This window comes from Bacillus sp. FSL R5-0416 (assembly GCF_037975425.1).
GTDB classification, from domain to species: domain Bacteria; phylum Bacillota; class Bacilli; order Bacillales; family Bacillaceae; genus Bacillus; species Bacillus subtilis.
The window spans coordinates 3,561,200-3,676,542 of the sequence record NZ_CP150252.1; the positions used below are offsets into that span (position 1 = coordinate 3,561,200).

The following is a 115,343-nucleotide window of genomic DNA, read 5'->3' on the forward strand; positions in this document are numbered from 1 at the left end:
CATCGGAATCCCGCCGCCGATATAGATCGCTGTTAAAAACCAGTATTGATCGAGTGCGCCTATTAGCATCGCCAAGACATAAAAAGCAGTCAGCGCCGCCATTGTCGGCACCATTTGAATGATTAAAAAGAATATCAGGCTCTTTTTTCTGCCTGCAAACCGATAGCGGCTGTACGAGTACCCGGCAAGTGTCACAATCGTAACCTGCAAAACCATGACCGATAGCGCGATGACAAGTGTATTGCTGTACCAATTGAGATAAAGCGTTTCGTCAAATAGCCGCTTAAAATGATCCAATGTCCAAGGACCCGAAAAATCGAGCTGAAAAGCCGCCGAATTCCCCACACGGAAGGCTGATGATGCCGTAATCAGCAACGGATATATAATGACAATACTTAAAAGCGTCAAAAATAAATACGTACAGATTTTATTAAGCATTCTGGCAGTGCTCGCGTTCACCTACATAACCTCCTCATTGCCAAAAGCATTCGATTTTTTGAAAGCAATCAGTGAAATTCCAATGACAATGAAAGAAATTAACAGTGTCACAGCCGCCGCAACGGAATATTGGGGTGATGTGCCTGTTGTCAGTTTATAAATCCACGAAATTAAGATATCGGTCGATCCGGCCCCGGCTCCCACACTGCCTGGCCCTCCCTCATTAAATAAATAGATGATCGAGAAATTATTGAAATTAAACGTATACTGAGTAATCATCACGGGTGCTGTGGCAAATAAAATCATCGGGAATGTAATATGCCGAAAACGCTGAATAAAAGTGGCCCCGTCAATCTTTGCCGCTTCATACAATTCACCTGGAATCGCCTGAAGCACTCCCGTTACCATGACATATATATATGGAAAGCCGAGCCACGTTTGAATCATAATGAGGGCTGTCTTTGTCCAGAAAGGATCGGTCTTCCACGCGATCGCAGGCAGCTCGACAAACGGCAGGTGATTGAATAATGGTATCACCTGTGCATTCACCGCTCCTATGCTGTCGTTAAACATGTTGGAAAAACTCATGATTGTAATAAACGCCGGAACAGCCCATGGAAATAAGAAAATCATTCGAAATATCCGCTTGCCTTTTATAAAATCCTGATTGACGAAAAGTGCCGTCACAATACCTAAAATGATTTGCAGCGTTGTTGCACAGATTGTCCAGATAACCGTCCAGCCCAGTACATTCACAAATGTTTCACGATAGGAGCCAAGGAAAAAAATATTTAAGAAATTTTTAAACCCGACCCAGTCAATCAGACGATTAGGCGGAATATGATAAAAATCATAGTTTGTTAATGCAACAAACAGAGTCACCAAAACCGGAAAAATAATCACAAACACCATCATGATATATGCCGGAAGTGTAAATAGATATGGGAACCCTTTATCGCCCGCATGACAGATCATATCCTTGGCTGTTGTATTGACTTCCAAACCCGCCGCTTTCATTGCGGCGGTCTTACGCGAATCATGAATATTAAAGATATAGAACATGAGGAAAATCATTGTCACGATCAATTGCAGCGTGCCTTCAATCAGCATAAACAGCGAGTGATCTTCACCGGGAACACTTCCCAATGTCATCAATCCGGTTAGCGCCTGTATACCGAAAACGCATAATTCAAAAGCAAACAAGCCTGTGATGGCAAGAAATAAGAGCCCCTTTGACAACTGCTGATTCGCAATCTGCCCAAGTCCTGGAATGATCGATAAAAGCCCTGCCTTTCGTTTTTGCTTTGTAAGTGTGTGATGTTTATTCATTTTTCCGCCCTCTATTCTTCCGGACGCTATCCCGCCGTTTTATTTCACATACTTTTCTTTAATATTTTCCTTTATGACGTTTACAGCATCATTCGCTGATGTTTGTGTCGATTTTTTTCCTGAAGCTGCATCAAAAATTAAACTTTCCGCTCCTGTCCATACTTCAGCCATTTCCGGAATATTTGGAGTCGGCGTTGCTGTTTCATATTGTTTAATCACAGCTGACGTCAGTTCATTCTTTTGCTCATCGGCTTTCTTCCTTGCAGCCGTGTTGGCCGGAACTTCGTTTGTATCCTCATAAAAACCGTAAGCATTGGCATCAGTTGCAGCATACTCAAGCCATTTTTCAGCCAGCTCGGGCTCTTTTGTATATTTCGAGGCAACCCAGCCCTTCCCGCCAGCAAAAGGGGCGTATTCTTCTCCATTTGGCAATGTCGGAATGGGAGCCGCTCCGTAGTTCAATTTAGCCTCTTTATAGTTGGCAGCTGACCAAGGACCGCCAATGATCGCAGCCGCTTTGCCTTCTAAAAACATCTGCTGAATAAAGTCGTCTGCGCTTGAATTGTCTTGCATTCCTTTCGGCCAATATGTCTCAAACCATTTCTCCGCATATTTCACCGCTTCTACAGCCCCTTTATTGTTCAGGCCGATGTCCCCGGAATCTGTGCCGTTTTTTCCAAACACATATCCGCCGTATCCAGCCAATAAGCCGTACGACATATAAAAGTCAGTCCATTTTGCTAAAAATCCGGTTGATTTTCCTTTTTCCGAAGCAAACGCGAATCGAGGATCTTCCGTTAACTTTTCAAGGTCTTTAAATGTTTTTGGCGCTGTTTTTAAAAGATCTTTGTTGTAATACAAAATAAGTGTCTCAATGACTAGCGGCATTCCGTACACTTTGCCGTCAACTGTCACCTGCTGCATTTCTTTATCACCAAAGCTTTTTGTATGAGATGGCTTAATGTCAAGCAAATGTCCTTGCTGTCCCAAACCGCCGATCCGGTCATATGCAGCAAGCATAACATCAGGCGCATTACCCGCCGGGCCATCAAGAGGAAGCGCTTCTAACTGTTCGAACATTTGCTTTTCAACAATTTTTACTGTGACATCATTTTCTTTTTCGAACTTTGTTTTTATGCTTTCAATGTATTCTTTATACGTTTCTTCGACAGACACAGTCAGCACCTTTTTGCCATCAGAGCTTGCTGGATTTTTTGAATTTGAGCAGGCGGCAAGGCCGATTGCCAGGAATGATGCCGCCAATATGGCGAACCCCTTTTTTAAAAGAACCATCTCTTTTCCCCCTTCTATTTACGAAACTATAACAATTGTATTGTCCTATAGAAAGCGGTTACAACAACTTTTGATTTGTTACCGATAACAGAATGTTATACTGGGGCAGCAGCACTCAAAATCAAAAATTCTCCCGGCTGAACGGTAATGACATCGTGATGCTGAAGCGGCTGCTCTGTCCATGCATCACAGATCCTCTTATTCCTTTCAATATTCAAATCCAGTAAACTGACATGTTGAACCGCATTCCCTTGATTAAAGAAATAAATCAGTATTTTTTTATCAAGAGTCCGTGAAAAGCTAATAAAATCGTTTTGGTCATCCAGCAGATTCCACTCAAGATTTCCTTCAGTCAATAAAGTGTTTTCCTGCTTGCGTAAAGCAATTAACCGTTTCATAAATTGCAGCATGTCTTGGTTTTGCTTCTCTTTTTCCCAAACCATACATTTCCGGCATAATGGATCATTTTCGCCGTTCAGCCCGATTTCCGTTCCGTAATAAATGCATGGTGAGCCTGTCTGGGCAAACATAAAGGCCAGCAACGCGCGTGCTTTCTTCTCATCATTGCGGCATCTGGTCAAAAGGCGCTTTGTATCATGGCTATCCAGTAAATTAAACATCACCTCATTGGCCTGCTTCATCCCATTCATCAAATGTGCATTGACACGGTAGGCCATACGTGAAGCTGAGATCGTCTGGTCAGCAAAGTATTCAATCATAGGCTCTGTAAAAGGGTAGTTCATCGCCGCATGAAATTCATCCCCTCTAAGCCAGGGTTCGGCAGAATGCCAGATCTCACCTAAAATATAAACATCAGGCTTTTCTGCTGATACAGCCTGCCTGAATGTCTTCCAAAACACGTGATCCACTTCATTTGCGACATCCAAACGCCAGCCGTCAATGTCAAATTCGCGAATCCAGTACAAAGCAATATCAAGCAAATATTTCTGCACTTCGGGATTAGCCGTGTTTAGCTTCGGCATATCAGCTGTAAAAGCAAACCTGTCATAATTGTCGTCTGTGACGGGAAAAGAGTGAATATGGAACCAGTCTTTATAGCGGGATCGAGCTCCGTTTTTGACGACATCCTGCCATTGCGGAGACGCGCTTCCTATATGGTTAAAAACCGCATCTAGCATAATTCTCATCCCCCGCTGATGAAGCTGGCTGACCAATATACGAAAAATCTCTGGATCCCCGAAATGCGGATCAATAGAAAAGTAATCAAGCGTGTCGTATTTATGATTAGAAGGCGCGAAAAAGATCGGCGTCAGATAAATGCCGTTCACCCCTAAATCCTCTAAATAATCAAGCTTGTCAACAATCCCTTGCAAATCTCCTCCAAAAAAATCATTGACGCCCGGGTCCTTGCTCCCCCACGGCAATGCATTCTTCGGTGACAAGTCTTCTCTTCCATTTGCAAAACGCTCCGGAAAAATTTGATACCAAACCGTTGACTTGACCCATTCAGGCGCTTGAAATGTATCAGCCTCGTGAACAAACGGAAATTTAAAGTAATAATGAATCGTTTCCAGTGTTTTTTCATTATAAGGGCATACACCCGAACTTCCGAAAAAGATGTCTTCATGATCGTCTGTTACAACAAACGCATATTGTAAACGCCTAAATGGCGGCACCACTTCAGCAAACCAATAGTCATGCATTTCTGTTGCAGCAATTTTTCTCATCGGCTGCTCGTTTGCCGACCATTTGCCGTCATTGTACTCATAGGGATCACCCCAAATGAATCGAATGTGATCTGCATCACCTTTTTTCGTCCGAATCTTGATATGCACAGTCCGCCCATCATAAGAATAAGCATCTGTGCTGAATGGCTGGTGGTGAATCGCTGCATATTCCATCATGTTTCCCCCTTTGATTTCCGTTTTATTGAAGCCTGCTCATAGTTTGAAAGTATCATGATGAAATTGTGGGAACAATCCTTTTCACCCTGTTACCGATAACAGAATAAGGCGCTTACAGCGTTGATTCTCGTACAATTAACTCTGGTTCAAAAAATAGACTTCCTTGTGCAGCACCGTCTTCATTCATTTTTTTCAGCAACATTTTCGCACAGGCTTCCCCCATTTCAACAACAGGCTGTCTGACCGTAGTCAAGCGCGGCGAGGAGATGCGATCAAGAAACACACCGTCATTTCCGGTAACCGCAACGTCTTCTGGAATTCGCTTTCCAAGGGATTGCGCCGCACGAATGACGCCGAGCGCGATTCGATCAGATGCGCAGACAAATGCGGCCTGATTGTCCATGGATTTCAGCAGTTCTCTTGCAAGGCCTTCACTTTTCTTAGAACTGTTGTCGATCCGAAACATATTCGATTTTTTAAATCTTTTATTCATCGCCCGCATATACCCCTGTTCTCTTGCACGTTCGAAAGGCTCATCTAAATCAATGCCAAAAAAGACAACTTCCCGCTCCCCCAGCCCCATAACATGGCGGGTTGCCATAAAAGTGCCTTTCTCGTTATTCACATCGATAAAGTCATAGCCCATTTCATTTTGTCCAAATACGACGAGCGGCTTCTCAAAAGCTTTTATTACACCTTCAAAATCGTTCTTTCTCAAGCCGGTGGCAATAATGCCGTCACATTGGCCAATATTAAGAGAATTTCTTGTCACAAGCTGGAGAGCATAGTGATTGCGATCCAGCTCCCTGCTGATTCCTGTCAGCAGGTTCATGTAATATGGTTCTGTCGTATCCATTTCCTCAAGTATCAATAGTTTCACAACCTGTGTTCTGTTTTGCACGAGCGCTCTCGCCGCATAATTAGGGATGTAATTCAGCTCTTTCATCGCAGAATGAACAAGCTTTTTCAATTCATCTGTCACCGTCTCAGGGTGATTGATCACTCGTGATACCGTCATTTTTGAAACATTTGCTTTTTTCGCCACATCTGACAAAGTTGCCATTTTCATCCCCTCCTTATCTGTGCTTATTATCCAAACTAGTGATAAAGTCCTCTATTACTGCTAAATATACGATGCAGGCAAAAGAGAAATAAAAAAGAGATTTCCCTTAAGGAAACCTCACTTTGTTAAAAACACTCGATTTTTCATGAATTCATACGCTAGGTGGCAGACTCATTCTCTCCGCTTCCACGAGAAAGTCTCTTTTTTAAATTTCTGTCCACTTTTTTTCTAAAATCGGATAAGAATAATTTTGCATTTGCTCAATTAACTCATCCGGCCGTGACGAGCTGTGAATCAGTTTTAGGTGCGATTCGTTAGAAAACCCTTCTTGAATGCTGTATTTCACCATTTTCATCATTGGTTCAAAATATCCGTTTACATTGTACAGTCCGATTGGCTTTTGGTGGATGCCGATCTGTGCCCAGCACAGCACTTCAAATAATTCTTCATATGTACCGAAGCCGCCCGGCATCGAGATAAAGCCGTCAGCCAGCTCGCTCATTTTAGCCTTTCGTTCATGCATCCCGTTTACTTCAATCAGCTCAGTCAAATTCTGATGGACAACCTCTCCGCTGAACAAACCGCTCGGCATGACCCCGATTGCAGTTCCGCCGTTTTCCATAATCGCGTCAGCAATCGTGCCCATCAAGCCTACGCGGGAGCCCCCATAGACAAGGCCGATTCCCTGCTCAGCCATATACACGCCAAGCTCTGCCGCTTTTCTTCTATACGCTTCATTTCCCCCAGGGTTTGATCCCGCAAATACACAAATGGTTTTCATCTTGTCATCTCCGCATCTATATATCGTGTTAAATATTCAAAAACACACTATATATTGTCCCATCTTCATGTGATAATATCAATATGAAATACATAAAGAATGCAGGAGTGATGGGGTTGCAACTGGCTGATGCAGAAAAATGGATGAAAGAGTTTTACGAAAAAAGAGGCTGGACAGAATACGGACCTTTTATTCGCGTCGGCTTTTTAATGGAGGAAGCCGGAGAATTGGCCCGGGCTGTCAGGGCGTATGAAATCGGCAGAGACCGGCCGGATGAGAAAGAATCGTCACGCGCTGAGCAAAAACAAGAATTGATTGAAGAAATGGGAGATGTCATCGGAAATATCGCCATTCTTGCTGATATGTATGGTGTCTCTTTAGAAGACGTCATGAAGGCCCACCAAGAAAAACTGACAAAACGATTTGAACATGCATAAAAAAGCGGCCGCGATGGCCGCTTTTTTTAACCTGTGATTTCATCATGGTGATCAAAGAAATGCTGCTTTCCTATTTTGTGAAAAAGGCCTGTTTTATGCAGCAGCTCCTTCGGCTGCGATTGCAATCCTACAATCATCAGCTTTCCATTGTGGCGTTTAATTCGATTCATAATGTTCCCAAGCACCGCTTCAGCTGACGTATCCATATAGTGCACCTTATTCATAAGCAGAATGAGGGTTTTCGGTTTTTTCTGTACATGCTCCAGCAATGACGATTCAAGGGAATCAATTGACCCGAAAAACAGCGGCCCTTCTATGGCATACATGCTGACAGATGGATCTTCTCTCTTCGCCAGAACAGGATGCGATTCCTGATTGTGGATGCGGGTCGCTTCGCTCATTCTTCTGATAAAGAACACAAATGCGAGCAGCAATCCGGTTGCCACACCGATGATTAAGTCAAACAGAACCGTAAGGGCGAAGGTCGCCGCCAAAATAAAGGAATCAGCGTTTTTCAGTCTCAGCATGTTTGCGACTTCCTTGCGCTCACTCATATTCCATGCGACCACCATGAGAATCGGTGCCATACTGGCGAGCGGCACATGGGACGCATAAGGCGCAAATACAAGCAGGACAAGGAGAACGACTACGCCGTGAACGACGCCGGAAACTGGGGAAACCGCTCCGTTTTTTATATTGGTCGCCGTTCTCGCAATCGCTCCTGTAGCCGGGATTCCGCCAAACAGGGGCGCTGCCATATTCGCAATTCCCTGGCCGACAAGCTCCTTGTTGCTGTCATGCTTTGAGCCCTTCATGTTATCGGCGACCATTGCGGACAAAATCGACTCAAGTCCTCCAAGAAGCGCGATGACAAGCGCAGCCGGAAACAGCATAACCATTTTATCCAGAGTAAGCTCAGGAAACTGAAATTCAGGCAAATGGCGGGGGATTTCTCCATAAGTTGACCCGATCGTTGCCATGCGGTCAGGGAAAAAGACAACCGCGACCACTGTGGAAATAAGAAGCGCCAACAAAGCGCCCGGCACTTTAGGCATCACCTTGGCGGATACAAGCAAAATGACGAGCCCGATCACAGCTGTCAAAATGGCATACACGTTAAAGGTGCCGAGCTGCTGCACAATTTCAAACATGTTGTGGTGAAAGTTCTCATGTTTTTCAACATTTCTCAATCCGAGAAAATTAGCGATTTGTTCCGTAAAGATTAACACGGCAATTCCTGCTGTAAAACCGACGATAACGGGTTTAGGCACAAATTTCATTATTTTTCCGAGCTTAAACAGCCCAAACAGCACCAGCATTACCCCTGCCATAAACCCCGCAATCAGCAGATTCTCTAATCCGTACTGCATGATAATGCCGAACAGTATCGGGACAAAGGCGCCTGTCGGACCGCCAATTTGATATTTAGATCCTCCGAACAAAGAGATACAAATCCCCGCTATAACAACAGTGTACAGCCCGTATTCGGGCTCGACTCCCGAGGCAATGGCAAACGCCATTCCTAAAGGAATTGCCACGACACCTACTACGATACCTGCAATTAAGTCTTTCTGAAATTTCTGTAAATTGTATCCCTTGAATCTCCCTGAGAATCGCATATTTTGTTATAACCTCCCTTATGAGTGATTGTTTATTAGCTCAGTTTCATAACCGTTAATGACCACATCAAGTTTTCCTGTTTCAGGGTGAATGACAAGCCCGTGAACCGGCACCTTTTTCGGAAGCAGCGGATGATTCTTAATCATGTTCACACTGTGGGAAACGCTTTCTTCCACGCTGTGAAAACCGGTCAGCCACGTTTTCAAATCGAGTCCGGCACTCGTCAGCAAATTCAGGCAGCTATCCTCCACCCCGCGTTCCTTTGCTTTCTCAAGAATCGAGGACGCATTCAGCCCAGACATTCCGCATTCATGATGGCCGACAATGCATACCTCTTCAGCCTGCAATTCATAAATCGCGACCAGTATGCTTCGCATCACGCTTCCAAATGGGTGAGAAACGATGGCTCCCGCGTTTTTTACAATTTTAGCATCACCGTTTCTAAGCCCCATTGCTTGCGGAAGAAGTTCTGTAAGCCTTGTATCCATACAGGTGACAATGACGAGCTTTTTTGAAGGAAACTTTGTCGTTTTGTACGGTTCATACTTCTTCTCTCTGACAAACCGCTGATTGTGTTCCAAAATTGATGTTAAAGAAACCATTTGATTCATCTCCCATCCATATGATTTTGCAAGCCTTCTTACCCAGCTTACAGTAAGGAATTATAGCATAGGAATAAGCCAAGAAAAGGATTTCAAAAAAAGACACTATAATTGGACTGTAGAATCAAAACATAAACATTTATATCTTTCAAAGATAATAAAATTTATATTTAATGAATCCTATAATCCGGCTGCTGCTCGCATATTGATGATTTGTCTGACAAAAAATATGGGTGAATTCTGATAATTAAAAAACTTTTTTAAGCAGATTTAGCTGTTCGATCTCCATTTTAAGTTCAAAAGAACCAGAAAATAAAAAGAACGCAGCTATATTTTTAACATCTATTTATTTCCGATATAATGAAATAGACAACAGCCATAAAGGGGGAGCCTTGTTGAAACCATTTGTATTTATCACAAAACCGATTCCTGAAGAGATTGAAGCATTCATCGGTGAACATTGCCGTTATGAAGTATGGCAGGAGGATACGCTTCCGAGTGACGTGCTATTTGAAAAATTAAAAGATGCGGAAGGGCTTTTAACGTCAGGGACTTCCGGGCCGTCAATCAATCGTGAGTTGCTGGAACACGCGCCTAAACTCAAAGTGGTCAGCAACCAATCAGTAGGCTACGATAACTTCGATATAGAAGCAATGAAAGAAAGAGGAGTCGTCGGGACTCATACACCTTATACACTGGATGACACAGTTGCAGATCTGGCTTTTTCACTGATTCTGTCTTCCGCCAGACGTGTTGCCGAACTGGACCGTTTTGTCAGAGCAGGAAAATGGGGAACCGTGGAAGAGGAAGCGCTTTTCGGAATTGATGTTCATCATCAAACGTTAGGCATTATCGGCATGGGCAGAATTGGAGAACAAGCAGCGAGACGCGCCAAATTTGGTTTTGATATGGAAGTGCTTTATCATAACCGACATCGCAAACAAGAAACAGAAGACAGCATCGGCGTTAAGTATGCAGAGCTTGATACATTGCTGGAGCAATCTGATTTTATTCTTCTCATTACGCCGCTGACTGATGAAACCTATCACATGATAGGAGAACGTGAATTTAAGTTAATGAAGGATTCAGCAATTTTCGTCAATATTTCCCGGGGAAAGACAGTCGATGAAAAAGCACTGGTTCGCGCTCTTCAGGAAGGCTGGATCAGGGGAGCCGGCTTAGATGTATACGAAAAAGAGCCTGTCACCCGAGATAATCCGCTTCTGCAGCTGGATAATGTCACGCTGCTTCCTCATATCGGTTCAGCAACAGCTAAAGTGCGCTTCAACATGTGCAAACAGGCCGCCGAAAATATGATTGCAGCCATTCAAGGACAAACACCGAAAAATCTCACAAGAGAATTTCAATAAATCAAAAATCCGGTCTGATAACAGACCGGATTTCTATTACATACGCTGAAGAACAGCACGCTTATAAATATGGCGGGTGACGATATAATAAACAGCCTGGAATACAAAATAAATGAAGATGACAATTACGGCCTCAAGAAATAAATTGGAATTCAGCATATTACTTAACGCTGCATACGCAAAGCCGGCGTGAATCGTACCTGCGATAAATGGGATGAAGAATAAAAATCCTATTTGCTTTCCAAGGATCGAGTGAATCTCTTTGTCCGTAACCCCTATCCTTTTTAAGGCTAACACCTGCACTCTCGTATCTTCTATTTCCGTAAACATCCGCAAATACAGCATGCTTCCTTGCACGATAAAAAACAGCACGCTGACAAACAGACCAATAAACAGCATTAATGCAACTCCCTGCTTCACAATTTGATAACTAGGAGCACGTGTTTGAAAATCAGATGTATGTTCTTTCGGCACCATGTTTTCAAGCTTTTCAGAGACATCCACCGTCTCCTGCCAATGCTCAAGCTCATAACCTACCATTCTCATCTGTTCCTTCAGCGGCACATCCTGTGACAGACTGTCAAAGCTCTTTTCGCTGACAACCAATAAACGGCTGACTCCATCGACAGACATCAATATCCCTTTGTTTTGCTGCTTTTTCATGACGTAGGAAAGGGTTTTTCCTGACTTCATATGAAATGCTGCTGTTTCCCCTTCTCCAAATGTGTCTTTCACCATCATTTGAAAAGAAACATTAATAAATGCTTCATTTTCTTGTAAATGAATAACTGGGAACCCTTTTTCCTTTGCGACTTGATTATAGACCTTTTCTGAAATCAGCAAAGCTTCCGCTTCCATCTTCTTATTTCCATACGGCAAGTCTGACTGAAAAGTGACAGGAATCCCAGTGGCATCCACCTTATACTTGATAACAGCATGAGCTTTTTTCAATGTATTCTCAGCCGTCTCAGGCTTCATGACCTGAAAGCGGGAAGCATCCTTTTCCACCCAGGAAACAGACTGAGGAATGCTTTGCTCCTCCTGCCTTTGTAAATCGGAATAAAACATATAGATGACACCTGTAGCTGTTAGTATGACCGCTGTAATGACAGAGGTTAAAAACAGCATGCGTGCATGATCCTTCAGCCTGAATATCATGTTGGAACGCACAATGATATTTGTGCCTTTGTAGAAGCTGTGTTTCTTTCGGTACAGCATGCGGAAAAACGCCACACTGCTTTGTGTAAAAAAGAAATACGTGCCAATTAACACTAAAATCAAAATTGGAAATACCCGAAACATCATGTCAATTGCATTGGCTGTTGCAGATAGATAATAACCGCTGCCAAGACATAGCAAAGACAATACAGTGAGCCATTTCGAATAAACCGGCAAGCTTTTCGGCTTTTTGGCCGATTTAATCAGTTCAATGATTTCCAGCTTCCGAATCCGTCCCAGTGATAAAATGAGCAGCGTCTGAAACAGGATGAGAAAGCCGGCAATTGTCATCACAAACGCTTTCGGCACAATGGCAAACGAAATCGGCACCTTCACGCTGAGCATCCATGTCATGATCATAAAAAACAGTTTTGAAAATAACAGGCCTGCTCCAATGCCGGCCGCAATCGCCGCAAGAGAAATAAGTGACTGCTCATAATAAATCATCTTCCGAAGCTGCTGCTTTGATGTGCCAAACAGTGTCAGCAGCCCAAACTCTTTCTTTCTTGCCTGCAAAAACGCTGAATTGGAATATGTGATGAAAAATATACAAAACACAATGATGACGACAAGAGCTGCGCTCAAGCATGTTTTGACAAGGCTTCCGCCATATATATTGTCTTCATTGACATCAGGATGAAAAATAAATGATGTGAAGACAAAAAACACCGAAACGGCAAACACACAGCTTAAAAAGTAGGCCACATACCGTTGCAGATTCCCAAGAATGTTTTTACGGGCGATAGTTCTCAAATTCATGAAAATCGCCTCCCAACACACTCAAGGTATCCAATATACTTTGATAAAACACCTGCCTGTTTGTTCCCCTGTGAATCTCTGAAAAGAAACGTCCGTCTTTAATAAAAACAATTCGTTTACAGAAACTTGCTGCTGTGGCATCATGCGTAACCAACAGAATCGTCGCTTCCTTTTCCTCATTCAGCTGAGCCAGTGTGTTCATCACTTGCTTTGCCGATTTTGAGTCGAGGTTTCCTGTCGGTTCATCGGCAAGAATGAGCGCCGGATTGTGAATAATCGCTCTGGCACAGGCTGCCCGCTGCTGCTGTCCGCCCGACACCTCATATGTGCGGTGATCGAGAATATGCTTGATTTGCAGCGTATCCGCCAGTTCATCCAATCGGGCTTCCATTTCTCTCAGCTTTACCTTATCCAATGCGAGCGGCAAGAGAATATTTTCACGAATCGTCAGCGTATCAAGCAGATTAAAATCCTGAAAGACGAAGCCGAGTTCTCTTCTGCGAAACAAAGCCAGCTCTTGGTCCTTTAACGTTTTCGGCTGAATGCCGTTGATCATCATCTCGCCCTGGGTCGGCTTATCAATGGTAGCCAGCAAATTCAAAAGCGTGGTTTTTCCGCTTCCCGACGGCCCCATAATCCCGACAAATTCTCCTTTTGACACACTGAGATCAAAGGCGCTGAGCGCTTGGTATGATATTGTTCCTTTATTTGAATAGTACGTTTTCGATAGGTTCGTTGTTTGCAACACATTCATGTTCTGCTCCTCCTTTTTCTTTATTATAAAAAGGAAGTCAGCATCCTCCCATCGAACTTTCTTGCAATTTCGCTCCCCAACCTTACAATGCTGTCACATTCACGAGGGTGTCACTTGAAAACACGATGGTCATCACAGTGCCAGCCCCTTCTTTTGATTCCGCATACAGCTTATGGCCGAGACGGCTGCACACCTGTTTTGCTAAATAAAGGCCCATTCCAGTTGCCTCTTTCATGGTTCGTCCATTTTCTCCGGTAAAAAACGCGTCAAAAATCCGCGGCAGATCCTGCGGCGGTATGCCGATTCCTTCGTCGGCAACCGACAATCGCGTCTCATGTCCCTGTGTTTCAATCCGGATTGTAATAGAGTCTCCCACACCTTGCTTTGAATATTTTAAGGCGTTGAAAAGGATTTGCTCGACAACAAAGGAAAGCCACTTTTGATCACTGGAAATCTGAACGGCATTTGGCGGCACATGTAATGTTGGAAAAAGGCGCCGCTTGATAAACTGACGTTTTTCCTGATTGATCAGTGAACGAACCATTTCTGCCAAATCAAAGGTTTGCGGTTTTACATCAAATGCAAATTCCTCCAGCCGAGCCGTTTGCAACATCATATCAAGACCGTGGCGAAATCTCTCATTCTCATCCTCTAGCTCCTCTAAAAACGTCGGAAAAGAGGATGAGGTTCCGTTTTTTCCTTCCTGAATCATTAAGGATATGACGGATACCGGTGTTTTCATATGGTGGACCCATTGGTTGGTGAAGGTATAATGCTGTTTTTGCTGATTGATATATTGTGAGAGCCTGCTTTCGTATTGCTGCCCGAGTGCGTTGATCATTTTCGTCCAAAGCGCTTGCTCTCCTGTTCTTGGCTTTCGGGCTTTCAAAGACTGTCCGATGTCATTCGAAGAAGAGGCTTGTTCTGCAAGCTTTTTAACATATGTGAGAAAGGAAAATTGCCGAACATAATCAGCAGCAAAACCTGCGGCTAAAAGAGTACCGGGCAAAATCCATATGTACATCATATTTTCTTTGGAAGGTTCTGCGCCGCTCTCTACAATGCTTAAATACGCAATCAGCATGGCGGACCCTATCCCTAATAATGAAAATAGAATAATGGCTAAGCGGTCGATGAGATAAGTTTTTAACACTCCGCTTCATCCTTCCGATTGACTTGAAATTGATAGCCTTGTCCTCTGATTGTGGAAATGCAATCTGTCAGTCCTGCATTCTCCAGTTTTCTCCGCAGCCGATTGACATTGACCGTTAACGTATTGTCATCGACAAAATCAACGTCATCCCATAACGCCTCCAATAGTTCATCACGAGAGACAATTTTTTTATGCTCCCTCACAAAAATCGAGAGAAGCTGGAATTCTTTTTGGGAAAACAAAATCCGGACGCTGTTCCACTCCGCTTCATTTTGATCAGGATAAATCGTTAGCCCGCCAAGCTCCACTATTCTTGATTCCTGCGGCAAAGAGGGCGAGTATTCACCATATGTGCGGCGCAGGACGCTTTTGATTTTGGCCATCACTACCTCTAGATGGAACGGCTTTGTGATATAATCATCGCCGCCATTTTCAATCGCCATTACCTGATTCAGCTCATCGGTCCGTGCCGATATAAAGATAATCGGCGTATTGGAAATGGTACGGATTTGCCTGCACCAATAAAACCCGTCAAAAAAAGGCAGGTTGATATCAAGCAGCACAAGGTCAGGCTTCATTTCTGCAAATTCCAATTTTATATCATTCAGCTGTTCAGCAATTTTCACTTCATATCCGTATTTTTGAAGATGACCGCCCAGCAAAGAAGCAATCCGCTCATCATCTTCCACAAGCAAAATCCGATACACGTTTATCCCCCTTATATGTACATCACGATGATTTTTCTAGAAGATTCCAAAATTATTATAGCATGTGCGGAATAGTAAATCGGTCTTTTTCTTTTCGTTATGATAGAATGATAAAGGTAAAATTTTCATAATAGGCAGGTGTCGTGATGAAGAAAATCATGCTGTTTCTGGCAATTACGTCAATTCTTTCAGCATGTCAGCCCAACTATACCGGGAAATACATAGAAATTGGGGATACACTAACTGAATATGAAAAAGAGTGTTTTAAAGAGAATGAAATTCCTTATAAATACGAAAAGGGAAAACTGTATATCCCAGAAGATGCATTTGATACAGCAATCTACACTTGTTCATAAGAAAAAGCTTGCAGATAACCTGCAAGCTTTTCACGTTACAAAAAATGAGTATTTAATTTCTCTTCAAATTCTGAAGGGCCAATGTCACTTTTTTGAATGTCACTGCTGTTTTCATGAATCGTAAAATGGCGCTCTGACATGACCATCCTTCCGCTCGGCGTCAGCTTTGAGGCAAGCGGGGATTTGTTAAAAGGAGATTTTTCATGAGAGTGAATGATGTCCTTCATGTTATCTAAATCACCGAGATCACTCTCTTCAAGAGTAAAGGCGTACCCAATTTGCCAGCCTTCTCCTTTGTCCATCAGCAGAACATGGCTGCCCTTTTCTGTCTCTTCTTTTTTGATTCGGAATGACCCGACTGGTGACTGTACCGTTTCTCCGGAAAGCGGTATCGGCTGGAGCGCCAGGTTGATGCCGAAGCCGATATCAACGATGTAATCGCCGTTTTCCGCAGACAGCCATACAGCAGCATGCGTCCCTTCTAGTGCCCATCCCTCTTGATTGCCTGCATAAACCGTTCCTCGAATGAGCTTCACATGAAACCCGGCCTCATGCAAGACAAAATAAAGGAAACCATTTAGATCGTAGCATAGGCCGCCATGCTGATCTTTGAGCAGACGTCGCCATAGCTCTTCTTTTGTGATCTTATAATTCTCTTTTGCAAGTACGGCACGGTTTTCGAATGGAAAACGGTATGCCATTGCTTTGAGAAAAAGGGGAAGATCGCCGAAGCTGACATGATCTTTCTCCCAGCCAATTTTCTGAAAGCAATCTTTTAGAAAGTCACTCATTTTTATCACCTAAACTTCTTCTTGAACGTAAGCAGCCAGCTTCTCCAGCGCCTCTTGTTCATCTTCTCCCTGGGCAATCAAGATAACCTCAGTGCCTGTGCTTACCGCAAGGCTCATCAGCCCCATGATGCTTTTGGCGTTTACTTTTTTCCCATCCTTCTCAAGAAACACATCTGACGTAAACCGGTTTGCTTCTTGTACAAACAAAGCAGCAGGACGTGCTTGCAGTCCTGTCTTTAATCGAACTTCCACTTTCTGTTGAACCATAAGATCTCCCCTTTTCTTTACGGTTATTTTAAAGTGACGGTTTGCCCTGTCCGCAGCTGTTCTGCGATTTCGTCAAGTTTTCTCAGCCTGTGATTGATCCCTGATTTGCTGATTTTCCCGCTTGCTACCATTTCCCCCAGCTCTTTCAGCGTCACTTCCTGATAATCAATCCGCAGCTGCGCAATTTCCCGAAGTTTTTCAGGCAGCGCCTCCAGGCCGATTCTTTCATCGATGTATTTAATATTTTCCACCTGTCTCAGCGATGCGCCGATCGTTTTGTTTAAGTTGGCTGTTTCACAATTGACGAGGCGGTTGACCGAATTTCTCATGTCCCGGACGATTCTGACATCCTCAAATCGCAGAAGCGAATTGTGAGCGCCAATTACGTTCAGAAACTCTGTAATCTTCTCAGCCTCTTTTAAATAGGTAATGTAGCCTTTTTTCCGTTCAAGCGTTTTGCTGTTTAACTGAAACTCATTTAACAGGTCGCATAATGAATCGTTATGCTCCTTATAAAGAGAGAAGATTTCTAAATGATACGAGGAGGTTTCCGGGTTATTGACCGAACCTCCTGCCAAAAATGCTCCTCTCATATAAGAACGCTTGCAGCATCTCTTTTTGACCAGCTCTTTCGAAATACTTCGTTCAAACACAAAATTCTCCCCGAGTATTTTTAAATCCTCTAAGATCGTTTTTGCATTTTCTGAAAAACGCACAATATAGACGTTATTCTTTTTCAGCCGCATTTTCTTTCTGACCAGCAGCTCGACCGACACATCATATTGTTTTTTCAGCAATGTATAGATGCGGCGGGCAATCGCCGCGTTTTCGGTTTGAACATCGAGTACGAGATGGCGGTTTGTAAATGATAAAGCTCCATTCATCCGAATGAGTGCAGACAGCTCGGCATTAATGCAGCAGTCCTTCACTTCCAGATTCGTTAATTCTTTTTTTGTTTCTGATGCAAATGACATATAGCCACCTCATTTCAAGGCTTCATTCTTTCAGTAAATCAACAAGAAGAGAGGCCACTTTATGTGTATCGTGACGTATTACGTCATTTTTATACGTTACAATTTGATCTCTGATGACTTCAAGCCCCATCGCTTTCAGCTCTTCGATATCAAAATCAACAGGACGCGCCGATTCCATTTCGTACTTACGTTTTATTTCGTCGGGAATGTCTTCACTGTTCACTAATATCGTATCAATGAAACCGCAGCCCATATGCTGATTGAGCGCTTTCACATGATCAGCAGCGGTGTAATGGAGCGTTTCGCCGGGCTGAGTCATCACGTTGCAAATGTATACTTTTTTCGCCGGCGCCTTTATCACTTCTTCCCCGATTTTTGGGACGAGCAAATTGGGAAGAATGCTTGTATAGAGGCTTCCCGGGCCGATAATAATCAAATCCGCTTCCCTGATCACGTCTATTGTTTCCGGCAGCGGATCAATCTGTTCAGGCGTGAGAAAAACACGCTTAATGCGCTGTCCGTATTCTGGGATCGTTGACTCGCCTGAGACCACGCGGCCGTCTTCCATCTCAGCATGCAAAACGACACTGGCATTGGCAGCCGGCAAAACCTTTCCTCTTACATTCAGCACCTTGCTCATTTCAGTGACAGCGTGAAAAAAATCACCGGTTATATTTGTCATCGCTGCCAAAATCAAATTCCCGAGAGAATGGCCTGTTAAGTCATTCCCTTTATTGAAGCGGTGCTGAAAAAGATCTTCAACAAGCGGCTCCACATCGGATAAAGCGGCAAGCACATTTCTGATGTCTCCAGGAGGCGGAATTTTCAGTTCATTCCGCAGACGGCCAGAGCTTCCCCCATCATCGGCAACTGTTACAATGGCCGTGATGTCAACAGGTTTATGCTTTAAGCCCCTAAGCAATACAGAAAGACCTGTACCGCCGCCAAAGATTGCAATTTTCGGCTTTTGTCCCATCTTATTTCCGGCTTCTCTTTTCAATGTCCCGGTGAGTAACATGAGTATAGTAATCCTTTTTGAAATAATCAGCTAAATTCTCGGCTAATGTCACAGAGCGGTGCTGGCCCCCTGTGCAGCCGATCGCAATGACAACCTGGCTCTTTCCTTCTCTTTTATAAGATGGAAGCATAAAGCTCAGCAGATCAATTAATTTCTCATTGAACTTTTGCGTTTCATTCCACTTCATGACGTAAGAGGAAACCTCTTTATCCTTGCCAGTCAGCGGCCGCATGCTTTCGATATAGTACGGATTCGGCAAAAATCTGACATCAAAGACGAGATCTGCATCAATTGGAATACCGTATTTAAAACCAAATGACATGACATTCACGGTAAATGTCTCTCCTTGGTTTGTCGCAAAGTGCTTCACGATTTTTTCACGCAAATCACGCGGCTTCATGTCAGATGTATCGTAAATGATTTGAGAGCGGCCTTTTAATTCCTCAAGCAGCTCTCGTTCCAGCGCGATGCCTTCAAGCGGCAGGCCAGTCGCTGCCAGCGGATGCGAGCGTCTCGTCTCTTTATATCTTGTGACGAGAATGGAATCCTTCGCGTCCAGGAATAAAATTCGCGGTGTGATCCACGGATTTTCGGCCATTTCATCCAGCGCTTCAATCAGCCGGTCAAAAAATTCGCGGCCGCGCAAATCCATCACGAGCGCAACTTTGCTCATTTTCGAATTTGATTCCTTCATCAGCTCTAAAAACTTCGGAAGCAATGAAGGCGGAAGATTATCGACGCAGAAATAGCCGAGATCTTCAAAGCTTTGGATCGCGACCGTTTTCCCCGCTCCCGACATTCCGGTTATAATGACAAGCTGAATATCATGTGATTCACTAGCACTCATCTTTCTCCCCCCTGACTTGTCTTTCTATTTGATGTGCTGCGGGTCTAAACGATAACTGAGCAGCTCAAATTCCGGTGTATACGTAAATGTGCCGTGCAGCAGCCCTTGTCCCTTCATCATAAAATCAAGGATATGGCCGTCTCCAGGGGCCATAGGCAGGTTCTGAATGTCATTGACATCGTGCCACTGCAGTTTGCCTTCCTCTGATTCTGATACATTTTGTCCTGTATATGAATCAGCGACAAACGTAAACATCATCCACTCGGAGACAATGTGGTCACCGTCTTTAATAATAAAGGTAAAAACGCCTTTTAATTGAGGATTTATGATATAGATACCAGTCTCTTCTCTGTACTCTCTGATGACGGAGTCTCTAACTGATTCTCCGCTCTCCATCTTGCCTCCCGGCGCGACCCACCATCCGCGTCTCGGCTTTTGAAGCAGAAGAACTTTGTCATCCGTCTGAAGCACACAATTTGTCACTCTTTGCAAGTACGTCACCTAACCTTCGTCCTGTCATCGTCTCTTTATTATACCGCTTCAAGATGCCTCCCACAATGAAGAGACATTGACAATCTTTTCTTCTATTTTACAGCATATTCATTCCTTAATTCAGATGATTTTGCTGTAACTGGCATTCATCTTTTATTTATGGACAAAAAAAGGACACGGATAACTGGAGAATCCGTGCCAAAAAAGTGTATTCATTATAAAAAGGGGGTCAATTACTTTATTAATCATAACCGAAAAGCATTACACATGTGTTACAACGGAATTAAAACCCAGTAACGTAATGTGAAACTCGTATGACATCCCTTTTTATTTTAAGGTTTTCAGCGTTTCTTGGAGCTCTTCGACATAATGCTGTACGCTTTGTGCCGCAATACTTCCGTCTCCTGTAGCCGTTACGATTTGGCGCAGTGATTTTTCGCGGATGTCTCCGGCAGCGAAAATCCCTTCAACCTTAGTTTCCATGCGGTCGTTTGTTTCGATATAGCCTTCTTCATTCGTAATGCCCAGGTTTTCAAACGGTTTAGACAGAGGAAGCATGCCGATGTAAATGAATACGCCGTCTGTTTTGAATTCACTTTCTTCACCGGTTACCGTATCGACAAGCGTTACGTTACCGACTTTGCCGTTTTCCTCATGAATTTCCTTCACGGTTTTGTTCCACAGGAAGTCAACTTTTTCATTATCAAATGCTCTCGCTTGAAGAATACTTTGAGCACGGAGTTTATCTCGTCTGTGAACAATTGTTACTTTTGAAGCGAAACGAGTCAGATACACGCCTTCTTCAACCGCGGAATCTCCGCCGCCAACAACAACAAGCTCTTTGCCTTTAAAGAAAGCCCCGTCACATACTGCACAATAAGATACACCGCGGCCGCCCAATTCTTTTTCGCCAGGCACACCGATTTTTTTATATTCCGCACCAGCAGCAATGATGACAGCACGGGCTTTATATTCTTTTGAACCAGCTTTGACTACTTTGTACTCTTTGCCGTCAACGACCTCTTTAATATCGCCATAAGCGTATTCAGCGCCGAATTTTTTCGCGTGTTCAAACATTTTGTTAGAAAGCTCAGGCCCAAGGATACTTTCGAATCCAGGATAGTTTTCTACATCTTCCGTATTGGCCATTTGTCCGCCAGGAATTCCTCTTTCAATCATTAATGTCGATAAATTCGCTCTTGATGTGTATACAGCGGCCGTCATCCCAGCAGGGCCTGCGCCGATTATAATCACGTCATAAATTTTTTCTTCTGACACACTATTCACTCCTTAAACCATCTTTTCAAGTTTGGGCTCTTTCTTATAAGATAAGAATCCCCATCAAACGTATTCCTTACCCATATCCTATAAAATCTCATGGTGATACGCTATTTTTTTGCTCAACACGATTAAATGTATTCGAAAAGGGTATATGCTAATAAAGAAAGAGCCTTCTGTTTATAGAAGGCCCTTGTCATATTTATTATTGAACAACACGTCTTACAACGCCTTTAAATGCTGCTTTCCAGTAAGGATTGCTCATAGAGTCAACAGATACGCCATGAGATGTATTGTCGTTTAGGAAAGTACCGTTTCCTAAGTAGATTCCTACGTGTCCATTTGTTTTGTAAGTGTCAAAGAACACAAGGTCTCCGCGTTTCATTTCAGACGCGCTGACAGCTTGTCCTCTGCCAACTAACGTATCAGTTGTTGTTCCGCCTACAGGTCCAAGGTTAACACCTGCAGAAGCGTATGCCCAGCGTACGAAAGATGAGCAGTCAAAAATACGGTTGTTGATATCAGACTGACTGCGTCCGCCGCCAAACTTGTATGGAGATTGTCCTACAATGCTTGAACCAACGCTGATCGCGCCTTCAATTCCGCCGGAGTTGCTGATAACAGTGCCGCCTGAATTGCTGTTTGAGCCGCTGCTCTTCTTAGAAGATGAGCCGTTAGACGAACTGTTTGATGAACCGTTAGAAGAATTGTCTGAAGAATCATCAGATGAGCTTGCTTTTGCTGATTCAGTTGTAGCCGTTTGGCTGTCATCTGTTTGTGTTTCATCAGATGCTTTTTGTGCTTCTTCCTGCTTTTTGATCAAAGCAGCCGCTGCTTCTTGTTCTTTTTTGATGCGTGCTTGTTCAGCTTCAGTATTTGCTTTTTGATTTGCAAGTTCAGACGCCTCTGATTTTAATTCAGAAATCGCTTTAGCCGTTTTCTTCTGGCTTGCTTTTGCTTCGTCGAAAAGCTTGTCTTTTTCATTAAGCTGTTTATCAAGGTCTTTTTGCATTGTTTCTAATTTAGCCAATGCAGCTTGAACTTCTTTCAGCTTGTCATTCAAATCCGCTTCGGAATCTTCGAGCTTCGCTTTATCCTGCTCTTGCTGTTTGATTAAATCTTTGTCTGCGTCCACAATAGATGAAACCGCAGTCGCACGAGAGATAAAGTCACCAAAGCTTGTTGATCCTAGAAGAACATCTATGTATCCTTGAGATCCGCCGCTTTCCTGTAAAGAACGAACGCGTTTTTTCAGGATTTCATTGCGTTTTTCGATGCGTGCTTCTGTTTCTTTAATCTCTTTTTTCAGTTTTTTGATTTCTTCTTTTGTTTTATCATTTTCTTCTTTTTTATCTTCGATCTTGTTACTTGTATCAAGCGCCTTAGCGTTAATGTCTTTCAGTTCTTTTTCAATCTTTGATTGATTTTCCTGAAGCTCAGTTAATTCTTTTTCCTTCGCTTCAATGCTGGAAGCAACCTCAGATTGCTTGCTTTCGATTTTTTGTTTCTTTTCATCTAATGTTTCCGCCGATGCAGTTTTACTTGTAAATGGGATCAAAAAACTGCTTGTCCCGATGACGGAAGCCAAACCAAGTGTAATTAAACTCTTTCTCACTTTTTATATCCTCCCTTTTACTGTGAACCTGTCCTCATTTGGAATCGTATTTTGAACATCAAGTTTCGTTCCTCATACTCTACGAGGAATGATGGTTGTTTATGGTTAATTATTCTGTGCATCTCTTATTCTGGTTGTATAGCGTTTATTTCACATCATATGTAAAAAACACTAATTCCTTATGTACGAGAATCATTATACCATCAAGTTTCGACAAATTAGCGATAAATTTTATTACATTTATGTTTCAAACAGATGTCAAGTCACACATCATTTGTCATTTTTCTTAAGCGTGTAAAAAAACTGTCGATATTATTTTCTTAATATAATCTATCAAACAAAAAAAGAGTCGATTAAATAAATCGACTCTTTAAAATTTACTATTCTAGAATATCATCAATATATTTCATATATTTCGTCAAAGTTGCCGGAGAGATGCCGAATCGGGCCGCTGTGTCTTTTTTCGTGTCTTGCTTGCCATGGGCTTCTTTCCAAATATAACAGATGGCTGCTGCCCAGCCTTTCTCATTTTTCAACGGAGCAACTGCACGAATTTGCTGGATGACATGGAAAACCCAGCAGCTCATGACTTCTGTTTTCATCTCTTCTTTTTCAGCTTGCTCTAATAGTTTGACCGTTTGATAGGCGAAAAGTGCATCCTCTGAAACGTCAGCAGCCCCAGAATCTCCATTTAGAAGCAGCTTTACAAAATGATTTTCAAAAGGAGCGGTTATTCTCTTTGAGCGTATCACCGCTTCAAGATGCTCTGTTTCTCCCTTTGTGCTGCTGATATAATAGGCTGCGAGACGCTGTTCCACAGATGAAGGAAGAGCTTCCCTCCGCTCAATCCAAGGCGCCGGGCGGTCTTCGCCGGGATATTGCGACTCGACTTTTCTCCAGATCGTCTCGGCAAAGTCGGTATGTCCCGTAAAATAAGCAGAGCATGAAAGCCAGTAAAAGAAGGTGTCGTCACCTTCAAAGCCGATTTTATATAATGATTTGAGCCATTTATATCCGATCTCGTAGCGGCCGACAAGTGCCAAGGTAGCACCCAATTTATAACGCTGCTCCAATAGCATCGGATAGACATTGGAGAGCTGATCACTCAATTCCGCCACTTTTTCGTCTTCTCTTTCATAATAGTAGAAAACGAGAAGATTGCATAAGGCGTGAAGATTTCCTTCATTATGAGAAAGCACTTCATAAGCGGTTTGCTTCGCTTTTACAACGTTTCCTGAATAGAAATAGGCAAGCGCGAGATTGTTGTATGCTGACCAAAGCTCCGGATATTCAGCTGTGATTTCCTCAAGCGCCGCAACCGCTTCAGCAAGCTGGCCGCTTTCCAGCAATGACTTTGCCCGATCCTGTTTCACCAGCAGTTCATCCTGATCATACAACGAATCCTCAATGCCGTCGTCTCCTAAATCGAGCAAATCAAGCAGACTATCGTTTTCTTCGGCGAATTCACCATCCGGGTCCGCATCAGAATAAGCGGCCGCTTCTTTATAAGCTTCCTGGAAGAGCCCCAGATGGGCAAAGTTATTCGCTTTAAAGTAATGGCACTCCGGCATTTCGGCCTCCAGATTTGCCATGATATAGTCAAGAAGATCGTTCGACTCTTGATACTGGCCCATTTCCGAATAAATGACCGCAAGCTGTGAAAGCATCTCTGAATCCTCCGGATCCAAATGAACCGCGCGCTGAATCAGTTTGCTTGCCCGTTTTAGATTGCGCTCTTTATACGCTTTCAAGCCTTTATGAAAAAAATATTGTCCATCTTGAAGCAGCTGGACAATTTGTGCGTGATTTTTATGTTCAGAAGTGTGTTTTCCCACAACTACCCTCCGTTTTATACAATATTACCGTCAGTAGTATACCATAAATCGTAAGCCCCTCAATAGTTCAAAAGGAAGGATTGGGAAAATCCCTCCTCTTTTTTATTGGCTGATTCGACCAAAATTTACTCAGCTTTGTTTTCTAAGTCCGCATTCATTTTCAGCTGCTGTTCAGCAAAATCCCGATAAAGACCATGGGAAGCCATTAACTCATGGTGTGTTCCACGACCGGTAATTTCCCCTTTTTCAACAAACAAAAGCTGGTCCGCATCTACAACGGTAGATAGGCGGTGAGCGATCACAATCGTTGTGCGGCCCTCCATCAGCACCTCAAGCGCCTGCTGAACTGATTTTTCAGATTGGCTGTCGAGACTTGAGGTCGCTTCATCGAGCATAAGAATGCTTGGGTTACGGAGAAGCGCTCTCGCAATTGCGATTCTCTGCCTTTGTCCGCCTGACAGCATAATGCCGCGTTCACCTACTTCTGTATCAAACTGATTCGGCAGCTCCTTTATAAAATTGAGCGCATATGCCATCTCCGCGGCTTTTTCGATCTCAGCATCCGTCACATCTCGTTCTAACCCGTAGCAAATATTTTCTCTGATTGTCCCGGACATTAACGGGCTTTCCTGCGATACATACCCGATGTGCTCCCGCCACGATTCAAGCGAATAAGTATCAATCGGCTCGTCCCCCAGCCGAATGGCCCCTGCAGTCGGAGTATAAAAACGTTCAAGCAGCTTAAACAGCGTCGTTTTCCCCCCGCCGCTCGGACCGACAATCGCTGTGACTTTACCTGCTTCAATGACGGCGCTGACCTCTTTTAAGATCAGCTGATCAGGCTTATATCCAAAAGACACGCAATCAAGCTGGATAGGCAGATGTGCATTTTCGATTTGTTTTCCCGTCACTGTATCTTCCTCTTCCTCTGCCAAGATCTCAATCATTCGTTCTGTTGCACCGATTGATTTTTGCAGCTGTGTAAAGAATGTTGTAATTTGGCCCATCGGCATAATAATTTGGAACAAATATAAAATAAAAGCCACGAGCGCTCCGGCCGTGAGCTCGCCTGAAGATACCTGCATGCCGCCATATCCGATGACTGCGACAAGGGCTGCCATTAACACGAGTGAGATAAGCGGGCCGACAAGTGATTGAACCTTAGCTTCTCGAACGCCAAGCTTAAATAATGAGGAAATCCCTGTTTTCCCGCGGCCGTATTCGACATCCTCCGCATTTGAAGCTTTGACAAGTCTGATTTCCGGGAGAATTTGATTCAGCAGGCCTGTAAAACGAGCCGTTTCATCTTGTGTTTCCCGTGAAATGGAGAACATTTTCCGTCCAATCGGCACCAAAATAAGAGCGGCCAGCGGAACGACCACTAACACAAGCAGTGTCAGCTTCCAGTTCATAATAAACAAGATTGTCAATGATCCAATGACAGAAATGATGCCTGTAATAAATCCGCTGATATGGGTTGTAATCAATTCTTTGACCACCATCGTATCGTTCGTTACACGGCTGACTGTTTCTCCGGAAGCATTTGTATCGAAATAAGAGACAGGAAGCTTAATTAATTTCTTCCATAGTAACTCCCGCAGCCCGGAAATGATTTTTTGTCCATTATAGTTAAGGGCATAGGTGGCATAAGCGCTTAAACCCGCCTGAACGAAAAACACCAGCGCGATCAACCCGATTTGCGTGCCTGACAGATTTGACATAGAAAAACCATCGACAAGCTGCTTCGTTAATAATGGAATGAGCAGGCTGACCAGTGTGGTTACAACACTGAGGGCAAGCGCAAAGGCGAGCTTTCCATAAGAAGGATTGGTCCGTCTTACTAAGGCAAAAAAGGGTTTCAATTTACTTTTAGATTTTTGTTTCTGGTTTGGCATATATTTTCCTCCTGTTTCAGCGTTCAGAAAGGTGAAAAGTCATAGCAAAAGGATGATTTTTACTCTTTCTCAATCATATCAATGGCGAGAGACTTTTTCAGTATATTTTTGCCGTGATGAAAATAAAAGATCTCCCACTCATTGTTTGAATAGGAGATTTTTTATGTTAGACATCTTTCACAGGCTTCTTTTTTCTATAAGTCAATGTTACATCCTGCTGTCGCAGGTCTTCTATTATCATTTTGTACCGATCAACTTTTGCAGTATGTTCTTCTTTTATCATCTCAAGGGCGGCTTTTCGTTTTTCGCTATTAGACTCAAGCTCTTTTTTTATTTTTTTTACAATCAACCCTTTTTGCCCTTTGATTTCCTCTTTTAATGAAGACTCAAATTTCTTTGTCAGGCTGAGAAAGTCGTTGATCGGTTGATTGAGGGTGCCCGCTTTCCCCTTCATTTCATCTTGGGTAAGAAACATATAGGTTGTTGATACAATTTCTGTTTCACTTTCTGAAAATAAGGAAGTCACTCTTCATATTCCTCCTAAGGCTGAAAATCAAATAACTGAGAAATCATTTCTTCTTTTTCAAACAGCTTTTCAATACTCTCGCGGATATTTTTGATAAAATCTCTTTTTTCTGTTGTCTGTTTTTTTAATTCAGCAACAATTCCATCATTAGCAGGAAGCGCACCTGTGTGGAATGATTCATGAACTGAGATTTTCTCCAATTTATCGAATGTGTGGCTGAAACCAGCTGCAAGCCGGAATTGAAGATCGAAGGCATAATGCGAAGGGTTTTCTTCCATATGATGAATCGCCGTGGTGATCGCCTGTTTTTTATCTATGAAGTCTTCATCGATTTCCTGACTGTAAACCTTCTGGTACTTAGAAATCGCATCTTCCATATCTTCAACGATTTTCATACCGTTTTGATAGATTCTGACAGCGGATGAGAGATTGACTTGAATCGTTTCTCCCGAGCCGCTCTTCCCTGTAAAATAAATATCGGAGCCTTTATAGCTGAAGCCTTTTTCCTTTGACAAGGCGTTGAGCATTTGAACGATACTGTGGCCGTCGACGATAAGTTTTAGTGCGTCTTTTGTTTCTGTGTCGAGTGTTTCAAATGCATCTTTTAATTCATTAACACTGCCTATTAACTCACAGACATAATAAACAATTGCAACTACATTATTAGTAGAAAGTGCGTATTTTAACTGTTGATATTGAATTTCTATATCGCCTATCTTACTATTAACAATTTTTAACTGTTTTTTGTTACTCTTCCTTTGCGCCTCATCAATATACCCATTCTCTTCAAGCTGATCCACAACTGTTCCGCTATTATTCAAGATAGTATGAAAGAATTTGATAAAGGCCGGCATTTTTTCCCCGATATTTTTAACCATTACCTGTATATCACCAAACCGGTCTTTCACTATTTTCCCTTTCGCCACATTTCCATCAGCACTAAATATACTGCCGACAAGCTCTGCATCTATCCCGGTCGAAGCCATGATAAATCCGTTTAGCCCGCCTTTTTTATATTCATCCGAATACTTTCGTAAAAAAGTTTGGATAGAACGGACTTCCTCATCAGGAATCTTATCTATAATACTTCTGATTCCTTTGACATCTGTATTTGTATCTTTCATCTTTACATTGCCAAATGTAATAAAATTGGCCTTTCCGCTGACACCATAGAGCGGGTCATCTTTAGAAATACGCTGGGTGATCTTTGCTGTGACGCCTTTGTCATTGTAGTATTGGGTGATTGCTTTTTTAAGGTCTTCTTTGCGGACGTTTTCAAGTTCATCAGTATTCAGAACATTAAATTTATTGATCATAGCATCAAGTAAATCTTTATCAGCCTGTAACAAATGATTTACACTAACCTGAGCACCGTTTACCCCATATACTTCATCAAATTCTCCATCTATTAACTGAACCATTACCTGGTTGTTATTTGCAAGTGAATGCCCAAGAGCATAAGTATGTAACTCATCAGAATTTCCAGCTCTTTTCTTTGCTTCCTTAGTAAATTCTCTCGTTGCTCTGTATTGGCTATTGTCGATCCCTAAGAAGAGGCCAAAAAAATTATAAGACCAATCCTCGTTATCAGCACTACCTTCTGAAATAATATGAAGTTGGTCTATTTGATTTTCACTATCTTTTATATATATTGCCGTACCATCATAACCCGATTCTTTTATTGACTTATCTTTTTGGTTATTTTTCTTAATCAGTTCTTTAGATGTATATATCTCAATATCCTTAGGAAGATTTTGATTAGTTTCTTCTTTATAGATCCTGCGGACTTCCGCTACAAATTCTGCTTTTGCTTCCTTTATTTCTTTAGGATTGTTTGATGCAAACTTTTTTTTATAATCATACTCTAAATTTATTAACCGCAGTTTTACATTTTCATTTGAAAATATATTATAGTTAGCCATCTTACCCCTCCTTATTTAAAAAGGTGATGGATTTTACGAGCTTTTTAACCTGATCTCCTAAGTTATCTTTATCTAACGTACAAGGCTTATCATTATTTGGGCATCTAAACATAAACGAAAACACAATACCTATTTGGTCTTTCTCAGTAGACTTAATATAACCGAAGTATCTGTACGAAAAATTATATTTATTTTTATCATTTTCAAAATTATTTTTCTTGTGAGCAATATAAATATCTTTACCTTCGCTCTCTAGTTTTTCAAAATTACCATTATAGCCATTTTCACTACTAATTTGGTCTAACATTGTCTCAGGATTGTTAATAAAAGTTACTCCTTGATAATACTCTATTTGTGCATTTAGCATTTTATTTTTTGTTTTTTTATAGCTATCAAATGCTATGATTTCTTCATTTTCATCATGGCTAGACAAATAACTTGAATACTCCCCATCTTCCGGAAACAACATCCTAAACCCTTTCAGCTTAGATTCCAGCAAATAATATCCTGGTTCCTCTTCTTTTGTTGACACCATGTACTCTCTCGTTTTCTCATCCTGAAACGCAGGTACTTGAGGCAGATCCTTGGGATCCATGTCTTTTGGTTTTACCGCTTCTGTTTTATTGTCATTTGTGGTGTTTTTATCATTGTCATTCATACTGCATCCTCCTGTCAGGGCAAGTAATAAGCTGAAGCAAATATAGATGATCTTTTTCATTACGAACCTCCACGGGTTTTGTGAGAATAGTATTCTATTTTTATATCAAAAATAATTCTATTGACCTGGTTAAGAGATGATTATTTCATCCTTTTTCATGTTACATCATGGCGGAATTTGGATAAATAGGAAATCAGACTCGGTTTTGATCTCCTTTTATTAACTAATCATATATAACACCTCATATAAATCTAAATACCTATTACTTTTTTCACAAAACAAAAAGAGCCGTATCATACGGCTCTTTACTCTTCTTTCTCAGAATGGCGTTTTTTCAATACGTCAAGCACATCATCCAGCGGCAAGGCTTGTTCTCTGAGCAGGACAAGCAGGTGATACAGCAGGTCTGCCGCTTCCCATTTGAGTTCCTCGTGGTCCCGATTTTTCGCGGCGATGATGACTTCGGATGCTTCTTCACCGACTTTTTTCAAAATCTTATCGACGCCTTCACGGAAAAGGTAAGTAGTATAAGCTCCCTCAGGCATTTCCGCTTGGCGTTCCGCTATCACACGCTCCAGTTCGTTTATGATGCCGAATCGGCCTGCGGCCTGTTCTTCTGTTTGTTCCTTCATAAAACAGCTGTAGCTGCCAGTGTGGCATGCCGGGCCGGATGGCTCTACAAGTACGATCAATGCGTCCTGGTCGCAGTCATACCGGATACCTTTGACGGCTTGCGTGTTCCCTGAGGTTTCTCCTTTATGCCATAACGCTTGGCGTGAGCGGCTGTAAAACCATGTTTCCTTCGTTTCCAGCGTTTTTTCGTACGATTCCTTGTTCATATACGCAAGTGTCAGCACTTCTTTGCTTGCCGCATCCTGCACGATGGCAGGAATTAATCCGTCCTCGTTAAAACGCAGTTCATCTGCCTGTTTCATCTCACATTCACCCCGTATTCTTTCAAGTATGATTTCACTTCTTTAATCGATGTTTCTTTATAATGAAAAATTGAGGCGGCCAGCGCGGCGTCAGCTTTTCCTTTTGTAAAAGCCTCAAGCATATGCTGTGCGTTTCCCGCGCCTCCCGAAGCGATAACAGGGACGGGGACAGCTTCGGAAACAAGCTTTGTCAGCGTGTGGTCGAAGCCTTTTTTCTCACCGTCAGAGTCCATGCTTGTCAGCAATATTTCTCCTGCCCCGCGTTTGACGCCTTCTTTTGCCCACGCGGTGACCTCCCAATCTGTTTTCTTTCTGCCGCCGTGCGTATAGACCTTATATGTGTCAGATTCTTTGTCATACTTGGCATCAATGGCAAGAACGATGCATTGCGAACCGAAAAACTCGGCTCCTTCTGCAATCAGCTCAGGGCGAAGAACAGCTGCCGTGTTCACCGACACTTTGTCCGCTCCGGCACGCAGTATCGTTTTCATATCGCTGAGCTGATTGATGCCGCCGCCGACTGTAAACGGAATCGCAAGCTTCGCGGCAACCTGCTCCACAACGTCAATCATCGTCTTTCGTCCTTCATGTGAGGCGGAGATATCAAGAAAAACAAGTTCATCCGCACCTTCCCGGTCGTACACTTCGGCGAGTTCAACTGGGTCACCAGCATCCTTCAATTCGAGAAATTGAATTCCTTTGACAACGCGTCCTTCTTTGACATCAAGGCATGGGATAATCCGTTTTGTGATCATTTGCGCTTCACCCTTTCAAGCGCCTCACACAGCGTAAACTGATTGGTATACAACGCTTTTCCGATGATTGCTCCAGAGACGCCGTCCGCCTCATAGCGGGCGAGGGCTTCGAGATCCGTGACGGAGCTGACTCCGCCTGAAGCGATCACCGATTTCCCCGTTTCCTTAGCAAGCTCGACCGTGCTTTTAACATTGGGGCCTGACAGCATTCCGTCTGTCGCGATGTCAGTAAAAATAAAGACTTCCGCACCTTCATTGGCCAGCTCTTTGCCCAGTTCAGTTGCCTTAAGGGTTGATGTTTCCAGCCATCCCTCTGTTGAAACAAAACCGTTTCTCGCATCCAGTCCGATTGCAATTTTCTCGCCATATTGTTTCAGCATTTTTTTGACAAACGGAGGGTCAGAAACTGCTGAGCTTCCTAGGATCACCCGATCGACTCCAGCTGATAAATATTCGTAGACGTCTTTTTCTGAACGGATCCCGCCGCCGATTTCGACTTTCAGGTTCAGCTTTTGCGCAATCTCAATCACATGGCGGTCATTCACTCTTTTCCCTTCTTTGGCCCCGTCGAGATCAACGAGATGGATCCATTCGGCACCCTCTCTCGCAAATAACTCAGCCATCTCGTACGGTGAATCGCCATATATCGTTTCCTTATTATAATCCCCTTGAACAAGGCGGACACATTTGCCATTTCTCATATCAATTGCCGGATATAATGTAAAAGCACTCATTTTTTCACCTTCTGTTCTGCTGCCATTTTCGTAAATTGGGTTAAGATAGACATTCCGACCGTGCTGCTTTTTTCCGGGTGAAATTGGGCGCCGAAGACGTTCCTTTTTCCAACTACAGCAGGCACTCGCACACCATAATCAGCGCTTGCCAGGAGCGAGTCCTCCTGCATCCCGTCAATGTAATAAGAATGCACGAAATAAGCGTAGCCTTCTTCTGCTTCAGCCAGCAGCGGAGATTCATTATGAAAAGAAAGACGATTCCAGCCCATATGCGGAACCTTCAGCTTGTTTCCTTTTTCATCTTCTGCTTTCAGCCTGACTGCTTTTCCTTTTAACAGCCCGAGTCCTGAAGCGGTGCCGTTTTCTTCGCTTTCTTCAAATAAAAGCTGCATGCCGAGGCAGATCCCGAGAAGCAGCCTTCCCTCTGAGACCATATCGTGAATCAATTGATCAAGCTTCGTGTAGCGCAAATTGTCCATCGCGTCTCCAAATGAACCGACTCCCGGCAAAATGAAGGCATCAGCTTCTTTCAGCTCCTCCGGCTTTTCAGAAACAAAATACGGCACGCCGACACGTTCAAGCGCCTTTGAGACACTGTATAAATTCCCCATTCCGTAATCTATCACGCCGATCATTTACAGCATCCCTTTCGTTGACGGTATTCCTTTAACTCGCGGATCGATCGTTGTCGCTTCATCAAGCGCACGTCCCAGTGCTTTAAAAACGGCTTCAATCATGTGGTGGGTGTTTGTGCCATAATGAACGATGACGTGCAGGTTCATTCGAGCTTCGAGCGCTAGCTTCCACAAAAATTCATGTACAAGCTCCGTATCGAAAGTTCCGACTTTAGCAGCCGGGAAGTCAGCGCGCATTTCTAAGTGCGGCCGGTTGCTTAAATCAATTACAACTTGAGCAAGTGCCTCATCCATCGGCACAAACGCCGATCCGTAGCGTTTGATTCCTTTTTTATCGCCCAACGCTTCGAGCAGCGCCTGCCCTAAGCAGATGCCGATATCTTCAGTCGTGTGGTGATCATCTATATCAACATCGCCTTTTGCGTTAATGGAAAGATCGAATTGGCCGTGTTTCGTGAATAAATCCAACATATGTGTCATAAACGGCACATCTGTTTTGATATCCGCTTGTCCCCCGCCGTCTATTGTAAATGCCAGCTCAATATCTGTTTCGTTTGTTTTCCTGACGCGTTCCGCTTTTCTCATTTAGAAATCCTCCGTTCTCTCGCTTCAATTGATCTGGCATGGGCTTCTAACCCTTCCAGTCTGGCAAAAGCCGCGATGCTTTCGGCATGTTCTTCAAAGGCTGATTGACTGTAAGAAATAATGCTCGATTTCTTTTGAAAATCAGTTACGTTTAATGGACTTGAAAATCTGGCTGTTCCGTTTGTCGGAAGCACATGGTTCGGTCCGGCAAAATAATCACCGACAGGCTCAGGGCTGTATCTGCCTAAGAAAATTGCACCCGCATGTTTGATACTCCCAAGCAAAGCTTCCGGAGACTGTGTTATGATTTCTAAATGCTCTGGCGCGAGTGTATTGACAGTATCAATCGCTTCCACCATTGTTTCCGCCACATATATACAACCGTAATCTCTCACTGAAGCTTCCGCTATTTCTCTTCGCGGCAAGGTTTTCAGCTGCTTACTCACCTCGGCTGAAACCGCCTCGGCCAGCGCCATGGAATCTGTGACAAACACACATGAGCTGAGTTTATCGTGTTCCGCCTGTGACAGCAGATCGGCTGCAATTTCGCTCGGAATCGCTGTTTCATCAGCCAGCACGACGATTTCACTAGGTCCGGCAATCATATCGATATCGACATCGCCGAACACCTCCCGTTTGGCAAGCGCGACATAAATGTTGCCCGGACCCGTGATTTTATCCACTGGCTCAATGGTTTCTGTTCCGTATGCTAACGCCGCAATCGCCTGAGCGCCGCCCATTTTGTAAATGTCTTTTATGCCCAGCTCGGCTGCAGCAACCAAAACTCCAGGAGACAGCAGACCGTCTTTTCCCGGAGGCGTGACGAGAACGATTCTTTCAACGCCCGCTACAAGCGCCGGAATCACATTCATCAAAACAGATGAAGGATATGCGGCCGTTCCCCCCGGCACATATACACCGGCGGAATCCAGCGCCGTCACTTTCTGCCCCAGCATTGTGCCGTCCTTTCTGTGATAAAACCAGGAGGATTCAAGCTGTCTTTCGTGATATTCCCTAATATTTTCGATTGCCTGCCTAATCACCTGAAGAAGACGTGGATCCAGTGAGGTGTATGCCTCCTCAAATTCTTCTTTTGTGACCAGCGGGCTGTCTATTTCGATGCCGTCAAATTTCGCCGTGTAGCTGCGAACCGCCTGATCACCGTTTGCTTTAACATCTTCAATAATGGACCGGACCGTCTTTCTTTGCTCTTCCGTTCCGGCATCGATGGAACGCTTGAGAGAAAGCCGTTCCGCTCCGCTGATGGTTTTGATCTTCATTTTGCCGTCTCTCCTTCCACAACGAGAGATAGGCGGGATGCCATTTCGTCAATCACATCGTCTTTCATGCGATAGCTTACCGGGTTAACAATAAAGCGAGAGGTAATGTCACAAATGTGCTCCGTTTCAACAAGCCCATTTTCCTTCAGCGTCTGTCCTGTGGAAACAATGTCCACTATCCGATCTGCAAGCCCAATGAGCGGAGCCAGTTCAATTGAACCGTTGAGCTTAATAATCTCGACTTGTTCTCCCTGCTCTCTGAAATAACTGGAAGCCACATTCGGATACTTTGTCGCGATTCTTGGCGCTACGCCGCTCCAGTCTGTATTCGGAAGTCCGGCGACAGCTAAGTGGCATTTGCTGATTTTTAAATCAAGTACCTCATACACATCGCGTTCCTCCTCCAGCATGACATCCTTGCCCGCAATTCCGACGTCTGCCACGCCATGCTCCACATACGTGGTTACGTCCATCGGCTTCGCTAATATGAAACGAAGATTTTCCTCCGGCACATCGATGATCAGTTTTCTCGAATCTTCAAACTCCTCAGGGAGCCTGTAGCCTGCCTGCCTCAGCAACCCTGCCGCTTCTTCAAATATCCGGCCCTTTGGCATCGCCATTGTGAGTAACTTACCCATTTTGCTCTTCCTTTCTGGCACCGATAAAATAAGTGACGTTTGCAAAAGATTTTGTCATCTGGTCGATATTTTCTATTCCCGATAAATCTTGAAGAACCACTTTGTTCCCTTTCATGCGTTCTTCATTCGCATAAGCGATGGCTTGCGCCCGCTGCTCTTTGCTGAAAATAACAGCGTCTATATCACAAGGTTCTTCTTTCATATGAAGGGCTTCAATCAGCCGGTCGATCCGAAGCCCGAAGCCTGTTGCCGGTGCAGGTGAATCAAAATGGCCCAGCAGCTTGTTGTAACGGCCACCGCTTCCAATGACAAAACCGACATTCTCGGCGTACACTTCAAATAAAATCCCTGTGTAATAGCTCATGTGGCTGACCATATTCAGATCCAGGCGGACATTTTCCGTACATCCGTAATCCTCAAGAATGTCCCACAGCGCCTTCAGCTCATCAACCACGCTTTTTCCTTGCGCAGAATCGACGATTTCCTCGGCACGTCCGCATACTTCTATACCGCCCCGCAATTCAAGGAGCTCAAGCAGCCTGCTTTTATCAATGGAGGAAAGCGGGAGAGACTTGACATGCTCTCTGTAGCCGACGTAGTTCTTTTCATATAAGAACCTCCGCAGCACATCAGCTCGTTCAACGTTCCCGAGCACCTCAACAAACAAAGCATCCGCAATGCCGGCATGGCCAATGGCAATTTTAAAGGATGCCAGCCCAGCGTTTTTCAATGCCCCGACGACTAAAGCAATGACCTCCGCATCCGCGCTCGTCGTGCCGTCACCGATTAACTCCACTCCGACCTGCTCAAACTCAGCCGGACGTCCGCCTTCACGCTCCTGAGCCCTGAATACATTTGCCGCATAGCCGACTCTTAGCGGATGACCGTGTTTCAGAAGCTTCGATGCCGCCACCCTTGCAATCGGCCCCGTCATATCCGGGCGAAGCACCAATGTCTTGCCGTCCTGATCAAGTAGCTTAAACAGCTGCTGCTCTTCAATTGCTGACTGGACGCCAACCGTATCGTAAAACTCCAGTGTCGGCGTTTCCATAAATTGATATCCCCATTTATTGATCAAATCGGTTAACGATCGTCTCACCTTTTTTTTCGTTTCGTATAAACCGGGCAGTGTATCTCTCATGCCGTGCGGTTTTTCAAACATAAACATCAACCCGAGCACCTCCGCTGTTATCTTATGAAGGAAAATTCCGAATCCTTTAGTTCGCTAATATGATAATATGTTAGCAGATGAAAGAATGAAAATCAACGCTTAACTTCAGTAAGGATTTTTTTAGTTCAAATATCCTTCTCCTCATTATGAAAAAATCATGAACAATGTATTAAAGGTACGTAATATCTCAAATTCTTTATGTTTGGCATGCTATAATACAAATCAAATAGAGAACAAGGAGATAAAGATGAAAACACTGCGAACTCTATGTGTCCTGATGATTCTTTCAGGCGTTATTTTTTTCGGACTTAAAATAGATGCAAAAGATATAGATATTCCTTTTTTGAACAGCCTTAAAAAAGTGGTTTCTGATAGCGATACAGATACAGGTGCGAATAGCAAAAAGGAGCTGAAGGGAAGCGCAAAACCGCTGGATGTCATCCTTTACAATCAAATGGACGCACCCCGGCTCTATAACGGCTGTGAAGTAACAAGCCTTGCGATGGTGCTGAATTACGCAGGATACGACGTGACAAAAAACACCCTGGCAAATCAGGTTGCCACAGTGCCTTTGACATACAGCAGCGGATTAAAGGGTGATCCGAATGACGGATTTGTCGGGGATATGGCGAATGGCCCTGGTCTCGGTGTCTACCATCGACCGATCTATCAGCTGGCGAAAACCTATGCGGGAGACAAAGTGTCTGATCTGACTGGAAAAAGCATTTCTGCTGTTTATGAACAGCTTGAAAAAGGCAATCCAGTTTGGGTTATTACGACAGCCAACTTTACGCCAGTTGACAACATGCAGACATGGAAAACGCCAAACGGAACGATAGAGATTACGTACAGCGAACACAGCGTCGCCGTTACGGGATATGATGATAAATATGTGTATCTCAATGATCCGTATGGCTATAAAAACAGAAAAACCGATAGAACAAGCTTTGAAAAAGCGTGGAAACAAATGGGCAGCCAGGCCGTAGTTATTCAAAAGTAAACACCTGAAGCCTCACTATGCTCTATCCTGAGCAAATACGACAATATTCATGCTTTTTGTTTCAATCGGTAAGATCGATTCATTTTCCATTTATCATCCAGAATTGTCTTTACTTTCAGGCTATCTGTTTTTATGATTAAAGCAGATTCAGCCTTGCCCCGATCTATGTGAGAGAAGCCGGTGCAAGTCGCTGACGCTTCTCTTGCAAAAAATGAAAGATATCCGGGGAGGATTTATCATTGAAAAAATTCGTGTCTATCCTATTTATGTTCGGTTTGGTTATGGTGTTCAGCCAGTTTCAGTCATCAACCGCTTTTGCAGCAGACAAAGTGGTGCACGAAACAATTATCGTACCAAAAAATACAACATATGACGGGAAAGGACAGCGGTTTGTGGCAGGGAAAGAATTAGGCGACGGAAGCCAGTCAGAAAACCAAGACCCTGTTTTTCGTGTGGAAGATGGAGCAACCCTGAAAAATGTGGTGCTTGGCGCCCCTGCTGCTGATGGCGTGCACACTTATGGAAACGTTAACATTCAGAATGTGAAATGGGAAGATGTTGGTGAGGATGCGTTAACGGTGAAGAAGGAAGGAAAAGTGACGATCGACGGCGGTTCTGCTCAAAAAGCGTCAGATAAGATATTCCAAATCAATAAAGCCAGTACATTCACAGTGAAAAACTTCACGGCAGACAATGGCGGAAAGTTCATAAGACAGCTTGGCGGTTCAACCTTCCACGTTGATGTGATCATCGATAAGTGCACCATCACAAACATGAAGGAAGCGATATTCCGGACGGACAGCAAAACAAGCACGGTCAGAATGACAAATACACGCTACTCTAATGTCGGTCAAAAATGGATTGGTGTTCAGCATATTTACGAAAACAACAACACTCAATTTTAACCAAAAAAGTCCGCTGATGTTATTCAGCGGACTTTTTCAATCTTTCTTGCATTTCTTCCTTCGTATAGACGATCCTCATCGGATTTCCGCCGACAAATGCGCCGGCAGGCACGTCTTTATGGACAAGTGTTCCGGCGGACACAACTGCGCCATCTCCTATTTTCACCCCGGGCAGAATGGTCGTGTTGGCACCAATCATCACTTCGTCTCCGATCAGAACTTTGCCGATCCGGTATTCGTGAATCAAATACTCATGGGCCAGAATGGTCGTATTGTACCCGATGATTGTATTTGTTCCGACTGAGATCTTTTCCGGAAACATGATATCTGGCATCACCATGAGGGCAAAGGATGTCTGATTTCCAACCTTCATCCGCAGAAATGTACGGTACAGCCAGTTTTTCATCCCTATAAACGGCGTATATCTCGCAATTTGAATGACAATAAAATTTTTGACGACCTTTAGAAAAGGTACCGTTTGATAGACATGCCACAGTGAGTTGGCCCCCGAGACCGGATGACGATCTGTTTTTCTCACAGATTACTTCACTCCAACGATTTGTAATAGATCACTCATTTTCTCAAGCATAAAATCCGGCTCATGCTTCGCCAGCATTTCCGGCCCTTTAATCGTCCATGCGACTCCCGCCGTTTTTGTACCGGCGTTTTTGCCTGCCAGCACATCGTGGTAATTATCTCCGACCATAATGGCTTCCTCGGGCTTGCTTCCTAACTGTTTCAGCGCTAACAGCACAGGCTCGGGATCAGGCTTTGCATTCGTCACATCATCAAGGGTGACAACCGTTTCAAAGAATTCGCCGATTCCCGTGAGCTTGAGGCCCATATTGACAGTATCTCTTAATTTTGTTGTCACAATTCCTAATGTAAAGCCGGCTTTTTTTAATGCATCCAGGGTCTCATATACCGTTTCATATTCAGTCACGAGTGAATCATGCATGTCATGATTGTACGCTCTGTACATAGCCATCATATCCTCGCATTTATCAGGGTCCATCGAAGAGAACGTTTCAAAAAGAGACGGCCCGATAAATGCAAGGACATCTTCTCGTTTATACTTGCTCGGATAATAATGCTCCAGTGTATGCAAAAAGGACGCGATAATTAATTCATTCGTATTAATAAGCGTTCCGTCTAAATCAAACAGAATCGTCGTTACTTGTTTGTCACTCATATTGCTTCCTTTCCAACCGCTGAGGGTTTCCATTTTTTCCACGTGTGCGCAATAGCCATTGTCAGCAGAACTGCTGTGGTGACACGAATCAAAAGAAGCGGCCAGACCGGTATGCCGAGCGGAATAAAGACAAGTGTATCTTCCACGACCGCGTGGCAGGCAACGAGAAATATAAATGCCAATGTCATATCCCGCCTGCTCACGCCGTCATCCTCGACAGCTTTGATCATGACACCCGCTCCGTAGGCCAGACCAATCGTCAGTCCCGCCACCATTGTCATAGACGTATTTTTATTCATGCCAAGCAGCTGCGTAAACGGAGACAGCCACCTGGAGAACCGATGCAGCCAGCCTAAATCTCTTAAAAACTGGATGATGATCATCAGAGGTATGACAATTGCCGCCAGCTGCAAAACACCAAGTCCGGCTTTCGTTAAGGCTTCTGCCAGCATTCCTAGCCAGCTGTCTGGCGCCGCGCTCTTCGCAGCAATAAAACCATACTGCGCCGTTTCCTGTCCGCCATGCCAAATGAGGTTGATGACGATGGCTGACACAGCGGCTAAACCGATGCGCACGGCCAATATGACGCCAATTCTGATGCCAACCTTTGCGGCAACTGTCGATTCGATAATCAAGTTATGACAGAATGAAAGCATAACAGCTAAAATAAAGACTTCTTTCACAGATAAATCCAATGTTAAAATCCCGGCAATTCCCGCATACAGATTCAGCATATTTCCCAGTACAAGCGGAATGGCCGCTTCACCAGAAAGCCCGAAGAGACCCATCACCGGTGTGATCAGCCGTACAAGCCAATCCATGACAGGGGTATGCTGAAGCAAAGTGACCAATAGCGTTACCGGGAAAATCACTTTACCCAGCGTCCATGTTGTTTGAAAACCTGCTGCAAGACCGGCCAGAAAGATTTTCTTCATGCCTCATCCCCCTTTGTTGACGTCTACTCCGCGTACCGCTCCTTCGAGTATCCCTTGACGCGTCTGAAGATGATGGCTGCCACAGCCAAAACAATCAATACGATTGAAATCACCTGAGCGATGCGAAGTGAATCTGTCAGCATTAAGCTGTCAGTCCGCATTCCTTCAATAAAGTATCTTCCGATTGAATACCAAATGATATAGATCAAGAACATCTCGCCTCTACGCAAATTCGCTCTGCGAAGCAGCAGTAAAACAATGACGCCGACAAAACTCCATAGTGATTCATATAAAAAAGTAGGATGATAATATTGCCCATTGATATACATTTGATTGATAATAAATTCAGGCAGGTGCAGGTTTTCTAAAAAGGCTCTGCTGACAGCCTCGCCGTGCGCTTCCTGATTCATGAAGTTCCCCCAGCGGCCGATCGCCTGGCCGAGCAAAATGCTGGGCGCGGCAATGTCCGCAAGCTTCCAGAACGAAAGTTTTTTCACTCTCGAAAACACATAACCCGTTAAAATGGCGCCGATTAATCCGCCATGAATGGCAATGCCGCCCTTCCAAATCTTAATGATTTCTCCCGGATGTGCCGCATAATAGTCCCATTCAAAGGCAACGTAATAAATTCGCGCGCAAATAATCGCAATCGGAATGGCAAACAGGACAAGATCAATAAACGTATCTTTCTGCAGCCCCCGTTTTTCACTTTCCCTCATCGCAATCCACAGCCCGAGCAAAGCGCCGAGACCGATAATGATTCCGTACCAATGGACGGCTAACGGCCCCAGCTGAAATGCTATCGGATTGAGTGGTTCTATCGCTTCATTCATTTAACGCCAACTCCTATTCTTCTTGTTCACCGTCTTCAATGACGTCCGCCAGCTTGTTGGTAAATTGTTCAGCGGCATTCAGCCCCATCCGCTTCAATCTGAAGTTCATTGCTGCCACTTCGATGATGACTGCAAGATTTCGGCCTGGGCGGACGGGAATCGTCAGTTTTGTAATTTCTGTATCAATGATTTTCATGGTCTCTTCCTCAAGTCCGAGCCGGTCGTATTGCTTGCCCTGCTCCCAGAGTTCAAGATTCATGACAATCGTGATTCGTTTATTGCTTCTGACCGCGCCAGCGCCAAATAGCGTCATCACGTTGATAATGCCAAGGCCCCTGATCTCAAGAAGGTGCTCAATTAATTCCGGAGCGTTTCCCACAAGAGTATCCTGATCCTCCTGCCGTATTTCAACGCAATCATCGGCAACAAGGCGATGCCCTCTTTTCACAAGCTCCAGCGCTGTTTCGCTTTTTCCGACGCCGCTCTTTCCTGTGATCAGCACGCCGACACCATATATATCGACAAGAACGCCATGAATTGCTGTGGTAGGCGCCAGCCTGCTCTCAAGGAAGTTGGTTAAACGGCTTGACAGTCTTGTCGTTTTCAGCGGCGATCTGAGGACAGGCACCCCATTTTTCTCGGAGGCGTCAATCAGCTCCTGCGGGATGGGCATATCTCTAGAAAGAATAATAGCTGGTGTTACATCAGTGCACAGAGAATCCATTCGCTGTTTTTTCTCCTCTTCAGGAAGCTGTTCAAAGAAAGAAAGCTCTGTTTTTCCGAGAAGCTGCACGCGCTCTCTCGGGTAATATGTAAAATATCCGGCAATTTCAATGCCTGGTCTTGATAGGTCACTCATTGTAATCGGGCGGTTAATTCCTTCTTCTCCGCTGATTAATTCCAAATTGAACTGTTCCATTACGTCTTTTGTGCGAACCTTTGCCACGATATGTTCCTCCTGTTCCGGGCTGCCCCGAGCTTGCTCACAATACTTTCATTTTATCACTTTCAGGCTTGAACCTAAAACAGATTTTATAAAAGGCGGGAAAACACCTCAGCTGGTCTAGATCACTAGTCTGAAAAAGAGTAAAATAAAGGTATTCAAATTCCAGAAAGGCGGATCATCTATGGCAGAGAGTCTTCTTATCAAAGACATTGCGATCGTGACAGAAAATGAAGTAATCAAAAACGGCTATGTCGGAATCAATGACGGAAAAATCAGCACAGTCTCAACAGAACGGCCCAAGGAGTCATATTCAAAAGAAATTCAAGCACCTGCGAATTCCGTTTTGCTTCCCGGCATGATTGACATTCATATCCACGGCGGCTATGGCGCAGATACGATGGATGCAAGCTTTTCTGCGCTCGACATCATGTCGTCAAGACTTCCCGAAGAAGGCACGACGAGCTTTTTAGCCACAACGATTACCCAGGAACATGGGAACATTTCTCAAGCTTTGGTGAACGCAAGAGAGTGGAAAGCGGCTGAAGAGTCCTCTTTATTAGGTGCAGAACTGCTCGGCATTCATTTAGAGGGCCCCTTTGTTTCACCTAAAAGAGCCGGAGCGCAGCCAAAGGAGTGGATTAGGCCTTCGGATGTTTCGCTTTTCAGAAAGTGGCAGCAGGAGGCGGGCGGACTGATCAAAATTGTTACACTTGCGCCGGAGGAGGATCAGCATTTTGAACTGATCCGCCATTTGAAAGAAGAATCGATTATCGCGTCCATGGGGCACACGGATGCCGATTCCGCAATGCTGTCGGATGCCGCAAAAGCAGGGGCGAGCCATATGACCCATCTGTACAACGCGATGAGCCCGTTTCATCACCGAGAACCCGGAGTGATCGGAACGGCGCTGGCCCATGATGGGTTTGTGACAGAGCTAATAGCCGATGGCATCCACTCCCATCCTTTAGCGGCTAAGCTTGCTTTTTTGGCGAAAGGCAGCAGCAAGCTCATTTTAATTACCGATTCCATGAGGGCAAAAGGACTGAAAGACGGCGTATATGAGTTCGGCGGCCAAAGTGTGACGGTAAGTGGACGAACAGCTCTTCTTTCAGACGGAACCCTTGCCGGTTCGATCCTCAAAATGAACGAGGGCGCACGGCATATGCGTGAGTTTACAAATTGCTCTTGGACGGATATAGCTAATATAACTTCTGCAAACGCGGCCAAACAGCTGGGCATCTTTGACCGAAAAGGCAGTGTGACTGTGGGAAAAGATGCAGATTTGGTGATTGTCAGCAGTGATTGCGAGGTGATTCTCACCATTTGCCGCGGAAACATTGCATTTATATCCAAGGAGGCTGACCAGATATGAAAGTAATGGAATGTCAAACGTATGAAGAGCTAAGCCAAATAGCAGCCAGAATAACGGCAGATACAATCAAAGAAAAACCTGATGCCGTTCTCGGTTTAGCGACGGGCGGCACACCGGAAGGCACGTATCGCGAGCTGATCCGCATGCACCAAACTGAGAATCTCTCATTTCAAAACATCACTACAGTTAATTTGGATGAGTACGCCGGACTTTCAAGCGATGACCCGAACAGCTATCACTTCTATATGAACGACCGTTTTTTTCAGCATATCGACAGCAAGCCTAGCCGGCATTTTATTCCGAATGGAAATGCAGACGATTTGGAGGCCGAATGCAGACGGTATGAACAGCTAGTCGATTCCCTCGGCGGCACTGACATTCAGCTTCTCGGCATCGGCCGAAACGGACACATCGGCTTTAACGAACCGGGAACCTCTTTCAAGTCGCGAACTCATGTTGTGACATTAAATGAGCAAACCCGCCAAGCGAATGCCAGATATTTTCCTTCCATAGACAGCGTGCCGAAAAAAGCACTGACAATGGGAATTCGAACGATTCTCTCAAGCAAACGCATTCTGCTGCTTATTTCTGGGAAAAGCAAAGCAGAAGCTGTTCGTAAGCTGTTAGAAGGAAACATAAGCGAAGATTTTCCCGCATCTGCTTTGCACCTGCATTCCGATGTTACGGTTTTGATTGATCGTGAAGCCGCGTCATTAAGACCTTGAAAGGAACATGCTGACTTATGAATATCAATAAACAATCGCCTATTCCGATTTATTATCAGATTATGGAGCAATTAAAAACCCAAATTAAGAGCGGAGAGCTGCAGCCGGATATGCCTCTTCCTTCGGAGCGCGAATATGCCGAACAATTCGGGATCAGCCGGATGACAGTTCGCCAGGCGCTTTCTAATTTAGTTAATGAAGGCTTGCTCTATCGCCTGAAAGGGCGGGGCACCTTTGTCAGCAAGCCAAAAATGGAACAAGCACTTCAAGGGCTGACAAGCTTTACCGAGGATATGAAAAGCCGCGGGATGACACCGGGCAGCAGGCTCATTGATTATCAGCTTATTGATTCAACTGAGGAGCTCGCGGCTATATTAGGCTGCGGGCACCCCTCCTCTATCCATAAAATCACTCGGGTGCGGCTGGCAAATGATATTCCAATGGCGATTGAGTCCTCACATATTCCGTTTGAGCTTGCGGGTGAATTGAACGAATCGCATTTTCAGTCGTCGATCTATGATCATATTGAAAGGTATAACAGCATACCGATTTCCCGTGCAAAACAGGAGCTTGAGCCAAGCGCTGCCACCACGGAAGAAGCGAACATTCTTGGTATTCAAAAGGGAGCGCCAGTCCTATTAATTAAACGAACGACATATCTGCAGAACGGAACTGCTTTTGAGCATGCAAAATCCGTATACAGAGGCGACCGTTATACATTTGTCCACTATATGGATCGTCTTTCATAAAAAAAAGCCTCCAACCCTTTTTAAGGATTGGAGACATGGCGAAAATCAAACTGGTCTGGTGCCGGACGATATGTTTCTTTTTTCGTCTTGAACTTCCAGATCGGTGATTTCGTTTTGCCGTTAAAACTGTCTTCCACTATAATGTACCAATAATAAACAGACTGCGGTTCAAGATGATCCCAGCGGAATTCAGCTGTATCCCCGCTCTTCACTTGCTCCCGTTTTCCGAGCTCTTCATTGGTATATACGTTACATTCAAAATAATCGGTTTCCACCTTTTTGATTCTTGGCTTCAAATCAAGCGAAAGGGAAAATTCATCCTTGTTGCCATAGGTATCCGTATCATAGTAATTCTTATCCTTTACATACGGAGAATACGTCGATACGTGTACCATGTCATGGGCCTGGTCAAATTGAAGCAAACGCAAATATCCTTGCCCGCCTTCTGGCCCGCCCTGATAATCGGCCAGCATTTGATGCACAAGACGATCCGGCTTCCCATCACCATCATCATCCAGCTCATCTGTTTTTCTCATCGCACTATGATAATGCCCGCTCAATACCATCACGACATTCGGGTTCGGCTTTACGATTTCTTTGAATATTTTCTCTCCGATCGGGCTTCTGTTTCCGCTGACCAGCAAATACTCATGAAAAGCTAAAATGGCCATCCGGTCAGGGTGTTTCTTCAGCACCTGATTCATCCACGCGATGTCTTCATTCGTAATGCCCCATCCCATGTACAGCATGATATAATCATTGCCGTTGCTAGAAATCAGGTCATAATGTCCGCGGTTGTTTTTATAGGAACCGCCATAATGCAATTTTTTATCAAAACGATCGCTGCCAAAATATTTGCCAAACGCCCTGTAGGAGCCGTCCTTATGCCCGACATCGTGGTTGCCGGCCAGCACGCCGTAAGGTATTCCGCTCTTATCCAGAACGGACATTGACCGATCAGCGTTTTTCCACTGTCTGATATCGGCGGAATCATCTACAATATCACCCGTGTGGAACACATATTTGATATTGAGCTGCTTTTGATTATCTTTTATCCATTCGGTCTGTTTATCAAAAATATGCGGATAGCTTTCGGCGTAATACTGTGTATCAGACATCCAGACAAATGTGTACATATCCTTCGCAGGGGGAATTTCATCCTGTACAATCACATTCATTTTCGACTCCCGTACAAAATCGGCGGCAATCACAGACGCTTTCAGCGTAAACGGTTTGTCATCCTTCGCGACGAAGCTGTCAACAGGCTGCCATTCGTTTGTCCGATAATTCCAAGCATACATCGTCACCTTTCTCCCCGGCAAAGAACTGCCCTTCCAGACTGCTTCTGCCAGATCATTCTCATCAATTGATGGATCAACCGTCACTTCAAAGCGATGATAAGGGAAAAGCTCTTTGTTTTCTGTCGATACTGTTTTTCCATCAGCAGCAGATACCCGCTCCAATTCTTTATTCGTAAATGGGGTCTCCCTTTCCGGCACAAAGCTTTTCGGCGGTTCAGTCAGTGACGCGTGCTTAAATATTTTCACATGATTTCGCGCTGTATATTGAAATCCCCTATAAAAACCAACATCCATGGCATCATTCGTCGGATCTTTCACCCGTACAGAAAGCTTGGCCTTATGCGTGTCGGCTTCGCTGTCTATAACCTCCGGCTGGTCCGGATGCTCTCGTTCGGTTTTAAATATCCTCTCAATCACTGTTTTATTGCCCGCGAGATCCGTTGCTGTCACTTTTAGAGAATGTTTTCCCGGCAAAAGATCAGAAGAGGACGTATGATATGGGAGTGTAATGCTTTCTCCATCTAAAGACGCTTCCGCTTCCTCAATTTTGCTCCATTTATCATACATATCCGCCTGCAGGATAAGGTTTCCTTTATACGTTTGCCCCTCGGTGATATTCGGCTCAATGTGAGGTCCTGAATTATCTACCCGTACAACCAGGCTGACATTTTCCTTGCCGTCGCTTGCTTGAATATGGTGAGCGCCTTCAGAAAGCTTTGATGTATCCCACTCCAGCAGCTGTGATGTAAATAGTCCGTCAGGCAGATTGAACTGAAATTGCCAGCTTTTATTTGAGCGCTGATTATCGCCAATAAAGAGTTCCTTCTCAGGGGACACCCTCTGATCCCTGATCACCGTTCCATCTGATAACACCAATCGGGCGTTTTTGACTAAGAAGTCATCACGGTTTTCAGCCGTATCAAACGGAGACACCTTCGAACCCGATCGTATTGTAATACGCTGCAGCTGCTTCCCTTTCCGAAGCAGTGTCTCTGGCAATGGAACAGAATAGGTGCGGTATTTATTTGTTGTATCATCGAACACCTTCAGCACTTTGCCTTCCATCGTTACCGCGTTTTTAAAATAAAGGTTCGTTTTCCTCGTATCGAACGCAAAATATACTTCTTTTTCCATCGCGGGCTCTGTCACTTGTTTTTTCCCGTCAATCCATAGCTTAATGCGGTCAGCTCGCCCTTCTGTCGTGGCTTTGAGAAATTGAGTTCCCGACAGCGTGTCTCTGTTTTCAATATTCATCCGCAGACCGTGCGACTTGCTTGTTTGTTTAATATCAATCATTTTGACCGGCGTTCTCGCTTCATTGATCCCGTCCCCGGCCGCCACATAATACTCTAGCTGATCCTTCCCGATCAATTCAGGCGAATACACAATATAATGGTAGAGATTATCGTTGCGGTCTTTTTCAGCAAGAATTCGCTTAAACGGTTTGTTCTCATCCGTCCGGTAGTAAAAGGCCGCTGTTTTCACTAGACTTCGGTCCCGTATGTCAGCCCGCAGCTCAATGCTTTCAGCAGGGCGGACAGGCTTGCGGTCAGTCAAATCCTCAATGACCGGCTTTTCTTTATCGAGCTTGATTTTCCGTTTCTGCTCGGGCACCTGTGCCTGTAATACGGTTCCGGGAGACGGATTCTTTTCCCCGATTGAAATGTTCAGAAGTTCTGCGGTTCCGTTCAACGGATACTTATAAAGCACTGATGACAGCCGGCGCAGCGCATGTTTCCGATAATGCGCAACCGAAATGTCCTTTCCTGTATTCGTTGATATCACAACGGCCCGCGGCCTCGTATTGGCCATACCCTCTGTCTCGTCTATCACCGCGAGATTTTTTCCTTCTTTAAGTTGTGTCTGATAATAACGATTGAAATCCTCTGACGTCAATTCTGGATGCCCGGCAGGCTTCAGCCAGACGACAAACGTTTCGCCGGATGGTATCAAGATCCTTTCATCAGGTCTCCAAATCAGATCGGAGTCAGGCCCTTCTTTTGGGTAGCGGTAACGGATATGGTAGTCTTTAAAATCAATCGTTCTGTCAGTCGTATTAAAAATCTCAATAAATTCATAACCGTCTGCACGTCCTATATTCTTCGTATCAACCGCCAGCTCTGTGATCAGAAGCTCCGGAATATGGGCAAGGTCAGCCTGGTATCCTTCAAGCTTCAGTTTCTTCGTCTCCGACTCCACCCGCTGCTTCCCATTCGACATCACAATGTAATACTCAAGCTCGCTGTTCCAAATCAAACGTTTCGGAATTTGTGCCAAAAACTTGCGGACCGCTCCGGGGGTCGGGTCCATCGGCACCATTTTGTAGCCCAGCTCATTACTTTGTTTATAAAAAAGAAAGGCGGAAAATGCTTGATACGAATTATCGCGAACTTGAGCCTCAATCATTAGATTGTTTCTCATTTCAGCTTTCACATCAATTTGAGGAGGATTTTCAAGCAAGGGTATGTAATGAGGCGTTTGAAATAGTTCCTGCTGTACAACAGGAAAAGCTTTCGATTCATGATGGCCGCCAGACAAAACGGAAAGAAAAGACAGTAATATAGAAGCAATAACCGTGTATTTCCTCATCAAAGCACCTCCCTTTTCATGTATTTTGCGTCTGAACAGGGAAGCTTATGAGTTCATTTTTAAACAATGTCCAATCTGACAAAGCAGATGGTATACGACATATACGCGGGACTGCTGAACAAAAAGCGAACACTTTACTTCACATTTTTTAAGGAGGCTGCAGAACATGTAAAAAAGCTGCCTTTGCGGGCAGCTTTTTTTATTTTTTTCTAAGCGGCTCTAAAATGCCTTTTTGAATCAGCAAATGGAAGACCGACAGGATAACGGATGCCCATATCGCTGTGCCGAAGCCGTCGATTTGAAAGCTGTCACCCATAATGGACGCGGTCATCATAAGCGTGATGGCGTTAATCACAAACAAGAAGAGCCCAAGCGTCACCATAGTGACCGGCAGTGTAAAGATAATTAAAAGAGGTTTAATCAGCACGTTTAAGATCGATAAAATGAGGCTGGCGATAATCGCTGCCCCAATGCTGCTGATATGGATGGAGTCAATATATCCATCAATGACGATTAATAACAATGCATTGACTAAAATGCTGACTGCCCATTTTACCATGTTATTTCATATCCCTTTCTGACGGGACGATAAAAATCCAAATGATATAAATGAGCAAAACCGGCAAGACACTTGTCATAATGGCTAAGATGACAGTTATGACTCTGAGGAGTGATGCGTCCCAATTGAAATATTCCGCGAGACCTCCGATAACACCGGCGATTTTCTTATTTTTTTCTGAGCGATAAAGCTTATTCATTCGATCACCTCTGTGAGTACTTTAGTTTGATGGCGCCTGTTAGTGATTCTGAGAAGACGGTTATGTTTTGATCATGTGCTTGATTTGAAGTGAACATCATTTCTTTTTGAATGGTATCATTTTTTTCCTTCAGCATCTCAACATCCATTAATTCATGGGACAGCGAACCAAGATTGCTTTTCAGCTCTGCCTTCACTGCGAGATCGTCCGGAATCGCAAGCTCCACACTTCCAGTCGTTGTTTTTGCATAAATGGAGCGGCAGTCTGATTCTGTTACGTTAATCGCAATATTTCCGTTAAAGCTTTGAACGTCAATGGATTCGCTTTTCCCTCTGAGATCGATCAATCCGTTAATGGTTTCCGCTTCTATCGTTCCGCAGCTGTGGCTGGCGAGCTTAATTTGCCCGTTGGCCGTTTCAGCTATGGCTTTTTCGGCTGTTAAGTGCGAGAACGACAGCACGCCGTTTGTCGTTTTCGCTGAGAACTCTTTTACATGTAAATGTTCCCCTCTGACCGGACCGTTAAACAGCTTCACTCGAATCTTATCATACTCCTTCTGAGGAATATACAAAGTGACATTCGTTTTCATCGTCTTTTTCTCAGTACGGATAAAAAACTTATTACCTTTGATTTCACATTCAATATGCTGAAGAAATGCGTGTCTCGCCGCATCCTGGCTGTCAGCGCGATATACCTTCGCCTGGCATTCCGCTCTGATATCGTCATCTTCCCAAGGGACGATATTCACGCTGCCATTGGCAATTTGCAGCTCAACACTGGAAAAATCAGTATCTTTAAATTGAAAAATGTGCTGAACATCATACGCATGGCCAAAGTTTAAATCAAGGTCAACTTCCTTGACCTTTTTTACAGCAGAATCAATCCAGTCAAACAGCTTGGCTCCTAAAGACGGCTTGCCGCTTTCTTTTTTTGCCGTTGTAAATGGCTCTTCCTCGTCATGAACGTGAACTGAGAGCGCTGTGATTTTCTCTTCTTTTTCCTTGTAGTCGCTGTCAAGCTTTTCAATCAGTGTCAAAGCTTCTTGTGCTGTAAGCTTTCCTTCCTCAACAAGCTTAAGGATTCGTTCCTTTTCTTGCTTCATTACGATCTCCTCCCCATTGTCTACTTATGCTTCACGCAGGACCTTAATGCCCTGAATCACATTCCAAATAATAATGCCAATGACAACTAAGAAATAAATAACCGCTCCCCCGATGATTACAAATACAGGAAGCAAGCTGTCTCCATCAATCGCAACGGCTCCGCCAAGTAAAGCAATAAAAAGGAACAGCCAGCCGACAAACGGAACTATGTGAGAAATAAGAGAGCGTATCGCATGGCGTTTTGTTTCTTTCTCATTTACAACAAAATAAGCGACAATCGGCACAATGATTGGCGCAATAAACACACTGAAATAACAAAGTGATGCAATAATAGCTTGATTACGGTTCAATTCATTCCACACTCCTATTGTGAATTGTCCATGACAAAAGATCAGGGACGTTTTACTTATTTATACGTTTAAAATCTCTTCAGGTTTCAAATTCATTCTTTAGACATGCTCCGATTTACGGAAATTGGATTTTAAAAAGTTTTAGAAGTAGAATCTTCCGGCTATACCGATTACAATATGTAAAAAGCTTACGGCAACCAAGGAGGCTGGACAAGCAATGGAGAAAGATCCCAGTGACTATACAGTAACACAAGAATCAGTGTTAAAGCTGATTCATGAACAAAAAAGAATGAATCGTGAAATGATCGCCGAGCTTGAGCAGATTCACGGACCCTTCCCGATCTCTCACGATATCCAATATATAAAAGTGCTGCTCGACAGCAGCAACACGCATATTGTTCAAGATTTAATGAGTGTAAGTAAGCAGCTGTATAAGAAGACTTTGTAATTGCGGAAAACATATCATTCATTATAACTGAAACAAAGCTAAAGGTTAGATGACAATATCTTGCCTTTTTTGTTTTGAAAAAACAAGTGATTCCCTGGCTGTCACAAAATGATTGTAACAAAAAAAGCCTGCCGGCACATCCAGTTAATGGACTCTGTCGGCAAGCTGTAACTATCAGAAAGAGATAGCCGTTCAAAATTAACGCAACAATTGAAGCACGTTTTGCGGCTGTTGGTTTGCTTGAGCAAGCATCGCTTGAGAAGCTTGAGAAAGAATGTTGTTCTTTGTGAACTCGCTCATTTCTTTCGCCATGTCAACGTCACGGATACGGGACTCAGCAGCTGTCAGGTTTTCACCAGAAGCGCTTAAGTTGTTGATTGTGTGCTCTAGACGGTTTTGTACCGCACCAAGTTTAGCACGTTGAGTAGAAACTTGATTGATGGCTGCATCAATGCCTTTAAGCTGATCATCAAAAGAAGTAGTATCAAATTTTGTTACATCAAGAGTATTCAATTTAACAGTATCACTACCTAAGTCTTTTGCTGCCATGCTATCAATTTTAACGTTAAGCTGTTGACCAGCATTCGCACCAATTTGGAATGTGAAACCATTAGTTTCAGTTCCATCTAACAATTGCTTTCCGTTGAATTGAGTACGATTTGAAATACCGTCAACTTCCTCAATAAGCGCATCCATTTCATCTTTAATCGCACCAAGATCTTCATCTTGCTGTGTACCTGTGTTTCCTGCTTGAACAGTAAGTTCACGCATACGTTGAAGGATTGCATGGGTTTCAGTCAATGCACCCTCAGCTGTTTGGATAAGAGAAATTCCGTCTTGAGAGTTTTTAGAAGCCATTTCAAGACCTCTGATTTGTCCTCTCATTTTTTCAGAAATCGCAAGACCCGCTGCGTCATCTCCCGCACGGTTGATGCGAAGACCAGAAGAAAGTTTCTCCATGTTTTTTGAGCTCGCACTGTTGTTTGAAGACAAACGGTTTAGTGTGTTAAGCGCTGCAATATTGTGGTTGATTCTCATGTGAAAAATACCTCCATGTGTATATGTTTTTGAAATCAAAGACTTCCTTTTCTTTGATTTCTGGCGTATCAGATTCCAATAAAGCTTCTAACCTATGTAGATTCAGTTATTGCTTAAGGATGCCTTTAAGCCCTTTAATAGGGTTTGTCTGCTTAATTTGGAAATCATCATCCGCCTTTCAATTCATATATCGACAGCAATTTGTAAATGTTTAGGCGTTTTCCCAAAGAAATTTTACCAAAGACGAATCTAAACCTATTATGCCGTAAAGAAAAAGCTTGCCTGCTAAGCCCAAGGATGGACTTGCTGACAAGCTGTCCCCTCTTAACAGAGGGTTTTAAGATGTAGCTGTTTCTTTCGCTTTCAAGAGCGATTTCATGCGTGTTTTGTCACGTTCGATAACAGGCTTCAAATAACGGCCTGTATACGATTCTTCCACTTCAGTGATTTCCTCAGGCGTTCCTGACGCGACAATGGTTCCGCCCCCGGCTCCGCCTTCCGGGCCCAAATCCACAATGTAATCGGCCGTCTTAATGATATCAAGATTGTGCTCAATAACCAGTACAGTGTCTCCGTTGTCTACCAACCGTTGCAGCACGACAAGAAGCCTGGCGATATCGTCGACATGCAAACCTGTCGTCGGCTCGTCTAAAATGTAGAGCGTGCGTCCGGTCGAGCGTTTGTGCAGCTCAGATGCGAGCTTCACGCGCTGCGCTTCTCCGCCTGACAAGGTCGTCGCCGGCTGGCCGAGCGTGATATAACCTAAACCAACATCATAAAGGGTTTGGAGCTTTCGTTTGATTTTCGGGATATTTTCAAAGAAAGAAAGAGCATCTTCAACCGTCATATCAAGCACATCAGAGATGCTTTTTCCTTTGTACGTCACTTCAAGCGTTTCACGGTTATAGCGTTTGCCGTGACACACCTCGCATGGAACGTATACGTCAGGAAGGAAGTGCATTTCAATTTTAATAATCCCGTCTCCGCGGCAGGCTTCACATCGTCCGCCCTTCACGTTGAAGCTGAAACGGCCTTTTTTATAGCCGCGGACCTTCGCTTCATTTGTCTGCGCGAATACATCACGAATGTCATCAAATACACCGGTGTATGTCGCAGGGTTGGATCTCGGCGTTCTTCCGATTGGCGCCTGGTCAATGTCAATGACTTTGTCTAAGTGATCCAAACCTTTAATCTCTTTATGGCTGCCGGGCTTCGCTTTCGCTTTATGAAGCTTTTGCGCCAGCGCCTTATGCAAAATTTCATTAACGAGTGTACTCTTTCCTGAACCAGAAACACCTGTAACTGCTGTAAACGTCCCAAGCGGGAACTTGGCATTCACTTTTTTCAAGTTGTTTTCTGAAGCACCTTTAATTTCAATGTAACGTCCGTCCGGCTTTCTTCTTTCAGGAGGCAATGGGATAAACTTTTTCCCTGATAAATAGCTGCCCGTTAATGAGTTTGGATCTTCCATCACTTCTTCCGGCGTACCCGCAGATATCACCTGTCCGCCGTGAATGCCGGCTCCCGGTCCAATGTCTATTAAATAATCTGCTGCCATCATCGTGTCCTCATCATGTTCGACAACAATCAGCGTGTTCCCGAGGTCTCTCATATTTTTCAGAGCGCTGATCAAGCGGTCGTTATCACGCTGATGCAGACCGATAGACGGCTCATCTAAAATATAAAGCACACCGGATAAACGCGAGCCAATTTGAGTCGCCAGCCTGATGCGCTGCGCCTCTCCTCCGGACAATGTACCCGCTGCCCTGCTCAATGTCAGGTAATCGAGACCGACTTTGTCCAGAAAGCTTAAGCGCTCCACAATTTCGCGCAAAATCAAATTGGCGATCTGCATATCCTTCTCAGAAAGGGTAAGGTCTTTAAAGAAGGCAAGTGCGTCGGCGACAGACAGCTCGGTAATTTTTCCAATGTGGCGGCCGTCAATCAGTACGGCAAGCGCCTCTTTCTTTAACCGATAGCCTTTGCACGTCGGACAAGACTTCTGAGACATATACTGCTCCATTTGCTCACGTATGAAATCGGAGCCTGTCTCCTTATAGCGTCTTTCAATGTTGCGCAATACGCCTTCAAATTGAATTTCACCTTCGCGTATTTGTCCAAAATCATTTTCATATCGGAAATAAATCAGGTCATCCCCGCTGCCGTACAGCACTTTATCCAGTTGATGCTTCGGCAAATCTTTGACCGGCACATCCATATCAATCCCGTAGTGGGTGCAGACTGCCTCAAGCAGCTGAGGATAATATTGTGAGCTGATCGGTGTCCAAGGGGCGACCGCATTCTCCTTCAATGACAAATCTTGATTGGGGATGACAAGATCGGCATCCACTTCAAGCTTCATTCCGAGACCGTCACACGTCGGACACGCCCCGAACGGACTGTTAAACGAAAACAGACGCGGCTCAAGCTCACCAATTGAAAATCCGCAGTGCGGACAGGCATGATGCTCGCTGAACATCAGCTCTTCCTCACCGATGACATCGATCATAACCCGTCCTTCCCCTAAACGGAGCGCCGTTTCCAATGAATCTGACAGCCGGGCTGCCACGCCTTCTTTCACGACAATCCGGTCAATGACAACCTCAATGGAATGCTTCTTGTTCTTTTCTAATTCGATATCGTCGGAAAGCTCAGCCATCTCGCCGTCAATTCTGACTCTGACATAGCCTTGTTTTCTAATCTGTTCAAGCACTTTGACATGAGCGCCTTTTCGGCCCGAGACAATCGGCGCCAGCACCTGAAGCTTCGTCCGTTCCGGGTATTCCAGAATTCTGTCCACCATTTGCTCGATGGTCTGGGATGTAATCTCAATTCCGTGTTCCGGACAATGAGGCTTCCCTACTCTCGCATATAAAAGACGCAGATAATCATAAATCTCAGTTACCGTACCGACAGTAGACCTCGGATTGCGGCTCGTTGTTTTCTGATCAATGCTGATGGCGGGAGAGAGCCCCTCAATTGCATCCACATCAGGCTTATCCATTTGCCCTAAAAACTGGCGGGCATAAGCAGACAGCGACTCGACATACCGTCTCTGTCCTTCAGCATATATCGTGTCAAAGGCAAGGGAGGATTTACCTGATCCGGACAAACCCGTGACAACGACAAGCTGATCTCTCGGAATCGTTACATCTATATTTTTCAGGTTATGCGCCCTGGCTCCCTTCACCTCTATCCGATCCATAGCCATTTGTTCATCATCCTTCCGCTTTTAGCTCTAAAAGTAAATCGCGAAGCTCCGCGGCTCTTTCAAAGTCAAGCGCCTTGGCGGCTTCCTTCATTTCATGCTCCATCTGTTCAACGACTTTCTGGCGTTCTTTCTTCGTCATTTTCGACAGCTTCGGCGCAGCTTTTGTTTTGTATTCCGCTTTATCCTCAGCTGCTACTGTGGCACGAATGACATCGCGAATTTCTTTATTTATCGTTTTCGGCGTAATGCCGTGCTCTTCATTAAACCGCTCCTGCTGCTCGCGTCGGCGTTTTGTTTCATTAATCGCAATTTCCATAGACTTCGTTATTTTATCGGCGTACATAATGACGCGGCCTTCCGCATTTCTCGCTGCCCGTCCGATGGTCTGGATCAGCGACCGCTCCGAACGAAGGAAACCTTCCTTATCCGCATCCAAAATCGCAACAAGGGATACTTCGGGAATGTCCAAACCTTCCCTCAGCAGGTTGATGCCGACAAGCACATCGTACTTGCCAAGGCGCAGGTCGCGGATAATTTCAATCCGTTCAAGCGTCTTGATTTCAGAATGCAGATAGTTTACTTTAATGCCGATTTCCTTTAAATAATCGGTCAGATCCTCTGACATCTTCTTCGTCAAAGTTGTCACAAGCACCCGTTCATTTCGCTCGATTCTTGCTTGAATTTCGCCGATCAAGTCGTCAATCTGACCTTCGATTGGACGGACGTCAATAAGCGGGTCAAGAAGCCCCGTCGGACGAATGATCTGTTCGACCATTTCATCTGTATGTTCAATCTCGTACGGCCCTGGTGTTGCTGATACATACACGATATTGTGCATATGCTTTTCAAATTCCTCAAAACGAAGCGGACGGTTATCAAGCGCTGATGGAAGCCGGAAGCCGTGATCCACGAGCACCTGTTTCCGCGCCTGGTCTCCGTTAAACATGCCGCGCACCTGGGGAATTGTCACATGCGACTCATCCACCACGATCATAAAATCGTCTGGGAAATAATCAAGAAGCGTATACGGCGTTGAACCTGGAGGCCGCAGAGTCAAATGTCTTGAATAGTTCTCGATGCCGGAGCAGAAACCCATTTCACGCATCATTTCAAGATCATATCTTGTCCGCTGCTCTAAACGCTGCGCTTCAAGGAGCTTTCCGTTTTCGTGCATGACCTTCAGCTGCTCCTCAAGCTCCTTCTCGATATTTTGAATCGCCTTCTCCATTTTCTCGGCCCGCGTTACGAAGTGGGATGCCGGGAAAATCGCAACATGATCTCGGTCGCCGAGAATTTCTCCTGTCAGCGCATCCACTTCCCGAATCCGTTCGATTTCGTCACCGAAAAATTCAACTCTGATACAATGCTCATCACGGGATGCCGGAAAGATTTCCACTACATCCCCGCGCACACGAAATGTACCGCGCTGAAAGTCGATATCGTTGCGGGCATATTGGATGTCTACAAGTTTTCTGAGCAGCTCATTGCGCTCAATTTCCATTTCAGTCCGCAGTGACACGACCATTTCCCGGTATTCCTCAGGCGAACCGAGGCCGTATATACAAGACACACTCGCAATAATAATGACATCTCTGCGCTCAAACAAAGCTGATGTGGCGGAGTGTCTCAGTTTATCAATTTCATCATTAATACTAGCGTCTTTCTCTATAAATGTATCCGTTTGAGGCACATACGCCTCCGGCTGATAATAATCATAGTAGCTGACAAAATACTCGACAGCATTGTTCGGAAAAAATTCCTTGAACTCACTGTAAAGCTGTCCAGCAAGGGTTTTGTTATGGGCAATCACGAGAGTCGGCTTATTGACTTCTTTAATCAAATTAGACACCGTAAATGTTTTCCCAGTTCCTGTCGCACCCAGCAGAGTCTGATGCTTCTTGCCCTCCTGAATTCCTTTTACAAGCTTTTCAATGGCTTTCGGCTGATCTCCCTGGGGCTGATATTTCGAGACTAACTCAAAGCGATCTTTCACAAAAATAAGCCTCCGTTTCTTTAACGAAATCTTCCTATAGATATAGTAACACAATGGAAAGCAAAATCACTAAAAATACGAACTAAAGTTCGGTGGTTTTTTATTTCCAGCTGTTTTTGTGTATAAAAAACCTGCTTTTAAATCGTAAAAGCAGGTATTCAGTCTTTATATTCATTATGTCCGATTTATTCTTCTTTTTTCTCTGCAGCTTTTTTGGCCATGTACAGTCCGCCAGCCACAAGAGACACAACATCCAATCCTACAATAAAATACGTTTCTGTATAGCCTTTTAAATAAGAGGCAAACAGCAATGCAGCTGTTAAAGCGATCGCCACATAATGATTAAAGGTGACTCTAGTAAATAGAACAACAAGCATAAAAGGGAAAAACAATGCAAAAACGGCTTTTGTAATCAACAAAAACCCTCCTCAGGGATTCTTCATCTGATCTGATTATAGTAAAAAATGAAGAATCGGACAATCGTGCATTCGCTCCCTCTCCTACACCATACCCCTTTTCAGCCAAAATCAATCACCATATTTGCATTTTGGTGCCGGTCAAAACTTATTCCATGGTGCCGCTGTTCTAATCAGCGGCACTTTTTTTATTACATCATCAAGTCCGCCGCCAGCTTCCGAGAATAAAAGAAAATAGGCATACAGTACCAGTACGGCCGCATTTTTCAGGATAATATAACCAACTTAACTATTCATTTTATTCAGGACTTTCTGCGTTTGACAGCATTTTCCTGAAAACCTACAATTGAATGATAGTGTTTACTATCATTTTTTAAACACAGGCTCCGCAATAAAAAGACTAGAGAGAAAAACAAAATGAATGAAGAAAAGAGGGGTTTCAAATATGTATTCTGTTTTATTTCGCCAGGCAGAAGAGTCCAGCCAGCTGGCTGGAGCAAAAGGAATGAATTTGATTAAATTGACCAAACACGGTCTTCCTGTTCCGGACGGGTTTATTATTCAAACGAATGCGCTCGCACGTTTTATGGAGGACAACCAGCTTCAAGAGACTAGTGAAAACGTCGAAAGCGGGATCATTTCTGGAACATTTTCGGATGAGCTGAAATATGAGCTGACTAGTTCCTTTTATAAGCTTAGAGAATCATATCGATCCGTAGCCGTGCGTTCTTCGTCTGCTTCGGAAGATTTAGAAGGCGCCTCATTCGCGGGTCAATATGAAACCTACTTAAATATCAAAACAGAGGAAGAGTTTCTGGCTAAAGTGAAAGAATGCTGGGCCTCATTTTTTTCTGGGCGGGTCAGCAGCTATAAGAAAAAAATGAACAATCAAATCGCAGAGCCGTTAATGGGAATAGTCGTTCAGGGGCTGATCGATTCAGAAATGTCAGGTGTTATCTTCAGCCGCAACCCTGTTACCCATGATGATAGAGAGCTTTTAATCAGCGCCAGCTACGGGCTGGGTGAAGCTGTTGTTTCAGGAAGTGTTACCCCAGACACGTTCATTGTTAATAAATCTTCGTTTGAGATTCAGAAAGAAATAGGTGCAAAGGAAATCTACATGGAGTCTGCGGCAGAAGGAATTGCTGAAAAAGAAACGAGTGAAGACATGCGCAGCCGTTTTTGCCTTACAGATGAACAAGTGATTGAATTGGCTGAAATCACAAAAAAAACCGAAGACCTGTACGGATATCCTGTCGATATAGAATTTGGAATTGCTGATCATCAAATATACCTTCTGCAAGCTCGCCCGATTACAACCATTGATCAGGACAAAAAGGCGGCAGAAGAAAAACGCAGCTTCATGATTACCGACACTGATATGAATGATTTCTGGCTTAACATGGAATCTAATATTGAAGGTCCGGTGAGTCCGTTATTTTCATCCTTCATCGTGCCGGCATTGGAATATGGCTTGAAGAAGAGCATGCAAAAGTTTCCGATTGGTGTAGTTGTTGATGAAGTAAAACTTTATCGCGGACATATTTATTCCAAAAACCAAGGTGGACAGCAGCCTCCTTCTGAAGACTGCGGCAAAGAGCTTTTCCCGATTTTATCGGAGCATATGTATGACATCATCAATCACACATACCTCCCTTTTTACCGGACACTGGACCAGCTCGCACAAACTGAGCATACCGCAGAAAGCGCACTGGATGCTTTTCAAAAACTAAAGGCCTTTTATCTCACGGCTTATGAAGAGCACTTCAATATCGTTTTCCCGCAAATCCTTTTAACAAACAAACTGCAAGCGATGTATCAGGACATTCAAGGAGAGTCCGAAAACGCTCATTTTTATGAGATGCTGACAGGAAAAATGAACAAATCACTGGAAACGGACCGTTGCTTATGGCTATTTTCTATGGAAGTTCAGGAGAACCCGAACCTTCTGACCATTTTTGAAAACAACAAGCCTGAACAGCTCCAGGAGAAATTAGAACAAACAGATGAGGGAAGACACTTCCTGAAGAACGTCCATGAATTCTTGCAAGAATACGGATGGAGATCTGTTAAAAGTCATGATCTGATTGAACAAATCTGGGTGGAAAATCCGTATTTCGCTCTGGCCAATATTCAAAATTATGTCCGTAATGGCTATCATTTTGACAATGAATTTCAGAAAACGAAAGAAAAACGAGAGAAATTATACAATGAATTCTTGGAAAACATAGAAGATCCCGGTTTGCGCACCGAATTTGACCGCTATTATCAATGGACACTGAACTCTGCAAATATAAAAGATGATCACCACTTTTATATTGACGCCATGCTGGATGCCAAGGCGAGAATCTTTCTGCTGAAGATAGGTGAATTGCTGGCGGAAAACGGTGTCATTCAAGATCGTGAGGACCTTTGGTTTTTATATGACGACGAAGTGGAACAAGCGCTTCTTCACCCTGTATCCCTGCAAGAAAAGGCTGAAAAACGCAGACAGATTTTTCATGAGTATGAGCTGGCCCAAGCCCCTGCCTACCTCGGCACCCCGACAAAAGAACAGCTCAAAGCAGCTGAAGAAATTGTCGGCGCTGTGATAGAGGATGAAAAAAACACAGAGAATCATATTTTTGGCATTGCGGCATCAAGCGGCATTGCGACAGGTCCGGTGAAAATCATTCGGGACGCCAATGAATTTTCTCAATTCGCGCCTGGGGACGTACTCGTTTGCAAGATGACCACACCGCTATGGACCAGCCTGTTTCAAGACGCCAAAGCGATTATTACAGACACAGGCGGCATTTTGTCTCACGCTGCGATAATTGCCCGTGAATACGGCATTCCAGCCGTTCTCGGCACACGCACGGCAACCGAAAGACTGCGAGACGGTGACATCATCACTGTTGACGGAAGCAGCGGCAAAATCACAGTTGTCAGCCGGTCCTGATGCGTCCCCCTCTTTCTTATACAAGCGGGGCGGGTGTATACTTGTCCTGCCAGTATACTCGTGAGGTGAAACGTATTGAGACCGACAAACAAGAGAATCCTTGACGCTGCCATGCAGCTGCTCGTCAAAAAAGGATATCGCGCAACAACTACAAAAGAAATTGCAGAAAAAGCAAATGTAAGTGAAGCGACGATTTTCAGGAACTTTAAAAACAAACAAGGACTGGTTGAGGCTTTGCTTTCTCAGCATTCTTCAAACAGAGGCAGCATTTTGGAACAAACAGAAGGGGATTTGTACAAAGACCTGCTTCATATCGGAACCTGTCTCTTGGAGGAGCTCGAACATAGAAAAGATATCATTAAAATCAGCTTTCGTGAACCGGCCATGTTTCAGGATGTCATTAACCACGTCACTGAATATCCCCAATCTATGAAACAGCTATTGGTTGATTATCTCAAAACAATGGGTGAGAAAGGGGTTATTCAGACAGGAAATGAAGCGGAGCATGCCGACGTGTTCATGTCGATTATCTTCGGTTATTTCATTCACCGTCTCCACTTAGGAGACCGGGTCATATCAATGCCCCAGGAAAAAATGCTGGAGCACAGCACAGCTCTATTTGTCAAAGGAATTTCTGCTGATTAACTCCTTGGCATAATAAAAAGGAGGATCCCAATGAGCTCAAGAAAAGAATGGGCGCTGATCGTCTCGCTATTATTGGGGGCCATTCTGGCTCCCATTAATTCAACGATGATCGCGGTCGCGCTCTCATCTATTTCCCATACGTATAACGAGTCCATCGCAAGCATCACTTGGGTGGTTACCGTTTATTTAATCGTGATGGCAGTCACACAGCCGATTGCAGGAAAGCTGGGTGACATGTACGGCAATAAAACAATGTACTTATGGGGAGTCGGCCTTTTTCTAATCGCATCTCTAGGCTGCGCCCTTTCACCGAGTCTGCTCCTGTTAATTGTTTTTCGGGCATTGCAGGCTGTCGGCGGGGCATTGCTTACGCCAAACAGCATTGCCATTATCCGGCATGTTGTTTCTGAAAAACGCCTACCGAAAGTGTTTGGATTTTTCGGACTGGGTGCGGGACTTGGTGCAGCACTCGGGCCTTTTATCGGCTCTATACTGATTGACAGCTTCAGCTGGCATTCGATTTTTTGGGTCAACATCCCGTTCCTCGCTATTGCTTTATTTACGGCATTAACGATGTTTCCTCAATATAAAGAAAATAAATCTGACGCGCCGCTGGATATCATCGGCTCTCTCTTGCTTGCAGGCAGCATCGTTTCCATTATCCTGCTGACGAAAAATGAGGCTCCATGGGGATATGCGGTATACAGTGTATTGATACTTCTTTTTGTTCCGCTTTTTTTCAGAAGAGAAAAACGTACCAAGCACCCTATCATTGACTTTGCACTGTTTAAAAGCTCAACCTTTACAAATGCGAATTTATCAGTCTTGTTAAGCAATTTGATGATGTATGCCGTCTTATTGATTATGCCGTTATTTATGACGAACCAATTTGGGCTTAATACGTCTAACAGCGGGATGGCGCTTTCTGTATTTTCAATCTTCATGTCAGCCAGCAACTGGGTGGGCGCGCAGCTCCATCACAAATGGGGAGCCAAAAAAATCATTTTTCTTTCATTTGCCATGATGGCTGGTGCGAATCTATTATTTTTGCTGTTAAGCAGCTCGCATTCTGTCTTGTTCCTCATGCTCTCTCTTATCCTTGGCGGGCTCGCTTCCGGAGTCGGTCTGACCAGCATGCAGGTGTCATCCCTTGCCACAGTAGACCCCGGAATGTCAGGAGTGGCATCCGGTATTTTCTCGACCTTCCGTTATTTCGGAAGCATCATTTCATCAGCCTTAATTGGCCTGATTTCGGGATATCACATCCTATTTATGATTCTCTTTGCTGTATCCATCATCGGCGTTTTTGTTTCATTGGGCATCAAATCTGATGAAACGGCACGGATAGAAAAAAACTCAGCGTAACACAAAACAGCCCGGCATCGCATCTTCCTGCGGTGCCGGGCTGCCTTTTATGATCCAGAAGCGGCTGCTTCGTCTTCACGGTCATCCTTTACGAAGAGGATGCCCAATTCATGATGTTCTCCTTCATAAGAAGCTCGCTGGTCAAAACGAATTTCTCCATTCAAACCGATAATTTCAAGCTTCACATATGCACGGTTATGCTGAAGCGCTTCATAGAAATCAGAAACGTTCTTAACCGGTATGCCATTGACTTTCGTTATGATTTCCCCGATTTTCAATTCCAGGTCCTCAGCCGGCGTATTGGGGATAATCCCAAGCACCATTAAGCCCTGATCCCTTTTCGAGAAGTAAAACGGAGCCGCGTTATCATTCACTCTTTGCTTTATGGACAGAAAAATGCGCCCTAACAAAGCAGTACAGACCGCTGCACCCGCAAGCGGCGTCCACAGTAAGCTCGCTGCACCGAGAACTGCGACGGCAAGACCGAGAATACAAACGCGTTTCGCTGTGATCCTTATACTCGTTTCAGGCAGCGATCCCTGTACCCTTTGTCCAAATCCGACAAAGTAAGGAATCCATAGAAAATGGAATGAGCCGCCGGGAACAGTAAACACGGGCCACCAGCTAAGGTGCGATTCTAAACCATTACCGGGCACGAGAAGGAACAGCGGCAAAAGCCAAACCCGGTTTGCCAGCTGCTGTCCGATCGGCAAACCGCGGCTGCTTACGACAAGTGCCGGTGATGTTCTCACATGCGCAGAACGATAAGCAACCGCTCCTTCAGTGATAATCAGCAAACCTAGAAACACAGCTACAGCCGGCCAAACAACTGCAAATCCTTGCGGAAATCTCTCCAGAAAGGGCTCCGCCTGATATATTTGCAGTCCAAAACCTATCAGCATACTCACACTGACGATATATGCAGCAGACATCCAGTTTGCGCGAAGAGTGAACGCTGCCGCTGCAGTGATAACGGCAATAATCGCAAGTAAACCGAGAGGAATCGATAATCCGAGTCCACCTAAAATAACTGACAAAAGAAGACCTGGAATCAGTCCCTTTGTATATGTAAATTTCAGATCATCATAAATATCTGCTATTCTTGTATGAAAGGTTTTTCGTTCCCGTTTGATTCTTACATAGCCGAAAGCCAAGGTTATGATGATAAAAAACCAGAAAAGCGGGTGTAAGAAGAACAGGCCCGCGCTTTTTAACAGTTCAATTCCCCATTGAACAGACACTATCTCTCACCGCCTCAAGCCAAACATGTTACTCATATTCTATCAAATATTAAATGGCTTGGATATCCTCAGGAGAGTTTATCTCTCTTGCGTCATCCACAGCGTGACATTCGATAGTGAAAAATCCTTTAAATAGTGGTTTACATCCACATCCAATAACCCGCTGATTAGATGCATCGACCTTTTTATATCTGTCAGATTAATTCCTAATCGCTTATGATTTTTCATTAAGTAGTTAAAATAATGTTTGGCGCATTCCTCATTAATGTCATTTACTGATTCGACATTGGTGTAATTGACCAAATATCTGCTGAACAGCATAAGAAGACTTAGTGCTTTTGTAGCTGAAAATGTTACGTCTTGTGTTCTGTCTTTTAATTGTTCCACTAATTCATAATATTTTTTTTCACGCACAATACTTGCCCTCTTCAATTGTGAACCCCCATTTTCTTTATACAGATAAGCACGGGCCAGTATAAGCAGCAGTACTGGAGTGCTAACAAGCATTCTCGCTAACGTTACTCTTTAAATACCTGTCGTTCAGCTGCCATTAACCTGATTACTGTTCTTTTTAGAACCTTCTTATATTGTATGAAGTAAACAAAGACTAGGCAACTTGCAAAAGTTTCATTTTAAATGCATATTAACTCGTTAGAAAGTCTCTCTCATATATTGATATCGGGTAATAACAGTCCTTTATAAATGTTTATTTGTGAAAATTTTTTTAATTTCTTGTCAAAAACTCATTTTTTATGTGACTTATGATCCATAATCTCTTTAAGCACAAAGAAACAGGAGATGGAATACCATCTCCTTTAATTGACAAATAATGATTTCAATGCTGTTTGAAGCTGCAAATCATTTTTTTCATCTGATTTTTTCTTTTCTATCTGCCGGTTTAATGTCTCTGCAGTGCGAGTGTCGATCACACCGGTTTTATTCAGCTTGTTTTGATCCTGAAAAGCCATAACCGCTTTTTTCATGTCTTTGCTGAAATAGCCATCCTCACGTCCCGGATCAAAGCTGAGACCTTTTAACAATACCTGCGCATGCTTGACGTCTTCATTGTTCATGTCCACTTTAAGCGGCTCTTTCAGCTGTAAAGGCCCGGCGGAAAAATAATCGGGCTGCTTAATCGCAATGGTCGGTTCAATTCCTTTCTTATGAATCCAGTTTCCATTTGGCGTCAGCCACTTGTAAAGCGTTAATTTGATGTTGCTGCCGTCCCCCATTGGCACAGCCTGTTGAACCGTTCCCTTTCCAAAAGACGTATCGCCTACAACATCATAATGGCCAGCTTCCTTTAATGCACCGGCAAGAATTTCTGATGCAGAGGCACTTCCTTTATCCGTAATCACATTGACAGGGTACGCTTTTTTATGGGTCAATGTTGAAAAATAACGTTTTTTATCCCCATTGCGTTCAGCAATCTGAATATACGGCTGATCCTTTGTAACGAAATGCTTAAGAATTTCTTCCACACTTTGAAGATATCCGCCCGGGTTGCCGCGTACATCAATGACAAGTCCTTCTATTTCTTTTTTCTCAAGCTCCCTCAGCGCTTTTGCAAAATCCTCTGCGGTGTGCTCAGAAAAAGTAGAGATGGCAATATATCCAACAGAATGCCCCTGTACTTTTTTCTCTGATGCAAAAACCGTTTCGAGTGGAATCTCAGCTCTCTTGATCCGGAATGACAGCTGCTTCTTCGTTCCAGGCCGCTGAATCTTCATTGAAACGCTGGACCCTTTTTTTCCTCTTATTTTTAACACAGCGTGGTTTAAATCCTTGCCGGCCATCGATTCTCCATTGATGCTGATAATTTCATCATTAGGCTTCAACCCGGCTTTTTCCGCTGGCGATTTCTTGAATGGAGAAACAATAATAATTTTGCCGTCTTCCATGCCAACCTCAGCCCCGATGCCTTCAAATGAGGAATCAAGAGAATCAGAAAATTGCTTAGCTGTCTGCTTATCCATGTAAACAGAATAAGGATCATTTAGCGTAGACAGCATTCCCTGGATGGCTCCCTCGAGCAGCTTTTCTCTATCTACTTTTTCTACGTACTCATTCGAAATTAACTCATACGCTTTTTCGATTTTGTCCATAGCTTTATCCCGTTCAGAGTCAGCTTGTGCCGTCGCGGGAACTGCTGCAGTCTGGGGCTTATCCATCTCAAGCAGGTTGATTCCCGCATATACACCGGCGCCTCCGAACAGCATGCTCCCTGCTGCTATCACAGCCATTATTTTTTGATTCATCCTTTACTCCTCCTGTATGCCAGACTGTCTTTACCAAAACCTAGAGATAGTATATGTAAAGGATGGAGATTTCATGTAATCATAGAAGAAAAAGAAGGCAAATGAAAAGCCGTCCCGAAAGCGGAACGGCTTTTTCACTTTATACTCGCAAAAACTTGCGGATGGAAGTCAGACTTCCCCATACTCCAATTACTGCGCCGATTGCAATCAGCACTAGCGAAACTTGGAATACAAATGGATTATAAGGAAGAAGAGAGACAAATGATCCTTGAACCTTTGGAACGACCCATCCGATGACGTATTGGTAAGTGCTCAGCACCAATGCAATCGGAATCACAGAACCGAATACGCCTAGCAGCAATCCTTCAAGGAAAAACGGCCAGCGGATAAACCAGTTTGTCGCGCCGACAAGCTTCATGATTTCAATTTCTTTTCTTCTTGCGAAAATTGTAATTTTAATGGTGTTGGAAATTAAGAACATCGCCGTAAATACCAGGCCGATAATTAACGCGATTCCAATGTTGCGGGAAACGCCGACCACTTTAAACAAACGGCTGACCTCTTCTTTTCCATAAGTGACTTTATAAACATGATCCATTTTTTCGATCTTTTTCGCCACGTTCGGCGTATCATGCGGATCTGTCGTTTTGACGACAAACGCATCATTAAGCGGGTTTTCCTGATCCTTCATTGTCAGAGATTTTCCGCTGTCACCAAAACTGTCAACCAGCTGGTCAAGCTCTTTTTCTTTAGATGAAAAAGTAACACTCTGAATGCCCTTCAGTTCCTTAATATCGTTCTGAAGCTTGTCCTGTGCCTTCTGATCTGCAGTCAGATCAATCAGCACTTTGATTTCAACTTGTTTTTCAGCATTCGTGGCCATGTTATTCAAATTCAGCATAATCACTAAAAACACGCCGACTAAAATCAGCGTAACGGTTACAGCACTAATGGATGCAAATGTCATCCATGTGTTTCTACCGAGAGATTTAAAACTCTCACGCAAGTGGCGCCCGAGAATTTTAATCATATGAACCATACTCCCCTCTTGACTCATCACGCACAATGATACCATCTTCGATTGCAATGACACGTTTCTTCATGGTGTTTACGATTTCTTTATTATGTGTCGCCATCACGACTGTTGTCCCGCGGTTGTTAATTTCCTCCAGCGTCTTCATGACTTCCCAAGACGTATCCGGATCAAGGTTTCCTGTCGGTTCATCAGCAATGACAACATCAGGATTGTTCACAATTGATCTTGCAATAGATACACGCTGCTGCTCCCCGCCTGAAAGCTGGTCAGGAAATTGTCGCGCTTTATGCTTCAACTGCACGAGATCAAGCACTTCAAGCACCCGTTTCTTAATGACAGACGGCTGTTCTCCAATCACTTCAAGGGCAAATGCCACATTTTCAAAAACAGTAAGTTTCGGAAGAAGCTTGAAATCCTGAAAGACAACGCCTATTTTGCGGCGCACGAAAGGAATCTCTTTTTCTTTAATTGTCGCGAGATCTTTATGATTGATTAAAATTTGTCCTTTTGTCGGTTTTTCTTCTCTGTAAATCATTTTAATAAAAGTAGATTTACCCGCTCCGCTCGGACCAACAACATACACAAACTCGCCGGGATGAATGGTAACAGAAATCCCATTGAGCGCTTTTACGCCGTTCGGATAGGCTTTATATACTTCCTTCATCTCTATCATGAAATCACCTAATCTTTTATATCATTTTATCTATCACACGGTCATACTCTTCGAATGCATTCGACAATTTATGACCCATTCATTTGTAAAAAGATGAAAAATCTGAAAGTTCCCTTTTTCAATACACTTCATTATACGTCAAATTTAGACATAATACTATTACAGTTTCTTTTCATTCATATTGTCAAGGCATAAAAACATCCTTGCCGGCACTCGGCAAGGATGTTTTTATCTTACTTTTTTTCTGACAGCCATTTGGCAATAACAGCGGCTTCGTTATCCTCTACAAGCCCCTTTGGCATATTGCCGCGGCCGTTTTTAATAATGCTTTCAATTTTGTGTTCATCGTATTTGCCTCCGACCTCTTGGAGATTAGGTCCTGACACACCTTCTAAATCCTTGCCGTGGCAGCCTACGCAGCTTTGCTGATATAATTCTTCCCCTTCAGATGCAGTGGCTTCCGTCTTGCTGCCGGTGTCTGCCTTCTCTTCTTTTGCATCGTTTGATCCGCAGGCAGCCAACAGAACAGAAAGCGCAAATCCAATCATTAGTATCGATAACTTTGATTTCATGTTGAGAAGCACAACTCCTTTACGATCTCTTCCATATTATAACCTCGTTTAAGCGCGTTTGAAACCCTCGCCGAGCACCTCGCTCGCGTCTGCTACAATCACAAAAGCTGACTCATCAATCTGTTTAACGATTTGTTTCAATTTGGTGAATTCAGTTTGCCCAACCACGCACATTAAAATCGGACGGTCATCGTCAGTATATCCGCCGACTGCAGAAATTTTTGTCACGCCTCTGTCAATCTTCTGTAAGACAGCCTCCTTGACAGCCTGCTCCTGCTTTGTAATGATGAGTGCCATTTTTGAACGATTAAAGCCGACTTGCACAACATCAATGGTTTTGCTGGACACATAGACGCCAAGCATGGCATATAAGCCTTGCTCAATATTAAATACGATCATAGCCGTAACAACAATCATTCCGTCAATGATGGCGAGGCACTTCCCCAATGACAGACCGGAGTACTTATGAATGATCTGTGCAGCCAAGGCTGTACCTCCCGTCGAACCTTTCCCTAAGTACACAATACCAATTCCGATACCTATCCCGACACCGCCAAAAATCGCCGCCAAGAGTTCATGATGAGTGGCGGGCTGAATATCCCTTGTCAGAAACACTACTAGCGGCAAAAACACAGAACCTGCAAGCGTCTTTAGTCCAAATTTCCCGCCGAGCAAAATGACGCCAGCAATAAATAAAGGGATATTAATAATCCACTGTACATACGCTGCTTCAAAACCATATGATTGTAAAATCGTACTGATCCCGCTGACACCGCCGGCGGCAATCTTGTTCGGAAGCAAAAATACATTAAAGGACACGGCCGTAATCGCTGCTCCTAACAATATGTATACATAATCCCGCAAAATCCACAATGTTTTATTCCGTACGTCCATCATATATCCTCCGTTTCTTCCAATGCTCTCCGATAGCATTTTAATCCTTCCCTGATTAGATGTAAATAACACCCAAATACAGTGGTAATATGCTAAAGCAGCAGTGAAATCAAGGATATAAGGAATAAAAAAAACACACCCGTATGCATCAGGTGTGTTTTTCAGCTTATGAAAGCTTAGAACGCAGGTAGGCATCAATAAACGTATCAATGTCACCATCCATTACAGCTTGAACGTTCCCCATTTCTGTATTGGTCCGATGATCTTTTACCATGGAATACGGATGGAATACATAAGAACGGATTTGGCTGCCCCAGCCGATTTCTTTTTGTTCACCGCGAATTTCATCCAGCTCTGCCTGCTGCTCTTCAATTCTGCGCTGATACAGCTTGGCCTTCAGCATTTTCATGGCTCTTTCACGGTTTTTAATTTGTGAGCGCTCCGTTTGGCATGTCACAACTACGTTCGTCGGCAAGTGAGTAATCCGAACGGCTGAATCCGTCGTATTGACGTGCTGTCCGCCCGCGCCGCTTGCACGGTACGTGTCAACTTTAATATCCTCCGTACGAATATCAATATCAATTTCATCGTTAAATTCAGGCATGACTTCACATGAAACGAAAGATGTGTGGCGGCGGCCTGATGAATCAAATGGTGAGATCCGCACAAGACGATGGACACCTTTTTCTGCTTTGAGATACCCGTAAGCGTTGTGTCCTTTGATGAGCAATGTCACTGACTTGATTCCAGCCTCGTCACCTGGAAGGTAATCGAGTGTTTCTACTTTAAAGCCGCGGCGCTCTCCCCATCTTGTATACATTCTAAGAAGCATAGAGCCCCAGTCCTGTGACTCTGTACCGCCAGCACCAGGGTGCAGTTCTAAAATCGCGTTATTTTTATCATACGGCTCGCTGAGAAGAAGCTGAAGCTCAAACTCATTGAACTCTTTTGTTAATGATTTTAGTTCTTTTTCAAGCTCAAGCTGGAGATCAGTGTCCGGCTCTTCTTTCAAAAGATCATGAGTCATTTGTAATTCTTCGTGGGATTCATTCAATTTTTTATACGAATTGACATAATCCTTTAAACCGTTTGCTTCATTTATAACCGTTTGAGCTTTTTGCTGATCATTCCAGAATTCCGGATCAGCCATTTGTTCATCTAGCTCAGCAATGCGGGCCTCCTTTGATTCGAGGTCAAAGAGACCCCCTAAAGTCCGCTAAACGAGAAGCCATATTTTCGAGCTCTGCTCTGATTTCTGATAATTCCATTTCATTCACCTCATTAAAAGATCCGCAGGCGCCTGCAGGCGCCGCGGTCAGTAAACTTGCCGGGGCGAACTATTCAGTACGGCCGCAGCAATTTTTATATTTTTTCCCGCTTCCGCAGTGGCATGGGGCATTTCGTCCGATATCAACCACTTTGCGAACCGGTGCTTTCTTTGCTTTTTTGTTATCGTCGCCTTCTTGCGGCTGATGAGCTGTTGTTTGGCCTTGTACAACCTCTTCACGCTCCAGATTGTTTTCAATCTCAGCTTTCATCACAAATTTTGCGACTTCGTCCTCAATTGATTCAATCATATGCTCAAACATCGCAAAGCCTTCCATTTGATACTCACGAAGCGGGTTCGTCTGCGCATAAGCACGAAGGTGAATCCCTTGGCGGAGCTGATCCATCGCATCAATATGATCCATCCATTTAGAATCAACGGCACGAAGAACGATAACTTTTTCGAATTCGCGCATTTGCTCTTTGCCGAATTGCTCTTCCTTCTCATTATATTTTGTGATGATGCGATCCATAATGAGCTCAAGCATTTCATCCGGTTCTTTCCCGAAGATATCGCTCTTCTCAAGCGCACCTTCATCAAGATAAGTTGTGTTGATAAGATCAACTAGACCGTCAAGCTTCCACTCCTCAGGAAGCTCTTCTCTTGGCGTATAGGCTGCAATTGCGCGTTCGAGAGAAGACTTGATCATATTTTCAACGATTTCACGCAGGTTTTCAGAGTCAATGACTTCAAAGCGCTGCTTATAAATGACCTCACGCTGCTGGCGGAGAACATCATCATATTGCAGAAGCTGTTTACGCGAATCGAAGTTATTGCCTTCGACACGTTTTTGTGACGATTCAACCGCGCGAGATACCATTTTGCTTTGAATTGGAGTAGAGTCGTCCATGCCGAAGCGGTCAAGCATCGCCATTGTCCGCTCAGCTCCGAATCTGCGCATCAATTCATCTTCCATAGAAAGATAAAATTGAGTAATCCCCGGGTCTCCCTGACGTCCGGAACGACCTCGAAGCTGATTGTCAATCCGGCGTGATTCATGTCGTTCTGTTCCGACAACAGCGAGTCCGCCAAGCTCTTTTACACCTTCGCCAAGCTTAATGTCCGTTCCGCGCCCCGCCATGTTAGTCGCAATCGTAACTGCGCCTTTTTGGCCGGCCTCTTCAATGATCTGCGCTTCACGTTCATGGTTTTTGGCATTTAACACTTGATGCGGAATTCCTTTGTTTTTAAGCAGCTTAGAAATCAATTCAGATGTTTCAACGGCAACCGTACCGACGAGAACAGGCTGTCCCGTCATGTAACGCTGTGCGACATCCTCCGCAACTGCCTTAAACTTTCCTTCCATCGTGCGGTAAATTAAATCCGGGCGGTCATCACGGACAACAGGCCTGTTGGTAGGGATCGTTACAACCTGCATGTTGTAGATGTTGCGGAATTCTTCTTCCTCTGTCTTAGCTGTACCCGTCATACCGGCAAGTTTTTCGTACATCCGGAAGTAATTTTGGAACGTAATCGTCGCCAAGGTCATGCTTTCGTTTTGAATCTCAAGCCCTTCCTTCGCTTCAATCGCTTGGTGAAGCCCCTCACTGTAGCGGCGGCCTTTCATCAAACGTCCCGTGAAGGAATCAACAATAACAACCTGTCCGTCTTCCACTACATAGTCAACGTCCTTTTGCATCGCAACGTGAGCTTTTAAGGCCTGATTGATATGGTGGTTGAGCGCGACATGCTTCACATCAAAGAGGTTATCGATGCCGAATGCTTTTTCCGCCTTCGTCATTCCTTCTTCAGTAAGCTGTACAGCTTTTGTTTTGATGTCGTACGTGTAATCCTTCTCCGCTTTTAACATGCGGACAAAAGCATTTGCCTGTACGTACAGCTTAGTGGATTTTGCAGCTTGTCCAGAAATGATAAGCGGTGTTCTCGCTTCATCAATTAAAATAGAGTCAACTTCATCTATTACCGCAAAATGAAGCGGGCGCTGAACCATCTGCTCTTTATAAAGAACCATATTGTCACGCAAATAATCGAAGCCAAGCTCGTTGTTTGTGGAGTAAGTAATATCAGCGGCATAAGCTTCCCGTTTTTCGTCTTTTGACATTGAGTTTAAATTCAAACCGACAGTCAAACCGAGAAACTCAAAAATTTTCCCCATTTGCTCAGCGTCACGGCTTGCCAAGTATTCGTTGACAGTCACGACGTGTACGCCTTTACCTGTTAACGCATTTAAATAAACAGGCAGGGTAGACGTTAATGTTTTCCCTTCCCCTGTTTTCATTTCCGCTATATTTCCGTCATGAAGCGCCACGCCCCCCATGAGCTGGACTTTAAACGGAAACATGCCTGTTACGCGGCGTGAAGCTTCTCGAACAACAGCGAAAGCTTCAACAAGAAGATCATCCGTTGTCGCCCCTTTTTCAAGACGCTCTTTAAATTCAATTGTTTTATGTTTCAACGCGTCGTCAGAGAGATTTTCATAGTCTCCGCGAATCGCATCAATATCGTTAGCAATTTTTTCGTATCTATTCAGCGTACGTTTTGTTGGATCAAACATTTTATTTAAAATTCCAAGCATTTATAACGCTCCTCTATCATCACATGCCTATTTTAGAGGCATGTATAAATAATTTACTAGTCCATGTATACCTCTCATTATCATATCATACCTTTTGTTATTTCCAAAGAATTTGCAAATAAGAAAAACAAAAACCTTCCGCGGACATCACGGAAGGCTTCTCTTCATTATTCAGTCGGTTCAATTAAGCCATATTTCCCGTCATTTCTGCGGTACACGACATTTGTAAGGTTTGTTTCCGCATTTGTGAAAACAAAGAAATTATGGCCGAGCATATTCATTTGCAGGATCGCTTCTTCACTATCCATCGGCTTTAAATTAAAGCGTTTCTGACGGACGATATCCAAGCTCTCCTCCTCTTCTATGTCATCCTGAACCGCAATATCTGTATCAGAGCCAAGACCGTTTGCCAATAAATATTTTGGAGAGCCCTGCTCACGGAATTTACGGTTTACTTTCGTTTTATGCTTACGGATTTGACGTTCCAGTTTGTTTGTTGCGAGATCAATTGCGTTGTACATATCCTCGTTATGCACCTCGGACCGAAGCGCCAGATCTGTCATCGGAATCGTAACCTCAACCTTAGACTCCTTGTCATTGTAAAACTTCAAGTTGACGTTCACATCAGCATCCACGCTATGGTCAAAATAGCGCTCCAGCTTGCCGATCTTCCTCTCGACATGATCCTTTAACGCGGGTGTCACTTCAATATTTTCTCCTCTGATGTTATAGTTCATCAAAGAACGCCTCCCTTTTATTAAGGATATGTATCTATTTCTCTTTTACCCTTTACAATTCCTGCTGAAACATAAATCTTTTGTGAAAATTCAGTGAACTTTGTCGAATTTTGTTTGTATTTGCTCTGTTATTGGCGGTTCGGAGGTATATGTATATGCTGATTGAACGAAACAAATACCTCACACACGCCTAATTGATTAAAAAGGGTTCCATACATTGATGAATAGACAGCATCCATTTTCTATAATGAATCAGAAAATGTTCCTTTAAATACTCACAGAACTCATGAGAGGGAAAAGAGAAAGAGACCAATTGATCAAACTCCGCAAAAATTTGGTCAAATGCTTTCACACAAATTTCAGCACACCGCGAATCCATAATGAAGAGAAGTGTTGAATGTGTTGAATCCAAATAAAAAAAGGCTTGGATCAGATCTTGGTAGATCCGATCCCCTTCTGTTTTTGATAAATTCTCTTCAGCCTCTATCAAATAACACAACCCTTCTTCAATGGTAAAAAGAAGATGATAATAAGCTGATAAAAGCGTATAATCTTCAATGCTCTTCAAGGCACTCACCTATTTACGCTTGTCATAATATGTGCCGTCAATCGTAATGTTGTTATAAGGGTTTAAATAAGTCGTATGCATCACACGTTTTCTTTTCATCTGCTGAAGTTCTGTTGCGATTGACTGCTTCAGTCTTTCCATTTCCTTCACAATCAGCTGATCCCATGTCAAAATAAGTTTCATCTGCTTTCGCTCTTCTTCTGAAAGCGGCAGAGATATCTCCTGAATCAGTTCAGACCGTGTAGCCACAAAGTCTTCAATTTGCTTTAAAAGTTCATCGCTTTCCGGCGTATTTTGTATGTGTGACAGCATACTCTTCGTCTCAGTGTATAGTTGATCTATATTATTCATGCGATCCCGCCTGATCCGTGCCGGTCCTTCCGTTCACTTTGAATGGCTTGTTTCCAAGCATCGCGAAAATCTGTTACATAACCTTCAACCTCAGCCAGCATGCCCGTATCATTTTTGATATTTGCCTGTACCAATCTGCGATACATATAATCGTACATCGCACCCATAGAAGCGGAAAGCTCTATGTTACGGTTAAGTGTAAAATTTAATTCCTGAATAATATTTTGCGCTTTAATCAGATTTTCATTTTTACGTTCCATATCATCATTCTCAATGGCCTGAGCGGCAAGTCTTATAAATTTCAAACAGCCATTATACAGCATAAGCGTCAGCTCACCGGGTGTAGCCGTATTCACTGAATTTTGCTGATAGGCTGTATAAGGATTTTGGATCGCCATGTGTCATCCTCCAAATTACATTTATTGTACAAGAAGCTGTGATAAATAGGACGCTTGTTCGTTCATTTTTTGAATCGCAGAATCCATTGCACTGAATTTTGTATAATAGCGGTTTTCTATTGTGGTCAACCGGTCCTGCATTTTGGTAATATCTGTGCTGATCGTGTTTAAATTTTTACCGATTGAATAATCATTGGTTCCCATTGTCGAGTTGCCGGCTTTTGCTTCAATGCTCTTCACCGTACTTTTCAGGGTGTCACCGATGCGTTTCATAATCCCTTTATCACTATAGGCGCTGCTGTTCGATCCACTTGTAAATAAAGCGGCAACGCTTTGCGGATCTTCTTGTATTTTGGCTTTCAGTTTGTCTTCATTAATCTCTAAATGCCCCCGCATTTGGTAAGCACTTGAGGTTGTTATGCCAAATTCTGTCAATTGATAGGTTTTCCCATCCGCATTAACTTGAGTATAAAAGTCAGTCCGCATTTGGTTCGTGCCGGTGCTGATGCTGGAATCATTTCTAAGCAATCCGCTTTTCGCCTTCTCCTCCCAGAGCTCTACCTCTTTATCGGACATGGCTTCTTTTTGTTCACTTGTCAACGGAGTATAGTCTCGGTATTTTTCTTCTTTCAGCTTTTCATTCAGGCTGTCAACCATTTCATTGTATTTATCTACAAACTCTTTGATTTGGTTATAAATCCCGTCAACATCAGTAGAAACAGATGTGGTAACAGGGCCTGTGGCTGCAGTTGTATTTTTAATCGAGTAAGTAACACCATTCACCGTGAAATTGTTTGTCAGCTTCTCCATTTCAAAGCCGTTGATTGTGACTTTGGCATTTGTGCCTTCTTTGTAAGCAGTGAGCTTATTATCAGCATCCAAAGAAAAACCAAGCTGACCGGACATAAAGTCAGCTGTAGCAGAGTCTGCTGCCTGTATACTGCCCCCTGCACCTGTTGCTTTAGAAGAAAACGCAATGGTTTCTACGTACTCTGTACCATTCCAAATTTTATCTTTAAAAGCTGATACTCCTAGATCTGAGCTGTTAAGTTTAGAAATCACATTATCAATCGTATCGGCGCTCGTCACACTAATGTTCACTGTTTTTGCCGTTGTCTCACCAGGCGCAACAACGTTAAATGCCAAATTATAATCGCCTTGTGTATAACCCGTATAATTGTTTGCCTTATACGTTGCTGCGGTTGCCAAGCTCGCCACTTCAACAGTAGAAGAAGAGTTTGGTGCACTTGCGCTTCCTGTAGCAGTTAACACAGACTCATTAGAGCTTGTCACAGTTTTGCTCTGAAACGTACTCGGATATGTCAGCTTATTATTAGACATATAGTCTTGCAATTCTTTTATTTTTGTATTGACTTCACGATAGCTGTCACGCTGCCATTCAAGAGTCTGCTTTTTTTGCTTCAGCTTATCAAGCGGCGCTCTCTCTGTCTGCATCAGCTTTGATACAATATCATCTATATCCATTCCTGACGCCAGACCTGTTATTCTTGTGACCATCTCAAACCACTCCTATTCTACTTTTTTTCATCTACAAATAACCCGAGAAATTCAGTCATAGCCGCATAAAAATCAAGCCACCGTTTTGGTGGAATTTCGCGGATCACTTCATTTGTAGAGTCCTCTATTACTTTTACATAGTATTCATTTAACTTCTCATGAAGCTCAAACTTCAGGTGAACTTGCGAAGGTTCCAAAAGCTTGTTCATTTCCCCCACCATTTCAGCAAGATTGGTATATGAAACTTGATGAACAGGAACCTCGTTATCATTATCTTTCTGATTATGTATTTGAGTATCATAACGATCCCAAACAGGTTGTAACGTAGTGAGCCTTTCAATGTTCAATTGATCATCCCCTATGCCCCAATCTATCGTTTATATCGACTAAATTGAGATAAGATTACACATATTTTTGGAAAAAAAATCTTCTGTTTTAGATTTCTTGTTTGGAAATACATTTATAAAAAGTTAGTGGAGAATCCGGTTATTATATCACGAGTTAATGACAGCAAGGGGGAAGTATTCGGAGCTAGAAATATTAAATAAAAGACCTTGGCGTTGCCAAGGTCTTTTTTAAAATTAACGTAATAATTGAAGTACGTTTTGCGGTTGTTGGTTTGCTTGAGCCAGCATCGCTTGAGAAGCCTGAGAAAGAATGTTGTTCTTTGTGAACTCACTCATTTCTTTCGCCATGTCAACGTCACGGATACGAGACTCAGCAGCAGTCAGGTTTTCACCAGAAGCGCTCAAGTTATTGATTGTGTGCTCAAGACGGTTTTGTACCGCACCAAGTTTAGCACGTTGAGTTGATACTGCGTTAATAGCCTCATCAATACCTTTTAGTTGATTGTCAAAAGAAGTAGTAGCAAAATCTGTTACGTCAAGTTTATCAACTGTAACAGTAGTACCTAGAGCAGCTGCTCCCATGTCAGCGATTTTAACGTTAAGCTGTTGGCCTGCATTTGCACCAATTTGGAATGTAAATCCAGTAGTAGCGGAAGATCCGTCTAATAACTTTTTACCGTTAAATTCAGTGCGATCGGAAATGCCATCAACTTCCTCAATAAGCGCATCCATTTCATCTTTAATTGCACCAAGATCTTCTGCTTGTTGTGTACCTGTGTTTCCTGCTTGAACAGTAAGTTCACGCATACGTTGAAGAATCGCATGAGTTTCAGTCAATGCACCCTCAGCTGTTTGGATAAGAGAGATTCCGTCTTGAGAGTTTTTAGAAGCCATTTCAAGACCTCTGATTTGTCCTCTCATTTTTTCAGAGATCGCAAGACCTGCTGCGTCATCTCCCGCACGGTTGATACGAAGACCTGAAGAAAGTTTCTCCATGTTTTTTTGTGATGCACCGTTGTTTGAAGACAAACGGTTCAGTGTGTTAAGCGCTGCGATATTGTGGTTAATTCTCATTGTTTTGTTCCTCCCTGAATATGTTGTTAAGGCACGTCCTTGTGCCCTTATTTTGTAACTGGCGGAGTCTTTTGCGCCTCCTCCCGGCTACATCATTAATATCGGATTGTCTCTGATTTTGTTAATACAAAAATAAAAAAATCCTCACTTTTTTTGTGAGGATAATGCGGAGATCACATCGCTGGATAACGCTGCTGCACGGTTATTTTCTTCCTGAATGGTCAAGTAAATTTCTTTCCTGTGAATATCAATATGCTTTGGGGCGTCAATTCCAAGCTTCACTTGATCCCCCTCAACCGCAATCACTTTCACTTCAATATCAGCACCTATTTGAATCGCTTCGTTTATTTTCCGCGATAAAACTAGCATGATTCTCCTCCAATCGGATGCTTTGTCGTATATGAGGAGTCGTGTAAAACGACTTGCTTAGCCATCATGTTCTTGCGATTCACAATAATGGGAGCCAATAAATTAGCAGTAGATTTTTCGAATGGCTCTGCCATGGTCAATATTGTCATGACTTCTACGTCTTGAATATTATCGATATCCAAAAGTTCAGCAGTTGATTCATCAAGGTCAAATTCATAATTCTTAAAAAAGATAAACGGACTTACAACGATGAACGCAAGATTTTCTGAAGTGACGGACTGCAGTGCCACGAATGGAGAGTCTTCTGAAAGCGGAAGTATGACAAATTGTTTTTCTTCTAAAAAGCCTGGAATCCCGCTTTCAAAAAGAATGATTTGTTCTTCTTTTATGTTCATTTGGCCATGGTACTTCGTATGAATGATCATTGTTCACGATCCTTTTCTTTTTACTTTTCGGGTGATTCTTTCGGGTATTCTACATCTATATTTAAATCAGGGTATTGGAGCATGTCAACCTTAACATTTCCTGGCGTATATTCAACAATTGGCTTATGCGGCTCAGCCTGAATAACAGGCTTTCGCGGCGTAATCTGAACATCAAGCTGTGACGGAGTATATTGTATTTTCACCCTAGATAGAGAAGGAGCATAATTTTCGCCTAATTGAATTTGGTGCATCTCAGAGTTCCTCCTTGCTTGCGAAGCGATTGGGTTCCCTTTATTTTCAATTCTCATAAGCTCGTCGCCTTCTTCTGCCGTGCGCGCTATTCCCTTCATTACATCCTCATGCCCTTGTTGGGCGGCTTCTTCAATTCTCTTGAAAACATGCTTTCTGTCTAATTCTTCCCATGCTTGTGTCTGGTCAATCGTGAGTTTTCCAGGTGTCACCGATATTTCCATTTCCGCACTCGGCTGTTCGATCTCTAGATCAGCTTGAGGCTGCTCCATTTTTAAGCTGGCAGGCGTCGTTGTTAAACCAATTTTTCCTTGAACACTATGCATAATCAATCTGGGAATCTGCATCACTCTACCTCCTGAACTATAAAAAAAGCGAACTCCTAAGAGCCGCTTACTTTAAAAAGTCAATCAATGTAGGCTGAACAATTTGCGCATTAACGGCCAGAGTAGCCCTGTGCACACTTTGCTGCGCAATAAATTCAGTTATTACCTCTTCCAGTTCTACATCTTCATTGTCTGATAACACTTTGGTAGCTGTTTCTTCTTGCGCTGACAGTCTTGTATTAACCAGTTCAAGACGATTATATCTCGCTCCAAGATCAGATCGTTCAGCACTCATGCCGTCAGAAAAATGATCAATATCATCTAAAACATTGTCCATGCCATCTAGCGAACCAGAATTTAGTGCTTTCTCAAAAGAATCAAGCATTTCAAATACATTTTGCCCGCTTTCAGAAGTGCCTCCAAAAGCTGACTTTGGATCTGAATTCACTTTCAATGACATATTATTTGATATATTGACTACGACATCAGCTGTATCAGAAATTGTATAAGTTCCGTCTCCGTTATCTGTAACCGGAGGCTTATCTGAATTTGTGCCATTAAAGATATATCTGCCGTTCACTTGTGTATTCGCAATATTTAAAAGCTGTTCCTTTAACTGCTTTACCTCTACGCCAATCGCTTGCCGCTCCGACTCGCCGTTTGTATCATTTTGAGCTTCAACCGCTAATTCTCTGACCTTTGACAGGATGTCAATTCCTTCTGTAATGTTCGTTTCTGTGTTTTCGAGCCAGGTAAAGGCTTGAGAAGCATTGCTTTTGTACTGCTGCACTTGAGACAGTTGCGTATTATACTTTAAGCTTTTCATTGCTACTACAGGATCGTCGGAAGCTTTTGAGATTTTTTTCCCTGAAGAAATCTGCGACTGGAGTTTATCCAGCTTCGAGTAGCTCGAACCGATATATCTCAGTGAGTTTTGCTGTATCATGCCTTGTGTTACTCTCATGTGACTCTACCTACCTTCCTCCAACACCCATGCCGTTGATCACTTTATCAAGTAATTCGTCTTGTAAAGTCACCATTCTTGCAGCTGCATTGTATGCGTGTTGGAATTGAATCATATTCGTCATTTCTTCGTCTAAAGAAACTGCGCTCATTTGCTGACGGTTTATGTCAGCATCATTCAGCTGTGTTTCTGTATTAGACGCCAGTCGATTAGCCTCTTGAGCTTCGATCCCTAGCTCGCCAATCAGACCCGCATAATAATCTAAAATACTAGTTTCTTTACCGTTAATGGTTATTTTACCTGTTAAAACATTTGCTAATTTTGTAGCATTTGCGTTATCGTTGGCTGCACCAGTCAGTGAGAAAGCAATGTTTGCGCCTTTTGAATCTATTATGCTGTCAGCCACTTTGATCTTGCCCGCCGCGCCCTTGGCAGGTTCAGTTTCACCGCCAGTAAAATCAAAAAAGTCTCCGCCTTGTTCACCGCTCTTGGTCACACCATTTCTGTGCACTTCATTGAAAGCTTTCGCGAATTCAAGCGCCATATTGTCAAGATCAGAAAGCATTTCCGGGTATACGCCCTTTTCTTGGCCATCTGCTGTTATATACCCATAAGACTCTATAAATCCTAAAAGGGATCCCTTGCTGCTAAAGGACTCCGCCTGCACAGCTGTATCCCCGATTGAAATACTTGATACTAACCCAGTTTCATTATCATAGTTGGCTGCAAGTTCTGAAACCTCGTAATTTTTACCGTCCAAAACAGTTCCTAGCGACTGTTTATTTTTATCAAGGATTTCAATTGATACAGTTCCTTCAGCAGATGCAAGTGCATTCCCGCCTGATTTGTTGTAGCTGACTTTGATATCAACCATTGAGGATAATTTATCGATCAGCAAATCTCGCTGGTCATATAAACCATTCGGAAGAAGCCCGCCCGGCTCTACTTGTGCAATTTGCTTATTTAAACTGTTTAATTGAGAAAGCAGAGAATTGACATCCAACACAGTTGTATTTAGCTCTGCTTTTAAATTCGATTGGACATTTGTAAGTGATTCAGAAATATAATTAAACGTTTCAGCTACAGCTTGTCCTTTTCGAGCAACAACAGAACGTGCACTTTCTTCATTTGTATTATTCGATAATTCCTGCAGGGAATTCCAAAACGAATTGAGCACACTGTTCAAGCCGCTGTCATCCGTTTCATTTAAAACGCCTTCCATTTGGGACAGCGCTTTTGCCTTCGTGTCATAGTATCCGGCACTGTTGTTTTGAAGACGGTATTGGTAGTCAAGAAAGATATCTCTTATTCTCTCAACTGATTTTCCTTGAACGCCCGTACCCATTTGTCCCGCTGTTTTTTCTGCGTTTTTAGATACAGCAGGGAAATAGTCAGTTGCCTCCAATGAGACCCGCTGTCTTGTATAACCATCAGTATTGGCATTTGCCACGTTATTTGCAGTAGTGCTTAACGCTGCCTGCTGAGCGCTTAACGCCCGCCTTGCAGTTTCAAGCCCCATAAAGGTAGATGTCATTTTCTGAATTCCTTTCTGCTAAGCTTTTGAATCAAACAGTTTCATTTGGCTGCTTTTCGGCAGCTCAGCTTTAATTGATTTGCTGTAATTGAAGTTATTTTCCTTAGGAACCAGCATATCGTACGAAATAGAGATGAATTGCAGCGCGTCTCTTGTCAGCTGCCTATTCATCTCATTTACTTTTTTCAGACGTCCGAGAACTTGAGAAAGAGATTCGTATAATTGTTCCAGCTCTTCCTTTTCACTGCCTGAGGTTTTGGCGATACATGCGGAAATAGTATTATTTTCGCTATATCCGAGAAAGGCCGAAGTTGTTTTGATCCGGTCATCTTCTGTCTGCGTGATTGCTTGAATATATTTTTGCTCTTTTGTCAAAATGTTAGAAAGCTCTTTTGTTTTGCCGGCTTTGAGCGCTTCCGTCTTTTCTTCAGACAGCGTGAGCAGGTGCTCATGCAGAACGCAAAGTCGCTTCAATTGTTCAATAATTGCCTTCGCTGACATGGGCTTTCTCCTTTTTTACTGCTTTTTATAAAAATTAATTATATTTTTCGCGATATGATTTGCGTCTACTTTGTATGACCCGTTTTCAATTTGCGCTTTAAGCTGCGCAATTTTTTCCTGTCGTGAACCAGTGACTGCGTCGGATGCATGTTGCATTTCTTTAGCCTGTGATGAAATTTCAATTTTATCTTGAGGCTGTGCAGCAGTTTTTTGCACCGCTTGCTTATCATAATTTTTTTGATATGGATTAACGGATTGTGTTCCAAATTGATTGATTTTCATAGGATTCCTCTCGCTTTCCGTTGCAGTCTTTAAACAATCTTAACCCTTTTATCGACTGCGTTTTCAGTTAGTTTAGGGAATCAGCTGTTTTTGGTATTATAGGCATAGTATGTGTCTTTTTTACTATTTTCTTTCTCGATTTTCAGAGCATCCTCGTGGTTCAAATGATCCATTTGATCCTTAATATCGGACTGGCAAGCCTTGCAGAACTTGCCTTCTCTAATCGATGTCCCGCACCTTTCACAAGGGTATGCCAAATTAGGAAGATGAGTGATCTGAATTCGCTTCTGCCTGATGAATTTCAATATCAGCTCTTCTTCCACACCTGTTTCCTCAGTTATCCGGCTCAAAGTTGATTGCCGGTTTTCCTGTTTTCTTAAAAATTTATAGACAGTCTCAAATGATTTTTCTTCTTCCTTAATACACGCCTGACATACGGTTTGCAGCTTTGTTTTTAAAAATAAAGCATTGCATTTCGGACAATTAGCCAGTTCTCCCATCTTTTTTTCTCCTTATTAGATAATATGCCTGTGTCAATTTCTAGTGATTATATCGGCATAAAAACAGAATCATTTAGCTTCTGATCAAGGTAAAAGATGACACTGAAGCGGCTTTTCCTTTTTCTAATAAGCAGCGGGCTGCGAAGTGCAAGGTGGCGCCTGTTGTATAAAGATCGTCTATTAAAATGATATTCATACCTTCTGCTGAATTATTTTTTGTATCAAAAATGCGCTCTGACAGCAGGCGTTCTGTTTTCTTTTTCTTTGACTGTTTCTCATTATTCAGGCGAATGAGGGGATGGTGGGAAGGCCGGTCTAAACATTCTGCCAAGAGCTGTGCCTGGTTAAATCCGCGCTCTTCTTCCCGTTCCTTGCTCAGCGGAATAGGTACAAGAACAAAATGCTTATCGGGGTAAACCTTAGAAAAGGTTGAAGAAAAATCACTTTTAAATGCATTTATGATTTCTGCATCTCCTCTAAATTTAAAACGGGAGAGCGTTTCTTTCATCATATCATTATATGTGTAAACTGAACGGTTTTGACGCAATAGCAAACTGTCTCTGATCCTTGTTCTCCACACCTCGCAATCCCTGCATACGGCATGAACAGATTGAGGTCTGCCGCACAGGGGGCAGATATGTCCTGTGATTTTCTTTAATTTGCTTCTGCAAGAATAACAAACCTTTTCATCAGGCTTTAGTAAAAAAAGGGCTCTCCATGTAACATCTTGAGAAAATTGCGAATCACATAATAAACAGATCAGTTTATGAATGCCTCCTCCTGCTTCGTTTGACATAAATCGCTTGGACTCTCTGAAACTACGGCAGCAGATTCAGCCAAAATGACAAGCATTGCTGTGTTTTTTTGTTTATCTACCAGCTCAGCTTTCGTATATGCGATCTTTTTAAAATCAGTAACGTAGGATGGACTCACTTTGTTTAAAGAAAGTGCCAATACATCGTTTTGGCATACTTGGCAAGTACAGGCCATATGAAGCTGGTCCATATATCGGTCGAGCAGTTCTTTCATTACGATTTCTTTTGAATTGACAAGCATTTTTACAGCTCCTCATCATCGGTTATATGAGTATACTGTACCACGTTTTCAAATAATGGCTAGTCTGTACATTCAACTTTTGCTGCCAATTCATTCATTTCTTTTATATGCTTTCTTGCATCGAGCATACTCTTTGTTTTGCCGAAGTGAAAGAAAATGACATCGCCGTCCGCATATTCTTTATGCCGGCCGGTTCTTCCTGCAATTTGAACAAGTGCGCTTTCCGTAAAGATAGGTGATTCCGCTCCTAGTACACCCGTTTGCACCTTGGGGACTGTGACGCCTCTTTCCAGTATTGTTGTTGTGATTAATAGATCGAGCTGACCATCTCTGAATTGCTGCACTTTCTCCTTTCTATGCTTGTCTTCCGCGTGCACAGATGCGGTTCGGCAATGAACACCTCTAAAGCACGCAGCAGCCTTTTCCAGAATAGAAACGGAAGGAACGAATAAAAAAACAGGCCTCCCTTCTTTTACATGAAACTCTATCCATCTTTTCACCGCTGGCGGAATTTTATTTCGGTTTAATTTCTTCTTCCAGTTTCCACACCATACAAAGCGCGGTTCGGGTAAAGGTTTCCGGTGGTGTCTTGCGGGGATGCGAACTGAATGTAACTGTCCGTTCAGTGCTTTTCTTTTTAATTCTTTAGGAGGTGTTGCACTTAAATAAACGAGGGTGCTGTTTTTCTTTCTTGCTTTTTGAACAGCGAATTGAAGGGTTTGATCAGCGGAATATGGAAAAGCGTCAACTTCATCAATGATCATAACATCGATTGCATCTTTATATCGCAAAAGCTGATGCGTAGTGGAAATCATAAGCGGAGATAGCCGCCCTTTGTCATCGCTTCCTCCGTAAAGCGCAGAAATGTCAGCACCCTGAAAGGCAGCCTTGAGCCTTGGAGCAAGCTCTAATACAACATCGGTGCGAGGTGTTGCAATACATACACGCAGTCCTTGATTTAACGCTGATTCTATACCAGGAAACAGCATTTCTGTTTTGCCAGCGCCGCAAACCGCCCAGATGAGGAGCTCTTCTTTTTTTGATATTGCTTCAATTAAAACATTGGCGGCTTTTTGCTGTCCGCTTGAAAGCTTGCCGTCCCATGTCAGTTTAATTGACTGCCAGTTTGGTTCATTTTCCTCTTCCCATGAATATAAAGGAACCTCCTCACTCACTCTTCCCATCATGACACAGGAACGGCAATACAGCTTATTCTTTCCAGATGAGTGATAAAAAGAATAATACCGCTGATCAGTTTGGCCGCACCTATTACATCTATATCCCCGTTTATTTATGGATATAGAATTTTCAGCAGTGATATATCCATTCTTGATATGCCATTCAATCATCTCATCGGAAAATGAGAGCTCAGTCCTGAGCAAATGACGGCTTCGAAGCGTCTGCTGCAATTCTCTAGAAAAGGAACTGTTTTTTTCAACTGGCACATTCACATAGCACGCCTCCTTTCGAGACAGTATGCCTGAATGAATATTTTCTGTCCAACAATTAAAATAAGAATATAAAAAAATCTCCGCTCTAAAAACGGAGATTTGGCCTTATTTAAAACACCAGCAAATTCCTAACGCACCTTCACCCAAATGAGTGCCGATTACCGCGCCAAAATAGCTGTTATAAAATTCAACATGAGGATATTTTGCAGAAAGCTCTTCAATGATTTTCGCTGCTTCTTCCTCTCGATTAGCGTGGATAACAGCAGCTCGCATAGGCAACCCTTTACTCGCATCTTCGTCTAAAAGCTCATAAATTCGCGAAATTGCTTTTTTACGTGTGCGAATCTTCTCAAAAGGCACAATTACCTTATTGTCAAAATGAAGGATAGGCTTTACCTTTAGAAGACTACCAATGAAGGCTTGGGCGCTGCTTAATCGCCCGCCGCGCTGAAGATGAGCTAAGTCATCTACCATAAAATAAGCTCGAACTGTTTTTTTCATTTCTTCCAGTTCTTTTATAATATCTTCCGGCGATGATGCTCCGTTTTTGATTAATTCAGCAGCTTTAAGGGCATAAAAGCCTTGAGCCAAGCAGCTGATCTCTGAGTCAAATGGATACACATCAATATTGTCGACCATCGAATCAGCCGCTGCTGCACTGCTGAATGTTCCGCTGATCCCGCTGGAAAGATGGATACTGATAACCGCATCATAAGACTTGCCAAGCTCTTCATACAACGCAACCAGCTCGCCGATTGGCGGCTGAGAAGTCGTCGGGAGCTCATTATGTTTTTTCACTTCTTCGTAAAAGCTTTTCCAGTCCAACTCAATTTCTTCACGGTAAGTCTCCTCCCTAAAAACAACCTGGAGAGGGATCATATGTATCTGATGTTGTTCACGCATTTCTTTCGGAATATATGCCGTGCTGTCTGTTACGACTGCAATATTCATAGCTTCGATACCTGCCTTATTGCTTTATAACTCTATTGTAAGGGAAACGGCAGCCTAAAAAAAGACCTGCCTAGAAAAAGGCAAGTCTCCTATTATACTATCTCATTTCTACCCAACCATTTTTAATGGCGACCACAACGGCTTGCGTCCGGTCGTTTACATTCATTTTTTGTAAAATATTGCTGACATGGTTTTTAACGGTTTTCTCACTGATAAACAATGATTCACCAATTCCGCGGTTGCTTTTTCCGTCTGCAAGCATCTGCAGCACTTCACATTCCCGCCTAGTTAAAATATGTAATGGTCTGCGGATTTCAGGGTAAACCTCATGTTGAGGGTGTGCAGAAACTCCGCTTGTTGCAAGGCGGCGGAATTCGTTAACGAGGTTGTGAGTAACCTTCGGATGAAGGTAAGATCCGCCCTCAGCCACTACTTTAACCGCTTCAATTAATGTATCAGCATCCATCTCTTTCAGCAGATAACCTCTTGCACCTGTTTTCAGGGCATGTGTTACATAATTTTCGTCATCGTGAATTGATAGAATAATTACTTTAGATTCAGGATACAGCTCTACAAGCTGTTTTGTAGCTTCCACACCATTTACGTTTGGCATATTGATATCCATGATCACAACATCAGGATGATAGTGCTCAACAATACGAGCCGCTTCGTCTCCGTCATCACCTTCGGCTACCACTTCAAAGGTAGGTTCAAAATCCAATATCCGTTTAACACCTTCACGAAATAACTGATGGTCGTCGATAATAACAATGTTTACTTTAGTCACAAGCCACGCCTCCTTGTATTATTGTTCTATATACTCTAGCATTCGGTCAATATGCCTTTTGGCTCTATTTTACAAATCATAGTCAAAGAGATAACGGAACCTTAATCATAATAAATGTCCCAAGACCTATTTTCGAATCTATTGTCATCGTTCCTTCCAATAAATCTACTCTTTCTTTCATGCCCAGCAAGCCGAATGATTTGTTTTTCTTCTCTTTCGCTTCCTTCAGGTCGAACCCTTTACCGTTATCTTTTATCATTAAAATCACAAAATCCTTTGTGATCTCAACTTTGACTGTAATTTCTTCAGATTCAGAATGCTTTAGCGCATTAGACACAGCTTCCTGTGCGAGCCTGAAGAGCGCAACCTCAAACTGAGGCGCTAGCCTCTGATCCTCTGTTTCTCCAATGCACTGAAAATGTATTTTGACCTTCCCGTTATATTCCTCGGTTGTATATAGATATTTTCTTAAAGTTGGAATCAGGCCTAGGTCATCAAGGGCCATCGGTCTTAAATCATATATAATCCTTCTCACTTCGTAAAGGGCATTCCGAACATTTTGGCGTAGATTTTTAATTTCTTGGAATCCGTCCTCTGCGCCCCGGTCACGGAAAATCCGCTCGATTAATTCCGATCTCATCATAACATTCGCCAGCATTTGAGCGGGTCCGTCATGGATTTCTCTTGAGACTCTTTTTCGCTCTTCTTCCTGCGCCTCAATAATCCTTAAGCCGAAATCCTGTTTTGCCTGAGCATCAGCAAGAAGCAGTCCAACTTCGCGCAAATCCTGATTCAAGTAGTTGAGCACAACTGTAATTTGGCTTACTAATGATTCTGACCGCTCAATGATTTCCTGAAGCCCTAGCAATCTGCGCTCCAAATCGTCCCGCCGTTCGCGCAATTGCTTCTCACGCTGCTGGATCATCGTCAATTCTACCTGCAGCTTATGGGCTTTTTCATAAGCATTGCGGATTTCCTCTTCACTGAATCTATGAAAATTACGGCTGACCTCGGATAAACGGTTTCTCGCATGGCGGGTTTGCACTTCAAGTTTATCGCCAAGCTCGATCACTTCATACACCTGCTGTTTAATTTGTTTCAGTTCTTCAACCAGCTGTTCATACTGCTGGCGTGACTGCTCACCGATTTGAAAAACTTCGTCCTTGCTCCCGTCAACGGTTTTCAGCATCTTCATCAAAATAGAATCCAGCACTTTGGAATCCATCTTTGTTTTATTCATAATTTCCCTCCGTCACGGCGTTGTCATATATTTTTATTATAAATGTAATTGATCTGCAAATTATGTCGAATTATAATGAAAGAATGCGTATATTCTAGAAAAAAACATTTTTATATACTATCTACTCTTTATGATACCAAAATACGCACAAAAATTCTAAAGACTGTACGAATTTGTATAGGCAGTCTTTTATGCTTAGCAGGAGGGTCAGCTAGCATGCTGCACAGCTATTTTACTGTGAAAGAAGCAGGAGAACACGAGATTGTTATAGAAAAATCGCGTTTTATCTGTCATTTAAGCCGTGTTTCTACCGAACAAGAGGCACAGGAATTTATACAGAAAATAAAGAAACAGCACTGGAATGCGACTCATAATTGCTCGGCTTATGTTATTGGCGAGAATGATCATATCCAAAAAGCCAATGATGACGGGGAACCAAGCGGTACAGCGGGAGTGCCGATGCTCGAGGTTTTAAAAAAACGCAGGCTGAAGGATACTTGCGCCGTCGTTACACGCTACTTCGGAGGCATTAAGCTTGGTGCTGGCGGATTAATTCGCGCTTATGGGAAATCAGTGTCTGAAGGATTAAATCATATAGGTGTTGTAGAACGGAAGCTTATGCGAATCATGCATACTTCTGCAGATTACACATGGCTTGGCAAGATTGAAAATGAATTAAGGGAGTCACAATTTCTGTTAAAGGAAATCCATTATTCAGAAAATGTTGAATTCGAAACATACGTCGAAGAAAAAGAAACAAACGCTTTTTCTGAATGGATGACAGAACTGACAAATGGAAAGAGTGATATTAAAGAGGGAGAGTTGACGTATCTTGAAAAAGCCGTCAATCACATAAAGGAGACTGAATAATGGCTGAACGCGTTAGAGTGCGTGTGCGAAAAAAGAAAAAGAGCAAACGCAGGAAAATTTTAAAAAGAATTATGTTATTGTTCGCCCTTGCACTATTGGTAGTTGTAGGGCTTGGCGGGTATAAACTTTATAAAACAATTAACGCTGCGGATGAATCGTACGATGCCCTATCCCGCGGGAATAAATCAAATCTTCGCAACGAAGTTGTAGACATGAAGAAAAAACCGTTTTCTATTTTATTTATGGGAATAGAGGATTACGCGACTAAAGGACAAAAAGGGAGATCAGACTCTCTTATTGTTGTTACCCTGGATCCCAAAAATAAAACCATGAAAATGCTGAGCATTCCGCGTGACACACGTGTGCAATTAGCTGGTGACACAACGGGAAGCAAGACGAAGATCAATGCCGCTTACAGCAAAGGCGGTAAAGATGAGACAGTTGAAACTGTTGAAAACTTCTTGCAAATCCCGATTGATAAATATGTCACAGTTGATTTTGACGGATTTAAAGATGTGATTAATGAAGTCGGCGGTATTGATGTAGACGTGCCTTTCGATTTCGATGAAAAAAGTGATGTAGACGAAAGCAAACGGATTTACTTCAAAAAAGGCGAGATGCATTTGAACGGCGAAGAAGCCTTGGCATATGCCCGGATGAGAAAACAGGATAAACGCGGAGACTTTGGCCGTAATGACAGACAAAAACAAATCTTAAACGCGCTGATTGACCGAATGTCAAGTGCAAGCAACATTGCTAAAATTGATAAAATCGCAGAAAAAGCAAGCGAAAACGTTGAAACCAATATTCGCATTACTGAAGGTTTAGCGCTTCAGCAGATTTACAGCGGCTTTACCAGCAAAAAAATCGACACATTGAGCATTACAGGTTCTGATTTATATTTAGGGCCTAACAACACATATTACTTTGAACCTGATGCTACAAATCTCGAGAAAGTCAGAAAAACGCTTCAAGAGCATTTAGATTATACTCCTGATACAAGCACTGGCATTTCCGGTACCGGAAATGCAACAGACGGGACTGACAGCTCAAGCAGTTCTGGCAGCACTGGCACAACAACTGACGGGACGACGAGCGGAAACAGCTATTCGAATGACAGCAACACAAGCTCAAACAACAGTACAACGAATTCAACAACTGATTCATCCTATTAAAAAATGCCCGGTCCTTTTAGAGGATCGGGCATTTTTGCGCAGAAAAAAACTCCGGCACATAAGCCGGAATTTTTAATTCCTTTTCACCAGCCGTTTATAAAACTTTGTAAACGGCTTAAATTTTTCATTCACGAGTCCTGTCACTTCTGCTATGATTTGCATAAAAATAATTAAAATGAAGATAATAAACAAAGAAAGCCAAATTGTGGCACTTTTAAGTACAATCGCACTGATACTGAAAATAAATCCAATTAAATAAATAACTAAGACCGACATCCGATGTGAAAGGCCAAAGGCCATCAGTCTATGGTGAATATGCGACTTATCAGGCGCTGAAATCGGCTGTTTGTTTAATATTCTTCTGATGATAGCAAATGTTGTATCAAAAATCGGTACGCCTAATATAATAATCGGGATAACGATACTGAACAATGTGACACTTTTATACAGGCCTAATAATGAAAGAATCGAAATACTATACCCTAAAAACAGTGATCCCGTATCTCCCATAAAGATTTTTGCCGGATGGAAGTTGTAAAACAAAAACCCCAGCGTGCTGGCAATAACGACTAATGAGAGTGACAGAATGAGCACTTTTCCGCCGGATAGCGCCATGACAGCGATCGTTGACAAGCCGATAACAGAAAGACCGGCAGCAAGGCCATCCAATCCATCAATCAGGTTAATTGCGTTCGTGATGCCGACAATCCATAATACCGTCAGCGGATAAGCCATCCAGCCTAACTCAAACCGTTCTGTTAAAAAAGGTACTGAGAAAAAGTCCATTTTTAAGCCAGTGCTTACAATCATAATGGCTACACCTAATTGAATCAAAAACTTAACTTTTGCACTTAATTGATATTTATCGTCAAGAATACCTAACACAATAATGATGAATGCTCCGACTGTAATTGCCGTCATCCTTGTTTCTGTGTAAATACCGGATGCAAGCACGCCTGCAACCACCCCGATAAATATGGCCAGCCCGCCCATGCGGGGCATGATTTTGTCATGTACTTTTCGATTGCTGGGCTGGTCAACTGCACCTATTTTAATCGCAATCCTTTTTACGATTGGGGTCATGATTAAAACTGTCAGCAGCGAGACAATAAACGCAACAACAATGCGGATCATGCGTTCGTCAAGCATAAAGAAGTCTCCTTTGGAATTAAATGAAGTCTTTATTTATATAGAGAACCGTTCCTTCCATTATACCTTCTCCTTAGTTATTATAACAAGCTTCATCAAAAAGAAACACGTATAATCAAAAAACGCGCATCCCAATTTATAGGACTACGCATGTTTTTGAATCCCTGTATATTTCATAATTTGTCTAAATAAGCAATTCCAATCTTGTGTGCGAGCGATGTTTCGGCGCATTTCTTTATAGGTTTCGTCTCCGTTTTGTTCGAGAACTTTTTCACAAGCTGCTATAAAATCAATTGGATGATCACCTTCTACATATTCGTATACATACGGCTTTTGCATTTTTGAGGTTGACGGAAGATTAGAGCCGACGACAGGTTTTCCTGCCGCTAAAAATTCAAATAGTTTCAGCGGAAACACAGCTTGATTATACGATGATTTTTTATAAGGCATGATGCCAATGTCGATAAGCTCCATAAAATGCGGAACTTCTTTCGGATCTGCCGGGCCGGTCCATATGACATTTGGAAGCCTCAGCAGCTCTTGAAACGAAACGTCACCATTGGTGGCATCCGGGCCAACCCATAAAAATGTCCAATCAGGCTTTTGCAGGGCGGCTTCTTCAATCATTTTAAAATCGAGCTTCGGTTTAATTCCGCCGATAAAACCTAACACTGTTCCTTCTCTCCCCTGCAGTATACTGCGATCGGGAGCTTGTTTGTTTGCAGAAAACAGCTCATACTCCACACCGTTTTCCACAGTATGAACCTTTTCTCGTCCTGCAGTCAGTTTTTTGTCTACTTCCTTGTGAAGATAATCTGATGAACAGGTTATTGAATCTGCTCGTTGTATAATTCTCAGCTCTGCCGATTTAATGACTTTTCGCCGGAATTCAGACAGCAGATTTGATCGGCCGCTGATCGGCGCCGCCCATAAGTCACTGCAGTCATAAATGACCTGATCCCAAGGATACAGCGAAGACAGCAGCGGGAATCCCGGAAACGTGTACCATAAACAGCAGCGTTCACCGTTTGCAGAAGCAGATGTAAGCTCATCGAGTAATGGGGAGAGCTTATGTCTGTAAAAGACATCTGTATATCGTCCGAAACGAAACATTTTTTTCTGCAGCAGGTCTTTGACAGCGAATTGCCTGATGCCAGAATGGACTTCCTGAAACTCTTTCCCTTGGGCACGCGGAGCCGGACATACCCAAATAACTTCCTTCGTTTCCTCCTGAGCAGCTAAAAATTCTGCCAGCCGGTGCCTTCTGTATCTCAATTGGTCTTTTCCCCATTCAGCAGTGGCAACGATGACATGAATGATTGCTTCTTTTGTTTCCACCTTCATCACCTTTTCTCTCTGTTTGCGGCTATAATCTTTTTTTCACCGCGTTTTTTGCATATTGAACAAAACACCATGTTGCTTTCATAAAATGAAGCCGTTCGATCTCCCTGTAGACAAACCACGTTTTTCTCGCAGCCTTCCATTTGTTGCTGGAAATTGAGTTATTGACAAGCCGATATTCAGCCAGGCATTCATTCATTCCATAGGCAGTAAATCCTTTTTTTAAAAGAGACAGCCATGTGGCTAAGTCCTGTCTCGTTCTGATATTCGGCATTTGGATCTGTCCCGTTTGCTCCCTGTCAATCATCACCGTCAAGCAGCCGATAATTGTATTTTTCAGGGCGTCATCGTACGTCAGGCTTTCCGGCGCATGAATAAATTTATCGAGCGGGGTCCCGTCCTGCGCCATTAAGCTGTAGCCCGTGAAAGAAAACGCACAGGAGCGCTCCATCATAAACTCAAGCTGCTTTTCCAGTTTGTCTTTTTTCCATTTGTCATCACTGTCCAAAAATGCTACGTAGCGCCCTTGAGCGCGTTCCAACGCTTTGTTGCGAGCAACCGCAGCTCCGGAGTTCTCTTCCAAATACACCACATGAATTCTTTCGTCTATTTTTTCATACTGCTGTAAAATGTCGCGGGTCCCATCCGTTGAGCAATCATCCACGATAATCATTTCCCAATGAGGATGGCTCTGATCTAATACCGAATGAACCGTGTCTTCAATATAGTCACGCGCATTATAGGAAGGTGTAATGACAGATACGAGAGGTTTCCAATTGGTCATGATCACATCTCCATCGTATGATTTTAAAAGGATTCTCTGAAAAATTCAGGAATGACAACGAACATAAAGGCAATCGTAAGGCCAATCATAACGCCGAGAACTGCTTTCTTTTTCGGAGACATTCCCCCGCCTGCTGTCTCACTTACGGTTTCGGAATCAGTAATACTGGCCGCTTTCAGGTTAAGCTGTGTGTTTTTGAGCTCATATAAAAATCTCTCTTTATCCACTTTGGAATCCTCGCTCACCGACTCGCCTTCAAGCGCGTCTATGCTGCTGCGGATAACGGCTTCTCTTTCTGCATACAGCTTTTGATCATTTTTGAGGAAGGTGGAGGATATGGCGTTTAAGACAGATTCCGTTCTATCCTTATCCTCGTCGCTATAGCTTAAAGTCAGTAACGATTTGGATTCCGTTTTGATGGTAAGCTTCTCTTTGATCTCTGCTACATCTTCATCCTTTTCATCAGGAAGCGCCTCCTTCAAAAAAGAGTCGCTCTTAAGCAGAAGCGGAATCTCTTCTGTGCTGTTATAAACCGGATGATCATAGCTCCCCACAGCCAAAGTATCTTCAGCTGTATAGCTCTTTTGATCAGCGATCTGTGACGGCAGGATATACCCCGCCGCACCTAATATAATTGGCACCGCTATGATCCAAATGATATTTTTTTTTATGCGACGGGCTATTCTTATCAATATATCGTTCATATAAGTCTCCCTGCTTTTTGTAGTCTGTTTATCTGTACATCGGCTCAGGCATTTGTCTGGATCGCCTTAACACATTCACGGCGGCGATGACGAGCGCCATAAACACCCAATGGAAAAATAAATTTGAAACAGAGCTTGGGCTGATACTTGATACCAGGAAACTGACCATAGCGGTAATAAGTCCTTCTGTGATCAGTTTTGACTGATTTTCTAATTTTCTTTCATAAAACTTGTAAAGCACCCATATGAGGTAGGCATAAACGGACAGATATCCCAGCATGATGAACAAGCCAAAATTAGCAAGAATTTCAACAAGCCAGTTATGCACCTCTGCCACATTGTCAGTATCATATACAGCATAATGCTCAAGATAATAGGATACATTTCCTGCCCCGACTCCGAATCCGTATGAATCAAGGAAAAAATGCCAAGCGTTTTTCAGCAGATTTGCCCGAGCCACATTTGATGGAAGCCTGTCATGAAATGAATGCAGCGTCTGCGGAGCCAGAAACAGCTCCCAAAACTTTGAATAGATTTTGCTGGCGAAAAAAACTGCGAAAAGAGCAATTCCCGCCGCCGACAGCCATATAGCCATTTTCTTTAAAACAGGCGGCAATACAATGAAGATGTAGACAGCAATACCTGCAAAAATACCCAGAAGGCTGGCTCTTGAACCAGTGGCAAAAATTAAATACAACGCACAGAGCGAGAGCACAAGGCCAATTGCCTTGATGTATCCATTCTTAATGTTTTTCATCATCGTGATGTAAAAAAAGAAGCTGATGGATAAAAAGGTCGCAAAGTCATTTTGATTAAAAAAGACCGATGTCGGATAATGCTGCTTATACTCCGGTCCGCTGTACAATGTGGAACTCGCAAGATGATGGTGGGTGATATGATTGTAAAAGCCAATGATCATCAGAAATACCGTCATCACCAGCCAAATGGCATAAACAATCATCAGCCGCTCCATTTTTTGCACGTACATGACAATAAGATAAATGAAGAAAATTCCCATTGCCAATAAGGCTAAATACTTGAGGCCAACTGTTACCGACTTGGCCCACAGCAGAGAAACAAGGCCATATATAAACCAAAAGGCGAAAAAGAGTAAAATCCCTTTTACTTGCAGCCCATGCCATCTTTCAATATGGGTTCGATTCCGAACCATGCCGAAAATATGAAGGCAACCCGCTGCGATGAGCAGAAGCCGGTAAAGGAACAAACTGAAAAATCCAAGATGAATAGCGAAAAATGCATTATTTAAAAAAGTGCAGGCGATCAAAATATAGATTACAGCCATAAAGAGCCGTTCTTTTGTTGTAAATGCGGTTGCAAGCGTCAGTAAAAACAGGCCAATTGCCAACACCGCAAGCACAGCAGCCATCTGCATGAAACCTATATCTTTATGGATGGCTCCCAGCAATAGGACGACTCCAAATATAGCAGCGGCCAGTAACGCTAGCGTATGGACCGCTGATCGTTTGATACTCACATGTTTAACCCCTTTCCTGATGTTTCAGGAGCCGGCGGCCGAGCCTAGCAGCCGGCAGCTTCAACCAAGTAACACTTTTTCTTTTTATAAATTGACGCTTCCCAAGTCTTTAGCCAATTCTTCAAGCGGCAAGCCCGGAAAATACTTGTCAGAAGGTTCCGTTCCCCGAACAACGGGACGGCCGATAGAGTGATAAATGTATCCGGCTGCCTGCATCTCTTCAAGTGAAAATAAATTTCTGCCGTCGATGATGACTGGCTGTTTTAAGAGGGTTTTCACTTTTACAAGCTCCATTTCTTTCACTTCCGGCCAATCCGTTAAAATCAGGCATGCATCAGTGTCTTCCATCGCAGCATACACATCTGTGTAATACTCGACCTGTTCGCCAAGGATCGCTGAAGCTTCAGGAATAGCAATCGGATCGTATGCTTTTACATGGGCGCCCAGCTGCTGCAGCATTGGGATAATATCAAGCGCTGGAGCGGATCTCACATCGTTCGTATTCGGTTTGAAGGCTAATCCCAGGACTGAAATGGTTCTCCCTTTGACGCTTCCCATAACAGTCAAAAGTTTATCTACAATATGAACACGCTGCTTTTCGTTCGTTTCAATGACAGCTTCGATGAGCTTGAATGGATAGCCTGCCGATTTTGCGATTTGAAGCAACGCGGTTGTATCCTTTGGAAAACATGAACCGCCGAATCCAATACCCGCTTTAAGGAACTTTCTGCCGATACGGCTGTCAAGACCAACACCATCAGCAACTTTTGAAACGTCTGCGCCGACTCGCTCACAAATGTTTGCGATATCGTTGATAAAGGAAATCTTTGTCGCCAGAAATGCATTCGCGGCGTATTTAATCATTTCTGCACTTTCTAGGTTTGTTTTAATGACAGGAGCATGGAATGGCTGATGAAGTTCCTCAATGATGGCAGCGGCTTTATGACTTGTTGAACCAATCACGGCACGCTCCATATTCATCGTGTCATGAATCGCTGACCCTTCCCGAAGGAATTCAGGGTTAGATACAACATCAAATGAGTATCTCCCCTTTGAGGCTTTTTGAACGATAGATTGCACCAGTTTCCCTGTTCCAACCGGGACTGTGCTTTTATTTACGATCACTTTGTAGCCGTTAAGATGCTCACCGATTGTTTTCGCCGCCGCTTTGACGTACGTTAAATCAGCTTCACCTGTTTTGGACATAGGCGTTCCGACTGCAATATAAATAATATCTGAGGCCCGAATGGCAGACGGGATATCGTTCGTAAAGGTCAAGCGCTGATCCAGCACATTTTTTTCAACTAAGTCTGCAAGCCCTGGTTCATAGATTGGGATTACCCCATTTTTCAGACTTCTGATTTTTGATTCATCGATATCACAGCAAACAACTTTATTGCCGATCTCCGCAAAGCAAGTGCCTGATACGAGTCCTACATAACCTGTTCCAATGACAGCTATTTTTTTCACAGCGCTCATCCCTCTCCTGTAAAATGATCTTCCTATTTATATTGGTCGCAGTTTCTTACGATTAAACGGACGTTTTCGTGACCGTCTGATACTGATGATGCAAAGCCTTGGCGTTTTTCCCTGCGTCAAATTGAGCTTGCACGGTTTCATACAAGTCATCTGCTACTTCCGGCTTCCATATTTGCTCATGTTCGTACCGAGTGATCGCTTCTGCCAAGGCTTGAGCGGATTTCGGTTTAATCAGCAGATGTTGGTGCTTTCCGAATAAAGACGACACTCCGCCAACATCCGTACAAATAACAGGAACCCTTAGCGCCAGCGCCTCAATCACAACAGTCGGCATCCCCTCACTGTAAGAAGGAAGTACAAATAGATCTGCCGCAAGTAAATAGTCTCTTACCTGATGATTCGGCACTTGGCCTGTGACGATATGCCCCTTCTGCGTCAGCGTCGATTTTGCGGGACCATCCCCGACAAAGACTGCCTTAGGAGAGTCCTGCAGCGATTCGATCGCTTCAGACAGTTCAAAAATGCCTTTCTCTCTGACCAGCCGGCCGACATAGACAGCCAGACGCTGATCGAGCGGGAGTCCGAGTCTTTTTCTGATTTCCTCTTTCGTCTCCTCATTCTCCTGAAAGCGGCTGAGCTGTATGCCGATTGGCAAAACCGAGCTGTCAAAGCCCGAAAGCTTTTTGGCTTCTTCCTGAAGCTTGTGGCTGACTGCTAAAACAACTGACGCAGAACCTACGGCACGCTTGAAGGCTTTAAACGCTCCTTTGCTGTAATGCGGATAGACATTCACATCACTGCCATGCAAGGTCAGGACATAAGGAATTTGCGCTGACTTTGACACGACTGCCGCAGCCCCGCCCGATGGCATGGCAAAATGCGCATGGATCAGATCCGGATATAGGTCGCGCTGTTTCATGGTTTTTAAAACGGCTGATGCGATTCTCCGATGAGGCTGCGCCCACTTCAGCTGGCCGGGAACTGCCCGATAGAAAGGCCGGTAAACCGGTATTCCCTTTCTAATCTCATACTCCGGTCTGGCATCCTTTTTTCGATATGTCTTTTTCAGCATGCGGACAGGTGCTGAATGAAAAGGCCGTGGGCATATCACAGTGATATCAAGCCCGAGTTTTTGCAGCTCTTGCACCTGTGTCTCATGAAACACACCCTCTCCGGGTTTCATACTGCTCGGATATACGCTTGTGATCCACAAAATCTTCATGACAAACGTCCTTTTCTTAGTAGTTTGCTTTTTGTTTGAGGGTACGCTTTTACCAAAAGAAAGAGATAGCACAGCGCCCCGGCCGCAACTGAAATGGCCAGCCGCATTTCTGCCTGCATACTGAAGTGTTCGGTACTGAGGCTTACACCAAACGCGATGATGCCCATCGCCGCAGTAATCAGAAATGGCTTCATAATCGACTGGAAATAAGCCGAAAGGTTAAGCTTGATGACATATGCCAAAAGCCAGCGCCCGATCAGGAAATTAACAACGCTGATAATGGCATACACCCATGCGACTGTCAGCAGGCTTCCCGTCTGTACAGCTGCAAACAGTGATAATCCGTACAGCAGCAGCACGCCGGAATCCCAATAAAACGCTAAGTCAGCTCTTCCTTTAGCCAGCAACACAGATCCATTTGGATTCATGAGCACTCTTAGTATTCCGACAATCGCCAGAACATTTAGGATCGGAACAGCAGCAAGCCATTTTTCTCCGAAAACCGCTGTGATAAAGGCGTCTGACACAGACACGAGCCCGATTAACAGCGGAAACGAAACAAGCGCCAGCATTTTTGTCATATTCAGAAAGCCTTCTCTGATCACGCTGTTTTCATATTTGTTTTTTGCGAAAACAGGGAATGCCACCCGTGTGACAATCGGATTGATCTTCAAAACCGGAATGGTGACAATCTGATAAGCGAGGTTATAAATCCCCAATGCTTCAGCACCAATAAACCGGCCGATCAAAATCATGTCGATATTTGCTCCCAGTCTGTTCACAAGACGGGATGAAAGCTGAAAGGCTCCAAAAGTAAAGAAATCCTTCAGGCCTCTCAAATCAAAAACAAAAGCAGGATGCCACTTTTTTCGGTATACAGCCCAATATAAAATCCCTTTACTGGACTGCAGCAGGACTTGAGAAATCACGTACGCCAAAATCGCATCCATCATAAAAACTGCTATCGCTAAATATCCGAATGACAATACATTTGAAAAAATCTCTATTTTGCTTAACGTATTAAAATGCAGCTGCTTTTGCAGCATATACTGATATTGCTGTCCAATTGGCGCGATCAAAAACATAATCGCCAGAATCCGAACCAGAAACACCAGCTCTTCTCTTTGATAAAATCCCGCAATGACAGGACTGCTCACATATAAAAGAACAAACAGCAAAACGCCCGTCATAATGTTAAGCCAATACAATGTTGACAGCTGGCGCTCCGTCGCGTCGTCTCTCTGAATTAATGCTGCGCCAAAACCCATATCGAGCACAATCTGGGCGAAAACTGTAACCGTTGTGATCATGCCGACAAGCCCAAATTCTGTTAAGGTCATCATATTTCCAAGCAGGGCAAACTGAACAATTTGTATGATTGTAATACACATGGTTGAAATACTTGTCCACTTTGCACCGCTCATGATTTGTTTTGTAATACTTGGCATCATATTCCCTACTTCTTTTTAAGCTCAGATTGATGGTGAATAATGGAATCCCGTTTTATCTTGCACCATCACCCGTCCAAACTACTTTACAAGTTTTTAACATAATTTTTAATTCTAAAGTGAAAGTCAGATTGCGAATGTAATATAAATCAAATATCAGCTTTTCCTTCGGCGTCATATCGTAACCGCCGTTCACCTGAGCCCAGCCGCTCAATCCCGGTTTAACAGCCAGACGCTGTGTAAAGCCTGGAATCTCATTCTGGAATTTTTCCGTAAATACGGGCCGTTCCGGACGAGGGCCAATCATACTCATATCGCCTTTCAGCACATTAAACAGCTGAGGAAGCTCGTCAATTCTCGTTCTTCTGATAAAAGCTCCGATCCTTGTCACCCGCGGATCTTGCTTCTGTGCCCAAACCGCCCCAGACTTCTCGGCATCTATTTTCATGGAACGAAGCTTATAAAGCTTAAATGGTTTCCCGCCTTTCCCTACGCGTTCCTGCGTATAAATGGCAGGCCCCGGCGTCTCCAAACAAATCAATATTGAAAATACCGCAATCATTGGCAGCGCAATCGCCAACCCAATGAGCGCAAACCAAATATCCATTACGCGCTTTATTGCCAAATAACGAGCCGTCTTTTCAGATAATGTAAAAGAATGTATTTGCTGAACTGAGAATTCACGACTCACATTCATGCTTTTCTCTGCACTCACTGACACACACCTCACGATTTGTTTGGGATGTTATGATGACCTATGCCAGTCAGTTTAGCAGACGGATGTTAATTGGATGTAAATGGTATGTTAAGAAGTGTGAATTACGTGTTTTTTCTGATAAATGTTGTTAATACTCTTTTACTATTTTATATACAAGTCCTATTTGTTTTAATCATTTCATATAAAAAAGAGACAAATCTGTGATTAGATTTGTCTCTTTCGATTATCTGTAATAAGATACTGTGCCGTCATGAATAGCTTGTGCAGCTTTATCTTTATAAACCGCTTGCTTCAATTTACTTGCATCTGATGCATTAGTGATAAAGGCAGTTTCAACTAAAACACTCGGCATTTTAGAATATTTAATAACGTAGAAAGCAGCTGTTTTTACTCCCCGGTCTCTCGTTCCAAGATTAGCCGCTAACTTTGGTTGAATTTGTTCAGCCAGTCTCTTGCTATTTGCGGCTTGATATGTTGTATCGTAGTACGTCTCACTCCCATTTGGGGATGAGCTATCATTAGCATTTGCATGTATACTGATAAATAAATCTGCTTGTGCAGAAGCTGCTTTATTTACTCTCTCCTGTAAAGAATAAAAAGTATCATTAGATCTTGACAGTACTGGAAGAGCACCTGAAGCATTTAGCTTTGTATTGACTCTTTTCGCTATATCAAGGTTGACTTCTTTCTCAAGGAGTCCATTGCCGATTGCTCCTGAATCTTGATCACCGTGACCCGGATCAATAAAGATTGTTTCACCTACAACTGGATTCTTTAGCTGATTAGCAACCTTGGTGCTTACGGCAGGAGTGTTTCCGATAATCATAAAGTTTGACATGTTTTTACTTCCAATAATTTTACGGGCTCCTGTAGATAAATTTTCACCATTTGTAAGGATAAGAGATTGCTTCTTCTTAGCTGCCAGTGTAGCTCCTGCAATAGAGTCAGGGTAGCTGAATCCATTGCTTACATATACGGTGCTTGTTGATAAATTAAGTTTTTGTACGATATTTGCAGCAAGCTCATATCTGTTTGAACCGCTAATTCTTGTAGGAGAAGGTAACTTGCTGTATACCGTATTGCTGATACTTCCAGTGCCTCCTACAACAACGGTACTCGAAATTCCCTTATCTTTTATCACAGACGTAGTCGCACTATTTATAGATGTTTTATTTGTGAAAAGAATTGGATACCCGTTTTTCGCTGCATAAGGAATGACGGCCGGAGCGTCTGCATATAAGAAGCCATTCAAAACAACAGCTTTTGAAGTCGCACCCATCGCTTTTGCCACCCGTGCAGCCGTATCATAACGGTTGCTTCCTGCAATTCGTTTAATACTTATCCCCAAGCTTTTAATCTGGTTAGCAGTGTTAGATGAAACAGCAGGTGTTCCGCCTACAATAATTACATTTTTAGTCTGCATCTCTTTCAATCTTGTTTTCGTTTCATATGAAAGCTTATCAGAATTAGTGTAAAGCAATGGCGCATTCTTCTGGTAAGCAAGGGGTGCTGCTGAAATAGCATCTGCATAGGAACTCCCACCAACAATTACAGCTGTACTTGCTGTTGAATACATTTGCTTTGATATTTGTACAGCAGTGCCGTATCTATTGCTTCCCCCGACTCTTTTCACTGAATTATCGGCCAAAGCTGTTGGCACAAAAAGTATGAGCCCCAGAAAACACATTGTTAGGACTTTTATATAAGAACGCAATTGATTTCCTCCTTAAATGGCGTTATATCCTAAAATAATCAATAACTTGTCAGAGTTGTACCTGGATAGTAAAATTTCAAAATTGAACTATATGAATCTCCAGCTTCTGCTCTTGCTTTTGCTCCATATTGACTCATTCCGATCCCGTGACCATATCCTTTACCGCTGATTGTGTACTTTGAAGTATCTTTTTTTACAGTCACATAAGTACTTTTAAATACAGTCGCTCCAATCATTGTCCTTAACTCACTTGTTGGTACACTAATGGTTGTAATTTTGCTCAAGTTATAGGAGCCAGTACTGCTTTTAACAAAATACTTCACTTTCATCGATGCTGTTTTTGCACGCTGCCCTTGTGTCGTTCCACTAAAGCTTAAATCGTCAATACTTGCAATTTTGACAGAATCAGCGCTTGTTTCTTTATTTTTCAAGATCCAGTTCTTAACTCCGGAAAGTCTTGCAGAATCAGTTTCAGTCGCTGAAGACCACCAAGAAGAAGGCTTCGTTAAGTCCAAAGATTTCGTATCTAGCTGTTGTTTTGGCAGTGTAAGCGTTTCAGGTTCCTCACTATATCTTAGTTAGCACGCTCAATATCTTTTAATAGAAGCTGGCCCTCATTATTTTTTTCGTATGTAATCTTGACTTTATCTCCATTGTTAAATTTATCAAGATCACTCATCGATTCTTCAGTGATATCAAGACTAACCGCCTCTTTATCTACAGTTACTTCTATTGTATGAGTATCTGCTAACCCTACATAAGTACCTTCTTTTGTTTCAATGTTACTATCTGTGGATGCATCTTCACCTTGACTCTTTTGACTATTAACTCCGCAACCTGAAAGAAGCAATATAAAGAACAATAAAGCAATCAATTTTTTCATTTTTTTCACCTCATTATTTTTATCGTCAATCTAGTCAATCTATTTATTTTATTTTAAAGAAAAATTAAGAAATAGTGAAACTTTTTTTTCTAAAAAACGACTATTATAGGATTTCATTCTTATATTAAATAGAGTTGTATTTATTGGAAGATTAACTCATAATGAAAGTAATTTAACAGACGAGGTGCAAAGGATGAGAAATGAACGCAGAAAAAAGAAAAAAACTTTATTACTGACAATTTTAACGATTATCGGACTTCTTGTACTCGGAACAGGCGGCTATGCATACTACTTATGGCATAAAGCAGCATCAACCGTGGCAAGTATTCATGAAAGCATTGATAAATCGAAAAAGAGGGATAAAGAGGTCAGTATCAATAAAAAAGATCCCTTTTCCGTCTTAATCATGGGTGTGGATGAACGGGACGGCGATAAGGGCCGTGCCGATACGCTCATTTATATGACCGTTAACCCAAAAACGAATACAACCGACATGGTCAGCATTCCGCGTGACACGTATACAAAAATTATCGGAAAAGGCACAATGGATAAAATCAACCATTCATACGCTTTCGGCGGCACGCAGATGACGGTAGACACTGTTGAGAACTTCCTCGATGTTCCGGTTGATTATTTTGTGAAAGTGAACATGGAAAGCTTTAGAGACGTTGTTGATACACTTGGCGGCATTACAGTTAACAGCACATTCGCGTTCAGTTATGACGGTTATTCGTTCGGCAAAGGAGAAATCACACTGAACGGAAAAGAAGCGCTCGCTTATACCCGGATGAGAAAAGAAGATCCGAGAGGCGACTTCGGACGCCAGGACCGCCAGCGCCAAGTCATCCAAGGTATTATTAATAAAGGCGCTAATATTTCTTCCATCACGAAATTCGGAGATATGTTTAAAGTTGTTGAAGATAATGTGAAAACGAACTTGACCTTCGATAACATGTGGGATATCCAGTCCGATTACAAAGGTGCGCGGAAACATATTAAACAGCACGAACTAAAAGGTACAGGCACGAAAATCAATGGAATTTACTACTACCAAGCTGATGAAAGCGCCCTTTCAGATATTACAAAAGAGCTGAAGGAAAGCCTCGAAAAGTAAAACAAAAAAGAAGCTTCGCACAATGTGCAAAGCTTCTTTTTTATTTGCCTGTAAATGAATCCGGTTGTTCTTTCCGATACCCATAATGAAACAGCAATTCTTCCACAATCCGGCGGGAAGCCTCTCCATCTCCATACGGATTAGAAGCCTGGGACATTTTCTTGTACTCATCATGATCAGTTAACAGCTGTTTTGCCAGCTGATAAATGTTTTCCTCATCCGTCCCTGCAAGTTTCAGCGTTCCCGCTTCCACTCCTTCAGGCCGTTCCGTCGTATCACGCAGAACAAGCACCGGTTTCCCGAGAGATGGGGCTTCCTCCTGCACGCCGCCCGAATCTGTCAATATAAAATGCGATTTCGCTGCAAAGTTATGGAAATCAATCACCTCTAAAGGTTCAATCAGATGCACTCTGTCAGAATCACCAAAATGCTTCTGAGCCGCTTCCCGGACAACAGGATTCAGGTGCACAGGGTAAACGACTTGTACATCTTCAAATTCCCCTACAATTCTGCGGATGGCCTTGAACATGTTTTCCATTGGCTCACCCAAATTTTCCCGGCGGTGAGCGGTCAAGAGAATCATTTTATCCTCACCCACCTGATCGAGAACAGGATGTGAGTAAGCATCCCTAACCGTTGTGTTGAGTGCGTCAATCGCTGTATTGCCCGTTACAAAAATAGAGTCGGCCTTTTTGTTTTCTTTTAATAAATTGTCTTTCGCCTGGCCTGTCGGAGCAAAATGCAAATCAGCAATCGCCCCTGTCATCTGTCGATTGAGCTCTTCCGGAAACGGGGAATACTTATTCCCTGTACGAAGCCCCGCCTCCACATGACCGACAGCAATTTGATGGTAAAAAGCGGCTAGGCTTCCGGCAAACGTCGTCGTTGTATCACCATGGACAAGCACAATATCGGGTTTAATATCTTTAAACAACTCATCCAATTTTACAAGTGCGTTAGACGTAATCTCTGCCAGTGTCTGCCGCTCCTTCATAATGTTCAAATCGAAGTCAGGCTTGATGTGAAACGCATCTAACACCTGATCGAGCATCTGTCTGTGCTGTGCAGTTACCGTTACATAGGAATCTATTTCAGGATATTTTTTCAATTCAAGCACAAGCGGTGCCATCTTGATCGCTTCAGGCCTGGTCCCGAAGATAGTCATTACTTTTAATTTTTTCATATGTCACCTAATTTCTTTGTTCAATGGGCTGATAGATAGAACTTTTGACTGGTCTGATGTATCAATAGGTCTACTATCCTCTAATGGCTTCCTAGACCTATCAATACAATCTACCCAGAACAAGTTTTTTTCATTATCTCTGTATTCTCGTATAAGTTCAATATTAAAATCAATTTTTTAGTATATAACGAACAAAACACATGTGAAAAATTTCTTTTTTTGATGAAATATTATTTCCTATCTTTCAACTAAGCGTTCTTTACTGTATTCAGTATCCGTCAACTGTTTTGGCATCCCCCCATATTTAACTGCTTTCTCAAGAATGAAATTAATATATATCCTTTTGCTGAATATTGTAAGGTTCTACTAACAAACCTAATTCATGCTCTTTTGTATTTCACGTAACTAATAATTGGATTTATGAAAGAAAATGATTCACAAATGATAAGGCTGAAGCCTTATTATTTTGAATAAAGTGCCAAGCGCCGCCTGATAATATGATGCTTATTTTCCCAAATATCCCTTCAAAAATTATCAAGCTGAGCTCATTGATTAAATACTGATAATGCTCGTAGCCTTCACCATTTGTATATGTTAAGAACAACTACAGAACAATTTTACAATCTCCAGTGTTTTTATTTCCTTATCTATTTCTCTTTCCTTTTGATATCTGGCTACCATTAAAACTCATTTTTCTTTTTATAAGTCTTTAACTTCTCAAGTCTTTTCGATGTATGAGGAATAATATAAATATTGTTTTCAGATCCGCTGTGTTCTGGTTTTGCGAACTCTTCTCTTTTGTACCTTTGCCTGTGCTGTCATTAAAATAACCTGATACAACCAATTCACCGAAGATGAAAATCGTTGGTATTTTACATACTTCCCATAATAACGGTATACTGGTTTTTCTGGAACTTTGATATAGGTCAAACCCGCTTCCTCAATTGGATGTTCAATCCATGAATAATCAGGTTGTGGCACATTCAAAAAGTCATACATATTATGCCTAGCGATTCTTTATAAATCGACAAGACATCAGGTTCATATTTAAATGTCACAAATATAAAGAATAGTGCCAATCGAACGTGCTTACATTTTAGTTTTTTATAATTTTAAGCGCTGAACAAACAAAAGCTAGTTTTGCCTGAGGATCTTTATACTCATCATAGATGTGATTACCTATTTTTTATTAAAAGTAGGCAATGACATTCAATATTAGGAGTTAATTTTATCAATTTTCAAATCAAGGCTCTAGCTAAGACAAATTGTAAATAAAAACGCCCGAAGCTTCGGACGTTTCATTTCACTATTTTTTCTCCAGGACATTAAACAGCTGCAACCATTTGTTCAATACCACTTCATTTGTATATTCGGTAAGAACCTTTTCACGTCCTTTTAATCCCATCTCTTTTGCGAGATCTGGATTATTTAACAGCTTTATGATTTGATTTGCTAATGCTTTTTGATCCTTCTGAGGAACAATGTAGCCATCGATCCCATCACTTATCACGTCTCGAGGACCATAATTACAATCGTAACTGATAACAGGAGTTCCATTCATAAAAGATTCTGTGATAGAAAGACCAAAAGCCTCGTAATTAGAAGTCAGTAAAGTAATAAGTGAACTTCCCATTTCTTCTCTTACATTTTTGGCATAGCCTTTAATAAAGACATTCTGTTGCAGATTCAATTCAATAATCAATTGTTCCAATCTAGACTTCTCAGCCCCATGACCGAAAATTTCAAGTCTGGCATCCGGTACCTTTTTAATAACCCTCACAAATGCTTTAATTGCCTCATCAATAGCCTTTTGTTTATGATATCGCACAAACATGCTGACTTTTTTATTATCTTTTTTTATGTCCGGCAAATCTGTATATGGCATTGAATTAGGAATAATAAAAATGTTTCCATGTTCACCAAATTGCTTTTCTATATCTTTCTTTTGATCATTTGTAAGCACTACGAGCGCATCAAGTTTATCAATATTGCTTAGAAAATCAATATGATCCTGTTTTACTTTACTTCCGTATGTATACGGAGTTTCAAAATGATTGATGTGCACCATATAAATTCTATGAGCTAATTCTTTTTTCATCCCTCTGACTTTTCCGGAGCTTCCCGGTCCATCACAAATAAAAATTGGCTTTTCATTTTCTGCTGCAGCTATTTCATTTAACCAATATGTGTGAAATTCAGCATTATTTTTAAACATTAGAACCTTATTGCTATTTCTGTTAAAGAGAAAAACTTGCTGCTGTTTCTCTGTCTCGCTGTTATACCACCTTATCAGGTAACAGAACCCGTCAGGCGTATAGTACTTCTCATAATTCATTTTGTTATTAGAAGGATCAAAACTGATCTCTCTATGCTTATACTTATTTTTATGGAATTCTTCTCTTTTAATCCTTTGTCTATTCTCATTGAAAAAATCAATATGACTAAGATATCCATCCTCAGTCCATTTCTTATATTTCACATATGAACCTTGTTTAAAGTATCTGATGTACTGTTTTGTATCATATTCCGAATCCTGAATAAAATACCCTTCCTGTTCTGTTTTTGCTTCATCTTCGTAATAGGAAGGATCAACATTGCCTTCAGTATTCAAATCTCGATAGTAATCATTCACATTCAAAATATTAACGTCTGGATCTAATTTACCAATCTGTCTTAATTCAGATGTTATATTCTCATAGTAAGGATTATAATCAAAAGTAACTAAATCTGACTTATATCCATTATGTACAAGCATTTTTGACCGGTTTAGCATGGCGGTTGTCATACCGCCCTTGTTTACATCAATCGTATAAACTACCATAAAAACCGTTTTCATCCGTGCACCTCTTATTAGAATTGATATTCAAAATGAAATAGGTAACCCTCTAAAATATGTATACCCTATTTGTTCTATTTTAAACTTAGCATATGATTTGCTCAATATCATTTTTTTGTTTTCAACAATTTTAAGGTTACTTTAAGTTAACTTCCTTAGATAATAGACTAACTCTTGTTTAAAATTGGTTTTTCTTATATGATTAACGTGTTTAGAATAGATGAAAGTTGGGTATAGAAAGATAAGTCTATTTTATTATATCAGCTATGTGTAAACACTGCTGAATATAAAGCATAATACAAGGAAGGTGCTTTGAAATTGAAAAAAGTACGTAAAGCCATAATCCCTGCCGCAGGTCTCGGAACGAGATTCTTGCCGGCTACGAAAGCAATGCCGAAAGAAATGCTTCCTATCGTTGATAAACCTACCATTCAATACATAATTGAAGAAGCTGTTGAAGCCGGTATTGAAGATATTATTATCGTAACAGGAAAAAGCAAGCGTGCGATTGAGGATCATTTTGATTACTCTCCTGAGCTTGAAAGAAACCTAGAAGAAAAAGGAAAAACTGAGCTGCTTGAAAAAGTGAAAAAGGCTTCTAACCTGGCTGACATTCACTATATCCGCCAAAAAGAACCTAAAGGTCTCGGACATGCTGTCTGGTGCGCGCGCAACTTTATCGGCGATGAGCCGTTTGCGGTACTGCTTGGAGACGATATTGTTCAGGCTGAAACACCAGGATTGCGCCAATTAATGGATGAATATGAAAAAACACTCTCTTCTATTATCGGTGTTCAGCAGGTGCCTGAAGAAGAAACACACCGCTACGGCATTATTGACCCGCTGACAAGTGAAGGCCGCCGTTATCAGGTGAAAAACTTCGTTGAAAAACCGCCTAAAGGCACAGCACCTTCTAATCTTGCCATCTTAGGCCGTTACGTATTCACGCCTGAGATCTTCATGTATTTAGAAGAGCAGCAGGTTGGCGCCGGCGGAGAAATTCAGCTCACAGACGCCATTCAAAAACTGAATGAAATTCAAAGAGTGTTTGCTTACGACTTTGAAGGCAAGCGTTATGATGTTGGTGAAAAGCTCGGCTTTATCACAACAACTCTAGAATTTGCGATGCAGGATAAAGAGCTTCGCGATCAGCTCGTTCCATTTATGGAAGGTTTACTAAACAAAGAAGAAATCTAAACAAAAAGGCTATTGGACATTCATCCAATAGCCTTTTTTTATTTCAACATCAAAGTCAGTGTATGCTCTTCATTATCAACTGCAAAAACCTGATCAGCTGTATTCACAAGAAAACGCTTCTTGCTGCTGTCATACAATACATCGCTATCACTTAAGGATAGTGACGCCGGGGTGATAGGAGAAATGTTATGAAAAATAAGCTCTGTTGCTTTATCATTCTCCAACACATAGCTGATTTTTTCATAATCAAAATCTAACGTTTTTCTGCCGTCAGCCGTATCCCCTTCAGTATATCCATTCAACTTGGATTGAATGCTGGTTCTGCTGTCTCCCAGGAATTTCAGAAAGTATTCATAGGAAGAAGCTGCGTTTTGCGAGACATAAGACGTAAATGCAGCGGCATGCAATTCAGCATGTTTCATGTTAGCTGCAACAGCGCTCTTTTTCACATAATAAGAGTGCCCGTCAAATTTTATTTTCGCTGCTTGTTTGCCTTTTGCAGCTACCGTCACCTCTGTACCGAATGGCAGTGTAACGTCAGCCTTCTGTTTCAAACCCTGATCTTTATAAGCAGCGGCTTTTTCATTTGCTATAAACCCTTGCTTATTGACTGCAGTTAAGCGTTCCTCTGACTTGCCCTTTGCATTGCCATGATGGTTCTTCACTTCATTTTGCGGAATAGCACCAAACGAAGCAATTGTACGAAGCGGAGCATTAAAGAACATCGTTCCTGCCATGAATACAGTCAGGATAGACAAAATAGCAATTTGAACCGCATTAGCCAATGATTTCGGCTTTTTCTTCTTTTGGCGGAAACGGGCAAACGCTTCAGGATCTTCTTTCTTCCTCTCTTCCGTCTGCTCTTTTTTATATGTCTCTTTTTCTTTTTTAGACAGCTTATTAAACCAGTCAATAAACGCTTTATACTCTTTGACAACCGTTTTTGTTTCATCAAACATACGAAGCTCGCCATAGTGCATCCAAGCAACACGGTCACACATCTTTTCAATCTGACCGATTGAGTGGCTGACAAAGAAAATCGTTTTTCCTTGCTTTTTAAACTCATTTATTCTGTCTACACACTTCTGATAAAACGTTTGGTCCCCTACAGAAAGCGCTTCGTCAATAATTAAAATGTCAGGGTCAATATGCACGGAAATCGCAAAACCGAGACGCGATTTCATCCCGCTGGAATAGTTTTTAACCGGCTGATTAATAAAATCGCCAATCTCGGCAAATTCAACGATGCTGTCATACATATCATCAATTTCTTTATTGGTTAACCCCATCATCAAACACTTGAGCCGGACATTGTCCCGGCCCGTTAATTGGTTATTTAAACCGGCAGCAATCGCAATCAGCGACGGCTGGCCGTTCATTTCAATCTCACCGCTGGTCGGCGGAATAATTTTAGCCAGCAGGTTAGACATGGTCGATTTCCCTGACCCGTTTATTCCTACAAAGCCGATTGTCTCCCCTTCATACACGTCAAAGGAGACATTCCGCACAGCAAAAAAACCATTATCCTTAGCCGGAAAAAACAATCCTTTAATCTTGTCCGATTGTTTTTTATACAAATGATACTGCTTTGAAACATTTCGAAACGAAACTTTTAGTTTCATCGTACAATCTCCTTACGTATTAAAGAAAGTCAACAAACTTGTCTCTGAATTTCATATGCAGAATAGAACCTACTAACAATAAAAGGAATGTGAACAGCCAGAAATACAGCGTGTACTTCATGTCTTGGAAAAACCATTTTCCGTCTAAGAAGCTGTTCCTAAATCCTTCTATCAGATAAAAAATCGGATTCAGCTTAAGCACAGGCAGAAGATTCGGGTGATTTTTCCCGAGCTGCTCTGAGATATTCCAAAAAATCGGAAGTAAAAAGAACAATAATCTCGTTACGGCCTGCAGCAGAAATTGATAATCTCTGACAAGCACACTGATTGTAGAGTTAAACAAGCTAAATGAAAACATAAATGCAATCATGCAAATTAAATAGTAAATATATTGTATCCAATGCATGCTAGGATAAACGCCGCTTGCAAAAAGGACAATGACATAAATGCCCATCATTACAAAATAGCTAAATAAATTTGAAGCAATCACGACAGAAGGCAGTGAGCTGATCGGAAAATTCATTTTGGCTACCATATTGATTCGCTTAAATACACTGTTTGATCCATCAAGAATCGTCGGGCTTATAAAAAACCACGGAATCAATCCAGCCAGCATCCACACAATAAAAGGCACTTCTCCCGCCCCGGTTAAGACCGGTTTACTGTTGCGAATCCCCATACCAAATACAAACCAGTACGCCAGCATTTGAATCAGAGGATTTAAAAACTGCCATAACACACCAAGATAATTCATCTGATACTGAGACTTTGTCTCATACGAAGCTAAGCGCAAAATTAAAGGAAACGATGTCACTTGCTCTTTTACGATTCTTACTAATGCATTCATTGTTTATCTTCCTTAGACTTAAATGATTTTTTGGATCTTTCGGTTAAAGAAATTTGAAAGCACCGGTGAATATTGTAACAGATCTTGAGTTTTTTTTCACTTTTAAATAGAAGGGAGAAGTCCTTTTAAGGACTTCTCCCTTCTATTTAATTTATATCAACGTATTTTTTATTTTATGAGAAATTACAGTTCAATGTATATTTTATAAAAAAAGAAAGGAACAAGGTTAACTCAAATCCTTCTTTTAGAAATGCTAGCTTAAATCCGATATTTCTTTTTTTATTTTAGTACTCGAGATGCCTTCTGTTCTAGGAAGATAAATAACCTTGCAGTATTCATTTAAATAGTCAAATTTCCCTTTCCAGTCATCTCCAATAACAAACGTATCTACTCCGTATTTTTTTATATCTGTTATTTTTTGCTCCCAGCTTTTTTCTGGAATCACTAAATTCACAAAGTCGATTGTTTCTAAAATTAATTTTCTATGCTCATAAGAATGATGTGATTTTTTTTGTTTTTGCAAATTAAAATCGTCAGTAGATAAACCTACAATTAGGTAATCCCCTAAACATCTTGCTCTTTCAAGCAGCTTCATGTGTCCGTAGTGAAATAAATCAAATGTTCCATACGTTATCACTTTCTTCATTAGATAACATCACCTTCCAACCATTTTCAAAAGAGAATGACAGAAAAAAACACCAAAATTAACAAATTGTTTAAATTTCGATATGATTTTTACGCATGATTAATAATCAAGCAATAATAACATAAGTCTCTATAAAAGTTAAGGCACTTTTACAGTGAATTACTGCCATTAGGAGCAGCCATACGTATATTCACAAAAACTCTTGTTTTAACCACAATTTCAAGTGAAACCATTTTCATTATATTTACGTCAATTATTAAGCATGGTCTTCCATATTAATTTTCCGTCAAAACGTGAAGGAATTGTAATGTGAATGTTAAAAGTTCCTAAAGATTTTTGTGGTAAGATAGAGTAAAATGTTTTCAGACAAAGAGTCTTTAATCAAACTATACGAATGACACGTGTTTTTTATAGACATATAGATGAAAAGGAGGGTTGATACGATGCAAACGAAACCCATTAATCAATTAGATTTTGTAGACGGTGAACTGACTTCATTTGTATCACATTTAGAAACGTCATTTTTGGACCAGAATAAAGGTGCGTTCATCGTAACAGCGAATCCTGAAATCGGATTTGAAGCGATGCAAAATCCGCGTTATGAAGCGGTTCTTTCATCTGCTGATTTTATTTTGCCGGATGGCATTGGTGTTGTGTTGGTTTCCAAGCTAATTGGTAAGCCGCTTCAATCCAGAATCGCCGGTTATGATTTGTTTACGTCTTTGCTTGAGAAGGCTGATCAAAAGAAAAAACGGGTTTTCTTTTACGGTGCAGCTAAGCATGTGATTGCTCAGACAATCGAGCGAATCGAACGTGATTATCCTGGGATTGAAATTGCCGGATATTCTGACGGTTATGTGAAGAATCAACGTGAGGTAGCAGACAAAATCGCAGCAACAAATCCTGACATGGTATTTGTTGCTTTAGGTTATCCTAATCAGGAGTTCTTTATCCATAAATACCGACATCTATTCCCTCAGGCTGTTTCTGTAGGGCTGGGCGGAAGCTTTGATGTGTTCAGCGGCAATGTCAAAAGAGCGCCCTCATTTTTTATCCGTTTTCACCTTGAATGGATGTACAGGCTGATCACAAACCCTGCGCGCTGGAGAAGAATGCTTAGCATTCCTAAGTATGTTACAGCCGTGCTGAAACATGAACGGACTTCAGCAAAGCCGCAATATACGGGACAGGTCAAAGATCAATCACGCCATCTGTAATGGGCCTTAAAGGAGCTATGGTATGTAATGAAATGCATGAATCTTTCGCTGTGCCTGCCGACAATCCGCGGCAGCCGTTTTGAGCTGATGACAGATTGAAATCCTGGTTTGCGTTTTTTTACT

Annotated in this window: 111 protein-coding genes and 1 pseudogene (2 of these 112 running past the window's edge); 18 read left to right on the top strand and 94 right to left on the bottom strand. The window is 42.8% G+C overall.

Annotation, left to right across the window (positions count from 1 at the left end; genetic code table 11):
* From mdxG to NYE20_RS18925, 6 genes are all read right to left on the bottom strand, one after another.
* A protein-coding gene (gene mdxG / locus NYE20_RS18900) for a maltodextrin ABC transporter permease MdxG (RefSeq protein WP_021480666.1) crosses the window boundary here: on the bottom strand, positions 1-459 show its 5' portion. The gene continues 378 nt to the left of window position 1, outside the view; only the first 459 of its 837 coding nucleotides appear in the window; it begins with the start codon at positions 457-459; the stop codon falls past the left edge of the window.
* Complete coding sequence (mdxF, locus tag NYE20_RS18905) at positions 460-1,767, bottom strand: maltodextrin ABC transporter permease MdxF (RefSeq protein ID WP_072175098.1); 1,308 nt, start codon at positions 1,765-1,767, stop codon at positions 460-462. It abuts the gene before it with no gap.
* A gap of 39 nt (positions 1,768-1,806) precedes the next feature.
* Positions 1,807-3,060 carry a maltodextrin ABC transporter substrate-binding protein MdxE gene (mdxE, locus tag NYE20_RS18910; RefSeq protein WP_161621192.1) on the bottom strand — a complete coding sequence of 418 codons (1,254 nt, stop codon included), beginning with the start codon at positions 3,058-3,060 and terminating at the stop codon, positions 1,807-1,809.
* A 95-nt stretch (positions 3,061-3,155) separates the two neighbouring features.
* Positions 3,156-4,925 carry a maltogenic alpha-amylase gene (gene mdxD, locus NYE20_RS18915; RefSeq protein WP_161621191.1) on the bottom strand — a complete coding sequence of 590 codons (1,770 nt, stop codon included), beginning with the start codon at positions 4,923-4,925 and terminating at the stop codon, positions 3,156-3,158.
* A 112-nt stretch (positions 4,926-5,037) separates the two neighbouring features.
* Entirely contained in the window at positions 5,038-5,988 is a 951-nt protein-coding gene (locus NYE20_RS18920; RefSeq protein ID WP_049140405.1) for a LacI family DNA-binding transcriptional regulator, read from the bottom strand.
* 205 nt (positions 5,989-6,193) lie between these two features.
* A complete protein-coding gene (locus tag NYE20_RS18925) occupies positions 6,194-6,769 on the bottom strand; it encodes a TIGR00730 family Rossman fold protein (RefSeq protein ID WP_064671551.1) in 576 nt (191 codons plus the stop codon).
* A gap of 116 nt (positions 6,770-6,885) precedes the next feature.
* Here NYE20_RS18925 and NYE20_RS18930 point away from each other — a divergent pair, with 116 nt between their 5' ends.
* Positions 6,886-7,206: a MazG-like family protein gene (locus NYE20_RS18930; RefSeq protein WP_003242570.1), complete on the top strand. Its 321-nt coding sequence runs from the start codon at positions 6,886-6,888 to the stop codon at positions 7,204-7,206.
* A gap of 26 nt (positions 7,207-7,232) precedes the next feature.
* Here the strand turns inward: NYE20_RS18930 and NYE20_RS18935 are convergent, their stop codons facing one another.
* Positions 7,233-8,825 carry a SulP family inorganic anion transporter gene (locus tag NYE20_RS18935; protein WP_003228175.1) on the bottom strand — a complete coding sequence of 531 codons (1,593 nt, stop codon included), beginning with the start codon at positions 8,823-8,825 and terminating at the stop codon, positions 7,233-7,235.
* An 18-nt stretch (positions 8,826-8,843) separates the two neighbouring features.
* The gene (locus NYE20_RS18940; protein WP_003228173.1) at positions 8,844-9,437 is read right to left on the bottom strand and encodes a carbonic anhydrase; all 594 of its coding nucleotides are present in this window, start codon (positions 9,435-9,437) and stop codon (positions 8,844-8,846) included.
* A gap of 383 nt (positions 9,438-9,820) precedes the next feature.
* On the opposite strand from NYE20_RS18940, the gene NYE20_RS18945 reads away from it, so the two are divergent.
* Positions 9,821-10,798 (top strand): D-glycerate dehydrogenase, encoded by a 978-nt coding sequence (locus NYE20_RS18945; protein WP_072173470.1) that lies wholly within the window; start codon positions 9,821-9,823, stop codon positions 10,796-10,798.
* A 36-nt stretch (positions 10,799-10,834) separates the two neighbouring features.
* Here the strand turns inward: NYE20_RS18945 and psdB are convergent, their stop codons facing one another.
* The 4 genes from psdB to psdR form a co-directional block, all read right to left on the bottom strand.
* Positions 10,835-12,775, bottom strand: a complete 1,941-nt coding sequence (gene psdB / locus NYE20_RS18950) for a lantibiotic ABC transporter permease PsdB (RefSeq protein WP_032726921.1) — start codon at positions 12,773-12,775, stop codon at positions 10,835-10,837.
* Positions 12,750-13,529: a lantibiotic ABC transporter ATP-binding protein PsdA gene (psdA, locus tag NYE20_RS18955; protein ID WP_003228167.1), complete on the bottom strand. Its 780-nt coding sequence runs from the start codon at positions 13,527-13,529 to the stop codon at positions 12,750-12,752. Before psdA ends, psdB begins: the two co-directional genes overlap by 26 nt.
* Before the next feature lie 82 nt (positions 13,530-13,611).
* Entirely contained in the window at positions 13,612-14,682 is a 1,071-nt protein-coding gene (gene psdS / locus NYE20_RS18960; protein WP_064671548.1) for a two-component sensor histidine kinase PsdS, read from the bottom strand.
* Positions 14,676-15,389: a two-component system response regulator PsdR gene (psdR, locus tag NYE20_RS18965; RefSeq protein WP_021480675.1), complete on the bottom strand. Its 714-nt coding sequence runs from the start codon at positions 15,387-15,389 to the stop codon at positions 14,676-14,678. The genes psdS and psdR overlap by 7 nt, the downstream gene beginning before the upstream one ends.
* A gap of 146 nt (positions 15,390-15,535) precedes the next feature.
* Between psdR and NYE20_RS18970 the strand changes: the two genes are divergently transcribed.
* Positions 15,536-15,745: a hypothetical protein gene (locus tag NYE20_RS18970; protein ID WP_021480676.1), complete on the top strand. Its 210-nt coding sequence runs from the start codon at positions 15,536-15,538 to the stop codon at positions 15,743-15,745.
* A 35-nt stretch (positions 15,746-15,780) separates the two neighbouring features.
* Here NYE20_RS18970 and NYE20_RS18975 read toward each other — a convergent pair whose 3' ends face one another.
* From NYE20_RS18975 to NYE20_RS19075, 21 genes are all read right to left on the bottom strand, one after another.
* Positions 15,781-16,545, bottom strand: coding sequence for an arylamine N-acetyltransferase (locus NYE20_RS18975; RefSeq protein WP_161621190.1), 765 nt, complete (start codon positions 16,543-16,545; stop codon positions 15,781-15,783).
* On the bottom strand, positions 16,546-16,803 hold the full coding sequence (locus NYE20_RS18980; protein ID WP_077671033.1) for an HPr family phosphocarrier protein: 258 nt from the start codon (positions 16,801-16,803) through the stop codon (positions 16,546-16,548).
* 23 nt (positions 16,804-16,826) lie between these two features.
* Positions 16,827-17,777 (bottom strand): DNA-binding protein WhiA, encoded by a 951-nt coding sequence (gene whiA, locus NYE20_RS18985; protein ID WP_003228147.1) that lies wholly within the window; start codon positions 17,775-17,777, stop codon positions 16,827-16,829.
* A gap of 22 nt (positions 17,778-17,799) precedes the next feature.
* Complete coding sequence (gene mgfK / locus NYE20_RS18990; protein WP_003244450.1) at positions 17,800-18,753, bottom strand: gluconeogenesis morphogenetic factor; 954 nt, start codon at positions 18,751-18,753, stop codon at positions 17,800-17,802.
* 1 nt (position 18,754) lies between these two features.
* Complete coding sequence (gene rapZ / locus NYE20_RS18995) at positions 18,755-19,642, bottom strand: RNase adapter RapZ (RefSeq protein ID WP_003228143.1); 888 nt, start codon at positions 19,640-19,642, stop codon at positions 18,755-18,757.
* Positions 19,643-19,666: 24 nt separating this feature from the next.
* The gene (locus NYE20_RS19000; RefSeq protein ID WP_010886622.1) at positions 19,667-20,143 is read right to left on the bottom strand and encodes an 8-oxo-dGTP diphosphatase; all 477 of its coding nucleotides are present in this window, start codon (positions 20,141-20,143) and stop codon (positions 19,667-19,669) included.
* A gap of 318 nt (positions 20,144-20,461) precedes the next feature.
* Positions 20,462-21,412, bottom strand: coding sequence for a thioredoxin-disulfide reductase (gene trxB / locus NYE20_RS19005; protein WP_003228139.1), 951 nt, complete (start codon positions 21,410-21,412; stop codon positions 20,462-20,464).
* Positions 21,413-21,617: 205 nt separating this feature from the next.
* A complete protein-coding gene (gene cwlO / locus NYE20_RS19010) occupies positions 21,618-23,027 on the bottom strand; it encodes a peptidoglycan DL-endopeptidase CwlO (protein WP_021480679.1) in 1,410 nt (469 codons plus the stop codon).
* Between the two features lie 380 nt (positions 23,028-23,407).
* Positions 23,408-24,862, bottom strand: coding sequence for a tetratricopeptide repeat protein (locus tag NYE20_RS19015; RefSeq protein ID WP_339183831.1), 1,455 nt, complete (start codon positions 24,860-24,862; stop codon positions 23,408-23,410).
* A 125-nt stretch (positions 24,863-24,987) separates the two neighbouring features.
* Positions 24,988-26,757, bottom strand: coding sequence for a multidrug resistance ABC transporter ATP-binding protein/permease BmrA (gene bmrA / locus NYE20_RS19020; protein WP_339183833.1), 1,770 nt, complete (start codon positions 26,755-26,757; stop codon positions 24,988-24,990).
* Between the two features lie 166 nt (positions 26,758-26,923).
* Positions 26,924-27,283 carry a hypothetical protein gene (locus NYE20_RS19025; RefSeq protein ID WP_017695277.1) on the bottom strand — a complete coding sequence of 120 codons (360 nt, stop codon included), beginning with the start codon at positions 27,281-27,283 and terminating at the stop codon, positions 26,924-26,926.
* Positions 27,284-27,297: 14 nt separating this feature from the next.
* Positions 27,298-29,205 (bottom strand): DUF6792 domain-containing protein, encoded by a 1,908-nt coding sequence (locus NYE20_RS19030; RefSeq protein ID WP_339183836.1) that lies wholly within the window; start codon positions 29,203-29,205, stop codon positions 27,298-27,300.
* A gap of 1 nt (position 29,206) precedes the next feature.
* The gene (locus NYE20_RS19035; protein ID WP_273797242.1) at positions 29,207-29,923 is read right to left on the bottom strand and encodes a lipoprotein YvcA; all 717 of its coding nucleotides are present in this window, start codon (positions 29,921-29,923) and stop codon (positions 29,207-29,209) included.
* 245 nt (positions 29,924-30,168) lie between these two features.
* Positions 30,169-30,798: a bifunctional phosphoribosyl-AMP cyclohydrolase/phosphoribosyl-ATP diphosphatase HisIE gene (gene hisIE, locus NYE20_RS19040; RefSeq protein WP_038829462.1), complete on the bottom strand. Its 630-nt coding sequence runs from the start codon at positions 30,796-30,798 to the stop codon at positions 30,169-30,171.
* Positions 30,795-31,553, bottom strand: a complete 759-nt coding sequence (hisF, locus tag NYE20_RS19045) for an imidazole glycerol phosphate synthase subunit HisF (protein WP_003228124.1) — start codon at positions 31,551-31,553, stop codon at positions 30,795-30,797. The genes hisIE and hisF overlap by 4 nt, the downstream gene beginning before the upstream one ends.
* The gene (hisA, locus tag NYE20_RS19050) at positions 31,550-32,287 is read right to left on the bottom strand and encodes a 1-(5-phosphoribosyl)-5-[(5-phosphoribosylamino)methylideneamino]imidazole-4-carboxamide isomerase (protein WP_161621188.1); all 738 of its coding nucleotides are present in this window, start codon (positions 32,285-32,287) and stop codon (positions 31,550-31,552) included. The genes hisF and hisA overlap by 4 nt, the downstream gene beginning before the upstream one ends.
* On the bottom strand, positions 32,284-32,922 hold the full coding sequence (gene hisH, locus NYE20_RS19055; protein WP_021480686.1) for an imidazole glycerol phosphate synthase subunit HisH: 639 nt from the start codon (positions 32,920-32,922) through the stop codon (positions 32,284-32,286). Before hisH ends, hisA begins: the two co-directional genes overlap by 4 nt.
* A complete protein-coding gene (gene hisB, locus NYE20_RS19060) occupies positions 32,923-33,507 on the bottom strand; it encodes an imidazoleglycerol-phosphate dehydratase HisB (protein WP_003243389.1) in 585 nt (194 codons plus the stop codon). It lies immediately after the preceding gene.
* Complete coding sequence (gene hisD / locus NYE20_RS19065) at positions 33,504-34,787, bottom strand: histidinol dehydrogenase (RefSeq protein WP_064671542.1); 1,284 nt, start codon at positions 34,785-34,787, stop codon at positions 33,504-33,506. Before hisD ends, hisB begins: the two co-directional genes overlap by 4 nt.
* A complete protein-coding gene (gene hisG, locus NYE20_RS19070; protein WP_015251138.1) occupies positions 34,784-35,425 on the bottom strand; it encodes an ATP phosphoribosyltransferase in 642 nt (213 codons plus the stop codon). The genes hisD and hisG overlap by 4 nt, the downstream gene beginning before the upstream one ends.
* Positions 35,418-36,593 (bottom strand): ATP phosphoribosyltransferase regulatory subunit, encoded by a 1,176-nt coding sequence (locus tag NYE20_RS19075; protein WP_032726933.1) that lies wholly within the window; start codon positions 36,591-36,593, stop codon positions 35,418-35,420. The genes hisG and NYE20_RS19075 overlap by 8 nt, the downstream gene beginning before the upstream one ends.
* A 250-nt stretch (positions 36,594-36,843) precedes the next feature.
* Here NYE20_RS19075 and NYE20_RS19080 point away from each other — a divergent pair, with 250 nt between their 5' ends.
* Positions 36,844-37,596, top strand: coding sequence for a C39 family peptidase (locus NYE20_RS19080; RefSeq protein ID WP_144482859.1), 753 nt, complete (start codon positions 36,844-36,846; stop codon positions 37,594-37,596).
* A gap of 239 nt (positions 37,597-37,835) precedes the next feature.
* On the top strand, positions 37,836-38,501 hold the full coding sequence (pelC, locus tag NYE20_RS19085; protein ID WP_021480690.1) for a pectate/pectin lyase PelC: 666 nt from the start codon (positions 37,836-37,838) through the stop codon (positions 38,499-38,501).
* 19 nt (positions 38,502-38,520) lie between these two features.
* Here the strand turns inward: pelC and hprF are convergent, their stop codons facing one another.
* The 5 genes from hprF to hprK are packed head-to-tail and all read right to left on the bottom strand — an operon-like array spanning position 38,521 to position 42,407.
* Positions 38,521-39,039, bottom strand: a complete 519-nt coding sequence (hprF, locus tag NYE20_RS19090; RefSeq protein ID WP_339183845.1) for a heptaprenylglyceryl phosphate O-acetyltransferase — start codon at positions 39,037-39,039, stop codon at positions 38,521-38,523.
* A gap of 3 nt (positions 39,040-39,042) precedes the next feature.
* Positions 39,043-39,693, bottom strand: coding sequence for a pyrophosphatase PpaX (ppaX, locus tag NYE20_RS19095; protein ID WP_124072682.1), 651 nt, complete (start codon positions 39,691-39,693; stop codon positions 39,043-39,045).
* Positions 39,690-40,628, bottom strand: a complete 939-nt coding sequence (locus NYE20_RS19100; protein ID WP_032726935.1) for a nucleoside recognition domain-containing protein — start codon at positions 40,626-40,628, stop codon at positions 39,690-39,692. The genes ppaX and NYE20_RS19100 overlap by 4 nt, the downstream gene beginning before the upstream one ends.
* 23 nt (positions 40,629-40,651) lie before the next feature.
* Entirely contained in the window at positions 40,652-41,461 is an 810-nt protein-coding gene (gene lgt, locus NYE20_RS19105) for a prolipoprotein diacylglyceryl transferase (RefSeq protein WP_021480693.1), read from the bottom strand.
* Positions 41,462-41,474: 13 nt separating this feature from the next.
* Positions 41,475-42,407: an HPr(Ser) kinase/phosphatase gene (gene hprK, locus NYE20_RS19110; protein ID WP_003228097.1), complete on the bottom strand. Its 933-nt coding sequence runs from the start codon at positions 42,405-42,407 to the stop codon at positions 41,475-41,477.
* Positions 42,408-42,588: 181 nt separating this feature from the next.
* On the opposite strand from hprK, the gene nagA reads away from it, so the two are divergent.
* The 3 genes from nagA to nagR are packed head-to-tail and all read left to right on the top strand — an operon-like array spanning position 42,589 to position 45,253.
* Positions 42,589-43,779: an N-acetylglucosamine-6-phosphate deacetylase gene (nagA, locus tag NYE20_RS19115; RefSeq protein WP_101501504.1), complete on the top strand. Its 1,191-nt coding sequence runs from the start codon at positions 42,589-42,591 to the stop codon at positions 43,777-43,779.
* Positions 43,776-44,504, top strand: coding sequence for a glucosamine-6-phosphate deaminase (gene nagB, locus NYE20_RS19120; RefSeq protein WP_049140417.1), 729 nt, complete (start codon positions 43,776-43,778; stop codon positions 44,502-44,504). The genes nagA and nagB overlap by 4 nt, the downstream gene beginning before the upstream one ends.
* A 17-nt stretch (positions 44,505-44,521) precedes the next feature.
* The gene (nagR, locus tag NYE20_RS19125) at positions 44,522-45,253 is read left to right on the top strand and encodes an N-acetylglucosamine utilization transcriptional regulator NagR (protein ID WP_014478108.1); all 732 of its coding nucleotides are present in this window, start codon (positions 44,522-44,524) and stop codon (positions 45,251-45,253) included.
* 20 nt (positions 45,254-45,273) lie between these two features.
* On the opposite strand, the gene NYE20_RS19130 is transcribed toward nagR, so the two are convergent.
* The 5 genes from NYE20_RS19130 to yvlA form a co-directional block, all read right to left on the bottom strand.
* Positions 45,274-49,143, bottom strand: a complete 3,870-nt coding sequence (locus NYE20_RS19130) for a metallophosphoesterase (protein ID WP_339183851.1) — start codon at positions 49,141-49,143, stop codon at positions 45,274-45,276.
* Between the two features lie 199 nt (positions 49,144-49,342).
* Positions 49,343-49,702, bottom strand: coding sequence for a phage holin family protein (locus tag NYE20_RS19135; RefSeq protein WP_003228066.1), 360 nt, complete (start codon positions 49,700-49,702; stop codon positions 49,343-49,345).
* 1 nt (position 49,703) lies between these two features.
* Positions 49,704-49,901: a PspC domain-containing protein gene (locus tag NYE20_RS19140; RefSeq protein ID WP_003228065.1), complete on the bottom strand. Its 198-nt coding sequence runs from the start codon at positions 49,899-49,901 to the stop codon at positions 49,704-49,706.
* Positions 49,902-49,905: 4 nt separating this feature from the next.
* Entirely contained in the window at positions 49,906-51,003 is a 1,098-nt protein-coding gene (locus NYE20_RS19145; protein ID WP_014478112.1) for a DUF4097 domain-containing protein, read from the bottom strand.
* 24 nt (positions 51,004-51,027) lie between these two features.
* On the bottom strand, positions 51,028-51,354 hold the full coding sequence (gene yvlA / locus NYE20_RS19150; protein ID WP_032726939.1) for a protein YvlA: 327 nt from the start codon (positions 51,352-51,354) through the stop codon (positions 51,028-51,030).
* A gap of 217 nt (positions 51,355-51,571) precedes the next feature.
* Here yvlA and NYE20_RS19155 point away from each other — a divergent pair, with 217 nt between their 5' ends.
* Positions 51,572-51,802: a hypothetical protein gene (locus NYE20_RS19155; protein ID WP_003235419.1), complete on the top strand. Its 231-nt coding sequence runs from the start codon at positions 51,572-51,574 to the stop codon at positions 51,800-51,802.
* Between the two features lie 198 nt (positions 51,803-52,000).
* Here the strand turns inward: NYE20_RS19155 and hag (NYE20_RS19160) are convergent, their stop codons facing one another.
* The 4 genes from hag (NYE20_RS19160) to NYE20_RS19175 form a co-directional block, all read right to left on the bottom strand.
* Positions 52,001-52,840 carry a flagellin Hag gene (gene hag, locus NYE20_RS19160; RefSeq protein WP_050258599.1) on the bottom strand — a complete coding sequence of 280 codons (840 nt, stop codon included), beginning with the start codon at positions 52,838-52,840 and terminating at the stop codon, positions 52,001-52,003.
* A 337-nt stretch (positions 52,841-53,177) separates the two neighbouring features.
* Complete coding sequence (gene uvrA / locus NYE20_RS19165; protein ID WP_003228057.1) at positions 53,178-56,051, bottom strand: excinuclease ABC subunit UvrA; 2,874 nt, start codon at positions 56,049-56,051, stop codon at positions 53,178-53,180.
* A 7-nt stretch (positions 56,052-56,058) separates the two neighbouring features.
* On the bottom strand, positions 56,059-58,044 hold the full coding sequence (gene uvrB, locus NYE20_RS19170) for an excinuclease ABC subunit UvrB (RefSeq protein ID WP_003228054.1): 1,986 nt from the start codon (positions 58,042-58,044) through the stop codon (positions 56,059-56,061).
* A 185-nt stretch (positions 58,045-58,229) separates the two neighbouring features.
* On the bottom strand, positions 58,230-58,460 hold the full coding sequence (locus tag NYE20_RS19175) for a CsbA family protein (RefSeq protein ID WP_003228053.1): 231 nt from the start codon (positions 58,458-58,460) through the stop codon (positions 58,230-58,232).
* Positions 58,461-58,905: 445 nt separating this feature from the next.
* On the opposite strand from NYE20_RS19175, the gene NYE20_RS19180 reads away from it, so the two are divergent.
* From NYE20_RS19180 to NYE20_RS19190, 3 genes are all read left to right on the top strand, one after another.
* A complete protein-coding gene (locus tag NYE20_RS19180) occupies positions 58,906-61,401 on the top strand; it encodes a PEP/pyruvate-binding domain-containing protein (RefSeq protein ID WP_125121116.1) in 2,496 nt (831 codons plus the stop codon).
* Positions 61,402-61,476: 75 nt separating this feature from the next.
* Positions 61,477-62,046 (top strand): TetR/AcrR family transcriptional regulator, encoded by a 570-nt coding sequence (locus NYE20_RS19185; protein WP_003244088.1) that lies wholly within the window; start codon positions 61,477-61,479, stop codon positions 62,044-62,046.
* A 30-nt stretch (positions 62,047-62,076) separates the two neighbouring features.
* Entirely contained in the window at positions 62,077-63,411 is a 1,335-nt protein-coding gene (locus NYE20_RS19190; RefSeq protein WP_032726943.1) for an MFS transporter, read from the top strand.
* A gap of 47 nt (positions 63,412-63,458) precedes the next feature.
* Here NYE20_RS19190 and minJ read toward each other — a convergent pair whose 3' ends face one another.
* The 30 genes from minJ to degS all read right to left on the bottom strand — a co-directional run bounded on the left by minJ (position 63,459) and on the right by degS (position 89,576).
* Entirely contained in the window at positions 63,459-64,652 is a 1,194-nt protein-coding gene (minJ, locus tag NYE20_RS19195) for a cell division topological determinant MinJ (RefSeq protein ID WP_041850478.1), read from the bottom strand.
* A 78-nt stretch (positions 64,653-64,730) separates the two neighbouring features.
* On the bottom strand, positions 64,731-65,084 hold the full coding sequence (gene swrA, locus NYE20_RS19200) for a swarming motility protein SwrAA (protein WP_015251121.1): 354 nt from the start codon (positions 65,082-65,084) through the stop codon (positions 64,731-64,733).
* Between the two features lie 383 nt (positions 65,085-65,467).
* A complete protein-coding gene (gene ctpB / locus NYE20_RS19205; RefSeq protein WP_014481034.1) occupies positions 65,468-66,910 on the bottom strand; it encodes a carboxy-terminal processing protease CtpB in 1,443 nt (480 codons plus the stop codon).
* A gap of 139 nt (positions 66,911-67,049) precedes the next feature.
* Positions 67,050-67,940, bottom strand: coding sequence for a permease-like cell division protein FtsX (gene ftsX, locus NYE20_RS19210; RefSeq protein WP_009968247.1), 891 nt, complete (start codon positions 67,938-67,940; stop codon positions 67,050-67,052).
* Positions 67,933-68,619: a cell division ATP-binding protein FtsE gene (gene ftsE / locus NYE20_RS19215; protein ID WP_003228039.1), complete on the bottom strand. Its 687-nt coding sequence runs from the start codon at positions 68,617-68,619 to the stop codon at positions 67,933-67,935. Before ftsE ends, ftsX begins: the two co-directional genes overlap by 8 nt.
* Positions 68,620-68,852: 233 nt before the next feature.
* Positions 68,853-69,191 carry a cytochrome c551 gene (gene cccB, locus NYE20_RS19220; protein WP_021480707.1) on the bottom strand — a complete coding sequence of 113 codons (339 nt, stop codon included), beginning with the start codon at positions 69,189-69,191 and terminating at the stop codon, positions 68,853-68,855.
* Between the two features lie 48 nt (positions 69,192-69,239).
* Positions 69,240-70,085 carry a YitT family protein gene (locus NYE20_RS19225; RefSeq protein WP_015483762.1) on the bottom strand — a complete coding sequence of 282 codons (846 nt, stop codon included), beginning with the start codon at positions 70,083-70,085 and terminating at the stop codon, positions 69,240-69,242.
* A gap of 166 nt (positions 70,086-70,251) precedes the next feature.
* Positions 70,252-71,353 (bottom strand): peptide chain release factor 2 gene (gene prfB, locus NYE20_RS19230; RefSeq protein WP_010886623.1). Its coding sequence is split into 2 segments (ribosomal slippage): positions 70,252-71,280 and positions 71,282-71,353, totalling 1,101 coding nucleotides; the frame shifts between segments, so codons are not numbered across the junction.
* Between the two features lie 69 nt (positions 71,354-71,422).
* Entirely contained in the window at positions 71,423-73,948 is a 2,526-nt protein-coding gene (secA, locus tag NYE20_RS19235) for a preprotein translocase subunit SecA (protein ID WP_161621182.1), read from the bottom strand.
* A gap of 167 nt (positions 73,949-74,115) precedes the next feature.
* The gene (gene hpf / locus NYE20_RS19240; protein WP_003228031.1) at positions 74,116-74,685 is read right to left on the bottom strand and encodes a ribosome hibernation promotion factor; all 570 of its coding nucleotides are present in this window, start codon (positions 74,683-74,685) and stop codon (positions 74,116-74,118) included.
* Between the two features lie 190 nt (positions 74,686-74,875).
* Positions 74,876-75,253, bottom strand: a complete 378-nt coding sequence (locus tag NYE20_RS19245) for a hypothetical protein (protein ID WP_003244377.1) — start codon at positions 75,251-75,253, stop codon at positions 74,876-74,878.
* 9 nt (positions 75,254-75,262) lie between these two features.
* Positions 75,263-75,604 carry a flagella biosynthesis regulatory protein FliT gene (gene fliT, locus NYE20_RS19250; RefSeq protein WP_003242603.1) on the bottom strand — a complete coding sequence of 114 codons (342 nt, stop codon included), beginning with the start codon at positions 75,602-75,604 and terminating at the stop codon, positions 75,263-75,265.
* Positions 75,601-76,002 (bottom strand): flagellar export chaperone FliS, encoded by a 402-nt coding sequence (fliS, locus tag NYE20_RS19255; RefSeq protein WP_003243747.1) that lies wholly within the window; start codon positions 76,000-76,002, stop codon positions 75,601-75,603. The genes fliT and fliS overlap by 4 nt, the downstream gene beginning before the upstream one ends.
* A gap of 21 nt (positions 76,003-76,023) precedes the next feature.
* Entirely contained in the window at positions 76,024-77,520 is a 1,497-nt protein-coding gene (locus tag NYE20_RS19260) for a flagellar hook-associated protein 2 (RefSeq protein ID WP_024571528.1), read from the bottom strand.
* A 17-nt stretch (positions 77,521-77,537) separates the two neighbouring features.
* On the bottom strand, positions 77,538-77,867 hold the full coding sequence (gene flaG / locus NYE20_RS19265) for a flagellar protein FlaG (protein ID WP_021480710.1): 330 nt from the start codon (positions 77,865-77,867) through the stop codon (positions 77,538-77,540).
* A 234-nt stretch (positions 77,868-78,101) separates the two neighbouring features.
* The gene (hag, locus tag NYE20_RS19270; RefSeq protein ID WP_070547858.1) at positions 78,102-78,941 is read right to left on the bottom strand and encodes a flagellin Hag; all 840 of its coding nucleotides are present in this window, start codon (positions 78,939-78,941) and stop codon (positions 78,102-78,104) included.
* A 144-nt stretch (positions 78,942-79,085) separates the two neighbouring features.
* Complete coding sequence (csrA, locus tag NYE20_RS19275; protein WP_003219727.1) at positions 79,086-79,310, bottom strand: carbon storage regulator CsrA; 225 nt, start codon at positions 79,308-79,310, stop codon at positions 79,086-79,088.
* Positions 79,304-79,735, bottom strand: a complete 432-nt coding sequence (fliW, locus tag NYE20_RS19280; protein ID WP_003228007.1) for a flagellar assembly protein FliW — start codon at positions 79,733-79,735, stop codon at positions 79,304-79,306. Before fliW ends, csrA begins: the two co-directional genes overlap by 7 nt.
* Positions 79,736-79,755: 20 nt before the next feature.
* Entirely contained in the window at positions 79,756-80,331 is a 576-nt protein-coding gene (locus tag NYE20_RS19285) for a DUF6470 family protein (RefSeq protein WP_014481045.1), read from the bottom strand.
* A 46-nt stretch (positions 80,332-80,377) separates the two neighbouring features.
* Entirely contained in the window at positions 80,378-81,274 is an 897-nt protein-coding gene (flgL, locus tag NYE20_RS19290; protein ID WP_014478126.1) for a flagellar hook-associated protein FlgL, read from the bottom strand.
* Positions 81,275-81,284: 10 nt separating this feature from the next.
* Entirely contained in the window at positions 81,285-82,808 is a 1,524-nt protein-coding gene (gene flgK / locus NYE20_RS19295) for a flagellar hook-associated protein FlgK (RefSeq protein WP_161621181.1), read from the bottom strand.
* 18 nt (positions 82,809-82,826) lie between these two features.
* Complete coding sequence (gene flgN, locus NYE20_RS19300; RefSeq protein ID WP_014481048.1) at positions 82,827-83,309, bottom strand: flagellar protein FlgN; 483 nt, start codon at positions 83,307-83,309, stop codon at positions 82,827-82,829.
* 15 nt (positions 83,310-83,324) lie between these two features.
* Positions 83,325-83,591 carry a flagellar biosynthesis anti-sigma factor FlgM gene (gene flgM / locus NYE20_RS19305; RefSeq protein WP_014481049.1) on the bottom strand — a complete coding sequence of 89 codons (267 nt, stop codon included), beginning with the start codon at positions 83,589-83,591 and terminating at the stop codon, positions 83,325-83,327.
* Between the two features lie 80 nt (positions 83,592-83,671).
* Positions 83,672-84,091, bottom strand: a complete 420-nt coding sequence (locus NYE20_RS19310; protein WP_003227995.1) for a TIGR03826 family flagellar region protein — start codon at positions 84,089-84,091, stop codon at positions 83,672-83,674.
* A 73-nt stretch (positions 84,092-84,164) separates the two neighbouring features.
* Positions 84,165-84,887, bottom strand: a complete 723-nt coding sequence (gene comFC / locus NYE20_RS19315) for a comF operon protein ComFC (RefSeq protein ID WP_014481051.1) — start codon at positions 84,885-84,887, stop codon at positions 84,165-84,167.
* Positions 84,851-85,147, bottom strand: coding sequence for a late competence protein ComFB (gene comFB / locus NYE20_RS19320; RefSeq protein WP_003227989.1), 297 nt, complete (start codon positions 85,145-85,147; stop codon positions 84,851-84,853). Before comFB ends, comFC begins: the two co-directional genes overlap by 37 nt.
* Positions 85,148-85,206: 59 nt before the next feature.
* The gene (gene comFA, locus NYE20_RS19325) at positions 85,207-86,598 is read right to left on the bottom strand and encodes an ATP-dependent helicase ComFA (protein ID WP_014481052.1); all 1,392 of its coding nucleotides are present in this window, start codon (positions 86,596-86,598) and stop codon (positions 85,207-85,209) included.
* A gap of 105 nt (positions 86,599-86,703) precedes the next feature.
* On the bottom strand, positions 86,704-87,549 hold the full coding sequence (locus NYE20_RS19330) for a DegV family protein (protein ID WP_003244125.1): 846 nt from the start codon (positions 87,547-87,549) through the stop codon (positions 86,704-86,706).
* Between the two features lie 97 nt (positions 87,550-87,646).
* Entirely contained in the window at positions 87,647-88,336 is a 690-nt protein-coding gene (degU, locus tag NYE20_RS19335) for a two-component system response regulator DegU (RefSeq protein ID WP_003219701.1), read from the bottom strand.
* Between the two features lie 82 nt (positions 88,337-88,418).
* Positions 88,419-89,576 carry a two-component sensor histidine kinase DegS gene (gene degS, locus NYE20_RS19340; RefSeq protein WP_003227983.1) on the bottom strand — a complete coding sequence of 386 codons (1,158 nt, stop codon included), beginning with the start codon at positions 89,574-89,576 and terminating at the stop codon, positions 88,419-88,421.
* 216 nt (positions 89,577-89,792) lie between these two features.
* Here degS and NYE20_RS19345 point away from each other — a divergent pair, with 216 nt between their 5' ends.
* Positions 89,793-90,446, top strand: coding sequence for a YigZ family protein (locus NYE20_RS19345; RefSeq protein ID WP_003227979.1), 654 nt, complete (start codon positions 89,793-89,795; stop codon positions 90,444-90,446).
* Entirely contained in the window at positions 90,446-91,621 is a 1,176-nt protein-coding gene (gene tagV / locus NYE20_RS19350) for a polyisoprenyl-teichoic acid--peptidoglycan teichoic acid transferase TagV (protein WP_072173456.1), read from the top strand. Before NYE20_RS19345 ends, tagV begins: the two co-directional genes overlap by 1 nt.
* Positions 91,622-91,693: 72 nt before the next feature.
* Here the strand turns inward: tagV and NYE20_RS19355 are convergent, their stop codons facing one another.
* From NYE20_RS19355 to NYE20_RS19410, 12 genes and pseudogenes are all read right to left on the bottom strand, one after another.
* A complete protein-coding gene (locus tag NYE20_RS19355) occupies positions 91,694-92,770 on the bottom strand; it encodes an MraY family glycosyltransferase (protein ID WP_032726968.1) in 1,077 nt (358 codons plus the stop codon).
* 144 nt (positions 92,771-92,914) lie between these two features.
* Positions 92,915-94,108, bottom strand: a complete 1,194-nt coding sequence (locus NYE20_RS19360; RefSeq protein WP_161621775.1) for a glycosyltransferase family 1 protein — start codon at positions 94,106-94,108, stop codon at positions 92,915-92,917.
* Between the two features lie 28 nt (positions 94,109-94,136).
* The gene (locus NYE20_RS19365; RefSeq protein ID WP_038829893.1) at positions 94,137-94,895 is read right to left on the bottom strand and encodes a glycosyltransferase family 2 protein; all 759 of its coding nucleotides are present in this window, start codon (positions 94,893-94,895) and stop codon (positions 94,137-94,139) included.
* Positions 94,896-94,918: 23 nt separating this feature from the next.
* Positions 94,919-95,599 (bottom strand): Wzz/FepE/Etk N-terminal domain-containing protein, encoded by a 681-nt coding sequence (locus NYE20_RS19370; protein WP_024573113.1) that lies wholly within the window; start codon positions 95,597-95,599, stop codon positions 94,919-94,921.
* Positions 95,600-95,627: 28 nt separating this feature from the next.
* Entirely contained in the window at positions 95,628-97,094 is a 1,467-nt protein-coding gene (gene tuaE / locus NYE20_RS19375; RefSeq protein ID WP_151870022.1) for a teichuronic acid biosynthesis protein TuaE, read from the bottom strand.
* Between the two features lie 84 nt (positions 97,095-97,178).
* Positions 97,179-98,564, bottom strand: coding sequence for a UDP-glucose 6-dehydrogenase TuaD (gene tuaD / locus NYE20_RS19380; RefSeq protein ID WP_151870021.1), 1,386 nt, complete (start codon positions 98,562-98,564; stop codon positions 97,179-97,181).
* 61 nt (positions 98,565-98,625) lie between these two features.
* Positions 98,626-99,795, bottom strand: coding sequence for a glycosyltransferase family 4 protein (locus tag NYE20_RS19385; protein ID WP_070547874.1), 1,170 nt, complete (start codon positions 99,793-99,795; stop codon positions 98,626-98,628).
* Entirely contained in the window at positions 99,792-101,243 is a 1,452-nt protein-coding gene (locus NYE20_RS19390) for an MOP flippase family protein (protein WP_072173526.1), read from the bottom strand. The genes NYE20_RS19385 and NYE20_RS19390 overlap by 4 nt, the downstream gene beginning before the upstream one ends.
* A gap of 55 nt (positions 101,244-101,298) precedes the next feature.
* On the bottom strand, positions 101,299-101,958 hold the full coding sequence (locus NYE20_RS19395; RefSeq protein ID WP_003242561.1) for a sugar transferase: 660 nt from the start codon (positions 101,956-101,958) through the stop codon (positions 101,299-101,301).
* Between the two features lie 226 nt (positions 101,959-102,184).
* Positions 102,185-103,675, bottom strand: coding sequence for an N-acetylmuramoyl-L-alanine amidase LytC (gene lytC, locus NYE20_RS19400; protein WP_161621180.1), 1,491 nt, complete (start codon positions 103,673-103,675; stop codon positions 102,185-102,187).
* A 38-nt stretch (positions 103,676-103,713) separates the two neighbouring features.
* Positions 103,714-104,244: pseudogene (locus NYE20_RS19405) on the bottom strand (SpoIID/LytB domain-containing protein); the annotation flags it as partial.
* A 5-nt stretch (positions 104,245-104,249) separates the two neighbouring features.
* Positions 104,250-104,558: a hypothetical protein gene (locus NYE20_RS19410; protein WP_072173452.1), complete on the bottom strand. Its 309-nt coding sequence runs from the start codon at positions 104,556-104,558 to the stop codon at positions 104,250-104,252.
* A 193-nt stretch (positions 104,559-104,751) separates the two neighbouring features.
* Between NYE20_RS19410 and lytR the strand changes: the two genes are divergently transcribed.
* The gene (gene lytR / locus NYE20_RS19415; RefSeq protein WP_014478144.1) at positions 104,752-105,672 is read left to right on the top strand and encodes a transcription antiterminator LytR; all 921 of its coding nucleotides are present in this window, start codon (positions 104,752-104,754) and stop codon (positions 105,670-105,672) included.
* A gap of 40 nt (positions 105,673-105,712) precedes the next feature.
* On the opposite strand, the gene wecB is transcribed toward lytR, so the two are convergent.
* On the bottom strand, positions 105,713-106,855 hold the full coding sequence (gene wecB, locus NYE20_RS19420) for a UDP-N-acetylglucosamine 2-epimerase (non-hydrolyzing) (RefSeq protein ID WP_273797247.1): 1,143 nt from the start codon (positions 106,853-106,855) through the stop codon (positions 105,713-105,715).
* Positions 106,856-108,161: 1,306 nt separating this feature from the next.
* Complete coding sequence (locus NYE20_RS19425; RefSeq protein ID WP_072173448.1) at positions 108,162-109,691, bottom strand: glycosyltransferase; 1,530 nt, start codon at positions 109,689-109,691, stop codon at positions 108,162-108,164.
* Positions 109,692-110,009: 318 nt separating this feature from the next.
* On the opposite strand from NYE20_RS19425, the gene galU reads away from it, so the two are divergent.
* Positions 110,010-110,888: a UTP--glucose-1-phosphate uridylyltransferase GalU gene (gene galU / locus NYE20_RS19430; RefSeq protein ID WP_003227944.1), complete on the top strand. Its 879-nt coding sequence runs from the start codon at positions 110,010-110,012 to the stop codon at positions 110,886-110,888.
* A gap of 38 nt (positions 110,889-110,926) precedes the next feature.
* Here galU and tagH read toward each other — a convergent pair whose 3' ends face one another.
* The 3 genes from tagH to tagD form a co-directional block, all read right to left on the bottom strand.
* Positions 110,927-112,510, bottom strand: a complete 1,584-nt coding sequence (gene tagH / locus NYE20_RS19435) for a teichoic acids export ABC transporter ATP-binding subunit TagH (protein WP_038829885.1) — start codon at positions 112,508-112,510, stop codon at positions 110,927-110,929.
* A 19-nt stretch (positions 112,511-112,529) separates the two neighbouring features.
* Positions 112,530-113,357, bottom strand: a complete 828-nt coding sequence (gene tagG, locus NYE20_RS19440) for a teichoic acids export ABC transporter permease subunit TagG (RefSeq protein WP_072173446.1) — start codon at positions 113,355-113,357, stop codon at positions 112,530-112,532.
* A 253-nt stretch (positions 113,358-113,610) separates the two neighbouring features.
* Positions 113,611-114,003 carry a glycerol-3-phosphate cytidylyltransferase gene (gene tagD / locus NYE20_RS19445; protein ID WP_072173445.1) on the bottom strand — a complete coding sequence of 131 codons (393 nt, stop codon included), beginning with the start codon at positions 114,001-114,003 and terminating at the stop codon, positions 113,611-113,613.
* A gap of 443 nt (positions 114,004-114,446) precedes the next feature.
* Here tagD and NYE20_RS19450 point away from each other — a divergent pair, with 443 nt between their 5' ends.
* Together NYE20_RS19450 and NYE20_RS19455 are read left to right on the top strand one after the other, a co-directional pair.
* Positions 114,447-115,220, top strand: a complete 774-nt coding sequence (locus tag NYE20_RS19450; protein WP_072173444.1) for a WecB/TagA/CpsF family glycosyltransferase — start codon at positions 114,447-114,449, stop codon at positions 115,218-115,220.
* Positions 115,221-115,315: 95 nt separating this feature from the next.
* Positions 115,316-115,343 carry the beginning of a CDP-glycerol glycerophosphotransferase family protein gene (locus tag NYE20_RS19455; RefSeq protein WP_072173443.1) on the top strand. 1,124 nt of this gene lie beyond the right edge of the window, so 28 of the gene's 1,152 nt are visible here — the first part of the coding sequence; the start codon lies at positions 115,316-115,318; its stop codon lies beyond the right edge, outside the window.

Excerpts from the sequence above, each read along its gene's own strand:
- ftsE (WP_003228039.1), bottom strand. The coding sequence starts at position 68,619 with ATGATAGAGATGAAGGAAGTATATAAAGCCTATCCGAACGGCGTAAAA.
- ftsX (WP_009968247.1), bottom strand. The coding sequence starts at position 67,940 with ATGATTAAAATTCTCGGGCGCCACTTGCGTGAGAGTTTTAAATCTCTC.
- mdxF (WP_072175098.1), bottom strand. The coding sequence starts at position 1,767 with ATGAATAAACATCACACACTTACAAAGCAAAAACGAAAGGCAGGGCTT.
- tagH (WP_038829885.1), bottom strand. The coding sequence starts at position 112,510 with ATGAAACTAAAAGTTTCGTTTCGAAATGTTTCAAAGCAGTATCATTTG.
- tagG (WP_072173446.1), bottom strand. The coding sequence starts at position 113,357 with ATGAATGCATTAGTAAGAATCGTAAAAGAGCAAGTGACATCGTTTCCT.
- fliT (WP_003242603.1), bottom strand. The coding sequence starts at position 75,604 with ATGAATAATATAGATCAACTATACACTGAGACGAAGAGTATGCTGTCA.
- hisIE (WP_038829462.1), bottom strand. The coding sequence starts at position 30,798 with ATGAAACAGGCAGATGAACTGCGTTTTAACGAGGACGGATTAATTCCT.
- degS (WP_003227983.1), bottom strand. The coding sequence starts at position 89,576 with ATGAATAAAACAAAGATGGATTCCAAAGTGCTGGATTCTATTTTGATG.
- tagD (WP_072173445.1), bottom strand. The coding sequence starts at position 114,003 with ATGAAGAAAGTGATAACGTATGGAACATTTGATTTATTTCACTACGGA.
- NYE20_RS19080 (WP_144482859.1), top strand. The coding sequence starts at position 36,844 with ATGAAAACACTGCGAACTCTATGTGTCCTGATGATTCTTTCAGGCGTT.
- csrA (WP_003219727.1), bottom strand. The coding sequence starts at position 79,310 with ATGCTAGTTTTATCGCGGAAAATAAACGAAGCGATTCAAATAGGTGCT.
- rapZ (WP_003228143.1), bottom strand. The coding sequence starts at position 19,642 with ATGAGTGCTAGTGAATCACATGATATTCAGCTTGTCATTATAACCGGA.
- NYE20_RS18920 (WP_049140405.1), bottom strand. The coding sequence starts at position 5,988 with ATGGCAACTTTGTCAGATGTGGCGAAAAAAGCAAATGTTTCAAAAATG.
- cccB (WP_021480707.1), bottom strand. The coding sequence starts at position 69,191 with ATGAAATCAAAGTTATCGATACTAATGATTGGATTTGCGCTTTCTGTT.
- hag (WP_070547858.1), bottom strand. The coding sequence starts at position 78,941 with ATGAGAATTAACCACAATATCGCAGCGCTTAACACACTGAACCGTTTG.
- fliW (WP_003228007.1), bottom strand. The coding sequence starts at position 79,735 with ATGATCATTCATACGAAGTACCATGGCCAAATGAACATAAAAGAAGAA.
- hag (WP_050258599.1), bottom strand. The coding sequence starts at position 52,840 with ATGAGAATCAACCACAATATTGCAGCGCTTAACACACTAAACCGTTTG.
- NYE20_RS18970 (WP_021480676.1), top strand. The coding sequence starts at position 15,536 with ATGAAGAAAATCATGCTGTTTCTGGCAATTACGTCAATTCTTTCAGCA.
- NYE20_RS19330 (WP_003244125.1), bottom strand. The coding sequence starts at position 87,549 with ATGAATATTGCAGTCGTAACAGACAGCACGGCATATATTCCGAAAGAA.
- nagR (WP_014478108.1), top strand. The coding sequence starts at position 44,522 with ATGAATATCAATAAACAATCGCCTATTCCGATTTATTATCAGATTATG.
- NYE20_RS19035 (WP_273797242.1), bottom strand. The coding sequence starts at position 29,923 with ATGAAAAAGATCATCTATATTTGCTTCAGCTTATTACTTGCCCTGACA.
- nagA (WP_101501504.1), top strand. The coding sequence starts at position 42,589 with ATGGCAGAGAGTCTTCTTATCAAAGACATTGCGATCGTGACAGAAAAT.
- NYE20_RS19140 (WP_003228065.1), bottom strand. The coding sequence starts at position 49,901 with ATGAATAAGCTTTATCGCTCAGAAAAAAATAAGAAAATCGCCGGTGTT.
- lgt (WP_021480693.1), bottom strand. The coding sequence starts at position 41,461 with ATGAATGAAGCGATAGAACCACTCAATCCGATAGCATTTCAGCTGGGG.
- hisG (WP_015251138.1), bottom strand. The coding sequence starts at position 35,425 with ATGGGTAAGTTACTCACAATGGCGATGCCAAAGGGCCGGATATTTGAA.
- NYE20_RS19365 (WP_038829893.1), bottom strand. The coding sequence starts at position 94,895 with ATGACCAATTGGAAACCTCTCGTATCTGTCATTACACCTTCCTATAAT.
- NYE20_RS19030 (WP_339183836.1), bottom strand. The coding sequence starts at position 29,205 with ATGGCTAACTATAATATATTTTCAAATGAAAATGTAAAACTGCGGTTA.
- NYE20_RS19450 (WP_072173444.1), top strand. The coding sequence starts at position 114,447 with ATGCAAACGAAACCCATTAATCAATTAGATTTTGTAGACGGTGAACTG.
- flgL (WP_014478126.1), bottom strand. The coding sequence starts at position 81,274 with ATGAGAGTAACACAAGGCATGATACAGCAAAACTCACTGAGATATATC.
- NYE20_RS19425 (WP_072173448.1), bottom strand. The coding sequence starts at position 109,691 with ATGAAAACGGTTTTTATGGTAGTTTATACGATTGATGTAAACAAGGGC.
- NYE20_RS19075 (WP_032726933.1), bottom strand. The coding sequence starts at position 36,593 with ATGTTTATGTTTGAAAAACCGCACGGCATGAGAGATACACTGCCCGGT.
- NYE20_RS19355 (WP_032726968.1), bottom strand. The coding sequence starts at position 92,770 with ATGCTTGACGAACGCATGATCCGCATTGTTGTTGCGTTTATTGTCTCG.
- comFC (WP_014481051.1), bottom strand. The coding sequence starts at position 84,887 with ATGTCAAACGAAGCAGGAGGAGGCATTCATAAACTGATCTGTTTATTA.
- fliS (WP_003243747.1), bottom strand. The coding sequence starts at position 76,002 with ATGGCGATCCAAAATCCTTATACAGCCTATCAGCAAAATTCAGTGAAT.
- NYE20_RS19155 (WP_003235419.1), top strand. The coding sequence starts at position 51,572 with ATGGAGAAAGATCCCAGTGACTATACAGTAACACAAGAATCAGTGTTA.
- uvrA (WP_003228057.1), bottom strand. The coding sequence starts at position 56,051 with ATGGCTATGGATCGGATAGAGGTGAAGGGAGCCAGGGCGCATAACCTG.
- psdB (WP_032726921.1), bottom strand. The coding sequence starts at position 12,775 with ATGAATTTGAGAACTATCGCCCGTAAAAACATTCTTGGGAATCTGCAA.
- NYE20_RS19390 (WP_072173526.1), bottom strand. The coding sequence starts at position 101,243 with ATGCCAAGTATTACAAAACAAATCATGAGCGGTGCAAAGTGGACAAGT.
- ctpB (WP_014481034.1), bottom strand. The coding sequence starts at position 66,910 with ATGAATCAAAAAATAATGGCTGTGATAGCAGCAGGGAGCATGCTGTTC.
- NYE20_RS19130 (WP_339183851.1), bottom strand. The coding sequence starts at position 49,143 with ATGAGGAAATACACGGTTATTGCTTCTATATTACTGTCTTTTCTTTCC.
- bmrA (WP_339183833.1), bottom strand. The coding sequence starts at position 26,757 with ATGCCAAACCAGAAACAAAAATCTAAAAGTAAATTGAAACCCTTTTTT.
- NYE20_RS18940 (WP_003228173.1), bottom strand. The coding sequence starts at position 9,437 with ATGAATCAAATGGTTTCTTTAACATCAATTTTGGAACACAATCAGCGG.
- hpf (WP_003228031.1), bottom strand. The coding sequence starts at position 74,685 with ATGAACTATAACATCAGAGGAGAAAATATTGAAGTGACACCCGCGTTA.
- wecB (WP_273797247.1), bottom strand. The coding sequence starts at position 106,855 with ATGAAAAAATTAAAAGTAATGACTATCTTCGGGACCAGGCCTGAAGCG.
- NYE20_RS18925 (WP_064671551.1), bottom strand. The coding sequence starts at position 6,769 with ATGAAAACCATTTGTGTATTTGCGGGATCAAACCCTGGGGGAAATGAA.
- hisD (WP_064671542.1), bottom strand. The coding sequence starts at position 34,787 with ATGAAGATCAAAACCATCAGCGGAGCGGAACGGCTTTCTCTCAAGCGT.
- NYE20_RS19385 (WP_070547874.1), bottom strand. The coding sequence starts at position 99,795 with ATGAAGATTTTGTGGATCACAAGCGTATATCCGAGCAGTATGAAACCC.
- NYE20_RS19285 (WP_014481045.1), bottom strand. The coding sequence starts at position 80,331 with ATGCAGATTCCCAGATTGATTATGCATAGTGTTCAAGGAAAAATTGGT.
- secA (WP_161621182.1), bottom strand. The coding sequence starts at position 73,948 with ATGCTTGGAATTTTAAATAAAATGTTTGATCCAACAAAACGTACGCTG.
- hisH (WP_021480686.1), bottom strand. The coding sequence starts at position 32,922 with ATGATCGGCGTGATAGATTACGGAATGGGGAATTTATACAGTGTCTCA.
- psdA (WP_003228167.1), bottom strand. The coding sequence starts at position 13,529 with ATGAATGTGTTGCAAACAACGAACCTATCGAAAACGTACTATTCAAAT.
- NYE20_RS19100 (WP_032726935.1), bottom strand. The coding sequence starts at position 40,628 with ATGAAGAAAATCTTTCTGGCCGGTCTTGCAGCAGGTTTTCAAACAACA.
- NYE20_RS19135 (WP_003228066.1), bottom strand. The coding sequence starts at position 49,702 with ATGGTAAAATGGGCAGTCAGCATTTTAGTCAATGCATTGTTATTAATC.
- whiA (WP_003228147.1), bottom strand. The coding sequence starts at position 17,777 with ATGTCATTTGCATCAGAAACAAAAAAAGAATTAACGAATCTGGAAGTG.
- comFB (WP_003227989.1), bottom strand. The coding sequence starts at position 85,147 with ATGCTTGTCAATTCAAAAGAAATCGTAATGAAAGAACTGCTCGACCGA.
- mgfK (WP_003244450.1), bottom strand. The coding sequence starts at position 18,753 with ATGGGACAAAAGCCGAAAATTGCAATCTTTGGCGGCGGTACAGGTCTT.
- NYE20_RS19225 (WP_015483762.1), bottom strand. The coding sequence starts at position 70,085 with ATGGACGTACGGAATAAAACATTGTGGATTTTGCGGGATTATGTATAC.
- flgN (WP_014481048.1), bottom strand. The coding sequence starts at position 83,309 with ATGTCAGCGAAGGCAATTATTGAACAATTGAAGCGACTTTGCGTTCTG.
- hisA (WP_161621188.1), bottom strand. The coding sequence starts at position 32,287 with ATGAGTGCTTTTACATTATATCCGGCAATTGATATGAGAAATGGCAAA.
- ppaX (WP_124072682.1), bottom strand. The coding sequence starts at position 39,693 with ATGAGTGACAAACAAGTAACGACGATTCTGTTTGATTTAGACGGAACG.
- NYE20_RS19370 (WP_024573113.1), bottom strand. The coding sequence starts at position 95,599 with ATGAACGATATATTGATAAGAATAGCCCGTCGCATAAAAAAAAATATC.
- tagV (WP_072173456.1), top strand. The coding sequence starts at position 90,446 with ATGGCTGAACGCGTTAGAGTGCGTGTGCGAAAAAAGAAAAAGAGCAAA.
- hisF (WP_003228124.1), bottom strand. The coding sequence starts at position 31,553 with ATGATCACAAAACGGATTATCCCATGCCTTGATGTCAAAGAAGGACGC.
- NYE20_RS19260 (WP_024571528.1), bottom strand. The coding sequence starts at position 77,520 with ATGGTCACAAGAATAACAGGTCTGGCGTCAGGAATGGATATAGATGAT.
- NYE20_RS19310 (WP_003227995.1), bottom strand. The coding sequence starts at position 84,091 with ATGGGAGAACTGGCTAATTGTCCGAAATGCAATGCTTTATTTTTAAAA.
- NYE20_RS19180 (WP_125121116.1), top strand. The coding sequence starts at position 58,906 with ATGTATTCTGTTTTATTTCGCCAGGCAGAAGAGTCCAGCCAGCTGGCT.
- mdxE (WP_161621192.1), bottom strand. The coding sequence starts at position 3,060 with ATGGTTCTTTTAAAAAAGGGGTTCGCCATATTGGCGGCATCATTCCTG.
- hisB (WP_003243389.1), bottom strand. The coding sequence starts at position 33,507 with ATGAGAAAAGCGGAACGCGTCAGGAAAACAAACGAAACAGATATTGAG.
- NYE20_RS19190 (WP_032726943.1), top strand. The coding sequence starts at position 62,077 with ATGAGCTCAAGAAAAGAATGGGCGCTGATCGTCTCGCTATTATTGGGG.
- NYE20_RS19145 (WP_014478112.1), bottom strand. The coding sequence starts at position 51,003 with ATGAAGCAAGAAAAGGAACGAATCCTTAAGCTTGTTGAGGAAGGAAAG.
- nagB (WP_049140417.1), top strand. The coding sequence starts at position 43,776 with ATGAAAGTAATGGAATGTCAAACGTATGAAGAGCTAAGCCAAATAGCA.
- NYE20_RS19410 (WP_072173452.1), bottom strand. The coding sequence starts at position 104,558 with ATGAAAAAATTGATTGCTTTATTGTTCTTTATATTGCTTCTTTCAGGT.
- NYE20_RS18935 (WP_003228175.1), bottom strand. The coding sequence starts at position 8,825 with ATGCGATTCTCAGGGAGATTCAAGGGATACAATTTACAGAAATTTCAG.
- lytR (WP_014478144.1), top strand. The coding sequence starts at position 104,752 with ATGAGAAATGAACGCAGAAAAAAGAAAAAAACTTTATTACTGACAATT.
- NYE20_RS18980 (WP_077671033.1), bottom strand. The coding sequence starts at position 16,803 with ATGGTTCAACAGAAAGTGGAAGTTCGATTAAAGACAGGACTGCAAGCA.
- flgK (WP_161621181.1), bottom strand. The coding sequence starts at position 82,808 with ATGACATCTACCTTTATGGGGCTTGAAACTGCAAGGCGGGCGTTAAGC.
- NYE20_RS19345 (WP_003227979.1), top strand. The coding sequence starts at position 89,793 with ATGCTGCACAGCTATTTTACTGTGAAAGAAGCAGGAGAACACGAGATT.
- flgM (WP_014481049.1), bottom strand. The coding sequence starts at position 83,591 with ATGAAAATCAATCAATTTGGAACACAATCCGTTAATCCATATCAAAAA.
- mdxD (WP_161621191.1), bottom strand. The coding sequence starts at position 4,925 with ATGATGGAATATGCAGCGATTCACCACCAGCCATTCAGCACAGATGCT.